The 115343-nt window shown below is 48.4% G+C and carries 95 protein-coding genes and 1 pseudogene (1 of these 96 only partly in view); 53 read left to right on the top strand and 43 right to left on the bottom strand.

Annotated elements, in window-relative coordinates:
• On the bottom strand, window positions 1-153 hold the 5' end (the start) of the coding sequence (metG, locus tag N5910_RS04875) for a methionine--tRNA ligase (RefSeq protein WP_074358975.1). It extends 1806 nt beyond the left edge of the window; 153 of the gene's 1959 nt are visible here — the first part of the coding sequence; its start codon is at window positions 151-153; its stop codon lies beyond the left edge, outside the window.
• Window positions 154-485: 332 nt separating this feature from the next.
• On the opposite strand from metG, the gene N5910_RS04870 reads away from it, so the two are divergent.
• Genes N5910_RS04870 through priS form a run of 3 tightly spaced genes read left to right on the top strand, consistent with a single transcriptional unit; the run spans window position 486 to window position 2893 of the window.
• Entirely contained in the window at window positions 486-1823 is a 1338-nt protein-coding gene (locus N5910_RS04870; RefSeq protein ID WP_261599353.1) for a DNA primase, read from the top strand.
• Window positions 1789-1926: a hypothetical protein gene (locus N5910_RS04865; protein WP_191215975.1), complete on the top strand. Its 138-nt coding sequence runs from the start codon at window positions 1789-1791 to the stop codon at window positions 1924-1926. Before N5910_RS04870 ends, N5910_RS04865 begins: the two co-directional genes overlap by 35 nt.
• Window positions 1927-1930: 4 nt before the next feature.
• Window positions 1931-2893 carry a DNA primase catalytic subunit PriS gene (gene priS / locus N5910_RS04860; protein ID WP_074358973.1) on the top strand — a complete coding sequence of 321 codons (963 nt, stop codon included), beginning with the start codon at window positions 1931-1933 and terminating at the stop codon, window positions 2891-2893.
• A gap of 77 nt (window positions 2894-2970) precedes the next feature.
• On the opposite strand, the gene N5910_RS04855 is transcribed toward priS, so the two are convergent.
• Both N5910_RS04855 and N5910_RS04850 read right to left on the bottom strand, forming a co-directional pair.
• On the bottom strand, window positions 2971-4836 hold the full coding sequence (locus N5910_RS04855; RefSeq protein ID WP_261599352.1) for a cobaltochelatase subunit CobN: 1866 nt from the start codon (window positions 4834-4836) through the stop codon (window positions 2971-2973).
• The gene (locus tag N5910_RS04850; RefSeq protein ID WP_261599351.1) at window positions 4818-7721 is read right to left on the bottom strand and encodes a cobaltochelatase subunit CobN; all 2904 of its coding nucleotides are present in this window, start codon (window positions 7719-7721) and stop codon (window positions 4818-4820) included. Before N5910_RS04850 ends, N5910_RS04855 begins: the two co-directional genes overlap by 19 nt.
• Window positions 7722-8274: 553 nt before the next feature.
• On the opposite strand from N5910_RS04850, the gene N5910_RS04845 reads away from it, so the two are divergent.
• Entirely contained in the window at window positions 8275-8565 is a 291-nt protein-coding gene (locus N5910_RS04845; RefSeq protein ID WP_074358969.1) for a HEPN domain-containing protein, read from the top strand.
• 304 nt (window positions 8566-8869) lie between these two features.
• On the opposite strand, the gene cca is transcribed toward N5910_RS04845, so the two are convergent.
• The 7 genes from cca to N5910_RS04810 form a co-directional block, all read right to left on the bottom strand.
• Window positions 8870-10231: a CCA tRNA nucleotidyltransferase gene (gene cca / locus N5910_RS04840; RefSeq protein WP_074358968.1), complete on the bottom strand. Its 1362-nt coding sequence runs from the start codon at window positions 10229-10231 to the stop codon at window positions 8870-8872.
• 49 nt (window positions 10232-10280) lie between these two features.
• On the bottom strand, window positions 10281-10835 hold the full coding sequence (gene thpR, locus N5910_RS04835) for an RNA 2',3'-cyclic phosphodiesterase (RefSeq protein ID WP_074358967.1): 555 nt from the start codon (window positions 10833-10835) through the stop codon (window positions 10281-10283).
• Window positions 10836-10838: 3 nt separating this feature from the next.
• Window positions 10839-11768 carry an HPr kinase/phosphorylase gene (locus tag N5910_RS04830; RefSeq protein WP_261599350.1) on the bottom strand — a complete coding sequence of 310 codons (930 nt, stop codon included), beginning with the start codon at window positions 11766-11768 and terminating at the stop codon, window positions 10839-10841.
• Window positions 11769-11829: 61 nt separating this feature from the next.
• Window positions 11830-12954, bottom strand: coding sequence for a 3-dehydroquinate synthase II (locus N5910_RS04825; protein ID WP_191216587.1), 1125 nt, complete (start codon window positions 12952-12954; stop codon window positions 11830-11832).
• 2 nt (window positions 12955-12956) lie between these two features.
• A complete protein-coding gene (locus N5910_RS04820) occupies window positions 12957-13757 on the bottom strand; it encodes a 2-amino-3,7-dideoxy-D-threo-hept-6-ulosonate synthase (protein WP_074358966.1) in 801 nt (266 codons plus the stop codon).
• On the bottom strand, window positions 13747-14298 hold the full coding sequence (locus tag N5910_RS04815; RefSeq protein ID WP_074358965.1) for a class I SAM-dependent methyltransferase: 552 nt from the start codon (window positions 14296-14298) through the stop codon (window positions 13747-13749). Before N5910_RS04815 ends, N5910_RS04820 begins: the two co-directional genes overlap by 11 nt.
• A gap of 226 nt (window positions 14299-14524) precedes the next feature.
• Complete coding sequence (locus N5910_RS04810) at window positions 14525-15388, bottom strand: pantoate kinase (protein ID WP_074358964.1); 864 nt, start codon at window positions 15386-15388, stop codon at window positions 14525-14527.
• A 79-nt stretch (window positions 15389-15467) separates the two neighbouring features.
• Between N5910_RS04810 and N5910_RS04805 the strand changes: the two genes are divergently transcribed.
• Entirely contained in the window at window positions 15468-16133 is a 666-nt protein-coding gene (locus tag N5910_RS04805) for a histidinol phosphate phosphatase domain-containing protein (protein WP_074358963.1), read from the top strand.
• A gap of 179 nt (window positions 16134-16312) precedes the next feature.
• Here N5910_RS04805 and N5910_RS04800 read toward each other — a convergent pair whose 3' ends face one another.
• Window positions 16313-16924, bottom strand: a complete 612-nt coding sequence (locus N5910_RS04800; protein WP_238337825.1) for an Ig-like domain-containing protein — start codon at window positions 16922-16924, stop codon at window positions 16313-16315.
• A gap of 51 nt (window positions 16925-16975) precedes the next feature.
• Window positions 16976-17155: a hypothetical protein gene (locus tag N5910_RS04795; RefSeq protein WP_238337824.1), complete on the bottom strand. Its 180-nt coding sequence runs from the start codon at window positions 17153-17155 to the stop codon at window positions 16976-16978.
• Window positions 17156-17486: 331 nt separating this feature from the next.
• Here N5910_RS04795 and N5910_RS04790 point away from each other — a divergent pair, with 331 nt between their 5' ends.
• Entirely contained in the window at window positions 17487-18440 is a 954-nt protein-coding gene (locus N5910_RS04790; RefSeq protein ID WP_074358962.1) for a zinc metalloprotease HtpX, read from the top strand.
• 187 nt (window positions 18441-18627) lie between these two features.
• On the opposite strand, the gene N5910_RS04785 is transcribed toward N5910_RS04790, so the two are convergent.
• Together N5910_RS04785 and aroD are read right to left on the bottom strand one after the other, a co-directional pair.
• On the bottom strand, window positions 18628-19242 hold the full coding sequence (locus tag N5910_RS04785) for a S24/S26 family peptidase (RefSeq protein ID WP_074358961.1): 615 nt from the start codon (window positions 19240-19242) through the stop codon (window positions 18628-18630).
• Window position 19243: 1 nt separating this feature from the next.
• On the bottom strand, window positions 19244-19912 hold the full coding sequence (aroD, locus tag N5910_RS04780; protein ID WP_261599349.1) for a type I 3-dehydroquinate dehydratase: 669 nt from the start codon (window positions 19910-19912) through the stop codon (window positions 19244-19246).
• 189 nt (window positions 19913-20101) lie between these two features.
• Between aroD and N5910_RS04775 the strand changes: the two genes are divergently transcribed.
• From N5910_RS04775 to N5910_RS04760, 4 genes are all read left to right on the top strand, one after another.
• Window positions 20102-20830 carry a hypothetical protein gene (locus tag N5910_RS04775; protein WP_074358959.1) on the top strand — a complete coding sequence of 243 codons (729 nt, stop codon included), beginning with the start codon at window positions 20102-20104 and terminating at the stop codon, window positions 20828-20830.
• Between the two features lie 113 nt (window positions 20831-20943).
• Window positions 20944-21804, top strand: a complete 861-nt coding sequence (gene sucD, locus N5910_RS04770; protein ID WP_074358958.1) for a succinate--CoA ligase subunit alpha — start codon at window positions 20944-20946, stop codon at window positions 21802-21804.
• 53 nt (window positions 21805-21857) lie between these two features.
• Complete coding sequence (hmgA, locus tag N5910_RS04765) at window positions 21858-23051, top strand: hydroxymethylglutaryl-CoA reductase (NADPH) (RefSeq protein ID WP_074358957.1); 1194 nt, start codon at window positions 21858-21860, stop codon at window positions 23049-23051.
• 109 nt (window positions 23052-23160) lie between these two features.
• Window positions 23161-23739: a TIGR00267 family protein gene (locus N5910_RS04760; protein WP_074359753.1), complete on the top strand. Its 579-nt coding sequence runs from the start codon at window positions 23161-23163 to the stop codon at window positions 23737-23739.
• 96 nt (window positions 23740-23835) lie between these two features.
• Here N5910_RS04760 and N5910_RS04755 read toward each other — a convergent pair whose 3' ends face one another.
• From N5910_RS04755 to N5910_RS04740, 4 genes are all read right to left on the bottom strand, one after another.
• A complete protein-coding gene (locus N5910_RS04755; protein WP_191215972.1) occupies window positions 23836-24669 on the bottom strand; it encodes a TatD family hydrolase in 834 nt (277 codons plus the stop codon).
• 19 nt (window positions 24670-24688) lie between these two features.
• Window positions 24689-25381: a DUF116 domain-containing protein gene (locus N5910_RS04750; RefSeq protein ID WP_261599348.1), complete on the bottom strand. Its 693-nt coding sequence runs from the start codon at window positions 25379-25381 to the stop codon at window positions 24689-24691.
• Window positions 25382-25459: 78 nt separating this feature from the next.
• Window positions 25460-25939 carry a hypothetical protein gene (locus N5910_RS04745; RefSeq protein ID WP_191215970.1) on the bottom strand — a complete coding sequence of 160 codons (480 nt, stop codon included), beginning with the start codon at window positions 25937-25939 and terminating at the stop codon, window positions 25460-25462.
• Window positions 25940-25941: 2 nt separating this feature from the next.
• The gene (locus N5910_RS04740) at window positions 25942-26097 is read right to left on the bottom strand and encodes a hydrogenase maturation nickel metallochaperone HypA (RefSeq protein WP_145924529.1); all 156 of its coding nucleotides are present in this window, start codon (window positions 26095-26097) and stop codon (window positions 25942-25944) included.
• A 204-nt stretch (window positions 26098-26301) separates the two neighbouring features.
• Here N5910_RS04740 and N5910_RS04735 point away from each other — a divergent pair, with 204 nt between their 5' ends.
• Genes N5910_RS04735 through N5910_RS04720 form a run of 4 tightly spaced genes read left to right on the top strand, consistent with a single transcriptional unit; the run spans window position 26302 to window position 29827 of the window.
• On the top strand, window positions 26302-28356 hold the full coding sequence (locus tag N5910_RS04735; protein ID WP_261599347.1) for a VWA domain-containing protein: 2055 nt from the start codon (window positions 26302-26304) through the stop codon (window positions 28354-28356).
• Window positions 28357-28395: 39 nt separating this feature from the next.
• Window positions 28396-28905 carry a DUF367 family protein gene (locus N5910_RS04730; protein ID WP_115892286.1) on the top strand — a complete coding sequence of 170 codons (510 nt, stop codon included), beginning with the start codon at window positions 28396-28398 and terminating at the stop codon, window positions 28903-28905.
• A gap of 2 nt (window positions 28906-28907) precedes the next feature.
• Window positions 28908-29054 carry a 50S ribosomal protein L40e gene (locus tag N5910_RS04725; RefSeq protein WP_115892287.1) on the top strand — a complete coding sequence of 49 codons (147 nt, stop codon included), beginning with the start codon at window positions 28908-28910 and terminating at the stop codon, window positions 29052-29054.
• Between the two features lie 32 nt (window positions 29055-29086).
• Window positions 29087-29827: a phosphoglycerol geranylgeranyltransferase gene (locus tag N5910_RS04720; protein ID WP_115892288.1), complete on the top strand. Its 741-nt coding sequence runs from the start codon at window positions 29087-29089 to the stop codon at window positions 29825-29827.
• Between the two features lie 383 nt (window positions 29828-30210).
• Here the strand turns inward: N5910_RS04720 and N5910_RS04715 are convergent, their stop codons facing one another.
• Window positions 30211-30357: a hypothetical protein gene (locus N5910_RS04715; RefSeq protein WP_170130282.1), complete on the bottom strand. Its 147-nt coding sequence runs from the start codon at window positions 30355-30357 to the stop codon at window positions 30211-30213.
• 260 nt (window positions 30358-30617) lie between these two features.
• On the opposite strand from N5910_RS04715, the gene N5910_RS04710 reads away from it, so the two are divergent.
• Complete coding sequence (locus N5910_RS04710; RefSeq protein ID WP_261599346.1) at window positions 30618-32270, top strand: helix-hairpin-helix domain-containing protein; 1653 nt, start codon at window positions 30618-30620, stop codon at window positions 32268-32270.
• Between the two features lie 168 nt (window positions 32271-32438).
• Here N5910_RS04710 and N5910_RS04705 read toward each other — a convergent pair whose 3' ends face one another.
• Window positions 32439-33719: an amino acid permease gene (locus N5910_RS04705; RefSeq protein ID WP_261599345.1), complete on the bottom strand. Its 1281-nt coding sequence runs from the start codon at window positions 33717-33719 to the stop codon at window positions 32439-32441.
• Between the two features lie 392 nt (window positions 33720-34111).
• On the opposite strand from N5910_RS04705, the gene N5910_RS04700 reads away from it, so the two are divergent.
• The 10 genes and pseudogenes from N5910_RS04700 (at window position 34112) to N5910_RS04655 (ending at window position 50821) form a co-directional block, all read left to right on the top strand.
• Window positions 34112-37324 (top strand): helicase-related protein, encoded by a 3213-nt coding sequence (locus N5910_RS04700; RefSeq protein ID WP_115892290.1) that lies wholly within the window; start codon window positions 34112-34114, stop codon window positions 37322-37324.
• Window positions 37321-39951, top strand: coding sequence for a DUF1156 domain-containing protein (locus N5910_RS04695; protein ID WP_261599344.1), 2631 nt, complete (start codon window positions 37321-37323; stop codon window positions 39949-39951). The genes N5910_RS04700 and N5910_RS04695 overlap by 4 nt, the downstream gene beginning before the upstream one ends.
• Window positions 39952-39982: 31 nt before the next feature.
• The gene (locus N5910_RS04690) at window positions 39983-42550 is read left to right on the top strand and encodes an ATP-binding protein (RefSeq protein WP_261599343.1); all 2568 of its coding nucleotides are present in this window, start codon (window positions 39983-39985) and stop codon (window positions 42548-42550) included.
• Window positions 42551-42586: 36 nt separating this feature from the next.
• Window positions 42587-42847, top strand: a pseudogene (locus N5910_RS09460) (hypothetical protein); the annotation flags it as partial.
• A 72-nt stretch (window positions 42848-42919) separates the two neighbouring features.
• Complete coding sequence (locus N5910_RS04680; RefSeq protein WP_238338015.1) at window positions 42920-43243, top strand: YbjQ family protein; 324 nt, start codon at window positions 42920-42922, stop codon at window positions 43241-43243.
• A gap of 68 nt (window positions 43244-43311) precedes the next feature.
• Complete coding sequence (locus N5910_RS04675; RefSeq protein ID WP_261599342.1) at window positions 43312-44370, top strand: DNA double-strand break repair nuclease NurA; 1059 nt, start codon at window positions 43312-43314, stop codon at window positions 44368-44370.
• Entirely contained in the window at window positions 44370-45890 is a 1521-nt protein-coding gene (locus tag N5910_RS04670) for an ATP-binding protein (protein ID WP_074358945.1), read from the top strand. The genes N5910_RS04675 and N5910_RS04670 overlap by 1 nt, the downstream gene beginning before the upstream one ends.
• A gap of 163 nt (window positions 45891-46053) precedes the next feature.
• Window positions 46054-47316: a DNA repair exonuclease gene (locus N5910_RS04665; RefSeq protein ID WP_074358944.1), complete on the top strand. Its 1263-nt coding sequence runs from the start codon at window positions 46054-46056 to the stop codon at window positions 47314-47316.
• A gap of 50 nt (window positions 47317-47366) precedes the next feature.
• Entirely contained in the window at window positions 47367-49832 is a 2466-nt protein-coding gene (locus N5910_RS04660; RefSeq protein ID WP_238338001.1) for an AAA family ATPase, read from the top strand.
• Window positions 49833-50302: 470 nt separating this feature from the next.
• Window positions 50303-50821 (top strand): hypothetical protein, encoded by a 519-nt coding sequence (locus N5910_RS04655; RefSeq protein WP_238338000.1) that lies wholly within the window; start codon window positions 50303-50305, stop codon window positions 50819-50821.
• A 136-nt stretch (window positions 50822-50957) separates the two neighbouring features.
• Here N5910_RS04655 and N5910_RS04650 read toward each other — a convergent pair whose 3' ends face one another.
• From N5910_RS04650 to N5910_RS09455, 6 genes are read right to left on the bottom strand one after another with little or no spacing between them, the layout of a single operon-like run.
• Window positions 50958-51299, bottom strand: a complete 342-nt coding sequence (locus N5910_RS04650) for a hypothetical protein (protein WP_238338014.1) — start codon at window positions 51297-51299, stop codon at window positions 50958-50960.
• A gap of 40 nt (window positions 51300-51339) precedes the next feature.
• Window positions 51340-51627, bottom strand: a complete 288-nt coding sequence (locus tag N5910_RS04645) for a hypothetical protein (RefSeq protein WP_238338013.1) — start codon at window positions 51625-51627, stop codon at window positions 51340-51342.
• Between the two features lie 26 nt (window positions 51628-51653).
• Window positions 51654-52205: a thiamine pyrophosphate-dependent enzyme gene (locus N5910_RS04640; protein WP_261599341.1), complete on the bottom strand. Its 552-nt coding sequence runs from the start codon at window positions 52203-52205 to the stop codon at window positions 51654-51656.
• The gene (locus N5910_RS04635; RefSeq protein ID WP_191216585.1) at window positions 52202-53872 is read right to left on the bottom strand and encodes a 2-oxoacid:acceptor oxidoreductase subunit alpha; all 1671 of its coding nucleotides are present in this window, start codon (window positions 53870-53872) and stop codon (window positions 52202-52204) included. The genes N5910_RS04640 and N5910_RS04635 overlap by 4 nt, the downstream gene beginning before the upstream one ends.
• Window positions 53873-53932: 60 nt before the next feature.
• Window positions 53933-54424 carry a peptide-methionine (S)-S-oxide reductase MsrA gene (gene msrA / locus N5910_RS04630; protein WP_074358941.1) on the bottom strand — a complete coding sequence of 164 codons (492 nt, stop codon included), beginning with the start codon at window positions 54422-54424 and terminating at the stop codon, window positions 53933-53935.
• A gap of 3 nt (window positions 54425-54427) precedes the next feature.
• Window positions 54428-54994, bottom strand: a complete 567-nt coding sequence (locus N5910_RS09455; protein ID WP_074358940.1) for a class III signal peptide-containing protein — start codon at window positions 54992-54994, stop codon at window positions 54428-54430.
• Between the two features lie 47 nt (window positions 54995-55041).
• Between N5910_RS09455 and N5910_RS04620 the strand changes: the two genes are divergently transcribed.
• From N5910_RS04620 to N5910_RS04600, 5 genes are read left to right on the top strand one after another with little or no spacing between them, the layout of a single operon-like run.
• Window positions 55042-55269 carry a hypothetical protein gene (locus N5910_RS04620; protein ID WP_074358939.1) on the top strand — a complete coding sequence of 76 codons (228 nt, stop codon included), beginning with the start codon at window positions 55042-55044 and terminating at the stop codon, window positions 55267-55269.
• Between the two features lie 14 nt (window positions 55270-55283).
• Complete coding sequence (locus tag N5910_RS04615; protein WP_074358938.1) at window positions 55284-56513, top strand: Mur ligase family protein; 1230 nt, start codon at window positions 55284-55286, stop codon at window positions 56511-56513.
• Between the two features lie 23 nt (window positions 56514-56536).
• Window positions 56537-59488, top strand: a complete 2952-nt coding sequence (locus N5910_RS04610; RefSeq protein ID WP_261599340.1) for a Mur ligase family protein — start codon at window positions 56537-56539, stop codon at window positions 59486-59488.
• Window positions 59466-60635 (top strand): hypothetical protein, encoded by a 1170-nt coding sequence (locus N5910_RS04605; RefSeq protein ID WP_191216551.1) that lies wholly within the window; start codon window positions 59466-59468, stop codon window positions 60633-60635. Before N5910_RS04610 ends, N5910_RS04605 begins: the two co-directional genes overlap by 23 nt.
• Window positions 60636-60644: 9 nt before the next feature.
• Window positions 60645-61292, top strand: coding sequence for a nucleotidyltransferase family protein (locus tag N5910_RS04600; protein ID WP_261599863.1), 648 nt, complete (start codon window positions 60645-60647; stop codon window positions 61290-61292).
• Window positions 61293-61634: 342 nt separating this feature from the next.
• On the opposite strand, the gene N5910_RS04595 is transcribed toward N5910_RS04600, so the two are convergent.
• The 6 genes from N5910_RS04595 to N5910_RS04570 all read right to left on the bottom strand — a co-directional run bounded on the left by N5910_RS04595 (window position 61635) and on the right by N5910_RS04570 (window position 64192).
• On the bottom strand, window positions 61635-62321 hold the full coding sequence (locus tag N5910_RS04595) for a DUF169 domain-containing protein (protein ID WP_074358935.1): 687 nt from the start codon (window positions 62319-62321) through the stop codon (window positions 61635-61637).
• Between the two features lie 9 nt (window positions 62322-62330).
• Window positions 62331-62513 (bottom strand): hypothetical protein, encoded by a 183-nt coding sequence (locus tag N5910_RS04590; protein WP_074358934.1) that lies wholly within the window; start codon window positions 62511-62513, stop codon window positions 62331-62333.
• A gap of 158 nt (window positions 62514-62671) precedes the next feature.
• Complete coding sequence (locus tag N5910_RS04585; protein ID WP_191216549.1) at window positions 62672-63130, bottom strand: hypothetical protein; 459 nt, start codon at window positions 63128-63130, stop codon at window positions 62672-62674.
• 68 nt (window positions 63131-63198) lie between these two features.
• On the bottom strand, window positions 63199-63513 hold the full coding sequence (locus tag N5910_RS04580; protein WP_074358932.1) for a DUF4064 domain-containing protein: 315 nt from the start codon (window positions 63511-63513) through the stop codon (window positions 63199-63201).
• A gap of 10 nt (window positions 63514-63523) precedes the next feature.
• The gene (locus N5910_RS04575; RefSeq protein ID WP_074358931.1) at window positions 63524-63934 is read right to left on the bottom strand and encodes a hypothetical protein; all 411 of its coding nucleotides are present in this window, start codon (window positions 63932-63934) and stop codon (window positions 63524-63526) included.
• A gap of 51 nt (window positions 63935-63985) precedes the next feature.
• The gene (locus N5910_RS04570; protein ID WP_074358930.1) at window positions 63986-64192 is read right to left on the bottom strand and encodes a hypothetical protein; all 207 of its coding nucleotides are present in this window, start codon (window positions 64190-64192) and stop codon (window positions 63986-63988) included.
• A gap of 497 nt (window positions 64193-64689) precedes the next feature.
• Here N5910_RS04570 and csa3 point away from each other — a divergent pair, with 497 nt between their 5' ends.
• Together csa3 and N5910_RS04560 are read left to right on the top strand one after the other, a co-directional pair.
• Entirely contained in the window at window positions 64690-65238 is a 549-nt protein-coding gene (gene csa3 / locus N5910_RS04565) for a CRISPR-associated CARF protein Csa3 (RefSeq protein ID WP_238337998.1), read from the top strand.
• 20 nt (window positions 65239-65258) lie between these two features.
• Entirely contained in the window at window positions 65259-66128 is an 870-nt protein-coding gene (locus N5910_RS04560; RefSeq protein WP_191216548.1) for an AAA family ATPase, read from the top strand.
• A gap of 38 nt (window positions 66129-66166) precedes the next feature.
• On the opposite strand, the gene N5910_RS04555 is transcribed toward N5910_RS04560, so the two are convergent.
• Window positions 66167-70624, bottom strand: coding sequence for a cobaltochelatase subunit CobN (locus N5910_RS04555; RefSeq protein ID WP_261599862.1), 4458 nt, complete (start codon window positions 70622-70624; stop codon window positions 66167-66169).
• A 204-nt stretch (window positions 70625-70828) separates the two neighbouring features.
• On the opposite strand from N5910_RS04555, the gene N5910_RS04550 reads away from it, so the two are divergent.
• Window positions 70829-73843, top strand: coding sequence for an ATP-dependent helicase (locus N5910_RS04550; protein ID WP_261599861.1), 3015 nt, complete (start codon window positions 70829-70831; stop codon window positions 73841-73843).
• A 52-nt stretch (window positions 73844-73895) separates the two neighbouring features.
• Here the strand turns inward: N5910_RS04550 and N5910_RS04545 are convergent, their stop codons facing one another.
• Window positions 73896-74678, bottom strand: a complete 783-nt coding sequence (locus N5910_RS04545; protein WP_261599860.1) for a potassium channel family protein — start codon at window positions 74676-74678, stop codon at window positions 73896-73898.
• A 213-nt stretch (window positions 74679-74891) separates the two neighbouring features.
• Between N5910_RS04545 and N5910_RS04540 the strand changes: the two genes are divergently transcribed.
• Window positions 74892-75917 carry a H(2)-dependent methylenetetrahydromethanopterin dehydrogenase-related protein gene (locus N5910_RS04540; protein ID WP_261599882.1) on the top strand — a complete coding sequence of 342 codons (1026 nt, stop codon included), beginning with the start codon at window positions 74892-74894 and terminating at the stop codon, window positions 75915-75917.
• Window positions 75918-75929: 12 nt separating this feature from the next.
• On the top strand, window positions 75930-76277 hold the full coding sequence (locus N5910_RS04535) for a roadblock/LC7 domain-containing protein (RefSeq protein ID WP_261599859.1): 348 nt from the start codon (window positions 75930-75932) through the stop codon (window positions 76275-76277).
• 419 nt (window positions 76278-76696) lie between these two features.
• On the opposite strand, the gene N5910_RS04530 is transcribed toward N5910_RS04535, so the two are convergent.
• Window positions 76697-78400 carry a DUF2357 domain-containing protein gene (locus N5910_RS04530; protein WP_261599858.1) on the bottom strand — a complete coding sequence of 568 codons (1704 nt, stop codon included), beginning with the start codon at window positions 78398-78400 and terminating at the stop codon, window positions 76697-76699.
• 8 nt (window positions 78401-78408) lie between these two features.
• Window positions 78409-80493, bottom strand: coding sequence for an MrcB family domain-containing protein (locus tag N5910_RS04525; protein WP_261599857.1), 2085 nt, complete (start codon window positions 80491-80493; stop codon window positions 78409-78411).
• A gap of 115 nt (window positions 80494-80608) precedes the next feature.
• Here N5910_RS04525 and N5910_RS04520 point away from each other — a divergent pair, with 115 nt between their 5' ends.
• The 5 genes from N5910_RS04520 (at window position 80609) to brxL (ending at window position 91874) form a co-directional block, all read left to right on the top strand.
• Entirely contained in the window at window positions 80609-81967 is a 1359-nt protein-coding gene (locus N5910_RS04520) for a hypothetical protein (RefSeq protein WP_261599856.1), read from the top strand.
• A 498-nt stretch (window positions 81968-82465) separates the two neighbouring features.
• Window positions 82466-84736 (top strand): DUF4007 family protein, encoded by a 2271-nt coding sequence (locus N5910_RS04515; protein WP_261599855.1) that lies wholly within the window; start codon window positions 82466-82468, stop codon window positions 84734-84736.
• Window positions 84736-88092, top strand: a complete 3357-nt coding sequence (locus N5910_RS04510; RefSeq protein WP_261599854.1) for a hypothetical protein — start codon at window positions 84736-84738, stop codon at window positions 88090-88092. Before N5910_RS04515 ends, N5910_RS04510 begins: the two co-directional genes overlap by 1 nt.
• A complete protein-coding gene (gene pglZ, locus N5910_RS04505; RefSeq protein ID WP_261599853.1) occupies window positions 88089-90437 on the top strand; it encodes a BREX-4 system phosphatase PglZ in 2349 nt (782 codons plus the stop codon). The genes N5910_RS04510 and pglZ overlap by 4 nt, the downstream gene beginning before the upstream one ends.
• Before the next feature lie 12 nt (window positions 90438-90449).
• Window positions 90450-91874, top strand: coding sequence for a BREX system Lon protease-like protein BrxL (gene brxL, locus N5910_RS04500; protein WP_191216536.1), 1425 nt, complete (start codon window positions 90450-90452; stop codon window positions 91872-91874).
• A 491-nt stretch (window positions 91875-92365) separates the two neighbouring features.
• On the opposite strand, the gene N5910_RS04495 is transcribed toward brxL, so the two are convergent.
• Entirely contained in the window at window positions 92366-92872 is a 507-nt protein-coding gene (locus N5910_RS04495; protein ID WP_238337996.1) for a thermonuclease family protein, read from the bottom strand.
• Between the two features lie 225 nt (window positions 92873-93097).
• Here N5910_RS04495 and N5910_RS04490 point away from each other — a divergent pair, with 225 nt between their 5' ends.
• The 9 genes from N5910_RS04490 to N5910_RS04450 all read left to right on the top strand — a co-directional run bounded on the left by N5910_RS04490 (window position 93098) and on the right by N5910_RS04450 (window position 104766).
• Window positions 93098-95572 (top strand): DEAD/DEAH box helicase, encoded by a 2475-nt coding sequence (locus N5910_RS04490; protein ID WP_261599852.1) that lies wholly within the window; start codon window positions 93098-93100, stop codon window positions 95570-95572.
• 120 nt (window positions 95573-95692) lie between these two features.
• The gene (locus N5910_RS04485) at window positions 95693-96493 is read left to right on the top strand and encodes a ribonuclease H-like domain-containing protein (RefSeq protein WP_261599851.1); all 801 of its coding nucleotides are present in this window, start codon (window positions 95693-95695) and stop codon (window positions 96491-96493) included.
• A gap of 25 nt (window positions 96494-96518) precedes the next feature.
• Window positions 96519-96668, top strand: a complete 150-nt coding sequence (locus tag N5910_RS04480) for a ribonuclease H-like domain-containing protein (RefSeq protein WP_261599850.1) — start codon at window positions 96519-96521, stop codon at window positions 96666-96668.
• Window positions 96669-96698: 30 nt separating this feature from the next.
• A complete protein-coding gene (locus N5910_RS04475; protein ID WP_261599849.1) occupies window positions 96699-97013 on the top strand; it encodes a hypothetical protein in 315 nt (104 codons plus the stop codon).
• Entirely contained in the window at window positions 97010-97327 is a 318-nt protein-coding gene (locus N5910_RS04470) for a hypothetical protein (protein ID WP_261599848.1), read from the top strand. Before N5910_RS04475 ends, N5910_RS04470 begins: the two co-directional genes overlap by 4 nt.
• A 108-nt stretch (window positions 97328-97435) precedes the next feature.
• Window positions 97436-102226 (top strand): DUF3320 domain-containing protein, encoded by a 4791-nt coding sequence (locus N5910_RS04465; RefSeq protein ID WP_261599881.1) that lies wholly within the window; start codon window positions 97436-97438, stop codon window positions 102224-102226.
• Between the two features lie 4 nt (window positions 102227-102230).
• A complete protein-coding gene (locus tag N5910_RS04460; protein ID WP_261599847.1) occupies window positions 102231-104189 on the top strand; it encodes a histidine kinase dimerization/phosphoacceptor domain -containing protein in 1959 nt (652 codons plus the stop codon).
• Between the two features lie 20 nt (window positions 104190-104209).
• Window positions 104210-104494 carry a hypothetical protein gene (locus N5910_RS04455; RefSeq protein ID WP_074358914.1) on the top strand — a complete coding sequence of 95 codons (285 nt, stop codon included), beginning with the start codon at window positions 104210-104212 and terminating at the stop codon, window positions 104492-104494.
• Window positions 104491-104766: a hypothetical protein gene (locus N5910_RS04450; RefSeq protein ID WP_074358913.1), complete on the top strand. Its 276-nt coding sequence runs from the start codon at window positions 104491-104493 to the stop codon at window positions 104764-104766. Before N5910_RS04455 ends, N5910_RS04450 begins: the two co-directional genes overlap by 4 nt.
• Before the next feature lie 38 nt (window positions 104767-104804).
• Here the strand turns inward: N5910_RS04450 and N5910_RS04445 are convergent, their stop codons facing one another.
• Entirely contained in the window at window positions 104805-105503 is a 699-nt protein-coding gene (locus N5910_RS04445) for a hypothetical protein (protein ID WP_074358912.1), read from the bottom strand.
• Window positions 105504-105645: 142 nt separating this feature from the next.
• Between N5910_RS04445 and N5910_RS04440 the strand changes: the two genes are divergently transcribed.
• Window positions 105646-105915: an ATP cone domain-containing protein gene (locus N5910_RS04440; RefSeq protein WP_074358911.1), complete on the top strand. Its 270-nt coding sequence runs from the start codon at window positions 105646-105648 to the stop codon at window positions 105913-105915.
• 20 nt (window positions 105916-105935) lie between these two features.
• Here the strand turns inward: N5910_RS04440 and N5910_RS04435 are convergent, their stop codons facing one another.
• Window positions 105936-108575 carry a cation-translocating P-type ATPase gene (locus tag N5910_RS04435; protein ID WP_261599846.1) on the bottom strand — a complete coding sequence of 880 codons (2640 nt, stop codon included), beginning with the start codon at window positions 108573-108575 and terminating at the stop codon, window positions 105936-105938.
• Between the two features lie 233 nt (window positions 108576-108808).
• Between N5910_RS04435 and N5910_RS04430 the strand changes: the two genes are divergently transcribed.
• The 3 genes from N5910_RS04430 (at window position 108809) to N5910_RS04420 (ending at window position 111642) form a co-directional block, all read left to right on the top strand.
• Window positions 108809-109684: a substrate-binding domain-containing protein gene (locus N5910_RS04430; RefSeq protein WP_074358910.1), complete on the top strand. Its 876-nt coding sequence runs from the start codon at window positions 108809-108811 to the stop codon at window positions 109682-109684.
• 145 nt (window positions 109685-109829) lie between these two features.
• Window positions 109830-110516: an ABC transporter permease gene (locus tag N5910_RS04425; protein WP_191216530.1), complete on the top strand. Its 687-nt coding sequence runs from the start codon at window positions 109830-109832 to the stop codon at window positions 110514-110516.
• A gap of 73 nt (window positions 110517-110589) precedes the next feature.
• The gene (locus tag N5910_RS04420; protein WP_074358908.1) at window positions 110590-111642 is read left to right on the top strand and encodes an ABC transporter ATP-binding protein; all 1053 of its coding nucleotides are present in this window, start codon (window positions 110590-110592) and stop codon (window positions 111640-111642) included.
• A gap of 132 nt (window positions 111643-111774) precedes the next feature.
• Here the strand turns inward: N5910_RS04420 and N5910_RS04415 are convergent, their stop codons facing one another.
• From N5910_RS04415 to N5910_RS04400, 4 genes are all read right to left on the bottom strand, one after another.
• Window positions 111775-113523: a thiamine pyrophosphate-dependent enzyme gene (locus N5910_RS04415; RefSeq protein WP_074358907.1), complete on the bottom strand. Its 1749-nt coding sequence runs from the start codon at window positions 113521-113523 to the stop codon at window positions 111775-111777.
• An 18-nt stretch (window positions 113524-113541) separates the two neighbouring features.
• Window positions 113542-113760 carry a cytochrome b5 domain-containing protein gene (locus tag N5910_RS04410; protein WP_074358906.1) on the bottom strand — a complete coding sequence of 73 codons (219 nt, stop codon included), beginning with the start codon at window positions 113758-113760 and terminating at the stop codon, window positions 113542-113544.
• A gap of 48 nt (window positions 113761-113808) precedes the next feature.
• Window positions 113809-114360: a DNA protection during starvation protein gene (gene dps / locus N5910_RS04405; RefSeq protein ID WP_074358905.1), complete on the bottom strand. Its 552-nt coding sequence runs from the start codon at window positions 114358-114360 to the stop codon at window positions 113809-113811.
• 158 nt (window positions 114361-114518) lie between these two features.
• On the bottom strand, window positions 114519-115310 hold the full coding sequence (locus N5910_RS04400; protein ID WP_261599845.1) for a ZIP family metal transporter: 792 nt from the start codon (window positions 115308-115310) through the stop codon (window positions 114519-114521).
• Between the last annotated feature and the right edge of the window lie 33 nt (window positions 115311-115343).

Genomic DNA, 115343 nt, shown 5'->3' with positions numbered 1-115343 from the left:
CTCATCTGTTGCACATACAAAGAGAACATCATCCCCCCTGAGCCTGCGGTACCTTGCATATATATCCGCGGGTATGTAGGTTGACCTCAGATGACCGAGATGTGTTGGACCGTTGGCATATGGAAGTGCGCAGGTGATGAATACTTTGCTCAACTTAAACTCCTCCTTGAATCCTGAACCGGATTAGAATAAGGCTTTAATGCTCAGAGTAATATAAAATGATTTAATCCAGTCTAATTTTACTGTTTACTTCTATATAAATTTATCATGGGTCCTTCATCAGATCAGTCAGGGTGGTTCCCGGCACTTGTTCCCTTTATTCATCGTACCGTAGGATTTCCACTAGGCACGGTATTCTGGACTCATCAACCAGTATCCTTTCTTCATCAGGGTATGGGGGCTCCCCTCTTACAATCATCTCATCACCCTGTTAACATGATCTGTACCCATCATTTTTTATAACCATTCACCACAGATCAGTATATATGGTATCTTCACTCTTCATAAACCCCTTCTCGGAGGATGCAAGGGAGCTTGTAAGGAACTACGGGGCCCTTGATGGGATAGCCGACACCAGCGAGGAACTCCAGGAGATCGTGAAACACACCGACGGCCAGAACATTGATGACAACTCCCTCATACCAGGGAGTATAATGGAACTTGCAGTTAAACGTCTTGAATGGTACCTTAAAAGAGAAAAACGGGAATTCAACCATGGAGACTACGCATACCTCCTGAACCCTGAGATCCAGGAGTACGATGTCCTCGCCTTCTATGTACTGGCCCAGGCAACAGGTGCAAAGTTCAGACCAGTCTCCAGGGAGGCCAGGCTGGTGGTTGAATCCACAGGCGCCCTTATCGAGGAGAGGTTCAGGGTCCTCAGGGAGGGTGAGCGTGATGAGATAACAGGCCAGGTCCTCCATGAGCTTGGATCCGGGGACCTGCGCTGGATTGAACTTGAAGAGCTCCTGAGGACCAGGAAACTGAAACTCACAGACATCATACTGGACAGGGGGAGGGTTATAATTGAGGGTGATGACTTCATGGAAACCTTCCAGGATCGGATAAGGGACAGGAGGCCTGAGAGACTCTACCAGCTCCTTGTAGGTTCAGGACTCAAGGAGACAATGATATCGAGGATGATAATGCAGAGGACCGAGGACTACATTGCAAGGGTGCACGAGATGAGGTCACGGGTCCAGCCACACCCCCTCATCCTTGAGGCTGCAGAGCTCATCGCATCCAGGGTATCGGAGGAGATGTTCGCATTCACAGGGACAAGTGTTAAATCCGCAGGCCCGGGTAAACTGGTCCCTGAGGCATTCCCACCATGCATAAAGGGCACCATGGAAGGTGTGAAGTCAGGGAGCAGGAACGATGCCATAGTTCTGCTACTCACATCCTTCATATCCTATGCAAGGCTGTACCCATCGATATTCAGGGACCGCACCCCAATGAAGGTATCCGACCTTGACCCTGACCTGAGGATAACAAGGGAGGAGATACTCCCCCTCATATATGATGCTGCAGAGAAGTGCGAGCCGCCACTCTTTGAGGACGACCCCCAGGAGAAGCTCAACATAACAGCGAAGCTGGGATTCGGGGTTCATGAGGAACCGGAACCTGAAAATGAAGGCGAGAGCCGATGGTACACCCCCATGAGCTGTGAAAAGATCAAGATACACCTCCCTGACCTCTGCCACCCTGACAGGATATGCGCCAGAATCACAAATCCACTATCATACTATAACAGGATGAAGTGGATCATGAAATCAGAGGGGAAGGGAGATGAAGGTGGAGATGAGGAGAAGGATTCAGAATAGGAATCTGATGGAGTTTCCTGTTGAAAGGACGGACCTGAAGGAGATAACGCTGACAATGGATTCAGGTAACCGTTACGGAGGCTCCATGGTCCTGGAGGCATGATAGGATATTTGAACCCGCAACACCCCAGGAGAGAAGGAGATACTACCGTGAGGAGTGGAATGTAAGGGACCTCCCTGACTTTATAAGGGAGGACATCCATATGAGGGAGTTCGGATTTGACCACCACGGCAGGGGCCCCAATGACAGGTACAGGGTTTTCAGTGATGAGAGGAGGCTTTCTGTCTTCATGAAGGCAAGGTTCCCCTTCGCAGCCTACTCCTCAGTGGCATTCTACAGGGACCCTGGCAGGAGGAAGGGGTGGCAGAGGTCGGAACTCATATTCGATGTTGATGCAAAGGACCTCCCTGTAAGGTCATGTAACTGTGGGGGTGTCTGTGAGGAGTGCCTCAGCCAGGCACTTGAACTCGTCCTCATGATGGTTGACACCCTGAGGGGTGACCTTGGACTTGATGACATCCATGTGATCTACTCGGGAAGGGGGTATCATATAAGGGTGCTTGACCCTGAGGTCATGGAGATGGAGTCCGAGGTGAGGGCAGAGATACTCAGGTACACTGCAGGTGCAAGGGAACCCAGGAGGGAATTCAGCGACAGCACAGGAACCTATGAACTGGAACACTTCACCATACCCGTCGGATATCACAGGGTTTTCACGGAGAGGGCCAGGCATCTCTTCCTCCATATGGGGGGTGATGAGGAGATTGAGGGTGTCACGAAAAGGACAGTGAAGGAGATAGTGAAGAACAGGAACCTTATCAGGGATGGGGAGTGGGGTGTATTTAAACGAAGGATAGGGCCAAGGGTCTATCCCAGGCTCGTTAAGGGTGTTTCAAAGATCAATATGCGGATGGTTGATGCGAAGGTCACAATCGACCTCAAGAGGATCCTCAGACTCCCAACATCCCTCCACTCAAAGGTCAGCATGATATGCATGGAGGTTAAAAACCCTGAAACCTTTGATCCCCTGGATAGCGCTGTTCCAGGGTTCGTGTATGAGAGGAAATAGGAGCCGGTGATGCTTTTTGAGGAGAAACTAGAGGACATGATGTGTTTAAATACAAAAAAGGAAAGAGAAAAAAATTTTCATGGTTTTTTGAGGAAGTAACCTGCACCTAAAAGGGCTACTAGAGCTATGACTCCAAACACAGCATATAGCGGTAGTCCTGTAGCTGATGCTGATGATCTTCCCATTTCACTGACCTCGTATGCCCTTCCCTGACCAGAAGGTGCTGTTTCACCTGTTTCTCCGGGCGTGGCTGACTGGCTGGCTGCTCCAGGGGTGGCTGGACTGCCACCTGTCTGTGAGGATCCTGATGGATGGGTATTCCATGTTTCACCGGGTGAAACACCACCATGCTGACCTCCAGGATTTGAGGATGTGTCCGGATTCCATGTATCAGGAGTTTCCTGTGATGCAAAGGCAGCGCTTCTTGTGGCGGCATATATCTGAGCTTTGACCCTTGCAAGGAGGTCAGGGTTCACATACTGCATGGCCCACTGCATCATGGCAATGTTACCGCAACTGCAATCACAGCAAGAAACACCATGCTCAGCTATCAGTTTAGCCCATGTGTTAGCCACCAACCTGAGAGTTCCATCATCCGTATGCCAGAAACCTTTGTGCGCCATTGTTAAGAGTTTACCTGTGATGCCAATCATTGCATAGGCATTGTTACCTATGGACAGCCATTCTGTGACTCCAAGATTGTATTTATCTTTTAAATAGATGTCTACGACGTTGTTCCACATTTCATCGGTGATTGAATCTGGTCTTAGCACCTCCCAGCCCACCATGTTGTCAATGAATTGACCTGAGAGGTATGATGCCCCTGCATAGCCTTCCTTCATCATTTCAATGATCCACTGGGGATTGTAAAGCTTTGTCTGCAGGTCCCTGTTGATGAATTTACTTAGTGTCTCCACGTGTGGTTCAGCGCCTATCTGGTTAAGTATGAATAGTTGCGGTGCTTTACCACTCATCTTTTCCACTGCGATACCGAATCCCCCAAGGAATTCATAATTGTGGTCCAGGTCGAGTATGCCCCTAACATTGGTGGATCTTGAGTGATATACTCCTTCCACGTCTGACAGTCTCATTGTGAATACTTCTCCAAGGGGTGTTGCTTGTTCGTCTTCTCTGTAAGCGTATTGCATATCGTGGATGTAGGTGTCTGCAAGTTCGAGGCGGTCGTTCCACGTCCATGCTAGCTGTGGTCCTTCACGCACGCCCTTAGCTCCCCATTCTCCAATCGCAGGTCCGAATATCCGGGATATAGCCATCTTACCCGCATCTTCTGCTGGTACGCCTGCCTGTAATAATTTTTTCGTATCTTCCAGCCAATGCTTTGCAATGTAGTTCATCTCAAGGGGGTCACTTCCAGGCACGAATAAACCAGCCTTCTGGATCGTCATCATGGTTGCATTTAATGCTGCTTTGAGTTGCTCGGCTATTGTTTCCTTGTTTATTTCAGCGAGGAGGGTATTATATGATGCTGCGACTGCAATTCTGAAGGCCCTGTCAAGCAGAACAGTGCACTGTGGGAATGTCTCCCTGAATATACCTGAGATGGTTACGAGGACATCTACTCTTGGTCTTCCAAGCTCACTGAGTGGTATGGCCTTTACACCAAGGACATTGCCACTCTGGTACCCTTGCTGATAGATTGGTTCAAGTCCCATTAGGTACAGTATGAAGCCTATGGTTGCGCCGCTGTCCCTCTGGGTTTCAGTGGCCCATAGTACGACGCCAAGCTGTGATGGTGTTGTATTGTAACTTTTCAGGGCTTCTTCTGCCATTTTCTTGCCATTGAGGTAGGCATCCCAGTAGGGGATTTTCTGCGGGTCAAGACCATAGAGGTTACCGCCTGTTGGAAGTGCATCCGGTGTCCTTGCTGGATCGTTACCACGGACCGGGGGGATGTATCCACCACTTAGGGCTCTAAGTAGCATTTCACGTTCTCTGGCCGGACTTGTTTTAACATCATTGACGTATCTGTAGATGTTCTGGAGGCTTTGAATTTCTGTTTCGGTAAGGTTCCTCCGGTACTGTTTTGGAGATAATTTATTATCTCATTGAGTCCCATATTATCATAGAATTTTCCTATGATATCTGTGAGATTCGCTGGCATGCCTTCAATCACCATCGCCGGGGTAGTGAAGTTATTGGAGCCCAGTGCTATGGAACTTATCTTTTTTGCCATGGTCGTGACGAGGGAGGTAACCTGTTCTCGGGTCCAGTCCTTACCGAATACATGTAAACCGAGGGGCGTGGCAGTACTCTCTAGTTCTATAATGTAATCATGGATTTTATCGGCGATTTCAGCTCCTGAGGCATTTAAATCTATAAAGGTATCTAGGTTGAGCTTTCTTGCAGACTCTTTTATCATTTCAAGCAGTTGTATTTTCTGAGAATCATCCGTACTTGTCATGTACCTCTCTGTGAGTGTTTTAAGGGCTAGAAGATCGTCATTTAATGCTGTCAGTGCAAATGGCTGTGTTAAATGGCTGATGCTAACTGCCAGACCTCTTCTTTTGGCGTGTAATACTTCTCCTACACCGTCCATTGTGTAGATGTAGATTGATGGCATGGTCCATATGCAGATGTCAGGGTAATCTGCCCCGGAGAGGGCCACATCCTTGCCAGGTAACCATTCATAGGTCCCGTGCCTCCCAAGGTGTATAACAGCATCGGCGCTGAATTCTGTCTGTAGATACGCGTAGAATGCAAGGTACTGATAATTTGGAGGGACTATAGTGCTGTGGTATAACATGCCTGGATCTGTGTATCCTCTTTGTGGTTGAGGTCCCAGGAAGATGTTTCCAAGCCGTATGCCGGGTATTACAAAATATTTTGTACCGTTCTTTTCAACAACCATCATATTTCCTGGTGGGGCGCCCCATCCACAGAGCCCTGGTATCTGCAGTGCAATGAACTGGTTTTTAATAATTTGTAGTTCTGTTAAGCTGCCGGAATTGACCAGGAGACCTTGTAATATCTCATGCGTCCTTTCAACGAGGTTTTTTGCATCTGATATCTTTTCACTGGTTAGCATTGATCCCATTTCATCGATGGTCGAGAGCATTGCCTTATACCAGTGGTCAATGAGGGTATTTGCAGTGTCGATGAATGAGGATGTTCTATTTTCTGTTGCGATTATCTTTTTTGCTATGCACTCTATATAACCAAAGGGACCTTCTTCCATTTGTTTTCTTGTTATCTCCGGGAGTTTACTGTACCATTCCATGAAACGTTCCACAGGGTAAAGTGTTGCGTCTTCTGCTAATTTTCCGAGTTCTCCTGGAGCCCATGTTGCAATGGTTCTCCCCTTTGTCATGAGGAGGTTGATGAGTTCATCAACATTCTCCGGGATCCCTGTTACGTTGTATCCGTTCTCTTTTAATAGGTTAATTATTGTAAGTATTGATTCTAGGCCGTTGAGTGAATCGGCACCGGCAATGTTCTGTTTACCTGGCGGATAATTATAGTAGATCAGTGCCGCCTTCTTTTCTGTATTTGGCAGATATCGTAAATTTATCCAGTTTTTCACAGTCTCTATGAATTTGGCTATTCTCTCATCTACTGGTTTGGTCAAGCTCATGAGGAGGCCTGTGTTTGGGCAGATTATATTTTGCTGTGTAGCTATGATAATAGGTACTATTTGTCCCTGGGTTTCTTTAAGTGCCATGGTGGTTGCTGTTGACCAGTCACCGCCCTCTGAAATTTCCCATGTGTCAATATCCATGTATGATGTTATAGGCTCAAATACCAAGATACCGTATCTGTTTAGTAGTTCATCAATAGCTGCTCGTGAAGTTTCACCGCCAAGGAGCCATGTGAAATGTATTATCCCATCGACACGGCTTTTATTTGTTTCATTGTCGATGAAATATTCTTTAATCCCATTTAAAATATGATTACCCTGTGTGGGGTTTCCCTGGCCAAATAGGACCATTACGCTGGCTCCTTGTTTTTCAAATTCCCTGATGAGGGAATCATACAACTCAAGATCTCCCTTTTCCCATGTGGTGGACATCCATGCCACTATACCAACGGTTGGTCTCCCTGGTTTGAGGTGGAGCTGTGTGTATTCAGTGAGGTTGGTGTAAAGTTTACGATCCCTGTAAATTCCGTATAATGTTCCGGGTACTGGTTCTTTGTACTGGAATCCAAGTCCTGGAAATGCGGTTGCTAACATGTAGAGTAACTGTTGCATCCTGTTTTCTGTACATGCCATTTCAGCAGTCCAATATTTTCTGATCTGGAGTAGTGAATAGAGTCTTGGGTATCTTTGCTGGAAACCCGCCAGTACCTGTAGGCTATTGGGGGAATATGATATTGCTGTATATATCTGCTGTATCTGCTGATCTGTGAGGGGGGTTCCGTTTATATCCACGAATTCTGTGTTGTTGATGTTTGTAAGGCGGATGATAGGGTAACAGAAATAGGGGAGGGGCTCTGCCACGATTGTTTTTCCATGAAGCCTGCCACCTGAATTTAAGTTTAAGATCGTGTTAGCCAGTGCACCTGATTGGATATTGTTAAGGTAGATGAGATGCGCCCAATCAATGAGTTCTGGGATTTCACTTAGATTTTGATTGGCCTGTGAAACACTTCTAATCTGGATCTTTACATTAGGATATTCTTTCATCACGTTTTCTGCAGGGATCTGGTACTGTCCAGCGCTTGTGTCCCATGATAATATTAGGCAATGTATCTCAGAAGAGTTCAGCCCTGAACTGTTGTTCGTACTTCCCTGTGAATCTTCTGCTGCCACGGTTCCTGTGAATGCCAGTATGAAGAATGCCGTTAATAGTAAAATCACATGTCTTCCCATACATTTTCACCTCCTTTAAATTTGTTTTCTATTATTTTCCCCTCTGGAGAGGGGTTTCCTGCTTAGACGACACTAAGTCTCAGCAGGGGTAATTTTTCGGTGTTTTCAATGCAGGTCTGCCAGCACTCAGGGCATGGCAGACATGAAGGGTTTTATTACTTAAAATCCTTCCTTTATTCAGTAAAATCTTCAAAGAATAAATATTTTACTATATAAAAATAAAAAAGTAATACTAATTTACAGTGGAATAAAAATAAAGTATGATCATGGGTATCAGGAGGATGATTCTCTCACTGACATATGGAGAATACAGCTTATGGCTCACTGAAGATTACTTATGAATCATGAACCTGTGGTGAAATCCTCAAGACATGGACACCAAAAGCCATCTATATCTGCACCTATGTTTAACCATCCGGCCTCAGCTCAAAGGAGTCCTCAAGGAAATCAACCACATCATGGAACACTAAATTAAGGTTCCTCCAGTATCAGGACACTGGAATTAAAAGAGTGAGCACTCATTTCACCTTATTTTTTGAGACAGGGTGTTACAATGAAAAGGATTAATATTGTGTTTTTTCGGGGTATCTGTTTCAGTTTCTGCTCCTCAAGTGTTACTATTAAAAGGATTAATATTGTGCGGTCAAAGATTTTAGTTATAGGGAGAGGAATTTATAACTGTTGGGAACAGGCAGAAAAGGACTTTGAGGGCGCTGCTAAAAACCTTAAAATCAATGAATATTATATAACAGCATTTTTATCACAGCAGGCCGCTGAAAAAAGGGCATTGAAGGCACTGTATATCCACAAAAAAGAGCATCCCCTGGTTCCACAAATTATCTGATTTTCCTGGAAAATGAACTTAACATGCCAGAGGAATTTATGAGGGGTCTCAGAAGCTGAATCTGATATCATTATCCCGCGCCATCCAGACGCTGCCCAGGGACTCCCCTATAAACTCTATGACAGGGAAAGAGTAGAGGAGAGACTTGAAATCGCGGGTTAAGGTGATGGAATGGGTCAGGAAGGAGCTGGAGAAAAGGATTGTTTTTTTGTTTCATGGATCGTCGGGGAAAAGTCAATTTATCCTTAAAAAACTCTGACCTTAATCTCATGAAAAAAATTAGAGATGACTTTTTATCCAGCAGTTACTGCCTTATCAGTCTCTTCCATGGGTTCAGGAAGGAGTCAAGGAACATTATGAAGCCGGGCCCCGCTGATTCAATGAAATCCTCAAGGACATGGACACCGAAACCCCTCCTTATCTCTGCACCTATGTGTTTACCCATCCTGAGCCTCTCCGGACTTGAAAGGAGGTCCTCAAGGAAATCCACCGCGAAACTGTGTCTCCTTGGTGAATCAACAGCAAGCCTTGAACCCTCAACCCAGACCATTTCATTCCTTTCAAGGAACCTCTCTGAATGTTTGCGGGCCCATACAGGGGGTCCGTATCTCTTCCTGTATGATGGAAGCATCCAGACCTCCATTTCAAGGATTATAACAGCAACCTTTTCCTCATCACTCCAGTAATCAGCGTTCAGAACCCTGAAGCCCTCCTCCTCCAGTCTCCTGAGCAGGGAGTCCATGGTCTTCCTGAGCTGGGGGTACAGGGCATCTGCAGGTATATCAGGCACCCCCATGGACACCAGGATTACCTTTGAGCCCCTCATCCTGCAGGTCTCCATGATGGCTTCAGGATCCGATGCGTACTCCGGTCCGGTGAAGTATTCCTTCTTCCCTGACCTGAGGAAGTTCCTAGCAGCGGTTATAAATTCAGACATCCTCTGGAGTGTCAGGGCCGCTGCCACGTTCCTGTTCCTGTCCACGGGGTCAACCACAACCAGGGGCTCCGTGAACCTTTCACCGGTCCCGTGACCCTCAATATCAATCACATGGCCGGGCCTCCATTCAAGGGCCCCCTCCAGGACCCCCTCAAAGTCATGGTAGTGTATTATGAGGAGCTCTGCAAGGTAACCTGCAAAGCCACCGACGCGGAACTCTGAACCATAGGTACCTGTTGACTTCATGAACTGCTTGAGGAGGAGCACCTCATCCCTCTGCTCTTCCCTGAGCCTTGTCTGGATGTACCTGGTGTGGAGGATTGTCCGGTCAACAGCTGATCTGAGCTCTGAAGCATCCTCTATACGGTAGCAGGGGACGAAGTCAACCTCGTATCCATCTATGTGCCCTGTAACGTAGGGGTGTGATGCGTAGCGCTCCTCAGGGGTCCCATGGAACCTCCTTATACATTCATGTCCCAGGTGGAGGCCGGTGGTTTTGAGTTCCTCCTCAGGGGTATCCAGGGGGAAGTGGATGAATATGTCTATATCGGCGCCGCCAGAGAGCCATGTACCCTTGGCAACCGAGCCCACAAGGACGGCCTCTGCATCCAGGCCCTCCCCTGATGCCAGTCTGTTTATGCATCCGGTTAGTTTCCCTGACAGGTTCATAACACGCTGATATTCCTCTTCATCCGGTTTTATGTCATCGAGTATATCCCTGTAGTCCATGGTAAACACGCTCCAAAGGTGTACTGGACACCTTTAACTTAGAAGAAGTTTAAAGCCTGAAGACCCGGATATCCGAGTAGAGGGGTCCTGCAGGTGTGAGTTCACTCTTCTTGAGTGCTATCTCCCTGACCTCCATGGACCCGATATCCACTTCCTCAAGGTCTGAGATTATATCCGCAAGCTTTTCCCTGTTCCTGGGACCCTTAACCCTTCCAATGGTGAGGTGGGGTACGTAGTCCCTTTCGGGTCTGAAGCCAATCCCCCTGAAACCAGTGTCAAGGTGTTCCTGAAGTTTGGAGAATGTTTCAGGGTCTTCAACACCGAGCCAGACCACACGTATGTACCTGGGGTTCGGGAAAACCCCGGCACCCTTTATATGGATTCTGAATGGCTCATATTCACTTATGGTTTCATCCACGATTCTCCCTATCCTTTTAAGTCTGTTCTCACCGGTGTCCCCGAAGAATTTCAGGGTGAAGTGGAGGTTTTCGGGTTCAACGAATTTGATCTGGGCATCGGCACCCTTCAGTTTCTCCTGGACCTCAATTATCCTGTCCTTCAGTTTCTCATCAACATCGACTGCAAGGAAAGCCCTTACCTTCACTGCTCACTCCTCCAGGTTTTTAAGTCTTTCAAGGCTCTTGTGGGGTGTTTCAATGGTGTTCAGCATGTAAAGTTCCACCCTGCCGAAGAGCTCCCTGAAGAACATCTTCCTCAGTTCCATCTTCCTAGGGTCCCTTACAAGCTGGTGTGGGTTGCAGAAGTCCTTCTCAAGCATGTACCTCAGCCCGGCCTCAGGGTTCAGCCTCCTGAAGGGCGGCTCTCCAGGGGTCCTGTCAAGGAGTACAACCCTTCTGAGGGTGGTTGATTCCCTTATACTGTCACCGAAGAGTCTGCTGATATCCACGATTCCCCGGCCCTTCCTGTCAAGACTCACATCCTCTATGATCTCAGAGTACTCCTCCCAGACACTGCCTATATCATCACGTATGTAGGAGTTCTTCTCTGAGGCATAGGCAAGGGCGCCGTTCTCAAAGAGTCTTGTGAAGAACCAGTCATCTGATATGTAACTGCAGGCATCATCAAGGAGCATCCCGTAGGTAAGGGTTGTCTTTCCGGTACCGGGAGGTCCTATGATGGCGAGACCATGACCCTCTACATCGATGACTGAGCCATGGACAGAGTAGCGGAGGTGCTCTGAATGGTACTCCTCGAAGAAGTCAGCAACGGCTGCAAGGGCTATGCTCTTAACCCATCCATAGTAGTCCATGTTCTTGATTATAACCGTCTTTGAGACCGGTTCATAGGACACGGATAGTTCCCCACCATCCGAGACAGCGAATACCTTTGCATGGGGCCTGATATCATCGCTCATGAACCTGAAGTTATCCTCCCATTCCTCCTTGAAGGATGGGTCATCTGTAAGGAGCTTGACACAGGCACCATGCAGGTTTGCCTTCCTCTCAATGAGCCGTGTGTCTATTTCAGCAAGTAGCCTGTCCTTCTCCACGGGTGTGATGATCCTTACGCTGTACATGTTAGGCACCATCACCTCAAGCCATTATTCATGTTTGATGGTCCTTACGCTGCAAGGTGGTTCACTTCTCAATTATGGTCTCGGTGATGGCCATGCCGAAGTGCCTTGCTGAGTCCTCAAAGTAAACAAGGACCCTGTCTCCCTCAGATATTTCGCTGACAGAGACAGCTTCCCCCTTGTCATTCACGAGTCTTATGGTTTCAGCGTTCTGGAGGAGCGTCCTCACACGTCTATCCTCGTACTCTGCTTCAACGAGTATCAGGGGCCTCTTCTCTATTTTAACCCTTCCAACCACAGCGACCCGTGACCTGCCCTTGGAGTCAACCACCAGGACCTCATCGCCGGTTTCAAGCTCTGAAAGGTACTTTGTCTTCCCTCCGGGGGTCATGACGTAGGCCTGGACCGGTCCTGCGTTGACACGGAAGGGCCTTGATGCCACGTATTCGCTTTCAAGGGACTCGCTGTGGACAAGGAAGAGTCCACCGGAGTAGCTTCCAACCAGCATGCCCTCGCCGGGGACCATCATTGAACATGTGTCCACACAGACCCTGTCACCTGAACCAACAGGCTCCACACGGGTAACTGTCGCCGGTTTGAGGCTGTACTTTTCGCTTTCAATCTCCTCAAGGAGTTCTGCTATGGCCTTTATCTGTGATATTTCTGCAGGTTCTATAAGGACACCGTCTGTGCCGTGTTCAAGGGTTTCAAGGGCCACCCTGGCCTCCTCTTCATCAGCCACGGCCGCCACGAGTTTAACATCCTCGCCCTGAAGGTCCGCGATTATGTTCTCAAGGGGGATGATCTTCCAGTCCTCACCCACCAGTATCAGGTAGTCCACCGTGCGCCCAAGTCGCCTTGCAAGTTCCTCATGGGCCTTGCTCCTTATCTCAACATAGGCGGCAACCCTCTTACCCTCACCCTTGAGTTCGAATGCTATTTCAGCGTCCCTTGAGTATTCAAGGGATTCCGGGAGTTCAAGGGTCCCGTCACCCTCACCGTTAATCCCTACAAGGACTATGTCGGCATCCTCATCGGGTGATATGATGGTGAGGTTTCCAAGTTTCCTTATCTTCTCTGCATCTGAAACATCAACGATGTGGTCTATCCCTGATTCAAGGGCGGCTGTTATGAAGGTCTTCTTCTCATCCCAGTAGGTGTCGGGTGCCATTAACCAGGCGAATTTCATCCTCAATCGCCACCCCTGAGTATCTTAACGGCCTCTTCAACCTCAATCCCCTCATGGACTATCCCTGCAATGGCCCTTGTCATTTTTTCAGGCGAATCTGCCTGGAAGATGTTCCTTCCTATTGCTACACCGGCTCCTCCAGCGTCAACGGAGTTTTTAACCATCTGGAGGAGTTCCTCCTCGGTTTCAATCTTAGGGCCCCCTGCAATGACCACCGGGACGGGGCATCCCTTCACAACCTCCCTGAAGGTTTCAGGGTCACCTGTGTAGTTTGTCTTTATTATGTCTGCTCCGAGCTCAGCGCCTGCACGCGCTGCCAGTTTAACAACTTCAGGGTCGTGTTCATCCTTTATCTTCTCACCCCTGGGGTACATCATGGCTATGAGGGGCATTCCCCAGTCGTCACAGATCTCGGCAACGGTACCCAGCTTTATGAGCATCTCAGGCTCCCTCTCAGAGCCAACATTCACATGGACAGAGACGGCGTCAGCACCGAGTTTAAGGGCCTTCTCCACCGAGGTGACGAGCACCTTATGGTTCGGGTCAGGGCCAAGGCCCGTGCTTGCAGAGAGATGTATTATAAGTCCAATATCCCTCCCGTATCCCCTGTGGCCGCTTTTAACCATCCCCTTGTGCATGAGGACGGCGTTGGCACCGCCACTTGCCACGTCATCTATGGTGCCTGCCATGTCTATTATTCCACGGACGGGTCCGATGGATACACCGTGGTCAAGGGGCACTATAACGGTCCTGCCGGTTTTCCGGTTTATTATCCTCTCAATTCTAATCCTTTTACCTATCATCAGCACCCTCCTTGTAGATCCTGCTGGACCAGAGTTTGAATTCCCTGAGCCGAGGGGGGATGCCGGCATCCCCGCTTGACTCAAGCCATCCATACCTTGAGGTGATTGACTCTTCAGTCATGGATGAGCATACAAAGTCCAGGAGTCCCCGGTTCCTTATTATCGAGGTCCCTGGTTTAAGTGTGGATGACCATATGAAGTAGACCTTGAAGGTTGTATCAGGGTGATAACCACCGCCAAGGTCCACGCTGAGGACATCACAGGATTCAATCATTTCACAGACCCTTTCAAGGGTTTCATGAAGTCTAACATCCCCTGATATGAATTCAACGTTCCCTGTCTTCCTGCTGAGGTCCTCCATTATGCTGATGGCTTCGGGACTGTTATCTATGGCTATGACCCTTCCCTCGGGTACAAGGTCTGAGATGATGCGGGTGGAGTTCCCCACATGGCATCCCAGTTCCACCACTGTGTGGTGGGGTTCAAGGATCTCCCTGAGGACCTTCCTGTAAACATTGATGTCATAGGTTATCCTGATCATCGGATCACTTCTTTCCTTCTGTGATAGGGTCCGGTCACTGGACTGGTTCCTTTTTCCTTGCCACTACTTTCATGGTCCTTCCTACCGATACTATGGCGCTGACCACCCATATAGTTTCCCTTTCATGGGTGATCACACCCCATAACTTTTTATAACCTTCTAATTTAAAGTGGTTTCCCCTTAAATCCACATATATGTTCATTATAATCAGTAATGGCCTCCAGATTCAGTCTATGAACCTTGCACCTGAAAAGTCGATCCCTGATACCGTCGCACCTTCAATTTCAGTGTCAGGGTTCTCTGAGAGTGCGAACACCGTGTTGCCGAGCATGGCCATTGAGGCCCCGACTGTATCCTCAGCCATTGAATCAGCCATCTCCCTGAGTTCAGGGTTTATAAGTCCTGTTCTCTCTGCGAATTCACGTGAGAGCCTCATGAAAAGTTCAGGGGAGGGTTCCTTCAGGAGTTTCTTCATCATCCCCGAGGCCGTCCTGTTTATGCGCTCCACGTGGCCGGCATCGGTGATTATGGATGATGTGTCAAGCTCGCCAAGGGTCAGGGATATGACATGGAGGCCCTGGTCAACTATACGGTCCGTCACACCATAGCCTGGGGGTCCCTCCCTTGTCCTTATAACGATGCCCCCTGTGAGTTCAGCTATAAGGTCTCCGAGGCCTGTTCCAAGCTCCACCTCCACCCTGTGGGCGATTGCACCTGCAGTGTTCACGGTTACCGGCAGTTCAAGTTCCCTTACAGCTGCAAGGATGGTTCCAAGTGCACAGGCAGCCGATGTCCCGAAACCGCACCCCACAGGGACCTGGATTTTATGGCAGACCTTGATACCGCCCCTGAAACCGGTATGCTCCCTTAGCAGTTCAACCGCCCTGCGGGTGACGGGGTCATCCTTAACGGTTCTTCCGTTTATCACGACCCTGGTTTTATCCTCAGACCTTAACGCCCTGACCCGGGTCATGACACCCCTGTCAAGGACAACGCCGGCCCCCCGGGACCCTGTCCTGAGGGGGTCATCCTTCCTTATGATTTCAAAGAAGCCTGTTATGTGTGATGGTACAAAGACAGCCGCCTTCATTTAAATACTTCCATGAACAGAATCTAACTGTTAGGTGATATATTCATAAGGTAATATAATTGTTAGGAGGGGCATTAAAATTAGGAAGAGGATAGATCTCCACACCCACAGCCTTCTGAGTGATGGCGAGCTCCTGCCATCTGAACTGGCAAGGAGGGCGTGTGTACTTGGACATGAGGCAATCGCGGTAACGGACCATGTGGATGCATCAAACATAGGCACCATCGAGGGGCTTATAGATGCCGTGTCCGATATAAGTGATAACTGGGACATCAATGTGGTCCCTGGGGCTGAGATAACCCATGCCCCTGTTGAGATAATTGATAAACTTGCTGTGAGGGCAAGGAGGCTGGGGGCTGAGGTTATAGTTGTCCACGGGGAGACCCTCGTGGAGCCGGTGATACCCGGGACCAACCATGCAGCCGTTAACTGTCCAGAGGTTGATATACTGGCCCACCCAGGGCTTATAAGTGTGGAGGATGCTGAAGCTGCACTTGAGAATGATGTCACCCTTGAGATAAGCGCAAGGAAGGGGCACTGCCTTGGTAACGGTCATGTGGCGGTCACAGCAAGGGAGGTTGGTGTGCCTGTTGTCATTGACACGGACACCCATGCACCCGGGGACCTGCTTGATTATGACATGGCAGAGAAGGTGGGCCTCGGGGCCGGGTTAACAGAATCTGAGGTTGAGGATGCCCTGGTAAGGAACCCCCGGAGGATACTTAAAAGGAATGGTATTCTGTAGGGGATTGGGTTTTTTTAGTTATAAGAAAGGTTTTTATTTTTTCTGTTTCTTTTCTGAGGAATGGTGTTCTGTAGGGGTGTGGAATCTGTTTTATTTGGAAGAAGGTGTTTTTTCTGTTTCTTTTCTGAGGAATAGGATTCTGCATGTGAACAGAATCCCTTTACTGATAAAAAAAGTTTTTATTTTCTCCCTGTCCTGAAACTGACGCTCCAGGTTTTTATCGGGGAGCTGCCTTTCACGGCCTCGAAAGGAACTGTGAGGGTGTAAGATGTGTTTTTACTGAGCATGGATGGTTTTATATAGAGCGTGTTACCCTTCACCCATTTTTTAATGTAGACCCTTCGACCGCGCTGGTTTTTAAGTACGATCCGGTTCCAGTTTTTGCCACTGCTGATCCTCTCTGAGAATCTCACCTTTATCATGGTTCTTCGTGGAGTGATTGCACCAGTGGTGGGGTAACTTGATATGACCTTTGTTTCACTGACACTCACCCTTTTAAGGCTGTCAAGGGATTCTATTAACATTGCAGCTTCGCAGAGCTTCCTTTCAGAGGTGTCGTAGGCGTAGGCCTCATATATGATGGTACTGTATCCCATGGATGCGATGGGTATGGTGACGTAGGCCGGACTTGTGGATTGTGGAGGTGTGTAAATCCTGAGGAATGGCATCCTTGATACAATCTGGTTTCCATAGTTCATGGTGGCGGTACCCTTTGATATGGGGTATATGAACCTTGGATACGCGTATCCACTTTCCATGTAACGGTTTTCATGACAGTCAACAACAAGCATGGGTTTTTCATTCCCATAGTATGAGACAAAGTCTCCAGCCTCCCTTGAGTGTCAACAACAAGCATGGGTTTTTTCATTCCTGACATCAGGTACCACGAAGTCCCTTGCAGGGAGCTGACCCCTCATAGGCCCTCCTGAGAAGCTCAGGGGGTTTCGTGTAACATGTACATGATACACGTATCTCTTCTTCAGTTTGCTCTTCCTTAACTGGTATTTTAGGGCGTTATGCACACAGTATTCCCCGGGTGGACGTCTATTATGATTGCTATGGTTTCATTGGAGCTCTTGTTTCAAGAGTGCTCCTTTTCCATGCAGCCATAGTTTCCCTCACCAATCTTAACTGCATGTGAGCAGCCAGCAAGTGCAAATACAATCAGGATTATACCCAGTCTCAGGTTATTCACCACATCACCCCCAAACATTTATATGGTGTTTCTCGTTAAACATTTATATGGTGTTTCTCGTTGATAAACCAGGTTAATAAAACACGAAAAATTTATATTAGCCTTGAATAAAATAACAGTTTGTAACTAATATTTGCTGAACGGAGGAAAACCCCAAAATGAGAAAACTCAGCACATGGAAACTTAAACTCAGAATGTTCCTTGCCACAGCACTCCTATTTGGAATAATCTACGCCATACTGATTGCCATAGGAGCCTTCATGGGCTTTGGAGGCCCCCTCTTCTACGCCCTCCTGGGCCTTGGAATAGTATTCATCCAGTACCTCATATCCCCCAAGATAGTGGAACTCACCATGAACGTACACTACGTTACAGAGGCGGAGGCCCCGAGGCTCCATGCCATGGTGTCGGAACTTGCAATGAACGCAGGGATACCAAAACCAAGGGTTGGTATAGCTGAGATAGACGTGCCGAATGCCTTCGCCTTCGGAAGAAGCAAATCAGATGGAAGGGTGTGTGTAACAAGGGGTATACTCAACCTCCTTGATGAGGAGGAACTCAGGGCAGTCCTCGGACATGAAATATCCCACATAAAGCACAGTGACATGATAGTAATGACCCTTGTGAGTGCGGTTCCACTCATATGCTACTACATCTTCTGGAGCACACTCTACAGCAGGGACGATGATGCAAGCCTGATTGGCCTTGCAGCGCTACTGGCATACTTCCTTGGCCAGCTCATAGTCCTCTTCATCTCAAGGACCAGGGAGTACTATGCGGACCAGGGGAGCATTGAAATTGGGGGTCAGCCCCACAAACTTGCAAGTGCACTCTACAAGCTGGTCTATGGATCTGCAAGGTTTGACAGGGACGACCTCAAGCAGATTGAAGGCGTGAAGGCCTTCTTCCTCAACGACGTCACGGATGCCAGGAACGAGATCAACGACCTCAGACAGCTTGACATGGACATGGATGGGACCATAAGTCCAGGGGAACTCCAGAGACTGAAGTACACAGGCGTCAGGGTCGGTGCAGGTGCAAGGATACTTGAACTCATATCAACACACCCGAACATGCTTAAAAGGATACAGAGGCTCTCTGAGTTTACTTAGGGAACCTTAATCTGTTAAGAAGATACGGAGGCTCTCTGAGTTTACTTAGGGAACATTTCAATCCTTGGACATGCTTCTGGAGTTCACCAGGGGAACATTTTAATTTTTAAGCAGATTCAGAAGGAGATTCCATCCACATACACTTATATTTAAAAAAATGAAATCAGAAAAATAGGTAAGGAGCTTCTCAGTACTTCTTCACAACACCAACAATGGCTGAGCGTGGCACCCATGTATTCAGGGGTGTCCTCACAATCACTGAGGTTGGAGTGTAGATTCGCTCCACCTTCTTGTTATCACTCATGAGGTAGACCCTTGATCCTTCAATCTTACCCACCCTCTTTACTATGAGGCCATATTCGGGGTGCTTTGCGATTACAATGTCACCGACCCTGTAATCATCGGTTTTAAGCACTATGAGTTCCTGTCCATCCCTGAGTGTCGGGTACATTGAGTCACCGCTCACAACCGCGGGCATCGGCAGCTGGTCGACACCGAACTGGGATTCTATCCTCACATCAATCTTCCTGTAACCGTACTCTTTAGCTATTTCCTTCACATCAGCCTTTATCGAATCAACGGTACTGTCAGGGTCGTTGATCACATCCGCCATGTAATTACCGATCTCCTGCTCCATTGCAGTAGGGGCACTTGTGAACATCATTGTCCTGGCCTCAACTGTAATGTTAACCCCATCCGTCTTTATGGTGATATCGACCGCATCGGCGTTCTCAGCATAATAAAATATACCTGCAGCTGCAATCAGGATAACCGCGATAAGAGCAACAGCCAGCTTCTTCATTCTAATCATCCTCCAGTATCAGGTTCTCGATAAGGGTCCGTGTCCTTTCAAGGTCCATCTGCCCGGGGGCTGTTGAGGCATCAAGGGATGCGAAGGTTATGGGTGAGCCGAAGAGGGCGCAGACGGCCCTGGTGTAGCTGCCCATCTCCCCCATGGATATGGCGATGGTTTCATCCTCAACTGCAAGTAACTGGAGAACCACCAGGGTATCTGCCCTGTTTTCTGGCATCACAGCCACCTTTGCCATGTTCCCCAGTTCCTTTTCCATTTTGACAATCCTCAGCAGGGCATCAAGGGATGGTGTTTCATTGAAGTTGTGGTAGGAAATTATACTCCTCTCGGCCTTCCCTGTAACCCTCATGATGTGCTCCTGGTCCGTTCTCAGTTCGACATCAACATAATCAGCAGCCTCTGCAGCGGCCTCAAGGAGGACTATCCTTTCATCCTCACCACCCCTGTACTGGCCGCCCTCTGATGGCGGCCTGCAGGTTGCTATCACCGGAAACCCTATATCATCTATCAGTTCCTTCACAGAGTCAGGGTCAGGTTCTCTGAGGGTGTCAATTCTTATTTCAAGGAGATCAGCCCCCTTATCAATGGCTCTGCCTGCTGATTCAAGTGCAAGTTCAGGTGTTCTTTCGGATACTGGGACGCAGATCCTGGTTTTCATTTTAAATGGTTCTCCTTCCTTATGGTTATCTGAGAAATAAAGATTTTCTGCAAATCTATATATGTCCTTTGCGGTAATAAAATTTTACATATCCCTCATGGGCCATCACATTCTCACTGAAGAAGGGTGATTTCTTTGAATGTGAAACCTATTTATCTCTTCACTCTAAATTAGGTTAAGGTGATTTCTTTGAAGATAACTTCAATAGGCGCAGACATATCTGACAATGATACGAGCTGCAGCATGGAACTTATAAGGTCACTGGAGGCCTCCATACCAGGTCTCCTTGATGCAGGTGCAGAGGGCGCAGCACTGACAAACATAACAGGGGATGATGTGGTAATAAGCGCCTTCGTACCCGATGATAAACTTGAAACCGTCAACAGGGCAATAGTTGAGATACTGAGGGATTCATCAGAGAGTCTTGGGGACCTTGAAGGCATATCAGATGAACCCGATGGTGCAGGGGAGGGCATATCATATGCCGAGGCGGTGATAAGGCAGGACCGCTACCCCGATGCAGTTATACTCGCCTTCGATACCTATGGTGGTGAGGACTTTGTTGCTGACGTTGCAAATTCAGCAATAGAAGCCGCGAGGGGTATGGGGGGTGTTACCGATGTCAGTGATGAGATAGCTCCAGGGGTCAGGGAAATCCCCGGTGTGGGCTATGTTTCAGATAAGACAGATGACCCTGTGGTTGTTGCGACCATAGAGGACATTGAGAGCGTTGGTGTCGCAGCAGGGGCAATGATCGGGGCAGCCCTTGGACACAAGAACGTCTACCTGGTGAAGAGGGGGTCGCCCTCCTATGTTATACCCGGAAGCGTGATAGTATCTGCAACAGCATTCCTTAACGGTAATCTCATAGACCTTGCAGTGCCCTTTGAGGAGAGGACGAGGATACTCAGGGTATGAAAGAACAGGAATCAATCCGCAGCGCGCCCCGGTTTTAGGGTCTCACAGGACCTGTGTATATAGAGAAATAATTATTATTATGTCCATCCAATATACTCTGGAGGGGATCTATCATGATACTGCTTGATGAAGATACCAGATGCCTGGTTCAGGGCATAACAGGTAAACAGGGATCATTTCACACTGAACAGATGCTTGAATACGGTACAAGAATCGTTGCAGGCGTAACACCCGGGAAGGGTGGTCAAGAATTCCTGGGCCTCAACGTCTACAACTCGGTCGAGGAGGTCACCGAGGAGATGGATGTCAACGCGTCCATAATATTCGTACCGGCACCCTTTGCAAAGGACGCGGCCTTTGAGTCAATAAGGCACCTTGACCTTGTTGTTATCATCACAGAGCACATACCGGTCCACGACTCGATGCAGATAATGGAGTACGCAAGGAGGATGGGTAAGACTGTTATAGGTCCCAACACTCCGGGCATAATAACACCAGGTGTGGGTAAGCTTGGCATCATGCCAACCCACATATTTGATGAGGGCAGGATAGGGATAGTCTCAAGGAGCGGCACCCTCACCTATGAATTCGCCGCCCAGCTCACCGAGGCGGGCTTCGGCCAGAGCACATGTGTGGGTATAGGCGGAGACCCTGTAACCGGGCTTGGATTCATTGACGTCCTTGAAAAATTCGAGGAGGACCCTGATACAGACGCAGTGGTCCTCATAGGCGAGATAGGTGGTGATGCAGAGGAAAGGGCCGCCGATTACATAAGGGAGCACATGTCAAAACCGGTCCTTGCCTTCATCTCAGGCGCAACAGCCCCGCCGGGTAAACGGATGGGCCATGCTGGTGCAATAATCGAGGGTGGAAAGGGAACCGCCAGAAGCAAGAGGGAGGCCCTTGAGGCTGCAGGGGCTGTGGTGGTTGACCAGCCCTCAGCAGTGGTGGAACATATCAGGGAGATCCTTTAGGGCTCTCATGTTACTTGATGAAAAACTTTAGCTGATTGGAGGGTTGGTTTATCATGTCACTTATTGATGATCTTCTAAATGGAAGGATGAAACTCCATGAACTTGAGAGGCACCTCCCGGCTGATGAGGCCGTCAGGGTAAGGAGGGAGTTCATAGAAAGGGTCTCGGGGGCCAGCTTAAGGCACATAGCAAATTACAGTATAGACATGGAGAGGGCCTCCGCAAGGAACATAGAGAACCCTGTGGGCGTAATCCAGATACCCCTCGGGGTTGCAGGGCCCCTTAAGATAAATGGTGAGCACGCTGATGGAAGCTACTACGTACCCCTGGCAACATCTGAGGGCGCCCTGGTTGCATCGGTAAACAGGGGCTGCTCCGTCATCACGGCTTCAGGCGGGGCCACCGTGAGGGTAACAGGGGACTGCATGACCCGGGCCCCGGTTATAAAGACTGGTTCTGTTGCAGAGGCCCTTGAACTGAGGAAATGGATGCAGGATAACATTGAAGCCCTCAGGGAGGAGGCGGAGTCAACTACACGACACGGTAAACTCCTCAAGATAGACCCCATCATCGTGGTGGGATCCTACGTCTACCCCCGTTTTGTATACAGTACAGGTGACAGTATGGGGATGAACATGGTCACCATAGCCACAGAGAAGGCCCTTGAACTCCTCACAGAGAAGACCGGAGCCCATGTCATAGCCCTCAGCGGAAACGCCTGTGTTGATAAGAAACCATCAGCCCTTAACCTTGTTGAGGGTAGGGGTAAGAGCCTTGTTGCCGAGGTCACGGTACCCGGGGAAACTGTTGAGAGGGTGCTGAAGGCAACACCGGAGTCGATAGCTGAGGTTAACACAGCAAAGAACCTTGTTGGGTCTGCAGCTGCAGGGAACATGGGGTTCAACGCCCACTACGCCAATATCATAGGTGCAGTATTCCTTGCCACGGGGCAGGACGAGGCCCATATAGTTGAGGGTAGCCTTGGCGTTACCCTTGCAGAGGAACGTGATGGGGACCTCTACTTTTCGGTGTCCCTCCCCGATGTCCCCCTGGCAACCGTCGGGGGCGGTACCGGACTTGAAACAGCCTCCGAGTGCCTTGACATAATGGGTGTGAGGGGTTCGGGTAAGGTCCATGAGTTTGCAGAGATCGTTGGCGGCGCCGTGCTTGCAGGGGAGCTTTCACTTATGGGCGCCCTTGCAGCGGGACACCTTGCACGTGCCCACAGGGACCTTGGAAGGGGATAGGATCTGCTGATGGATTTATGGTGTCTGAGGATGGAGCCGGGAAGGTCATGACGGGTCCCCTGTGAATTGAAGGAAATATGCTCTTAAGTCATGCGTGGTGAAGGTTATGATGGATCTGCGTGAATTTATAAGGGAATACATCAATATGAGCCGCTATGTGGCGCTTGGAACCCTTGATGGTGTCCTTGCAGTTATGGGGGTCACCCTCACAGCCAGTGGAGTTGCCGGTGCAGGGGGATTTGCGGTTGACAACTACCTGATAGGCCTGACGGGTCTAAGCGGAGGCATAGCCCTGGCGCTCTCCAACGCCTTCGGTTCATTTATCGGGGAAAGGGCGGAGGAGACAAGGACCATGAGGGAACTTGAAAGGAAGATGATGATGGCTGAGGGTAAACTGGACGATACCATAATCCACCAGCAGGCAAGGAGGAGGGTCTACATGAGCATGTTCACCCATGGGTTCTCAAGCTTCATGGGGGCCTTTGTACCCGTACTCCCCTTCCTTCTGATACCTGACCGGGTCACGGCAACCATGGTCACGGTCATACTATGCCTGATAGCCCTGGTGGGCCTTGGCCTATACCTTGGACGTGTTTCAAGGGAGAACATCTACAAAACAAGCCTTGAGATCGTTATTATAGGCATACTGATAGGCATTGTAAGCTTCATACTGGGAGGATCCCATTAAAAAAAGGGTATTCTTTTATTTGGGGTGGAGTTAAGCTTGTTTTATCAGATCAAGAAAGGGTATTCTTTTATTTGGGGTGGAGTTAAGCTTGTTTTATCAGATCCCGTAGAGACCCTCAACGGTGTCCTGGTGTATCCTGTATGCATCCTCCTCACTGAATATCCCCTTATCCAGGAACTCAAGGGTCCTCCTTGGCACGGTCTTTGGTCCCAGGACGGCTCCAGGTCTTCCCCTGTCATCCAGGTAGTCTGTCTCCATGAGGAAGCAGCCACCCTTCTCTATACCCTTTTTCACCACATCCCTTGATGCTATCAGGGATGGGGTTAGTCCATGGTTCTCCTCCCTCCTGGTGCAGGGCCCTGAGAAGTGCTTTATCACCATGGACCTCCTGATCCCTGCCCTGTCAGCCATCTCTGCAAACTCCCTGAACTCCTCCGGCCCGGAGCTCTCGGTGTGGAGCTGTACCGGACAGGAGGCTTCGGCTGCGAATTCCATGGCAAGGAGCATGAGCCTGTTGTGGGCCTCCAGTTCCTCCTCACCCACAGGGTAGTGGGGCCTTCCAACCTCACCTATGGCAACGGCCCTCCCCTCGAGTACAAGGGACCTTGCATACTCAAGGCCCTCCATTATCATCTCCTCAGCCTCCCTGAGTTCCTTACCGGCCTCAAGGAGCCTTGATAGCTCTGCAGGGTGGAGGCCGACGACCGCGTATGCATCAACCTCAGTCTCCCTGTTTATGATGTCAACGTACTTCAGTACGGTGTCCATGGTCTTCCTGTAGTCTGTCCCGGCATTCACGGTCCATGACGGCTTGTTGGGTATTATCATCCTCCTGCCGCCGGCCCTCTGGAACTTCCTGGCCACCTCCAGGGGGCCCTCACCATTAATTGCATCAACATGTATATGGTTGTCTGTGATTGGTATGTCCATGGTTTCACCGTGCTGAAATTTATTCAGTGGGGGTTTCCCTGGATGGATTGCTCATGCAGGATCTTGGTCTTTTGACTTTGGCCTCAACCCCCATCTTCTCGAGGACGGTCCTGAAGTCAACCTTTGTTTTGAAGCATCCGTCCCTCAGCAGGGGGACCCCCTGGGGCGAGAACTTTGACAGCTTCATCATTGCAAGGTTCAGGTCCTGGTAGCAGGCAACACCCAGGACGGCCCTGAAGCGGTGCTCCTCAAGGATATTCTTTATGAAGGTGGAGCCGGGGATGATGAATACCCTGTAACCTATCCCCTCAGCCCTCTCCTTGAGCTTCCCTATGATGCAGCGGTTGCAGCCGGTGCAGACAAGCCCCACCCTCTCAAGGCGGGCCTCACAGTGGGGGTTTCTGAGGCAGTGGGGTAATATAAGGGCCTTGTCCTCGGGTGGTATTGATTTGAACCTCTTCTCGTTTATCTTGTTCCTCACCTCAACGCCTATCTGGTCAACGATTCTGCTGTTAAGCCCCAGCGATTCTGAGAACTTCTTGAAGGGTCCGTAGAACATGTCAACTGTGATAAGAAGGAGTTTAGGGAATATGAGCCTGTCCTCCTTCAAAAGCAGCCTTCCAAGGAAGAGGCTTGCTGCCAGCATCAGGAGTAGGCAGACTCCTGCAAGGAATACGAGCTGTCCGAAGATCTGATAGAATTCAGTTATCATAATGTTTCACATTTATAGGTTCTGTAACTTGAACTTAAATATTTTCATCTGTGAAGACAGAGTCCCATGTCATGCTCTTCATGGCCACCGGAGCCTCATGGAATGAACCCTAACGGTTTCCGGGAGGTTCTTCAGGTGTATGTTGCCATCGCTCCCGGTTATCTCCACCCCTGTAAGTTCAGGGCAGGAGCAGAGGAGGTGATGGTCCGGGTGGGTCCCTGGTGTTATGCTGCAGTCCAGGTTTATGGTGTCGGCTGCGGATACAACCATCCTGAGTCTCCCTGAACCTGGATGGTTCTCGGGGAGCACCACCAGGGGGTTCTCCATTTCAAGGAGGAGGTATGCAAGGGCCATGATACCCCTCCTTGCCCCTTCACCAGACATGAAGGCGGATATAACTATAAGGTCATTGGGTTCAAGGAAGAGGGCTATCTCATCTTCAGGGGTGTTCATAAACAGTGTTCTCTGCCTTCCAGACTGTATAACACCCACTGTACCGTTCTCGGCCTCGATGAATAGGATTTCGTCCTCCTTTATCCTGAAATCCAGTGCCCTCACCCTTATCCTTCACATTCCACGTTGTCTGACTGGCAGGACGGGCATATCACCCGCCTTCCAACACCCTTAAACTCGTTTCCACAGTCAAGGCATTTACACTTCCTTGTCTTCATCTTCTTGATGTCTATATCGGCCATTGGACCTCCAACGGTACACATATCTACCACCTTTGAATTCTATATCTTGCATCATTTATCTACTTTACCCGGATGTACTCCTGGCTGAGGGATATTTACTGGTCTTCAGTGTTGAGTTCGTGCTCATGGATTACCCGTGGAGAATACTGTAATACAGGGGACCGTAAAAACTTATTATTCAGAACCGGTATAGAATATTACAGGTCCATATGACCGGGTGAGTTAATGAAGAACCTTGTTTTTCCATTCACAGCAATAGTAGGACAGGAAAAGGTGAAAAAGGCCCTTGTACTTAACGCTATAAACCCTGCCATCGGCGGGGTTCTTATAAAGGGGGATAAGGGTACCGGTAAGACGACGGCTGTAAGGGCACTTGCGGATCTCCTGCCATCCATCCGGACGGTGAAGGGCTGTCCCTTCAACTGCGACCCGGATGAACCTGAATCAGCATGTGATCTGTGCCGTGAAGGCGACTTTGAGGTTGAATACCGGAAGATGAGGGTGGTTGAACTCCCCCTCGGCTCAACCGAGGACAGGGTTGTCGGATCCCTTGACATCAGGAAGGCCATAAGGGAGGGTATAAAGGCCCTTGAGCCGGGGATACTTGCTGAGGCGAACAGGAACATACTCTACGTGGATGAGATAAACCTCCTTGACGACCACCTCGTCGACGTCCTCCTTGACGCAGCAGCCTACGGTGTGAACACGGTTGAAAGGGAGGGCATATCACTCCAGCACCCCTCCAGGTTCATACTGGTGGGGACCATGAACCCGGCTGAGGGTGAACTCAGGCCCCAGCTCTCGGACAGGATAGGTATACATATAAATGTTGGCACAATCAGCGACATAAAAAAACGCGTCCTTATCATGAAGAGGCGTGATGAATTCGAGCAGGACCCTGAGGGCTTCATTGAGAGGTTCAGGGACAGCCAGAGGGAACTCCTTGAGAGGATAATGGGTGCAAGAAAACTCCTTCCTGCAGTCACCATAGATGATTACCTCCTTGAGCTCATAGCAAGGGTCTGTGTGGATGCCGGTGTTGACGGCCACAGGTCGGACATTGCAATCGTACGCACCGCCAGGGCCCTTGCAGCCTTCAGTGGAAGAAGGAGGGTGCATGAGGAGGATGTTGAGGAGGCAATAATCCTTGTCCTGGGGGAGAGGATCCCGGGTAAGACATACAACCGTGAGAACACACGAAGAGAAATGCAGAGGGCCAGGGAGGAGATGGAGAAGGAGTCAGAGGATGATGGGGGTTCTGATGATGATTCCAGAGGGGATGAATCAGATTCCTCCCCTGAAGGTGATGAATCAGGGTCACCCCCGGAGGCTGAGGATCAGGGCCCGGGTGAACCGGAGACACCTCCGGATGATACCCCTGAAGAAGGGGACACAGGGAGTACCGGAACCGGAGGTATGGGGATGGCTGTCACCACGGAGTCAGGGAGAACCCCTGAAACGGAAGATGTGGATGTTGACATAAAGAAACTCCTTAAACTGAAGGGTAAGAAGAAGGAGAGGCTGTACGGTAGCAGGGTTGAATCGAAGACCCGCAGGGGAAAATACGTCAGGAGCAGGTTCCCCAGGGGAGACCATACTGATGTGGCCATCGATGCAACCATAAGGGCTGCGGCCGCCCACTCCAGGGGTGACATAAGGGTCAGGGATGAGGACATCCGCCAGAAGATAAGGAAGCACGGTGCAAGGGCATCCATAGTCCTGGTGGTGGATATAAGCGGTTCAATGTTCTCAGAGAGGAAGGCCTCCATGGTCAAGGGCCTTATAGAGAGGTTCATAGAGGACGCCCAGCGGCACCATGATAGGATAAGCGTTGTTGGATTCAGGGGGAGGGACGCCGAGGTTATAATACCCTCAACCTCCCACGGCGCATCCTTCAGGGAGGTGGTTGACGGTATAAGGGTGGGGGGCACAACCCCCATGGCCCAGGGGATAGAGAGGGGCCTTGAGATACTCAGGGCCGAGAAGAGAAGGAAGGAATACGTCCCCCTCATGGTCATACTCAGTGATGGAATGCCCAACGTCGGCCTTAACAGGAACCCCAGGAGGGAGGCCCTGGAGGCCGCATCCAGACTCAGGGATGAGGATATACCATCAATCGTGATAAACTTTGAGAGGGGTGTCCGGGGCGGAAGGGACTTCAACATGGAGGTGGCCCTTGCATCCGGTGGGAGCTACTATGACCTTGAAAACCTTAAAGACCCATCAACCGCCATTGAGAGTATAATGGAACATGAGAGGGCTGTCTTCCAGGCCCGCTGAATCCAAATTATTTATAGCTGGACAGACAATATCAGCCTGATGAAGATTGTGGTCTACCATGCAGAGGAATGCGACAGGAAGAAATGCACAAGCCTCAAGCTTGGCAGGAAGGGAAAATTTAAAATAGTGAACAGTTTAAACCAGATACCGAGGGGTGCCCTTGTACTCAACCCCTTCGCAGAGAAGGCTGTCTCACCAGAGGACAGGGACATGGTACTCAGGAGGGGTATCGCAGCACTTGACTGTTCATGGAAGAGGGTCAGGAAGTCTTCTGTCATATTCCAGACAGCACGTAACCACAGGGCCCTCCCCTTCCTTGTGGCTGCAAACCCCACGAACTATGGAAGGCCATGCATACTTTCAACTGCAGAGGCTGTGGCAGCAACCCTTTATATAGTTGGACTGAAAGATATAGCCTCTGACATAATGTCATACTTCAAGTGGGGTCCTCATTTTATAGACCTCAATCGTGAACTGCTTGAAGCTTACTCCAGGGCATCTGACAGCTCTGAGGTTGTAGAGATTCAGAAAAAATTCATAGGAGGCTAATTATGGCAAGGTTTGAAGAAGCAGAGAACAGACTGTTCAATATCAAGATCTGCCTTAAATGTAACGCAAGAAACCCACCAACTGCAAGGACATGCAGGAAGTGCGGTTACAAGGGATTAAGATACAAGGCGAAGGAACCGAGGGGTTAAGCCACTATCCACTATTTTTTTGAGTGTTCAGAATGAAGGTTGAAGAATACTTCCACGACGTCCTCAGGGAGAGGAAGATGCACCTGACACTCATCGACCCCCAGGAGCAGAGCCCTGAGGAGGCTGTCAGGATTGCGGAGGCAGCCATAAGGGGAGGTACCGATGGCATAATGCTTGGAGGGTCAACCACAGATTCCCATGAACTTGATGAAACAGCCAGGGCACTCAGTGAGAGGATAGATGTACCAATAATACTCTTCCCGGGCAACACCACGGGTGTCAGCCGTTACGCCGATGCTATCTTCTTCATGAGTCTTCTTAACTCCACCAACCCCTACTGGATAATAGGTGCCCAGGCCCTTGGAGCTGGGGCGGTCAGGAAGATGGGTATCGAGGCCCTTCCAATGGGCTACCTTGTTGTTGAACCTGGCGGAACCGTTGGATGGGTGGGTGATGTTAAGGCTGTTCCACGCGGGAAACCCGATATTGCAGCGGCCTATGCTATGGCAGCGGAGTTCCTGGGTATGAGGCTCTTCTACCTTGAGGCGGGTTCAGGGGCACCTGAACACGTGCCAGAGGAGATGATATCCCTTGTTAAGAGCTGCACGGACCATATACTCATCGTTGGTGGGGGTATAAGGACAGGTGAGGATGCTGCAAGGGTTGCAGGGGCCGGTGCTGATGTAATAGTCACCGGTACCGTGGTTGAGAACAGTGACAACGTGGAGGACAAGATCAGGGAGATCGTTGAGGGTATCAACGGGTCCCTATGACTTCACTTTTCTTATTTTAACCGGTTTTATGTCTTAATCTGTCTCATCCTGTTACTATTCTTTTTTAATCGTTCTTTATTTATTAATCCTCTTAATTCACTTATTTCAATTGGATCTTTTACTTAGTTCAGGATTTTCTTCTTTTTTCTGATGATATTTTAAAAAAATATATAGTGATCACTTGCAGAGATAATCGTGCTCCTGGTGCTTTTACTTGCCATCTACATCCTCAGGGGAAGGTATGGGAGACTAATGAGGATAAGCCTGAAGATAGAACGGTATCTGATCATTTATCCTTTTTTATAAACATTTAATGGCTGATTGATTTCTGGGCGGGGCCGGGACTACTCAAATTAAAATTTTTATTCTTCCAGGAGTGGACTTTATCCTTTGAAGGGGTCAGTCGCTGAATTCACATCCGGCCAGCCCTCCTCCACGAGTTTCAGGCCAGATTCAGAGTATCTTTCACCTGTGTTAAGGAATACCAGATCCCAGAATGTCCTGAGCCCATAAAATGTATCTTTATCCATCTGAAGCAGATAATAATCTTTCAGGCTACTGTGCACCGAAAAGAGGTTATTCGAAACGAATAGCTTCCTTCGGGTTTTATCTTAAAGATTCAGGTAACTTCCTGAAGAAGAGGAAGACATGATCACAGGTTTTTTACTCATTAACTGAAAATCCAGTTCTCAGTATGCTCTCTGCCCCCGAAGTTAGGGGGCGTGTTAACCGTAAAATAAACGGTGCCTGGATGAACAAGTGATATATGCATGGGGACATAATTAATAATATGAAAAACAGGCTTGTGGCCCAGATACTTAACAGGGTCGCCGACTTCATGGACCTCAAGGGGGATGAGTTCCGCTCAAAGGCCTACAGGCGAGCTGCAAGGACCATAGAATTCCTTGGGGAGGACATAGAGGAAGTCGCAGCCCAGGACAGACTCCAGGAACTCCCAGGGGTGGGCAGGAACATCGCATCCAAGATCAGGGAGATACTTGGCACTGGCTCCCTCCACCTTCTGCATGAGCTCATGGAGGAGTACCCTGTTGACTTCGACGCCCTGCTCTCGGTTGAGGGTGTGGGTCCGAGGACCGTGAAGCTCCTCTATGAGGAACTCGGGATAAAGACCCTTGACGACCTTGAATACCAGGCAAAGAGGCACAGGATAAGACGCCTCAGGGGTATGGGTGAGAAGAAGGAAAAGGCCATACTCAGGAACATAGAACTTGCAAGAAGCAGGATAACAAGGAAGCCCCTGGCCTACATAGTGCCCCTGGCCCAGAGGATAAAGTCAGAGGTAATGGATCTTGAGGGTGTCCAGAGGGTTGAGGTTGCAGGTTCCATAAGGCGCGGAAGGGAAACCGTGGGGGACATTGACATCCTTGTAACCGCCAGGGACCCCGAGGTGGTCATGGATTACTTCACATCCATGGAGACCGTCAGGGAGGTTGTTGTCAGGGGGCCGAGGAAGTCCACCGTCCGCCTTGTGGAGGACCTGGACTGTGACCTCCGCGTATTTGATGATGGGGTCTTCGGTTCGGCCCTCCTGTACTTCACGGGTTCATGGGAGTTCAATGTTGAACTGCGCAGGATAGCCCAGTCCATGGGGATGAAGCTCAGTGAATACGGCCTCTTCAGGGGTGATGAGAGGGTGGCCGGGAGGACCGAGGATGAGGTCCTGGAGGCCCTGGGACTCACCTACATTGAACCGGAGCTCAGGGAGAACCGTGGAGAGATAGAGGCCGCCAGGGAGGGAAGGCTCCCTGAACTGATATCCTCCGAGGATGTCAGGGGAGATCTCCATATGCACAGCCTCCACAGCGACGGCATCGACTCCATAGCTGACCTGGCATCCTATGCAGAAACCCTTGGAAGGGAATACATAGCGGTAACGGACCATGCAAACTACATATCTGACCCTGAATCCTACTTCAGGTCCGTTGAGGGGGTGGATGAGATCCCTGTCCTGGCGGGTGTTGAGGTCAGCATACTTGCCGATGGCAGCCTTGAAGTCCCTGGGGACGTCCTTGAGGACTTTGACCTTGTGGTTGCAAGTGTGCATGACGGCTTCAATGTTACCGAGAGGCTCCTGGGGGCCATGGACCATGAGGTGGTTGATATAATAGGACACCCCACGGGACGTGTGCTGGGGAGCAGGGAGCCGGTGGTTGACATTGAAAGGGTTACCGAAAGGGCGGCCGAGGCAGGGGTGGCCCTTGAGGTGAACTCAAACCCCCTCAGACTGGACCTAAGGGACACCCACATCAGGATGGCCATAGAGGCTGGCTGTAAACTCGCAATAAACAGTGACGCACACTCAAGGGGAGGCCTTGAAAACATCCGCTGGGGGGTGCTGACTGCAAGGCGCGGATGGGCCACCTGTGATGATGTGATAAACACCCTTAGCTTCAGGGGACTTAAGAGGTGGCTTGAAATCTAGCTGATGGTTATCCATGGGGATTCAGGGTAGCTTCTGACTTCGAGGGGGTCATGGGGTGATCGTTGATTCACGTTAAATGGTATCCAACTAACAACCAATAGTAAAACGTCATGGGGTGATCATTGATTCATGTTAGGGTAATTTACCCATGAGCATGACCTTTAGGGTCTATAGGTTCTGATTCCTTCTCCTGTACCTGAGGTAGATCGGCACCCCTGCGACTATAAGGAGGGAGCCTGCAAGTATGGTGCCTGTACCTGTATTTGCAAGTAGATACAGGCATATCAGGACACCGAGGATGCTCTTCAGGGGTACCCCGGCATCCCGGTAGCGCCTCCTCCTGAGCACAGGAAGTGAAACACAGGTTGACATGTAGGCAAGGAGCAGTGTAAGGACAGAGAGTTCAATAAGACCCGCCGCGGTTCCTGTTAGGGCTGCCACGAGCGCCGTCAGGTTCTGGACCAGTATGCTCAGGTGAGGAGTTCTGAACCTTGGATGGATCCGTGACAGCCACCCCGGGAGGAACCCGTCAAGGGACATGACATGCAGAAGTCTGGCGGTTGTGAGCATACCGGCCTCCTCAGAGCCCGCGATGGATATGAGGGCCCCGAGGGTCAGTATAAGAGCACCCGCACCCCCCAGGGCACTGTAACCTGCAAGTGTGAGTGGTGCAGGGGAGGATGTGAGGACCCCCCATGGGACAAGTCCAAGTATCACGAAATTTGTCAGGAGATAGAAGACCATGACGAAGACCATCCCAATGATTATTGCAAGGGGTATGATCCTCCCGGGATTCTTAACCTCACCGGCAGGGACCGTTACAAGTTCAAAGCCCACATAGGCCCAGAAGACCAGGACCGTCACGCTGCCCAGGGCACCGAGGCCCATGGGTGCGAAGGGAGTGTAACCGGATAGAAGGCCGGAGGGGTCCCATATGAATCTCAGGATGCCAGTGACAACCAGCAGGATCAGGGGGGCTACCTTGAGGACTGTGAGGACGTCATTAACCTTACCGGCCCTCCCCACACCTGAAATGTTTATGGCTGTCAGTGAAAGGATGAAGATGACCTTGATGAGGGCCTCTGCAGTGGGGCTGAGGCCGATGAACTGGGAGAGGTAGTAGACGAAGGCCACCGGGAAGACGGCTATGGCTATCCAGGATGATACCCAGAGGGACCAGCCGGTTATAAAACCCGCGAATTCTCCAAGGGCTTCCCTTGCATAGGAGTAGGGGCCCCCTGTCCTTGGCATTATGGCCGATGCCTCTGAGAATACAAGGGCGAGGACCATTGCCATTAGACCCCCAATTATCCATGAGAGTATGGATGCGGGTCCAAGGCTCCCTGCACCGTAGGCTGCAACTATGTAGATATCCGCGCCCACAATGGTTCCGATGACGAGGCTCACGGCATCAAAGAATGTGAGCTCCCTTCTAAGACCTTCACTCATCATATAACCATCCATCATTCCACGGGTCGGGTTGTTTTTATATAATTATGTCTCAGTTATTATTTCAGAAACCTATAACATTCACGGTCTGTTTTCACATTTCTTTTAAATGAAGATTCCACAGGGTATGTTAATTATTGTGAGTAAGGCAGTTCATCACTAACATAAGGACGTGGCGCCCCAGTGATAGCATTCATACAGTGCCCTGTAATAGGTTGCATCACCTGACTGAGGATATGCAGCTTAACACAATCCCTGAAGTGAATGGAGGGGCTTGGATCCATCAGATTATCCATGAATGTGAAGATAAAAGTCAACCTTTAAATAGTGCCCCTATCAATCTATGAAATGGGGATATATTCACATGGAAACTCTGGACAGTGGTGAGTTCTTTGATAAGGAATGGAACAGTGATTGAGGGTCCTTTATGGCCAGAACCGGTGGAGATAAAGAGTGTTTCAAGGATAGGTGAAAACTTACGTATCATAGGCGCCCTTATAAACTCAAACGAGCACATAGACCAGATACTCACCCCTGATGAATGCAGGAGGATCAGGGGCGGTGAGGTGAAACTTGATTTTTCAGCCTCCGGGGAGGAGTTCTTCCTTGCCCTTGAATCATACCGTTACAGGAACGCGTCGATCTTCGATCCATTCCTTGCAATGAACAGTTCCAGAATAGACCCCCTACCCTTTCAGCTTGACGCTGTTTATCTTCACGCCCTCAAAATGCCAAGGCTCCGCTACATGATTGCAGACGACCCGGGGGCCGGTAAAACCATAATGGCAGGCATCATAATAAGGGAACTTAAACTCAGGGGCGTTGCGACAAGGATCCTGATAGTCTCACCGGGCCATCTGAGGGAACAGTGGAGGAGGGAGATGGCTGAAAAGTTTGATGAGAGATTCATCATGGCTGACAGGGGATTCTTCAATTCCCGGCGTGGGGAAAACCCATGGCTCACCGGCAACCAGTTCATAACATCAATGGACTTCGCAAAGCAGGACGACATCCTCAGGTCACTGGGAGCCGTGCGATGGGATCTCGTGATAGTAGACGAGGCCCACAAACTATCAGCCACATTCTCTGGGAAGATTAAGAAGAGGACAGAGAGGTACAGGCTGGGTGAGGTCCTATCAGGGACATCGGATAATATGCTCTTCCTCACAGCAACACCCCACAGCGGGAACCCTGAAAGCTTCAGACTCCTCCTGGATCTACTTGAACCTGGCTTCTTTGCAAACAAGGGACTCATAGAGGAGGCCAGGAGAAAGGATGAAAATCCCCTCTTCATAAGGAGGACCAAGGAGGAGCTCAGGGACTTCCAGGGCAACCCCATCTTCAGGAAGAGGTTCACCTACACCCACAGCTTCAGACTCTCTGAAAAGGAGATTGAACTCTACAATCGACTATCAGAGTACATAAGAAAGGAGTACAGAAGGGCGGAAGGTAGTGATGGCAGGATATACATATTCGCACTCATGCTCCTCCAGAGGAGGATGGCATCAAGCATCTACGCCCTCAGGGAGAGTCTGATAAGGAGGAGGATTCGGTGCCAGGAGATGATCAGGTCCCATGACCTGGAAGAACCAGGGATAAACATCAGTGGAATCGAGGATGAGGATGAGGCGACACGGTGGAGGGAGGAGGAGAAACTTGAAGGGACTATAATTGTAAAGAGCAGGTATCAGCTTGACGAGGAGGTTCAGACACTCACAGAACTCATCAAAATGGCAGATGACATCTTGGCGGCATCCGAGGACACAAAGCTGGGTGAACTAAGAAAGATACTTGATGAGGTGGGTGATGAGAAGCTCCTCATATTCACAGAATTCAAGGACACCCTCGACTACCTTGTGGATAAACTTGAGGAATGGGGCTACACCGTGAGCACCATACACGGCCAGATGAACATGGAGGAACGTATAGCAGCCGAAAAGGAGTTCAGGGAGAGCACCCAGATCATGGTTGCAACCGAGGCAGCCGGTGAGGGTATAAACCTCCAGTTCTGCCACCTCATGGTGAACTATGACATACCATGGAACCCAAACCGCCTCGAGCAGCGGATGGGACGTATACACAGGTACAAGCAGAGTAAGGACGTCTACGTCTATAACCTTGCAGCTGAAAACACGAGGGAGGGTCTGGTGGTCACAAGGCTCCTTGAAAAACTTGAAAGGATAAGGAAGGACCTCGGCTCAGACAGGGTATACGACGTTGTGGGTGAAATATACCATGAAAAGGACATCCAGGAAATAATAAGGGAAGCCATCTCAGCAGGTATAAGCCCTGATGAAATCGACAGGAGACTGGAGCCACCATGGGATATACTGGATGATGTTCTAAAGGAACAGCTCGCAACACCCGTTAATTATGCAGAGATAGACAGGATAAGTCAGAGGATCAGGGAACGCAAACTTGCACCAGAGTACATAGAGGAGTTCTTCAGGAAGGCAGCCCAGCACTACCGCTGGGAACTTAGGGAGAGGTCCACCGGAACCTATGGTATGAGAACGCCACCGGAACTTCTAAGGGTATGGACAGACAAATACAAAAACAGGTACGGTGACCTGCAGAGGAACTACCCTGTCTTCAGCTTTGAGAAGACAGAGGATGATGATGTAGACTTCGTATCCTTCGGCCACCCACTCTTCGAGGCAACCCTCCTCTACATAGGCCAGGAACTTGCATCGGACATATACCGTGGCGCCGTCTTCAGGGACCCCACAGGCAGATATGATGGTGTGATATGGTTCTTTGAGGGTGCCGTCAGGGATGGTTCCGGTAAGATAGCGGGCAGGAAGATATTCGGCGTCCTCAACAACGGCCGGGAGATGAGTATAGTTGACCCATCAGTCCTCTGGAACCTCATACCAGATTCAGGACCATCTGAAGCTGAATATGACAGTGAAGGGGTCATGGAATTCGCAATAGAGGAGATGAAGAGATTCAGACATGAACTCCTCAGGGAAGCAGAAAAGAGGGCGGAGATAAAGAGAAACTATGGTGTAAGGTCACTTGACTATAGTATAAATGAATCAAACAGCAAGCTAATTGATTATGAGAGGCGTCTTGGACTCGGAGAGGACCTTAAACTAGCAATCAGAAATGAGAAGGAAAGACTCAGCGAGTACAAGGAACGCCGGGATAGTCTCATTGATGAGATAGAGAGGGAGAAGACCCTCAGCATAAACATGCCCAAACAGATAGGAGCAATCATTGTCAGGGGGGAGATGGCAGAGGACCCTGCCATTGAGAGGATAGGGATGGATATGGCCATGAAGTATGAGCTTGAACATGGAAGAATCCCTGAGGATGTCTCAGGGGAAAACCTGGGTTTTGATGTCCGCTCATCAGGTCCCGATGGGACAAGGTACATTGAGGTCAAGGCAAGGAGTGGTGAGGGTAACGTTGAACTCACACAGAATGAATGGCTGAAGGCCAGACGATTCAGGGAGTCCTACTGGCTCTATATCGTGAGCAGCGCAGCTACAAGCCCCAGACTGCACATCATAAGGGACCCCCACAGTAAACTTAAACCCATAATAAGGGAAGAGGTAAGGTATGTGATACCGGCCAGTCAATGGAAGGAGGCAAGTCAATGAAAAAAGCGCTAATAGAGAAGACATTCCCCCTGAGGGATGTGAGTGAAGAATCAGCTAGGGAGAAGAATATAAAAAGCGGTCACATCTCAACACTCCACATCTGGTGGGCAAGAAAGCCCCTTGCAAGCAGCAGGGCCACAATATACGCGAGCCTCGTGGGGGCTGGAGATGAACTGGAGGAGATCAAGAGGCGGGAATTTATAAAGAAGCTCTGTAAATGGGAGAACACCAATGACCTGAACACCATAAGCCGCGCCCGGAAGGACATACTCCATGAGCACGGCCACCCCCCCAGGGTCCTTGACCCATTTGGTGGAGGCGGCAGCATACCCCTTGAGGCCCTCCGCCTTGGATGCGAGACACACAGCATGGACTACAACCCAGTGGCTGTCCTGATACAGAAGTGCACACTTGAGTATCCCCAGAAGTATGCTGGATCAGGCACCGGCTGGTCTGAGGGTGAGAACAGACTCGTAAGGGATGTGAAGAGGTGGGGTGAATGGGTCTTCAGGGAGGCTGCCGGGGAACTCAGAAGGTTCTATCCAGCTGATGATGATGGGTCGGTTCCTGTCGCCTACATATGGGCAAGGACACTACCCTGCCAGAACCCATCATGTGCTGCTGAAATACCATTAATGGGACGTTTCTGGCTTTCAAGGACGAATAAAAATAAAATAGCCCTGAAAACAGTGATTGAAGGAGATAGGATTGACTTTGAGATGGTGGAGGACCCTGATTTCGACCCTGGAAAGGGGACCATATCCAGGGCCATCGTAACCTGCCCAGTATGTGGTTCAACAATAAAGGCAGATGACACCAGGAGACTCTTCCAGGAGGGTAAATCCGGTGAGAGGCTCATAGCAGTGGTAACAAGCCACCCGGATAGGAGGGGTAAGGAGTACAGACTCCCCACAGAGGATGACATGAAGATATTCCTGGAAGCAGAAAAACACCTTGAGAAGAAAAGGGAGAAACTGATGGATGAGTGGCTAATAGACCCCATACCAGATGAACCCATACCTCCTGAGAATAGAAGAAGTGTCAACGTTCCGGGGTATGGCATGTTAAAATGGGGCGATCTTTTCAACCCACGACAGAAACTCAGCCTCATCACATTTATAGAAATGATACGAAACGCATATGAAGAGATGATCAGGGAAGGATACGATGAAGAATATGCAAAGATCATCACAACATATCTTGCAATGATACTTGGCAAATTAGCGGACTGGAACTCTGCTTTGTGTTATTGGAGACCTGATCAAGAAGGGAATGCGCATGTATTTGGGAGACCCGCTGTACTAATGGTATTTGATTATGGTGAAAGGAACCCCTTAATGGGGAAGTTGATGAGGCCAGAGACGATCAGTAAAGTTCTTGATAATCTCTCTATGATCCCTGAAGTTAAAGGCCACACCCCTAATGTAGTTAAGGCCTCCGCCACTTCAATCCCATATCCAGATAATTATTTTGATGGTATTTTCACGGATCCACCATACTATGATAATGTACCCTATTCATACCTCTCAGATTACTTTTACGTATGGCTCAAAAGGGCCCTGGGTGACCTTTACCCTGAACTCTTCCTCACATCCCTCACCCCCAAGGCTGATGAAATGGTTGCCTACACCCATGAAAAGTCCAAGGCAGAGGCCAACCAGCAATTTGAGGACATGATCCGGAAGTCCTTCCAGGAGATACACAGGGTCCTCAAACCAGGAGGCATAGCCAACATCGTCTATGCCCATAAGACCGCCGCCGGCTGGGAGACAGTAATAAACGCCCTCCTTGAATCAGGCCTCACAGTAACAGCCTCATGGCCCATAAACACAGAAATGAGGGCACGTTTGAGGGCCCAGAAGTCAGCCGCCCTCAGATCATCAATCTACATAGTGGCCCGTAAACCCGATGAGGAGAAGGGGACCGGCTTCTATGAGGAGGTGAAGGCTGAACTCAAGGAAAAACTCCATGAAAAACTTGAATCCCTCTGGATGGAGGGGGTTTCAGGCCCTGACTTCTTCATATCAGCTATAGGAGGGGGTCTTGAGGTTATAGGCGGCTATGACAGTATATTAACCTACAGTGGTGAGAAGGTCACGGCCTCCCGTTTACTTGAGGACATAAGGAGTCTTGCAGCAGATTTCGCCATAAAGCAGATCCTTGAGAATGGATTCGCCGATGAACTTTCACCCTTAACCAGATTCTACCTCTTCTATAGGTGGAACTTCGGGAACAACAAGGCGGACTTCGATGATGCAAGACTACTTGCAAGCAGCCTTGGAATAGACCTCCAGAATGAGAAGGATGGGTTCATAAGGATAAGCGGTAGCAAGGTCACAGTCCTTGGACCTGATGAAAGAAAACCTGATAAGATAAAACCCAAGGACCTTATAGACGTACTGCACCTTGCCTGTATCCACTGGAGCAGGGGTGAAACCGGGAGGATGGAATCAGTACTCACAGAATCAGGTTACGGGTCCATGGACAGCTTCTACAGGGTCGCCCAGGCCCTTATAGAATCACTGCCCGACTGCAGTGAAAAGAAATGGCTTGAAGGACTCACATTAAATCGTGAGGAACTCATGAGAAAAACAGCAGAGACAGAGAGGCAGCAGAAACTCCCATAAAAGATTCTTAAAATCTAAAGGAGATGATAAGATGAAGCCCTTTGTTAGTGTGGCTGAACCGCATGATGATGTACTTGGAAAGGAACTAACCCTGGATACCTTCGCAGCAAACCTCTGGAGCGTCCACAGGGGAGAGGCACCCGAGGAGTACCAGAACCCCGATGTCTTCTGGGAGAAGACCTACACTACCAGGGGCCTCAAGAACATAATGGAAACCGTGAAAAGGAGGCTTGAAGGAGGGCCCGGGGACCCTGTAATACAGTTACAGACACCCTTCGGTGGGGGTAAGACCCACACCCTCATATCCCTCTACCACATGGCATCAGAGATGGATGCCAGGGTTGTTGTTATAGCTGGCGACGCCCTTGACGCCGCCGAGACAACACTGTGGGCAGAACTCGAGAGGCAGCTGAGGGGGGAGAACAGGGAATTCACAAACGAGACGTCCCCAGGCACAGAAAAGCTTAAGAGACTCCTCCAGGAGACGAGTCCCGTCCTGATACTCATGGATGAGGTCCTTGTTTATGGACAGAAGGCTGCAGGTGTCATTGTTGGTGACTCCACCCTTTCAGAGCAGATAGGACCCTTCATTCAGGAGCTCACAGAGGTGGTTTCATCCCTCAGGGAGGTTTCACTGGTTGTAACCCTCCCATCAAGCCACCTTGAACACTATGGTGAGGCCGCAGAGAGGCTCTACCAGCAGATCGCAAAGGTCCTGGGCAGGACCCATAAGATAATCGCGCCGGTTGAGAACGATGAGATCTATGACGTCATAAACAGGAGACTCTTCAAGAGGATACATGAGGATGAGAAGAAGTCTATAGTCCATGAAATAGTTGACATTGCCTATGATAACGGGTTGCTCCCGGAGTCCATGGAGAAGTCAGAGTACAGGGAGTTATTCCTCAAGAGCTACCCCTTCCAGCCTGAGGTCATAGACGTCCTCTATGAGAGGTGGGGGTCCTTCCCAAAGTTCCAGAGGACCAGGGGTGTTCTCAGGTTACTGGCACTTGTTGTAAGGTCACTCTGCGACTCAACGAGGCCCTTCATAAGACTTGCAGACTTCGACCTCTCACTGGGGGATATAAAGAGGGAGTTCATAGAATTCACAGGCAACGAGTTTGACAGTATAATAGCATCTGACATCACATCACCCGATTCAGGTGCAGTCGCGACGGATGATAAACTGCAGAGCTACAGGCCCTACAGGCTCGGCACATCGATAGCCACAACGATATTCCTCTACTCCTTCGCCGGTGGAAGTGAAAGGGTTGGTGCGGGTATCAGGGAGATTAAACTCTCATGCATAGACCCGAATCTTCCGGTGAGCATAGTAACCGAGGCGCTGGAGATGATGAGGAAGAGGCTCTTCTACCTCCATGAGAGGGACGGCCTCTACTACTTCAGCAGCAAACCCAACCTTGAAAGACTCATAGTGACACGGAAGGAGAACGTATCAGAGGATGATATCAGGGAAATGGAGGAGGACTTCATCAAGAAGATAGTGGGTAAGAAGAAGTTAGAGGTGCACATCTGGCCAGGGAAATCATCGGACATCCCTGACACCATGAAACTCAAACTGGTGGTCCTCAGGGATGACTCAGAGGTTGATGAATTCATAAGCAATAAGGGTAAACATCCAAGGGTCTACAGGAACTCCCTGATCTTCCTCCTACCAGCCCCCGACGAAAGACCCGCATTCAATGAATTTGTAAGGACACAGGCAGCACTCAAAAGCATATACAATGACAGGACCCTCCAGATGGATGAGAATGAAAGGAAAGGAATAAAACACAGGATCCGTGAAAATGAGAAGGATTCAAATACGCGTACAAGGAACCTCTACCGTCATGTTATCATACCTGCAAAGGAGGGAACAGAGAGGTTAGACCTTGGAAGGCCAGCCTATGGTGTGGACACACCTGTGGAGTACGAGATAGAATCCCTCCTGAAACAGGAGGATAAACTTGTAGATAAGCTCAACCATGACGTGCTGGCAGCAAGATACCTTAAGGGTGATTACGCTGAGACAGCAAGGATACTGGAATCATTCTACAGCGTACCTGGGGAGATAAGGATAACCGGCGAGGATGTCCTCAAGAAGGCCATAAAGCTTGGTGTTAAGAGAGGATCCTTTGGTCTGGGGGTTCTGGTTGATGATAAACCAGAATGCACCTTTATTGAGGAGGACTGCAGCCCATCGCTTTCAGATGGAGAAATAATAATAAAGCCCCACCTCTGCGTGAAGGAACCCATGGAAGAAGAGAAACCAGCAGGGGAAGAGGCACCCCCCGCACCCATGAAGAGTGCCGAAATCGTCGAGAAACCTGAGGAACCAGAGAAGATGGAGTTTAAACAGGAACCCGACAAAACAAAAGCTATAAGATCCATCAGCCTGGAATTCAGAATCCCCGACCAGGAAATGATACAGATAACGAAGATCAAGAAAGTACTCATGAAGTACTTCAATGATGTTCAAGTGGAACTCGATGTCACCATACGCTCAGCTGATGGTGAGATGCCTGAATCAGAATACAGAAACATCAAGGACTTCTTCAATGAACAGGGTATAAGGGTGCGAGAGGATAGGAGGGCATGATGAACATTCCCTTATTCTGAATTTTCAGCTGAATAGATGGTGCTGCTGAATCAGGAATACCCCCACATTAATTCAGATTTATTGATGTGGGGTGAGGAGAAAAAAAGCCGAGACCAGGAAGTCATTCAAACTATTTATTGGTTAATGTATAAAGATAGAACCGGTGTTTATATGGTTACAAGTGAAGAGATGAAGAGGAGACTCGCCGAGAAGAAGGGCGGGACTGTTAGGAGAGAGACCGCGCCTGCATCAGAGAAGTTCTGCCCAAACTGTGGCAGGGAGTATGATTCAAGGTCAAACTTCTGTGATGAGTGCGGTACAAGGCTTGAGGAGAGGACCGCAACCCCTGCGGTCCATGAACACGGGGACATAATATATGTAACAAGCAACTACGTCCCGGGCTACAGGGCTGTTGAGGTCCTTGGATTCGTCTATGGCCTTACAGTGAGGAGCAGGGGTCTTGGAGGTCAGATAGGGGCCGGTTTAAGGTCAATTGTGGGTGGTGAGATCAAGGAGTACGTTCAGATGATGGAACACTCCCGTCAGGAGGCCCTTGACCGTATGATGGACCATGCAAGGGAACTGGGCGCCAATGCAGTTATAAGCGTGCGCTTTGACTCTGACTCAATCTCCGATATCATGCAGGAGATCCTTGCATACGGCACCGCGGTTATCATCGAACCCGAAGAATAAAATCACAAATTATTTATACTACATCTTTTTTTATTCTACTTTAAAGGTTTACAGTGGAGGATTTTTCATTGAATGTCCTGGAAGAAATTGCAGATTCCCTGAAGGGCACCGTCAGATGTGAAATCGGAAGGCCGGTATTCAGGTCCAGCAGATACGAGGTCCATGAGTTCAGAAGGGAAAACTTCAGACCCCTCAGGGTGCCGGATGACACTCCACTCCTTGCATTCATTGATGGTGGAAACAGCCCGGTAATCACCGGACCATCATTCTCGGTGCAGCTTAACAGGGTCGCCGCGGGCATCTTCAGGGGAGAAAGGCGTGAGAACATGGAAATCCCATCAAGGCTCGAGTTCCTCTCACTCATGAGGCTTGATGCAGAGAACTCCAGGTACACCTTCAATTTACACCCCCTCGACCCATCATACAGGGAAATTCTCCCTGACGAGGACCGGTTACAGATAGAGATCCCCATGGTGGAGGGGATGGACCCCTCAAACATCCAGGGACTCCCAAGGCGTTTCGCTGAATGGACCATGGCCCTGGAACTCATGGGGGAACTCGGTGAGGGGGACATACTCGTAACCGATGGTTCGCTCCAGGCATCCTTTGAGAATGAGAACCCCTACATACATGAGCTCATGGAGGAGGGTAAGAGGAGGGGTGTATACGTTGCAGGCTTCTCAAAGACATGCAGCCTCTACACCACCACCTCAGCATCACTCCTCGGAACAGTGAGGAAACTTGCAGAGAGATACGGTGCCGGTGAAAGATGGTGCTACAGTCCGGTTGCCGTGAGGATGGACCGCCCAACAGTCATAACAGTGGTGAAACTCAACCCGGCCGGCAGGATATTCCGCCTCGACATACTTGGAGAGGACACGGATGAATCACCCATCAGGGTGGCATCAGGACTCCTCAGGAACTCTGCAGACGCATGCTTCCCGGGCTACCCCTACGGCCTGGTGGACGTGGATATGAGGGCGCGCGTCTCCCGTGATGAGATAGAGATCTACAGGAGAAGGATCCTGGCTGAGATTCCAGAAAGAGAAATCCTTAAAGACGTAGTGTATGAGGCCAAGAGCCTTGATTTCCATGATGAACTCAACAGGTATGCAGGTGAATACTGATGGAAGCTGCAGGGCAGATAATCGGTGGTGAAACAGCCACAATACTGATAAGGGAGAAGACAGGCTCCCGGATTGAGATCGGCGACCTCCTTGTTGCGGAGGATGATGGCAGGATAATACTCCAGGTTAAGGAGCTCAAGTACAGGTCACAGATACCCATGGGGATGCATGAACTGGCATCGGGCCTTGAACTTGAAGGACAGGGGGGTGAGGTGGAGTTCCTTGAACCTGAACTCAGAAACTACATCATCGCCGAGGCCCGCCCCATACTCCATGTAAAGGATGAGGGGCCAGTACTCCCCAAGCTACTACCCGGCTTCTTCAGGTCGGTCCGCAGGATACATGAGGGGGACCTTGAATTCCTTGAAAGACCTCAAAGGCCCATCTACCTCGGTAACGTGAGGAGCGGGTCCAAGGTCCTTGAAACACCAGTACACCTTGATGCGGAGAGCGCAATAACCCACCACATCCTCATCCCAGCAACAACAGGGAGGGGTAAGAGTAACCTTGTGAAGGTCATGCTCTGGAGCCTCGTGGAGATGGACAGTGTGGGCATGCTCGTCTTGGACCCCCACGACGAGTACTACGGGAGGAACGATGAGGGACTCGGCAGCCACCCGGCAGCCGGTGAAAGGATAGAGTACTACTCCCCTGACGCCCCGGTGGGCGGCAACACCCTCATAATAAACCTGAAATCCCTGAGGCCGGAACACTTCGACGGGATCATAGATTTCTCAGGCCCCCAGGAAGAGGCCATAAGGGCGGCACGTAACAGATTCGGTGATGAATGGATAGCGGGAATCGTCAAGTCAGATGAGATAATGAACGTCCACCATTCAACCCTCCGTGTTCTCAAGAGGAAGTTCGATAACATACTGGGTGTCTACATGGAGGACGGCGAACTCAAATCCCGGGGAGGTGTCTTCAGGGAATCAGGGGGTGAATCCACAATAAGGGATATCATAGGCCACCTTGAGGATGGTAAAACGGTCATCATTGACACATCCCGACTCATGGGTGAAGCAGAGATCCTCGTTGGAAGTATCATAGCAGGGGCCATCTTCAGGAGGTACCAGAGATACAAGGCCGAGAACAGGCTCAGACGCAAACCGGTCATAGGGATAATTATAGAGGAGGCTCCCCGCGTCCTTGGAAAGGAGGTCATCGAGAACCAGGGACACAACATCTACAGCACCATAGCCAGGGAGGGCCGTAAATTCAACATCGGACTTGTGGCCATCACACAGCTCGTGAGCCTCATCCCCAGGACCATACTGGCTAACATGAACACCAAGATAATCCTGGGGAATGAGATGGCCCAGGAGAGGGCTGAGATAATTGCAAGCGCCTCCCAGGACCTCTCAGATGATAACAGGACCATAGCAAGCCTTGATAAGGGTGAAGCCATAGTGAGCAGCATATTCACAAAGTTCGCTGTTCCGGTCAAGATCCCCCTCTTTGAGGAGTTCATAGAATCAGAGAAGAAGGATGATGATGCACCACCACTTGAATTTGTATAGGTGCAGCAGGGGATAGGAGTTCAATGATGTTCCTTTTTTGATCTTAAAATGGGTGTGGGATTTGAACTGGGAATTTGATGATTCCCTCCCTGAATACTGGAGGACCATTAATGGATTTTAATAGAAATCATGTTTCAACCGAACCTGTAAAGGAGGCTGACTGATGTACAGATTCGCCCATCTCTCTGACTGCCACCTTGGAGCACAGAAACAGGCGATGCTCCAGGAACTGGAAGGCAAGGCCTTCAGGATGGCAATAGATGATGCGCTAGACAATGATATTGACTTCATGATAATAGCAGGCGACCTCTTCCACTCAAACCTGCCCAACATGAAGACGGTGAAGATGGCCACCAGGGAGCTCAGGAGGGTCAGGGATGAGGGCATCCCGGTATACGTCAACTATGGGAGCCACGACTACAGCCCATCCCACACATCAATGATAGACATCCTTGAAAGTGCAGGTTTAATAGAGAATGTTGTCAGGCCGGTCCCGGGAAGGAAACTTGGACTTGAATTCACCGAGGATGAGGCCACGGGTGCAAGGATCACAGGACTCTCAGGGAGGTCGAGGAACCTTGAGAAGGACTACTACATGATGCTTGACCGTGAAGCACTTGAGGTAGAGGAGGGCTTCAAGATATTCGTCTTCCACAGCGCCATAACCCAGTTCAAAACCGAGGAAATTGCGGATGCGGAGTCCATAGACCTCAACCTCTTCCCCAGGGGCTTCGACTACTATGCCGGTGGACACGTGCACAAAAGAAGCACCCACAATGAGGACGGCTACGGGTGCATGGTATTCCCTGGGGCCCTCTTCGGATCCTATGCAAGGGACCTTGAAGACACTGCCCGGGGTGAGATGAGAGGATACTACCTTGTTGATTTCAATGAAACCCTAAGGGGCCTTGAATTCAGGGAGATAATGCCTGCAGGATTCGAGTACATCGAGGTTGATGTTGATGGAATAACAGCCCGTGAGGCCATGAGGAAGATAGAGTCATGTATAGCCGAACATGACGTGAGGGGAAGGGTGGTCATGCTCAGGATCCGGGGAGGTCTCAGCTCAGGGAAGACATCAGAGATAGACTCGGGGGTTATAAGGAGGATCCTCAGGGATAGGGGAGCCCTCACGGTTAACATAAACAGACACGGGATAAGACCCCCTGAGATAGAGAAGGTAAGGGTCTCTGAGACTGAAATACCAAGGATAGAGGAGAAGATACTCAGGGAAAAACTTGCAGGCCTCGGGGTGAAGAACATGAAACTTAAATCAGCATCAGGCCTTAAAATGGCATCAGAGGTCCTTAAAAGGATCCGGAATGAGAAGAGGGAGGGTGAAACCAGGGAGGACTATGAGCAGAGGATAATTGAAGATGCCCTTGAGGTCCTTGGACTGGAGATCGAAGGGGGTGACGGGGCCTGATAATCGAGTCACTTGAACTCCGCAACATAAGGAGTTACACATCAGAGTCAGTGGACTTCAGGGAGGGTGTGACGCTCTTTGAGGGGGACATAGGATCAGGGAAATCCACCATACTCCTTGCAATAGAATTCGCATTATTCGGCCTCGGGGACCAGAAGGGCGCAAGCCTACTGAGGACTGATGCAAATTCAGGGTCGGTCAAACTCAGATTCAGGGTGGATGATAAGGTCTACACAGCCTACAGGGAACTTAAAAGGACCTCAAACACCATACAGCAGCAGAACATCTACCTTGAGACCTCCAGAGGGAGGAGGAAATTATCTGCGAATGAGATGAAGGAGGCCGTTCTTGAGATCCTGAGGTATAATGAACCATCAAACCCCCGTGCAAAGAGCCACATCTACCGCTACGCGGTCTTCACACCCCAGGAGGAAATGAAGACCATAATAGAGATGAACCCCAAACACCGGCTTGAAAGGCTCCGGAAGGCCTTCGGTATTGAAGAGTACAGTGTGGCAGTGGAAAACGCCAGGTTAATCCAAAGGAGGATAGAAAGACTCTCTGAGAGACTCAGGGACAGGTCGTCAGGCCTTGAAGATGACAGGGAAAAACTGAAGAGGCTCAGGGAAGAAAAGGACAGCCTCCTTAAGGAGAAGGCGGGAATTGAATCCAGAAGAGAGGCCCTTGAATCTGAACTTGAGGGTCTTGAAGGGGAATTTGAAGCTCTTAACGATAAGAAAAAGCGGATTGAGGATGCAATGGCCAGACTGGCTTTCCTTGAAACGGAGATAAAGGCTATAAACAGGACAGTGGACTCCCTGAGGAAAAGGAATAAAAACCTGGAGAAGGAGTACAACAGGACCCTCGAGGAGATTGAGAACTGCGGAAAGAAAAGGGATAAGCTATCAGAGGAACTTAAAAGGTTCAAAGATGAGATAGATGCCCTCCAGAATGATATGGAGACTCTCACTGATGATTATGAAAGGTTTAAGAGGGCGGGCCTTGAACTCAGGCACCTTGAGGCCACGCTGAATGAGAAGACAGGGGACTGCAGGAGGCTTAATTCTGAGATCAGGGAACTTGAACTAAAAATAGGAGAACTTAATTCTGAGATCAGGGAACTTGAATCATTAATGGAGAGGCCATCAGTCACAGAGGAAGAGGTCAATGAGAAAATCAGGGAACTCAACGCTGAACTGCGTGAAAGGGAGAATGAAAGGGCAAGACTTGAGGGAAAACTTGAGGACTACGCTAACATAAGGAGCAGCAGCATATGCCCCACCTGTGACAGGAAGGTTGACCCGGCGGAAGTGGAAGAGAAGATAGCCTCAGCAGGTGAGAGGATCAAAGAAATTAATGGGGAGATTGAGGAACTTGAGGCTGAAAAAGGGGATCAGGAAGAACTACTCGATGATATAAGAAGGTTCAGGGTTATTGAGGACCGACTCAGGGACCGGATGAGAACTCTGAAGGAAGAAGAGGAGAAACTCAGAAAAAAGAAGGACGATCTTAAGGAACTCAAAGTCAGAATAAAGGATATAGAAAATCAGATAAATGAGAACAGGAAAACTGTGGAGGAACTCGGGGATACAGCATCCAGGATGAATGAACTTAAAGAGAAACTTGATGCTGCACGGGAAAGGGAGAAGGAGATTTCAGGCAGGATCTCAGGTATTGATGGGAAGATCTCAGAGATGCAGGGGAGGATCAGGGAACTGAACCCTGAAACCAGCAGGGAGTACAGGAAAAACCTTGAAGAGATTGAACTGAAGAAAAGGGAGATTGAAGAGAAGAAACGTGAAATCAAAGGGCTTCAGGAGATCATATCATCCCATGATGAAGTTGAATCCGCCATAGAGCGGCTTGAATCTGAGATAAAGGAAAAAAAGAAGTCACATAATAGTGTAATTTCCCGCCTCGGGGAGATCAAAGGTTCAATCAGGGAAAAGGAAAACCGTATAGATGACCTCAGATCGGTGGTGGAGACCAAGGGGGGCTACCTGAAGAGGGCTGATGAACTGGATGATTACGTGAAGTGGCTTGCCGAGTACTTCATACCAGCCCTTGATGATATTGAAAGGCATGTCCTTGCATGGATCAACCAGGAATTTGACAGCCACTTCAGGAAGTGGTTCGGGATGCTGGTTGATGACCCTGACAAGTCGGTGAGGATCGATGAGGACTTCACCCCGATGGTTGAACAGGACGGCTATGAACAGGACCTCAGGTACCTCAGTGGTGGTGAGAGGACAAGCGTCGCCCTCGCCTACCGCCTTGCACTGAACAAGGTCGTTCAGGGCCTTTCAACAACACTGAAGTCCGATATACTGATACTTGACGAGCCAACAGATGGATTCAGCAAGGAACAGCTCTACAAGCTCAAGGACATCTTTGATGAGCTTGATTCACCCCAGATAATCATAGTATCCCATGAGGAGGAGCTTGAAAACCTTGCTGACCATATATACCTGGTGAACAAGGAATCAGGTGTTTCAAGGATAGAGGAGGTCCTCTAGGATTTTCCACCCATCCCGGGGTTTCCCCACTACCCTTTAAGGTCTTAACATCATTTCAATGCGGATTCACACTCCATTATCCTTTTAAAAATCTTTAAGCAATTAGCATGTCCCCTTATAGCTTTTAATTCCTTTAATTTCTTTTCGGGTCCAGATAAGGCACGTGGTCACCGTTCTATATACTGTTTCACATTCTGGCTGCTTCTGCATCTTCTTTATATAATGCCTCTGCAGATAAAAAGGGATTCGGATGACGGTCCTTTATTCAAACAGAGCCATGGAGATCCTCAATCACTGCATGAATGTTAAATGAGCATTCTGAGGGATTTTTTCGATTAAAGGAGCTCTCAGAGCTTTTATTTTATAGAAATATTTATATACTATGATGATGTAACAGTTGACTCAGTGTCCTTAGCGACCTTAGGGTTAATATTGGACATGGAGGCGATAGAATTACGCGATTCAAGACAGTGTCAGTGCTCTTTGCACTGATGTTTGCAGTGGGTTCAGTGCCCATTGCCGATGCAACAAATATCGAAACCGAAAACGCAAAAATTGTTAATGAAAAAGGAAACTTGAAGGTCGAACCTGTTAAGGTTGAGGCCGCCTACAAGAAAACGAAGTACAAGAAGTACAAGAAGACCTACCGGAAAAAGGTCAGGGCAAGCTACCGTACCAGTGTAAGGAAAAGGTACTCAAGTAAGTACTATAAGAAGAAGAGGGTGCGGGCTGCCTACAGCACCAGCACATACCACTATTCCAGTATAGGAGATTGCTGGGCTATGAGCGAATATCTGTATAAGAAACTCACAGCATCCGGTGAGAAGGTCCGTATAATACAGTACGCCACGAGCATGTCACCAAGGCACCGTACTGTACAGGTGTACAGGAACGGTGGATGGGTGGACTACAGCTACAGTGGCTACAACAAGATATACTGGCCGACAAGGAGCAAACCCGGCATGTTTGTGGTTAAATCATCGGCTTAATTATAAGCCACCCCCCTTCTATTTTTTTAAATTCTTATGTCCAGCAAGCACTTCTGACGTATTCTGCTGCATCTGTAACCGAAACTTCTCTTCTGATTGTATTGAGTCTTCTACCGCCTCTGCAGTACGGTGGGGATTAGGAAGTTCTTTTCTGATCTATTGAATCCTCTATTGCATCTGCAATACAGTAGGGGTTCCAGCCAACGATCTCGTCACTCCTATCCTCAAGTTCAGGGGGGACGTTTTCAAGGCCATAGGGCCTTACGGTTATCACGGGCCTTGAGGACCTCACCGCATCATCAAGGACGGCCCTGATTTCATCCGGGCGGTCCCTCCAGAGGCCGGCAAGTATGATGACCACGTCTGCATCCCCTGGCCCTGTCTTCTCCCATTCAATTCCTGACCGGTTAAGCTTCTCAAGGAAGACTTCATAGTCCTCTATCTCACCCTCGGTTATGTAGATCCTGATCTTCTCCATCACATCTTCTCCTCAAAGACACCATCAATTAAATTACAGGTTAAAGCTTTCTCTTTGATTCTACAAGGGCCTTCAGTTTATCTGGGTCATGGCGCCTCTTCCAGAGGGGTTCAGAATCATCCCGATATACACTCAGGTTCTCCTCAAAGCTTTGACCACCCTCAGAATGGTATATGATCCCCAGGGGGAACTTCCCTGAATCATAACCCTCAAGGGACTTCTCAAGGGCGAGCATCCGGTCCGAAGCATCATGGTCAGTGTAGTAGGTGTGCTCACGGAACCACTGGAAGGTGTTGACCTTGTTGAAGGTTACGCATGGCTGGAAGATGTCAACCAGTGAATAGCCATGATGCCCTATGGCCTCAACAAGGATGTCCCTGGTCTTCTCAACATCACCGGCAAAGGCCCTGGCAACAAAGGTGGCCCCCAGGGAAATGGCAACTGCCAGGGGATTGAATGGTTTCTCAAAAACCCCATGGACCTGTACAGGAGTTTTAAGGCCCGCTGACTTGTTGGCGATGCCTGGCCCTTCGTGAGGCCGTAGACCATGTTATCATGGACTATGTTGGTGATGTCAGGGTTTCTCCGGATGTTGTGTATGAAGTGGTTACCGCCCTCACCGTACATGCACCCATCCCCGCTGACATCGATGACCGTGAGTTCAGGGTTAACGGCCTTTATGGCCACCGCTGCAGGGAGGGAACAGCCATGGAGACCGTTGAAGTAGTTGCACCTTAAATACTGGGGCAGCTTCCCTGCCTGACCTATACCTGAGACAAGGACCAGCCCCTCGGGTGGAATATCAAGCTCTGCAAGGGCCATCTTCAGGATCCTCAGGATCGGGAAGTTACCGCATCCAGGGCACCATGCCACGTCGGCTTCAACATCATAGTCCTCGGGTTTCATTCTCCCACCTCATCCAGGAGGCCCTTTATCTCTTCGACACTGAAGGGCATCCCGTTATACTTGTTGAATCTTTCATGGACCTCAAATCCGAGTTCAAGTTTAAGGAGGTCAGCGAACTGTCCTCTGTAGTTGTTCTCAACCACAACGGTCCTGTCAAAGGACTCAAGGAGTTCAAGGACGTCACCGGGGATGGGATAGACCTGGCTGAAGTGCACCATGCTGACCTCTGCATCCGATTCCTCAATGGCCTCCCGCACCGGCCAGTAATTTGAACCCCAGCATATCACTGCAGAGGAGTCGTCACCGTAGACCTCCGGCGGCAGCGCCTCCTCCCTGAGCATGTCAAGGCGCATGTTCCTCTTCTCAACCATCCTCCTCCTCACATCAAGGTCCTCTGTTATGAAGCCATCCTCATCATGTTCATCAGAGTCCACACGGACAAGACCTTCACCATAACCCGGCACACCCCTCGGGGAGATTCCGCTATCTGTGAATTCAAACCTTCTGTAGTCAGGCCCTGTTTCGGTGATATGCTCCTCTATTTCAGCATCAACATCAATTTCAGGGATGTTGTAGTAGAGGTCTGCAAAGTACTGATCAGAAAGGATGAAGACAGGGATCTGGTACCTGTCTGCAAGGTTAAAGGCATGAGCAGCTATCCCTGGCGCGTCTTCAAGTCTTCCAGGTGCGAATATTGCCCTTGGAAATTCCCCCGGCCCGGAATAGAGTGCAAGGTTAAGATCCTCCTGGGCTGTCCTTGTAGGTAGCCCCACGGCGGGTCCCGGGCGCTGACCGATATAGATAACAAGGGGTGTCTCCATCATCCCTGCCAGTCCAACAGCCTCCTCCATGAGGGCGAATCCACTGCCTGACGTTGCAACAAGGGACCTTGCACCGGCATAGGATGCGCCGAGGCACATGTTTATGGCTGCAATCTCATCCTCCGCCTGCTCAAAGACCATGTTGAATTCATCAGCATTCTCTGATATGAAGACCTGGAGGGGTGTTGAGGGTGTCATGGGATAGGATGACATGAACCGGCATCCCCCTGCAATGCACCCCATACCCGTAGCCTCGGTGCCGTTAAGGAGCAGGTGGTCCCTGACAGCAGGGTCGGGTTCAACCATGACATGGAGGTGGTTCCTGAGTTTCTCTCCAATTTCATAGCCGATTCTACCCGCCTCAAGGTCTTTCCTGAGGATTTCAGGACCCTTACGTTCAAAGAGTGACCTCACAGCATCATCAAAGACCTCCTGCTTCACCTGGAATAGGCTTGCAGCGGCTCCTGCAGCTATCACGTTGGCAAATATGGGTCCGCCGAGTTCCTCCGCCCTTGAGATTATGGGGAGGGCCACTGCCCCTTCAATCCCGTACCCATCATCTGTAACTATCAGGGTGTCCCCTATACGGTCCCCGAGGTGCTCCACAGCACCCCTGCTCAGTGCAAAAAGCACATCGATCCTTTCTGTGTAGGCCCTCACGGGCCTGGATGAGACCCTTATGAGGGTTGAGTTCTCACCTCCCCTGACACGTGACATGTACTCCTTTGAGGAGAATATATGGTAACCCGTGGCCTTGAAGGCCCTTATCAGGAGAGCCTCGACCGTCTGGATGCCCTGCCCTGCCTCACCACCAAGGACAAGGGCAGCATCACCTTCTATCTTCATCATAAACACCCCTTTGCATTTCAGATGGAGTTTTTCCCGCATCCCCACAGAACATCCTACCTAGAACATTCTTCTTATGTAGCATCTTCTCTGGGGGTTCTTCTCAAGGTACTGCTGATGGTACTCCTCTGCCTCATAGAAGGTCCCTGCAGGTTCAATGGCCGTGACTATCTCCCTGCTGAACCTCCCTGCCCTTCCAACTTCATCCCTTGACCTCAGGGCCAGCCTCCTCTGCTCCTCATCATGGTAGAATATCACGGAACGGTACTGCTCACCAACATCAGGGCCCTGCCTGTTAAGGCTCGTGGGGTCATGGATGCTCCAGAAAACATCAAGGAGGTCGCTGTAGCTTACAATATCCGGGTCGAAGGTCACCTCAACAACCTCTGCATGACCGGTGAGGCCGGTGCAGACATCCTCATAGGTCGGATCTTCCATGTGACCCCCCATGTAACCAACCCTTGTGGATACAACTCCATCTATCCTTCTGAAGGCATCCTCAACACCCCAGAAGCACCCGGCTCCAAAGGTTGCCTTCCTGAGTTTTCCCATGATTCATCCTCCTGAGACGTTACCCCTGACCCTGAGCTGGTCGGCGCTGAACCTGAATGGAGAACCTTTACCACCGCTTATCGAGAACGACATGATCACACTGCCCGTTGGGTTCTTCCTGTAGTCGTAGGGACCGTTTATTGTCCATGAATATGTCTGGTTGCCTATCCTGAGGGTCCAGAGGCCCCTCTGGCCTATACCCCTGAGGTCATCCGCACCCCGCCTGGGGTCACCCACACCCCCCTCAATGGTGAACGATGTCCCCGCCGTCATCCGGCCAAGGCTGAAGGTGCTGCTGGCACCTGGCTGGAGCAGGAAGAACCTGTTACCAGGGTTGCCTGATGATATATGTCTGCTCCCGCCGCCCGTGGTATTGTTGGCCTCATATATGAATAAGCTCTTCGAGGGACCGGTATTCGTGATGGTGAGGGTAACATCCACCGCTTCATCACCGGAGATCCTGAAGTAGGATACGTATATGTAGAGGGCTGCTATGGCTATTACTATGATGGCTCCAAAAAGAAGTATGTACTCAGCACCTCCCTGACCCCTAAGATCCTTTATTATCATGTAATGTATATATTGTGTTATTATTCATATAAAATTGAGGTGTCAAGATGGGACCCGGTTCAGGTACAGAGGCTCCAGTGGTAAGTATGGAGGTTATCATAACGGTCATCATCCTCACAGCAGCGGCAGCGGCCGCCATATTCATCATCATATCCCTGGGGAAACGTAAAAGGAAGAAGGAAGAGGAGAAAAAACCAGTTAAACCCCAGGTTTCAAGGGATGCTGTGGAGCAGCTCAGGGAGGAGTACGGGGTCAGGGAAGACGAAGAGGACTAGCTGACGGTGAAGCAATGAAGGTTGCGGTTCTGGGACTTGGTGTTGAGGGCTTAAGGGCAGCTGAATCCCTTAAAAGGAGGGGTCACAGTGTATATGCCAGTGACATAAGGGAGGATGTCAATGCTGACCTTGAGGGAGTGGATGTTGACCTTGGATTCCATGACATGGAAAGGATAGAATCCGCGGATGCCGTTGCCCTCAGCCCCTCAATGATGGGGACAGAGATCGCCGAGAGATTCAATAAAAAACTCCTATGCAAGGTACTTGATGACCACAGGAGGATCCCCACGGTACTGGTGACCGGGACCAACGGTAAGACAACAACGGCATCCATGATAGCCCATGTGCTGAGGGAGTCCGGTAGAAGGGTTCTTCTCGGAGGAAACGCAGGCGGAGGTTTCCAGGGCTACACAGAGATATTCCTCAGGGCCTCGGAGGAGAAATTCGACTACATTGTGGTGGAGGTCTGTGACATGACCCTTGAATTCGCATCAAGGTGCTTCAACCCATCCCTGGTTGTCCTTACGAACATCGGCCAGGACCACATGGACTTCCATGACTCCCTTGAGAATTACCGGAGGTCGGTTCAGAAATTTTTAAGTGGTATGAATGTTATAATCAGTGCAGATGAACCCCACCTTGAAGAACTCACGGCGGATGCGTCATGGGTCAGAGAGTACCGTGATTACACCGGCGAACTCCTGCTTGAGGGAAGATTCAACAGAAAGAACGCGGGGGCCGCTCTGGAGGCTCTGAGATTCCTGGGAGTCCCTGAAGATGCCCTGAGGAAGTACCTTGCTAATTTTAAGCCTGTGAAGGGTCGGGTGAGGTCATTCACCATCAACGGTTCAAAGGTCACCATCGGGAAAACAGACAACCCCCACGCCCTGAGGGCCGTCCTCTCAGAGGGACCCTTCGATGTGATGTTCATAGGAACCCCCAGGAGGTCAGAGACATGGAGGTTCAGGATACTGGATGAGGTTCTTTCATCACCACCGGAGGTCCTGGTACTCTTCCCAGGCCTTGAGGACACGGTTGACGAGGCCATGGAGTACCTGGGGGACCCTGGCAGCATGCGGGTCCTGAGGGTGGATGATGCAGGAAGGATCCCTGAAATGATCCTTGAATTCTCAGGAAAGTACAGGAGGATACTTGTGGGTGGGAACGGCCAGGAAAGGATAACGGCCATCCAGGAGGAACTTGAAGGATTAATGGATCATGATCTCCCTTCCAGTGATTGTTAAATAAAGGATGATGGGTGCATAACTTGATCAGGAACATGAACGTGCTTGTACTCGGAGCAGGAAACGCAGGAAGACCAGCAGCAAGATTACTCAGACACCTTGGCAATGAAGTGCTTGTCAATGACATCAGAAGATTCGAGGAGCTACCCCCCAAGGCAAGGAAGAGGATACCTGAAATGGAGGCCGAGGGGATAAGGTTCAGGCTTGGAGGCCACAGCATCCAGGACATACTGGAGGCAGACGCAGTATTCATCTCACCGAACATACCCCGGGATGCCCATGTACATGGACTCATCAGGGAGGCCGAGAAGGAGAAGGACATAATCAGGATCACAACATCGGATATAGGCAGGATCCTCAATGAACTCATAGTCATACCCATGGTTGGAATCGCAGGTACCGACGGGAAGACCACCACCACCAACATGATAGACTTCATACTCTCATCAGAGTACAGGACGGTTTCATTTTCATCCCTCCAGGACTCCCTGGTGATAGAGGGCCTGGTGGACCTTGTTGTGAAGGGTGAAATCACAAGGAGGGACATGGCGGTCTTCGAGTTACCGCACGGGACCATAAGGATGGCTGACGGCCTTGAGCTCTGCTCGGGTGTCGTGACAAACCTGACCCCTGATCATATGGATGAATTCAGGGACCACAACGAGTACATTGAGAGGAACTTCTCAATAAAGGACCTTATAGCCCCTGGCGGGGTCCTGGTGCTCTGCGGCAACGACCCGGTGGTCAGGGAACTCAGCCGCGGCCTTGAAGTGGAACATGTTATCTATGGAATCAGGGGTGATGATGGAGGGGAATTCCAGGTGGAGGCTTCGGACATAGAACTCATGGGCCTGGATGGCTCAAGGTTCACCCTCAAAATCTCAGGGGTCCCTGCAGCCTCCTGCAGTAAGGGAGGGGACCTTGAGGGACATGTCTCAACAGAGATAAGGCTCAGGGTCCCGGGAATATTCAACATAGAGAATGCCCTTGCAGCCATAACGGTGGCCCTGGCCCTTGGCATGGACCTTGAAGATGTTAAGAAACGTATAGAGAACTTCAGGGGGATAAGGGGCAGATTCGAATTCATAGACGAGGTTGATGGCGTCAGGGTCTACATGGACGCAGCCCACAACCCTGAGAGCATGGAGAAACTCCTCGAGGGCGTTGAAACAGGGGGGAGGCTTATAATAAGCCTTGACAACCCCGACACCCTCACCGTGAGGGACAAGTACAGGATAGGGAAGATACTGGGTGAAGGCGCGGATACTGTCATTGTAAGTGGAATGAACGAGACAACCGAGGAACTGGACATGTCAGCCGCCGATGAGGTGGCCCGGGGTGCCGGTGAGGATAAAACCATAAAGACCCGGAGCGTCCATGAGAGCATCCTCAGGGCACTGCAGATGGCAGATGAGGGTGACATAATACTCCACATAGGCCCCGGGGTTGTGAATGCCTACGGTAAGGTCAGGGAAGACGTTGAGAGGGCCATTGACTCCTTCAGGAACTACACGGTTGTCCTCGGCGGATGCGGAAACGTGGGGAGCCTCATGGCAAGGAATCTCAGGGCCAGGGGGAACCGGGTCATCGTGTCAGATATCAGCGACGAAACACCCCTTGAGGGCGTCTTCAGGGCTGAGGGGATTGAACTGGACCTGGGCGGCCATGACCCTGAGGTTCTGAGGAGGGCGGGGACCATCGCAGTGACCCCATCCCTTGAGAATAACAGAAAAATCCAGGGACTCCTTGAGGGATTTGAAGGGGAGGTTATCGGTGTGGAGGACGTCCTCAACCTCTACCCCCCAGAAAAACCCGTTATAGGGATTACAGGGACCAACGGGAAGACAACCACCACAGGGATGCTGAAGTCCATCCTCAGGACAGCCGGCATGGATGTCCCCGAGCACCACCTCAGAATACAGGGTAACACGGAACTCGTCCCCGCACTCCAGGCAAGGCTGCCAGGGGATGTTGCTGTTGTTGAGATAGGCACCTTCGGGAGGAGGGGTGAGATCAGGAATTCAGCCCTCCTATCGGAGGTCTCCACAGGGGTTATAACAAACATTTCACGGGACCACCTCTCCGGCGGCAGGAGCTTTCAGGACTATGTTGAATGTAAGAGGGAGATCCTTGAAGTTGCAGACACATTAATACTTAATGCGGATGACCCTGTGGTGGCATCATTTGCGGATGAACTCCCGGAGGACAGAACGATTCTCTATGGCATCCAGAGCATGGAATCCGACAACGTCATCCCTGAGGGAAGAGAATGCCCCCACTGCGGTAACAAATTAAGGTACATGAAACGATACATGGGCCACCTGGGCGACTACAGGTGCTTATGTGGATACAGGAGGCCCCAGCCCCAGGTCATGGCCGTGGAGGCGTCCCCTGAAGGATTCAAACTGGTTATAGGGTCCAGGATGAGGGAGGTTAAACTGCCAATTCCTGGCATCTTCAATGTCTACAATGCCCTTGCAGCAGCGGCAGCGGCATGTAGGATGGGCTTGGGGATTGATGAGATCGTTAAGGGCATAGAGTCCTTCAGCGGTGTCAGGGGAAGGTTCCAGGAGATTTCAAAGACTCCAAGGGTCATCCTTGACTATGCACATAACCCTGCCGGTGTGAGGGCGGTCATGCAGACACTTGGTGGAATGGATGGAAGGCTGATCGTTGTTAACACGGTCGCCTCAGAGAGCGGGATTGATGGTGACAGGGAGATAGCATCAATCCTCTCAGATGCAGATATCGTTATCCCGGCCTCATACGCTGCAAGAAGAGCATCAGACATGATTAAAACAGAAACCGTTAACATTGAATCGAGCAGGAGAAGGGCAGGGGCCGGTACACTTGGAGCCAGCAGGGAACAGGTAATTGAGGCTGTGAAGAAAGCCCTTGAAATCGCGGGTCCTGATGATACCGTGCTCATAATCGGTGAAGGAGGATTCAGGTATGCTGAGGAAGCGTTCAGTTAGGTGCCTTTCAATCATAATCCTCATTACTGTACTGGCAGCCGCAGCAGGCCTCTACCTTGAGGATAGTATGGAGCCCCAGAACCCGGAGGAGATAGCGGCCTTCCCTCCTGGCAGCACCGTCCTTGAGGGTGATGATGTCATCGACGAGTCAGGGGTGAGGAGCGTTCCCCTCCTCCTGCACCCCGATTACCTCCTTGACAGCTTCAACTACATGGACCCCGGCAACCTCCTCATGGCGCTCCTCACAGGCGCTGTCCGCACACCGGTCTCTGAGATGACCGGTGGAATAGACCATGAGGGCAGATCAACCGTTAATGGCCCCGGGGTAATCAGGGTCTCGGGGGATAAACTTGTTGTCCAGGAACCCCCCGCATTCCTCTGGGCCTACAAGACGCCCTACACCTATGGTGTCAGGAGAGGGGATGTTCTTGAGATCATTGAAAATGGCAGGAAGATTAAAGAGGTCCCGGCTGACAGTATAAGTAACAGCACCGTCCCCCACAGGTATAAATCGGCTGAAAGGATAAAGAGGTGGTTTAAAAGGGCTGATGATGGGGACAGGATAGTCCTGGACTATCAGCTCTCAGGTTTCACTGATGGGAGGCTTCCAGTACCCCCTGAACGGATAGAGGAGCTCTTCGGTGAGGAGGTAATCACCTACATGGAGAACTATCCATCTGGCTCCCCGGTGATGGTCTACATGAAGGATTACCGTAAGGTGCAGATTTCGAGTGCGGTAAGCTACCTTGGATCCTATCCTGAATACGATGACAACAAGAGGGCATTCAATGCAAGGGCCTTTGCAGCTGCATGGAATGGGACCATAATCCCTCCTGGTACTGAGGGATCCGGGAAGGAGACCGTGAGGTTCACAGCGTCCAGGGACCCTGAGGCCCCCGGTGGCTATGCCTCCCACGGGTCCTGTCCACCCGCAAGGGCCCTCAGGGCCGTTGTTACAGGTGCAGGGATGCCCCTCCCCAGGGGGATGACCTGGGAGTTCCATGCCGTGCTCTTTGGATTCAACCCTGCAACAGGAATAAAGGTGAAGAATACGGGTAAGTACCCTGTCCTCATCGAGATGTGGACCACCGGTTCAGGTGCGGGTACAAAGATATATGCAAGGCTCTATCGCCTTGAACCTGTATGAGGTAACCCCATGATATCGGCGGTTGTAACGGCTGCAGGCCGCGGGAGCCGGATGAAGAGGGATCTGGCTGAACTTGGACTTGAGAGGGTCCACAAGCTCCTCCTGCCCCTCAAAGGGGGGACGGTGATTGAGCATACGTTAGCCGGGGTGCTTGATGCAGGAGTTGATGAGTGCATCGTGGTAACCGGCCACCACTTCATGGAGGTGGAGGAGCGCATCAGGGGCTTTAACGTTAAAACCGTGAGGAACAGCCCCCCGGACGTGCCCCTCTCCGAGTCCCTCCTCAACGGTGTCAGGGCCTCAGGGGGTGACATGGTGCTCTGCGCAGCAGGAGACCAGCCAGCGGTTTCCAGCAGAACCTACAGACGCTTGATTGAATATTCAGGCGATGACAGAATATCCATACTCGCCAGGAGGGATACAGGGTGGCTTCAAGGTGCAGAGGGCCTTGGAATGCCATTTGCGGCTCCAAGGAGGATCCTTCTTGATTACCTCCCCCATGGTAGCGGTAACATCAACCCCATCCTCTGGAGGATGGTGGAGGATGGGGTGAGGCTCTACGGTGTTGGGGCTGAAGATCCGGTTGAACTCATAAACATAAACCACTACAACGATTACCTTGAGATAAGGAGATACTTCAGTTCTAATGGGGACTGATTCATCACGTGACTGTGGGACTGCAGTTTGGTTTAGAAGGTAGATTTTAACTGGGATCTGAACTTCAATAAAAAAAACAAATCCTGTGGCTGAATAAAGATCAGCCACGGTATCAGAATTTCTTCTTCTCGATCTCCTCTTCAAGGAGGTCAAGCCTCTCTTCAATTTCCTCGAGGAGCCTGCCAGCACCCTTAAGTATTTCAAGGGTGTCGTAGATCCAGTTTATAATGAGTTCCTGGTCTGCTCGTCCTCGTACTTCTTTATCTTCTCTTCAAGGTCGGCCACGTCCTCAAGGATCCTGAAGGTCTTTGTCTCAACCATTCTATCACCCCCCTCATGTTATCAGCTTATTGCCTCAAGGGCATTCACAACACAGCCTATGTTCTCACCATTAAGGCCAACGATGAGTTCATCATCACGCACACCGGCGTACTGCCTTGAGCCACTGCACCCCATGGTTATGTTCGGCCTCTTGCGGAGGTAGGGCCCGGCGACGGCGTCTGCGCAGATTGACTGTATACCCGAGAAGTCGGCCTCCACACGTCCGCCCAGGGTGTAGAGGAGGGCCTGGGATATCTTCATGGCCTGTGCAGGGTTGCAGATGATCACTATGACGTCCGGATCAAAGGTTGCCTTCTCCAGGGGTGCGTAGACTGCAGCGTAGAATTTAAGGTCTATTGATGGTATCTCATCGAAGGTCCTCTTTGCTGATGCGAAGCTTGCAAATCGTCCCAGCTGGTAGTAGAATTCACCTGTCTTCACCTTGGCAGGGGCCTCATCGATTCCAAGGGCATCCGCACCACCTTTACATGCCTGCGAATCTGCCGGCGCATAGAATGATTCGCCTGCAGCGGCCATCTGAACCATTTCACAGTGTCTTGCAGGTTTATCAATCTTCTCAATACCCTCAGGGAGGTCCTCCTCCCTCAGGACGAGTTTAACTGCAACAGGGGACTTTTCAAGGCCCAGAAGGGTCCTGAATTTTTCTGATATCACATCGTATCCATTCACCTGGCATTCATCAGCCATCCAATCACCTCAGTCAATAATCTTAACGGGTCTTCCGTACTGTCTCTTCTCGATATGACCGCAACTGGTGCATCTGTAGAGGACCATGATGAAGTTTCCTGATTCCGGGTAGGTCTCCTCTACCTCCTCGGCCGTACCACCGCATACACTGCACTTAACCCTTTCCGGCTGGTCCATTCTGTAGTGTATCATTGTAATCCAGTAATAATATCTGTGGAAGGGAGTATAAATAACTTTTCAGTTATGAAGGGAGCATTTTTAGCTGCAGGTGGATGCTCTCTACAGGTAATAATCGACACAATAAAAAGAAGAAATGTATTAATGAAATATCAGCTCTCAAGGATTGGTATTTAGTTGTAGTAGTCGTAGAACATCATGTCCAGTTCGTACCTGTCAAGGTACCAGTCACCATCTTCATCATAGTTCATGAAGAAATCTGTTATTTCCGCTGCGTCTGAGCTATCCAGGCCTGCTGTAACAGCCCAGGCTATAAATTCTTCCTCTCCATCGGGGTAGTCACTGTCCTCGTCCAGGAATTCTATTTTCCCATCGTAGTTATAGTCATACAGGCTTAGAACTTCCTTTACATCCTCGGGGTACATGAGATCTGAGTAATCATCCGATTCTGAGTATGATGCGGTTTCTGTTTCTTCTGTTGAGTTTTCTGTTTCTTCTGGCACCGTATCTTCAACAGTATTTTCATTATATTCAACGTATTCTGTTTCTGATCCGCCGGTAATTGCACCTGACATGAATAAGATCAATATGAATCCTATCCCAAGGACTGCTATCAGTGTAGATGTATCCATTTATTCACCTCTTTTAATGATTGACATGTTATGCAAGGGTTTTCTTCCAAAAAAAATAAAAGGATGAATTATCTTAAGAGGGCCAGGACTCCTGCAAGACCCAGAAATACTGTGCCTGGAATTGCAAAGGCAGATATGCTTATCAGTAGCCAGACTGCACTTACAATGAGCAGTACTCCTCCATTCCGGGGGTTGTTTCTGACATATACTGATCCAACGATTCCCAGAATGGATGCAAGGATGGCGCTGATACCTAACCATAGAATATCCGTGGCGAACACTGAAAACACTAGTGCGGCTAAGCCTCCGAGCAGCCCGAAGACCCCTCCAATTATTCCAAGGACAAGTTCAAGTGTCCTTGATTTCTCTACAGTTTCGCTCATTCTTAATCACCTAGACCTTTATGGTGTTGTTGTAGATCAGGTCGCTTTCACTTCCCCCGAATGGTGTTCCGTATATCAGTATTTCAACCCTTGCGGGTTTCCCTGTGTCAATGTAATCTTCGGCTTTGAATTTAATTGTCTGTCCTGTTTTTGCATTGTTGGTGTTCCATGCAAGTGGGTTTTCATATAGGAGATTCCCCTCTGAGTCGTACCAGTTAAGGTGCATCTCAAGGTAGCCATAGTCCTTTAGCGCTGTTATCTTCCCACTCACGGAGTAGAGGCCATAACCCTCTGAAACGACCTTGAGGTCTGTTACGTTCACCGTCTTCTCTTCCTGTGGGGCTGTGTCTGAGACACAACCTGAAGCGAATACAACTCCTACAAGGAGGAGAAGTATTCCGGCCATGTAGGTCTTTTTCATGTTCTTTCACCTCCTTTTTATTGAAGCGTGATTTCAGATGAGTATCATCGCTCAGTAACCTGTGACTTCAGCCATCTCAATATTATTGCTGTACTCCATGGATGTGTGGGAATCTGGATGATTGCCGCGTTTCTTCAGAGAATATTTTATAATTTCTATGAATACATAACTCCAGATCGTTATTAATACATTTTTAATGTATTCATATACGTTAATTGACATGTATGACCCATATTTTAATGGACCTTTAATTTTCATTCTGAAATCACCATATCCAAACGTAATGTTGGTTATGTATACTATAAATTATCTTCTAATATATAAATGTATATGTTTTTCATTTACAAAAATGGTCTGGTCCGGGATATGCTGGAGGCCAGCCCCAGTAAAATAAATATTTAACCATTTAAGACTTTACCCTGAAATTCATCCAAAATTCCCTGAATCCTTTAAATGATTATCTGAAGATGGACAGGATTCTGTGATCGAACTTTTCTATTTCATATAGAAAACCATGAACCATTGTAATGTAAAGGAGATACTTCAATGAACCGGAACTCCTCCATGAAATAGACACTTAACTCTGGAAAAAGGAGTTTTGAATGGCACAAAATATATATAGAATGGTCAGTAGAGAATACTATTATATTATATGGATTGTTCATCCTGAACAAGTTTTCAGGATGTGAAAATGGGATGGGAGTGATAATATAGATACCACTTTGATATCCACCATATACTCACTTGAACCGGTGATGATCTGCATAACACAGTTCTCACCGAAGAAGGTGGTCTTACTCAAGGAGGACAAGGCTCCGAAGGAAAAGGATCAGGTTGAACAGGTCCTCAGGGACACCCTCGGCAACTTCATGGAGATCACAACATGTGAAACAAGCCTCTATGACGTTGTGACCATTGCAAGGGACATGGTTGAAATCATCGATGAGGAAAGGGCCAAGGGTAGACGTGTGGTTGTAAACATAAGCGGGGGCAGGAAGACCCAGGCCTTGGGGGCCCTCTTCGGGTGCTATGCAAGGAACCATGACGTCCAGCGCATAGTCTACGTTACAGAGGAGGACAGTGAACTCATAGACCTACCCATACTCAGCTTCGGGATCTCCAAGACAAAGAAACAGGTCCTTGAGGAACTCAAGGCAGGTGAGAAGTCAGTCAAGAACCTTGCAGTTAAGATAGGAATAAGCCGGGGAATGACCTACAACCACATAAGGGAACTCCGTGACATGGGATTCATCGACAGGGAGAAACTCGAGATAACCTCTGCCGGCGAACTGGCAGTACTATAATTTCTTATTAAGTGCCTTAAATGCCCATAATCCCCCTGAATAAAATTGAAGTGTTTTATGGAAGGGAAAGGGAACTGAAGAGACTGAAGGAAGCCCTTGAAGCCGGCGGTCCTGCCGTGGTTACAGGACCCATGGGCTCAGGAAAAACAACTCTTTTTAAAAGATTTCATGCCGAAAACCCTGGAAACACGAGCCTCATGGATACGAGGTGCGGCAGCTGGAATCATCAGGAATCCGGGCTCCCGGGTAAGATTGTGATGACAAGGACCATGAACTGGTACCTCCTGATTGATCATGTATCCCCTGATGGATCAGTCCTTGAAGGGATAAGGCGTATGGTCTCCGCCGACTTAAAAGTGGCCCTTGCAGTGACTTACAGTCAGAAGGTTATCGGTGAGATCCATGATAACTTTCCTGAGGCAGAAATAATCGAATTAAAACCCTTCATCCTCAGGAATTTTGAGGAATACCTGAAGATTAAGGCACCGGAAATCAGGTTCACCAGGGATGGTATCGAATACCTCCACAGACTCACAGGGGGCAACCCCCTCTTCACAGACTGTTTCCTGAACGTGCTCTCAGACGGACCCATATACGGTCCATCACTCCTTGAGGCACACTTTGAGGCTAAGTTTCAGCAGATAGGTTTCAGGTGGCTGGCTGAGATTCAGTGTTTAAACGGTGTCAAGCGAGGGATAATCTCCCTTCTATACAGGAAATCAATGGATGAAGATGAAATAGAAGAGGAAACAGGGAGAGATGTCCGTAGGGAACTTGAGGAACTTGAACTTGCCGGGTTCCTGGTTCATGATAATGGTAAATGGAGTGTGAGTGGAGAATTCCTTAAACGTATCCTTGAGTTACTGGAAAAACAGACAGGGTGTATATAGAATCCTTAGGGATCAGGAAAAATAAAAAATAAGAGGGGTTATCTGGCCCTGAAGTATCCGATTCCAACAAGCGCAACGAGGCATATTACCCCGAGGATGGCGTACACCGGGACCTGGCTTTCTGATGATCCGCTTTCAGTGGCTGCTGAAACCTCATAGGCCTTTCCTTCTTCTCCAGAAGTTCCCTCCTGAGGTTCAGCCCCGGGACCGGAATTCCCTGAAGCACTGGAAGCAGTGACCTGACTTCTTCCTTCACCTGATGATCCACGGGATGGTCTTCCTGCTGTACCCGTACTCTGACCCTCACCGTAATTCCCTGGCTGGTTTGACCCGCCGGAACCTGGAACATCGATGCTCATGCCGGTTGCAGCCGCCATGGCTGCTGCGAACTTCTGGAGTGATGCCCTGTCAAGTGAGGATAATTTCACAAGCCACTGGTTGAAGACCATGTTTGCGCAGGTGTGGTGGCAGCAGACAACACCGTACTGGTTTGCGAGCTGGATGTAGCGATCCGCAAGCCCTGAAAGTATCCTTTCATCGGCGTTCCAGAAGTTCCTCCTTGAGGCCTCAAGGAGCCATGCTATCATTGACTGTGTTGCAACACCCTCATAGTCCTTTGTAGCCCTGAACCTGTCTGATAGGAGGTTCTCTGCCATGAGGTTCCAGAGTTCATCACTGACGGCGCCGGTTGTCACGGCAACACCGAAGACGTTCCTGTACCTCTGGGCGTATTCAAGCCATCCGCTGGGTGAGTTCAGGAGTGAGTCCATGTACCTGGGGTTCAGGAGCTGTGACCTTATCTCCAGTTCAATCTCCTCTGCAACGGTGCGTATGCTGATGCTGTTTTTGTTCCTCATATCAACCAGGGCCGTGTCAGGGTTTCCTCCAAGGTGTCGTGATGCAAGGACCATTCCACCGAACCAGTCATAGTAGTCATCTGTGTCCATCAGCCTCCATGTACTGTCAAGGTTCTGTGTCACCAGGTTAACGTTCTTGAGGAGGTACTGGAATACTCCACGGTTCTGCTGGATATCAACGCCGCCCGGCCCGGACCTCCATGCATAGGATACCCTTGAGAGGTAGACGTCTGCAAGTTCACCGGTGGCATTCCACCTTGATGTTGCTGGTGTAAGGTCAGAGACACCCGTACCCTCAAGTACAAGGCCCATCAGTCCAAAGACCCTGTCAAGGGATCCGCACTCATCGTAGTGTTTCCTGATGTAATTCATGGTGTCATTGGCCTCTGCAACCATTTTAACCGCCTTATTCATGAGGTCTATCCATAACTGGTTCCCTGTAACGGCAGTTACAAGGACGTCTATGCGTGGCCTTGGAATTTCAACGCCATTGATGTTTATCTTAAGTTGGGATGCGTCCATAAGGACCGGTTCTGGTTTAACATCACCGTTGGGGTTCCATTCAGGTTTAACTCCAAGGAGGTAGAGGAACTCTGCTATGGCTATTCCATCGGTCCTCAGGAGCTCGGTACCCCACATCACCATACCCACGAGTTCAGGGAAGCTGCCGTGTTTGAGGTAGTAGTCTGCGAGCATACTGTCCACCACCTTCACGGCGGTCTCCCAGGCGGCCCTTGTCGGCATCTTCTTAGGGTTTGCAGCGTAGAAGTTCACTCCCGTTGGCAGTACGTCGTTCCATGAGGGGTCCCCTGCAAGGCCCGGCTTTATGAAGCCGCCTGAAAGTGCCTTCAGGATGTTCTCCCACTCCATGTTTGCCCTTATCTTCTGTACAGTGTCGTTGATGAATTCAAGGTCTGTCAAGTTTATGCCTGCAGGGACTGTCCCGTTTATGATTGAAACGATCCAGTTACGTGCAGTGGACTTTATACTGTCAATTTCGGTCTCATAGATGTATGTTTTTCTGATCATCTCACTGTATGCTGGAAGGTCAGGGTAGAGGGTCCTTCTGATGTTTTCAAGTAGCTCTGTCCTTGATGATGCGATGGTCAGGACCTCCTCAACCAGTTCCTCCCCTGTGAGCACCCTGCCAAGGCTGTGGAGTCCCAGGGGTATGATGTCGTGTTCGATTTCATGGAGCTTGAGGTGGAGCCTTTCAAGGGCCTCGGTGAAGTTCCCTGACATGTTCATGCCCATGGAGGCTGCCCTGGCCCTTATCCGGGACTCGAGGCTCGGGAGTATCTGGTAGTTCCCCACCTTTATGGCGTTTTCATACTGGTGTATGAGGTCGTGGATCTCGATGAGTTCACCGTAGAGTCCGCTCTGGACCATGGCAGGTGTCATATGGTCTATGATGAGGGCCCAGCTGCGGTCCTTTGCAACCATACCTTCACCAGGGTTTGATACGATGTAGGGGTAGATGTTTGGTAGGTCTGTTAGCTGGAAGGACCAGTCATCCTCCATGAGTCCTATCATGCGACCGGGAAGCCATTCAAGGGTTCCATGTGTTCCAAGGTGGATCATTGCATCTGCCCCGAAGACGTCCTGGATCCAGCGGTAGAATGCTATGTACTGGTGGTGGGGCGGCAGGTAGGGGTCATGGTAGTCGGTGACCTCATCCCAGCCACGTGCCGGCTGCACCGTCAGGAGGATGTTTCCGAGGACCATGCCGGGTATGACCAGTGAACCGTTCACCGTCATTATACTCCCTGGAGGGGAACCCCACCTGGATATAACCTCTGATCTGAGGTTCTCTGGGAGCCCGTTGAACCATTCAAGGTACTTTTCAGGGTCTATTAGCTGTCGGTTTGATTCAAGGGCGGCCCTGTTCTCTGAGACGTATTTCTCAAGGAGAGGCTGGGCCCATGTGCCCTTATTCCCGAACTCCGATACCAGGGTGTAGAGTTCCTCAGCATCGGGGATCCTGTCTCCAACACTGTAACCTGTCTCGTTGAGCTTCACCAGCAGGTCGTGGAGGCTCCTGAAGACATCGAGGTAGGATGCTGTGAAACCATCCTTACCTGGCGGGTAACTGTAGAGTATGAGGGCTATCTTCTTCTCTGTGTTGCTGAGTTCCGAGAGCTTCGCCCAGCCATCTGCCAGTTTCACTATCTTCCTGACCCCTGAAACCAGGGGCACCTCGCTTCCTGAGTCGTCTGTGCAGGATACAACCACGGGTGCGAAGACACCCTCAAATCCTGGAATCGTAACCTGCCAGGTCCACTCGTACTGTGCACCCAGGGGGTTTGTCAGGCTTGAGCTGCTGTCGAGCTGGACTCCCTTGATGACCGGCACGTTTATCCGTTCAAATTCCTCAAGGGCACCGCCACTGGGGAGGTTGGGATAGTTAAGGGACCATGAGTATAGGGATATCACGGCGCTGATCTTCCTCTCCATCGGGCCCTTACCTTCAACTCCGAGTACAAGTTCCTCAAGGAGTCTGCTTACTGGTGGATTTGTGGCTCCCTGGTAGAGGTTGAAGGCTGCCCTGCCCTGAGACTCGGCCTCCCTTATTATGGCGTCAACCGTGGCTGATGGTCCGTAGCTTACGACCACAATGAAGGGGCCTGTCAGGTTCTTGGCTGCACCGTACCATTCCTCGAACTGCCTGTAGATGTCTGCCCTCATGTTCTCTGCCCATGCGCTGAAGTTCTGGTCTATCCACCGTAGACTGTCGTAGGGTGGTATCAGGCCGGGATTGGTCTCTATCCACTCCTTTATCCTGGCCCTTGAAGCCGAGACGCTCATAATACCGGCGTCGGGGTGGTAGAGGCCCCAGTCAGGTGCTGCCATCACGGGTCCCTCGTCGTTCTCCACTGGGTTGTATGTGGTCTCACCCAGGAGGTAGTATATGTACCTGATCATGTTTTCAAGGTTCTCCCTGGCTGCTGGGCCAGAGGCGAGGGCGTAGTAGCTTGCGATGTATGTGTTCTCTATGGTGTTGGGGGTGTCATTGTCGGGTGTTCCGCCGAGGAGGTGGAGTCCGGTTCCACCCCAGGGGTCGCTGTCGGTGTCGGTGGGATACCCGAAGGCGGCTGCTATCATGTTCCTCTGGTTTGCGGGGCTTCTGAGGAGGTAGGGGTACCATGAGTCTCCCCATCCGGTCCCTGGCATTGCCATGTCAAGGTATGCGAAGTTCACGTGCTCCATTATCCAGTCATCTGCTGCAGATGCAGGGTTCCACATGTCATGGTAGATTATACGCCTGTTACCCATTGATCTCAGTACCTGTCCCTTCTCGGGGACCGAGCTTATGATGGCTATATCAGGCATGAAGGTGTGGTTGATGATGCATGATCCGTTCAGGGTGTAGGTGGCTGTCCTGTAGGTGTGGTAGCTTATCCTGAGCTCAACAGGGGACTCTGAAGTGAATGTGAGGTGGTATGAACCGTCATCCAGTGTCAGTGTCTGGTTCAGCAATGTCCCGTTTCCGAGTACCTGTACCGTGGCGTTCTTCACGGGTATGGCGTTCTCCAGTGTCGTGTAGGTTCCTGATGATTCGTTGTATATCTCCTTAACGTGACCTGAGACTTCTGCTGCGCTTGCTGTTGCTGTCAGTGAAGCCAGAAGTATCACTGTCACGAGAGGTAAAAGTCTCCTAATAATTTCACCTCCTTTTAATTTAATTCAGGTTTATTTTAACAAGAAGTAATATTTAAGTTTTTCTTTAATTATATTAAAATTAATTTTAATTATTAGGTGGTTGCACCCAAAAGACCTCGTTATCAATCAAAAAACTATAAAAGTAAACAGTAAACATAGATTCAGAACATTGAGGTGTACTCCATGCAGGCCGGCAGGATTGAACTGACAGATGAACAGAAAAAGGCTGTTGAACACTTCAAGGGGCCGATGCTTGTTGTGGCGGGACCCGGAGCCGGGAAGACGAGGGTTATAGTTGAAAGGGTTGTTAAACTGATTGATGAGAGGGGTGTTCCATCAGATTCAATCGTTGTTATAACCTTCAGCAATAAAGCTGCAGATGAACTCAAGGAAAGGATAATAAAACGGATAGGACCCCGCGGCGAAACAATGCAGATATCAACCATACACTCCTTCTGTAACCGCATCCTCAGAAACCATGCGGATAGACATTCTCTGGGTTCGCGTTTTGACATTCTTGAGGAAGAGGCACAGCTAATGTTCATATTTGAAAAACGTGAAGAGCTGGGACTTGGAATCGTGAACGAGCTTGCATTCAAAGATATACAGAAATTCTTCAATGAATCTCAGGAAAACATGGTGTGCCCTGATGAACTCATGGATTACTATAAAAAATTTGGTGGCTCAAAGAAAGAGAAAAGAGCTGCCATGGCCTACAAGAAATACCTTGAACTTACAGAGGAAATGAGACTCCTTGACTTCTCAGGCCTGCAGTGGAGAGTTATAAAGCTTCTAAGGGACAACCCTGACGTTCTTGAGGATCTGAGGTCCCATTACAGATTCATCATGGTTGATGAGTACCAGGACACCAGTCCTGTGCAGGAGAAGTTCATAGAACTTCTTGCAGGTAAAGAAAAAAACATCTTTGCAGTGGGTGATGAGGATCAGAGCATATATGGATTCAGGGGGTCAACACCCCAAAACTTCCTTAACTTTCAGAAGAAGTACAGTGCAGAAACTGTTATCCTCAATAAGAACTTCAGATCTGTTCCAGGTATAGTCCGGGTGACTCAGAAATTTATTGATGAACACAGGATGTACCCTAAAAAGATAGAGCCCGTAAGGGACTCAGGTAACAGGGTATTCATCCTCGATAACCACACCCATGCTGATGAACCCTCCAATGTCGTTGGAATAATAAAGGACCTTGAAAGATACGGTATAATTCCACATTACGGATACGTCACACTGCTCTTTAGAAGCGTCAAAAAGGATGCGACTGAAATAATCAATGAACTCAAAAAAGAGGGAATCCCCTTTAATCTATGGGGCGATTCAGGATTCTTTGATAGGGAAGAAATAATCTACATCCTTTATATTTTCCATTACCTGAGGGATGAAGATAAAAGAATACTCACAAAGACCCGTGGAACGGGACTTGAATATCTTGAAGGAGAGGTGCTTGAAATCAGTGAGGAAACAATAAAAAGAATTATGGAGATAGGCGAAAATGAGGTCAGGAAGTACAGGCACCATAATGAGTTCCTTAAGGCTGGCTTTAGTAACAGAGAAGATATCAAGAAACTGGTATCTCTTAACAGGCTCATGGACACTGAGATGAGTCTCCTTGAGAAGTATTATGAAATCCTTGAAATATCAGGATATCCTGAAAAGCTGATTTCCAGGTATGACGACTTCTCAAAGGAGAAACTCTACAACATAGCAAGATTCACTTCAATCATCAGGGATTACACCACAGTATCAAACGATGCAGACATAGATGGCTTCCTTAAATTCTTGAGGATGGCCAAACTGAAAAAGACCTATGATCAGATAATTCTTGAAAACCCATACTCAGTCAACATAATGACCATGCACAGATCAAAGGGACTTGAATTTCCTGTGGTCATAGTCTGCTCCGTTTTCAACGGCAAAGTACCATTAAATTTCAAGTCATATAAAGATGTAGAGCTCCCCGACTCCTTGAAGAAATATAAAGTTGATTCCAATCTTCTGGAGGAGAGAAGGCTGTTTTATGTTTCAATGACGAGAGCACAGGATCTCCTTATAATATCCGCCACAGAGAACCACAGGCAGAGGATCGGCTACTCCCCATTTATAGAGGAGTTAAAGGGAAAATCTGGACTCATGCCAGTGGATGCTAATGAGGCCCCTCTTATAATAAAAAACCGATGCGAAGTCAGGGACACGGAGATTCCAGACACGATAAAGATAAGCTTCTCTGAGGTCAAAAAATACCTCAAATGCCCCTTCCTTTACATGATGGAATATGAGTTTGGTTTTGAAGTGCCCCCAACACTGAATCAGCTCTTTGGTCTGGCAGTCCATGATTGCCTTAGAAGAATAAATATCCGCATGATGAAGAACATGGAGATAACCGATGACTACATTAAAAGGTTAACATCCGAGTGTTTCAGGAGGGTTGAAATAAGTCAGGAAAGTCTAAAGACTATTGGTAAACTCCTCAGGAGATACGCTGAAAATATAAGGTCCAGGGCCGGGAGGATTGTGTCCGCTGAGAAACCATTCAGCATACTTAAGGATGGAGTTCTCATAAGGGGAAGGACAGATCTTATAATTGAAAATGATAGAGGGGAAATGGAAATAGTGGACTTCAAGGTCACGACCGTTGATTCACTGGATATTGAGGAACTTAAACTCCAGCTAGGAATTTACAGGCATTCACTTGGATATAAATTTGCCGCACACTGGATTTACACGTTTCTGGATTCCTCATGGGTACTGGTTGATCCTGCAGAAAATATTGATGATATTCTTTTAAAGGTTACATCTGGTATAAGAATGGAGGATTTTGCACCGAAAGAAAGTGATCTATGTAGATGGTGCATATTCTCAAGTTTATGCGGTATCTGGAAGGCGGAACATGGTTCTCCAGTTGCTGATGTCTCTTCTGCTGGTGATAATAATGAGCATGTATCTGAAGATCTTCATGGATCTGGAGATAATATCAAGAGGATCTACGGTGATTACAGTACCTTGAATAAACAGTTGAAGCATTACATTGAGCAAGACCTTCAAAAGATCGAGGAAACTGAAACACCGATCTCCGGAAAAAGATACATTTATCCAGATAAAAATACTCCAATATATTCAGATAAGAATTCTCCAAAAACAGAACGAAGACATGGGAAGATAGAATTAGTAAATGGCTCATGAATAACTTACCACAGGACAAATATGAATAGGTGAATCCAACTTTTAAAGTTTTTCAATCCTTTTTCATGATGTCAACAAGGTCCCTGGTTAATTTTTCAATCCTTTCAAGACGACCCTCAAGTTCATCAATCCTCTTCTCAAGTAAACGGAAGGCCTCCCTTCTCTCGGACACCATCCGCTCCTGCTCCTCACCTATCCTCTCCAGGAGGGTTGAGGTTGCAGAGGCAGTGACGAGACTTGTGGTTGCAATGGCACTCAACATTAGAAGGATGCCCGCAAGCCTCCCAGGGAAGGTTACAGGAATTATATCACCATAACCCACGGTTGTGAGGGTCTGGAGGACGTACCATAGGGAATCCTCATAGGTTGACACCGAAGGATTAACAGGGCTCTCCGCAAGGTAAAATATAACCGTGAAGACAAAGAGGGATGTCACAAAGAACCCCAGCCCATAACTGAGACGACTCCTCCTCAGAAATTCACCAAGGGACCCTGCAAGCTGCACCAGGGCAATTGAAAGACCCATAACCTTGATGAAGTTCAGTAAACGAAGTAAAGGCGAATACTGAGCCATGCCAAGGATTGAAAACCCTATAAAGTAGAATGGAACAGCCACAACCAGAATATTCAGTGAACGACTGGTGAAATCCCGCCTCAGAAGATAGGCGGCTGCAAGGATCAGGGAGGTTAAAAGATCAAGGACGATGATATTGCTGAATGTACCCGGCTTCACAGGAAGGAATACGGTTACTGTGAGAGCGAATGCATCGACACCAATCAGTATAAGGAGGAGGGCCTCTGATAACAGTCTGATTTTTTCTCGAAGGTCATCCATAAACCGAGCCACCGTGTCATTTTAATGATATTTTTCTGTTCATAGGATTATTTATAACTTTCATGACACATACCCTTAAAATTTTCAGCATATCCCTTAGAACGGTTCAATGATCTATAAAACCATTCCCAGGGCTCCTTTGAAGATAAAACTTTAATAGGATGAGTTACAATAATGAAATTTTCCAGTTATAAACCCATTTGAGTGATAACAATGAAGGTAACGGTTTATGGAGCAGGTAATCAGAAACTATACATTGAAAACCTGAACCTCCCTGAAAAATACGGTGGGGAGGCACCATACGGTGGAAGCCGGATGGCAATTGAATTTGCAGAGGCAGGACATGAAGTCACACTTGCAGAGCCAGCTAGGGGAATCCTTGATGATGACCACTGGAACCTGGTTGAGGAGGCAGGTGTAACCGTAACTGATGATGATGCAGAGGCCGCCAGGGAGGCCGAGGTGGCAGTTCTATTCACACCCTTCGGTAAGAAGACATTTGAGATTGCAAAGAACATACTCCCGGAGCTCCCTGAAAACGCGGTGATAGCAAACACCTGCACCGTATCACCCGTGGTACTCTACTACGTCCTTGAGAAGGAGCTCAGGATGGAGCGAAGGGACATCGGCATAGCATCCATGCACCCTGCAGCCGTACCAGGCACACCACAGCACGAACACTACGTCATAGGCGGACACGCAACAAGCGACCTTGACATGGCAACGGATGAACAGATAGCAAGATGCGTTGAACTTGCAGAAAGCTCAGGTAAGAAGGCATACGTGGTCCCTGCAGACGTATCAAGTGCGGTTGCAGACATGGGGTCCCTGGTGACCGCAGTAGCCCTCTCAGGAGTCCTGGACTACTACTACGTCGGTACAAAGATCATAGGGGCGCCTGAGGAGATGGTTGAGAAGCAGATACTCATGACACTCCAGACAATGGCATCCCTGGTTGAAACCTCAGGCGTCAGGGGCATGGCACGGGCAATGAACCCAGAACTCCTTGTAAAGAGCGCAAAATCAATGCACCTCCTTGATGAGCAGGAGGAACTCGACGCAGCCCTCAGGAAACTATCAGACCTCAATGAGGATGTTATGAAGTGGATAGATGGTGCTGATGTTAATCACACAGACCTGGTGGCTGCCCAGGCACTCACAGCTGAACTTAAAACCGTTATGGGTGAAAGGGCGGCTGAGGGAACAATAAGAAGATGCATGAGGAAGATGTTTGAATAGGTGGTGTTAGGGTTGATAGAGAGGATACTCAAGGACCTTGGAAGAATAAACGGTGTTAACGGATCCCTGGTCGTTGGTAAGGACGGTCTCATAATCGAGAGCCAGGTGCCCGGTGACATCGACGCGGAACTCGTGGCTGCAATGGCATCAGCGGTCTTCGGTACAGCCGAAAGGTCCGCAGAGGAGATCAGACACGACCCCCTGGAGCAGGTCATGATAGAGGGTAAAAGGGGTAAGACCCTCATGATAGACGCCGGTGAGGGGATCCTTGTTGTTATAACAGAGGTCGATGTGAACCTCGGTATGATAAGGATAGAGATGAAAAGAAGTGCCGAGAGGGTTGGTGACCTTTTAGCCTGACTATCTTAAAATAAGATTTAAATTAATTCTAAACTTTAAATATTTTCATTTTTTTTCAATTTTTTTGTTATGGTTTTATTTCTTAGCTAGATTTTTGAGTTAGATAGCTGTCTATGGGGAACCATAAAATCTCAAAGTAGGGCGTGGACAGTAGTGGACTTGAATGATAAAAGAACAGCTCACTGAATCCATATTCTTTAAACTTTTCTCTTATGAGTCTTCAAGGTGTTTCTTGTCTTCTATTGTTAATTCTCCATGGTGCACATCATAGTACTCTAGTTCTTCATCAAACCATAGTTATCTGATATAAGGTTACTTGTCTTTGAAAATAATTCTGGTGAATTAAATTCATCTGATATAGTTATTAACGTCATTCGTCTCCACCATGATACTGATAATCAGAGATTTGATGTGACGGGTTAATTCTTATATTTCATAAGCTCTAAAATAACCGCTTCAAGGAAGTCCCTGAGCTTCCCCTCATCATCCTCACTTCCACCAGGATTCAGGGGGAACGCACCCACGGATGGAACCTCATGCCCGTCATCCTCCTGGAACACCACCTCCTCCGAGCCAGGGTAGAGTATATAGGCGCCCCTGCTGTGGAGTATGGCGTCCTTATAGGTGTGCATCTTGTAGACATCACCATCCCGGTAGTCCCTTTCAAGCTCCTCCCTCCTGTCCCTGAGGTCAACATCCTCATAGAAGTCCTCCAACTTCACGGTGGAGCGGTACTTGGCATCAAGGTGTATGAAGTAGGTGCACTCACCCACATCCACGAGTATCGAGTAGTCCGGTCTGAAGGGAAGGGAATAGGACCTGCAGCCGGTATCCCTGGTGAACCTCCCGTTGTATGATAGCAGAATCCTCACATCATCCATCCTGAAACTTAATATTGAGTTACCCCTCCTTATGCTGACCTTCCAGTCCCTCAGATAGAATATTTCAGAGGGATCCGCCCTGTCCCCTGTTATATCCTCCAGGATCCTGATTATCTTGAAGTAGCACCAGTACTCGTAGAGTTCACTGAGCCTCCTCTCAAAGCCCTCTAGGGCATCCTCGAGTTCATCCCAGGTGAATCTCAGTGAAAGGTCAAGCATGAAGAAGTATCTGAGGATGTCCCTGTATCCCTCCCTCTTCTGGAGTACCTGGGAGTTCAGGGGGAGGCTCCTCAGGGTCCCCACTTCCCTGAGCCAGCCAGCGGAGAGGAGGATGTTCACTTCATCCCTGAAGCCCATGAGTGAATCCTTTAGGTAACCCTCAGGGGCGGTTTCAAGGAGTTCAAGGATGAGATCCTCAAGGTTCTCGAGGAAGTACCTGTAGAAGCGGTTCTCGGGGGTGTCAGGGGTCTCCCTGAGGTTTACGTGGGGGAGGTTAAGGGGTGTTCCACTGGCATCAATGCTGGTCGGGTCCGAGATGACCATGGGAAGTTCATCGGCATCCACTGCGGATGCAAGGGCAGCGGGCACCACATCCACTTCACGTTCAAGGCCAGAGTAGAAGTTATGGTTGATGTATTCAGCCGCGGCAGGAAGGTTCCGGGGCCGGAAGATGTGTTCAAGGAGGAGGAAGTCCTCATAGAGGGTCTTTTTCTTCCTAGCCTCAGGGCTGAAGAACTGGAAGGTGGATGAATCACTCTCAAGGATTATGGATGTTATCTCCTCTGAGAGGTCAGCCAGCATGGCAGGGTACTGTTCATGGTAGTTTATCTTTTTTGACCTCACCTCAACGGGTATCTCCTCTGTGCCATGCCATGTTCTGATCCCAAGGAAGGACTTGCCGGCATAGCTTTTGAAGTTCAGTATCCCGGCTGTCTTACCCTCAAGGTCAAAGCGCATCTTCCTGAAAAGGTTTCCTGAAGAGGGGGCGAACTCTGCATCGGGGGCTCCCTCGATGAGTACCTGGTATTCTGTCTCCTCCAGGAGCATGATCTCACTCAGGTTATCATAGTAGGGGCAGTATTCAAGGCTTTCAATGCCCGGTCTATCCACCTCCGGTACGTTTATGAGTCTCACGGTGTAACCGTTCACTTCAACTTCCCTTTCAGGATGTTGGGTTGTTGCCGGGCCCCCGTTGATCCTCAGGGTTCCCTGTCTGAATTTGATGATGATCTCCCGGTCCATCATCCCATCTACCTTATGAATGAGACGTACCTCTGGATTTTGAGGGTTTCTATCATTTCATTGAGTTTTCTCTCCGAGGCGGGGTATTTTCCGCTGCAGTGGTCCCTGAGATCCTCCAGCGTCCCCTTAAGGAGTCTTTCTGGGCCGTGGATCTTGGGGAGGATCTTCTGTTTTATCTGGGCGTCCATGTACCGTTCCCAGCCCCTCCATGGCTTCGGGCGTCCCTTGTAGATCCAGGCTGCATGCATGAATCTGAGCACCTCCTCTGTGACCCTGAATCCGAATTCGAATCCTGGCTCCTGGAGTGCATTGTGGAAGAACTGGAGTTCAGAAACCAGGCTGTCCCATACACCTTCAAGGTCGGATCTTATCTTTTCGATTTGAGGTTCGTGGTGATTGAGGGGGTCTTCGAGGAATTTGAGGTCACCTTCCGGGTTTTCATGTTCCCATCCCCTCAGGTATTCCTCGGGTGCTGTGGTTTCGAATTCGATGGTGTTCGCCCGGTCCAGGACCTTGGGTGAGAACATGTAGGTTGTCTCATCCACGTTCACGGTGCCGACCACAAGGAGGTTTCTTGGAATCTCAACGCTCTCCGGGAAATCACATTCACTGTTATGAAGTGGTACTGGCTCGCCGCTTTCAATGGCTGAGAGGAAATCAGAGAAGTAGCGTTCAACGTGTGAGAGGTTCATCTCATCAAGTATGATGATGTAGGGGTTCTCCTGGTCCTCTGATGCATTCATGATGAAGTCCAGGGTCGGTGTGCTCTGATATTCGCCGGTCATGATGTTAAGGTATCCGAAGATATGCCTCTTCTCGGTCCAGTTAGCCCCAACAGGAACGACAAGGTACCTTTTCTCCCCTTCAGAGAGGTAACGGCCATAGAGCTGGGCAAGCCTGGTCTTACCGGTCCCTGAATTACCTGTCAGTATAACAAAGTTCTTAACCTTAAGGGCAAGGAGAAAGTTCTCAACAAGTTCGGGTTTAAAATAAAAACCATGAGAAGTTAAATAGTCGTAGAATGAAGCTTCTAATGATATTCCTTTCCCACGGGGAGGTTTTTCAATGTTTTTGAGAGAATCATAGAGTTTCAGGAATAGTTTCAGGTCTCCTTCAATTTCTTCCTCTGATGGAAGGGCTGATGCGGGATAGTACTTTGCGTATATATTTCCTGCCTCATAGAGGGGTGCAAGACCCCTTTTTCCGAGTGAAATTTCCTCAAGCAGACCTTCCTGATTTATCTGTCCCCTGAATTCCTCTGCCATGGCCCTTAGTGTTTTATTTGCCCTTTTTTCACCGTATTCCTTATTTATATCGCTGACGCCTTGGTGTAATGATAGGTATACTCCCTTCATATCCTCCCTGAAGAGGTAGACGATGCAGGGGCCATTCCTGGTTGTGTCTGTTATTTGGGGATCCATGACTGCGATCCATGGTATCGTGGCCCAGTTTCCCTGGCCTGCAGATCCCCTGACCAGGTATCTTTCATCTCCAGTAATCCTTTCAAGTTCCCTGGGGATTTTTCTGCGTATTAGCTTCGCCAGGGGGTGGCCTGTGAATGATTCATTCCTTGCATTGGAGTATTCCTGAAGGACCTTCAGTATCATGTCCCGTAGGTTTGAAGAATCTTCTTTCATTCTTTTAACTTCATATACAAAGTCCCTTATCTTTTCAGGGATGCTTTCATCTATTTTACCTATAACCACAACCTCTGATGTCTGATTACCATCGATGACCTCTGTCCACTCACCCCTGTATTTCTCAGTGAACAACTTTTTACTGTAGTTCCCGCCAAGTTTTCCTCGATGCACAAGGTAATAGTTCCCCAGGGGGTCACGTGCAAAGGCACCCCCTATCCTCCTGTTTATACCCTCAGGCGGGGAATTTATTTCACATATTATGGTCCTGTTTTCTCCCTCTTCAGGTTCATCGGTTCCAAAACCGTTCCAGTGGCGACTGCCCTCAATGAACCTGTACATGTACCATATTCTAAGATCGGAGATCCAGTAGACCTTTCCTCGTTCCTCACCTCCCTGAAAGCCGGCACCACCTTCAACTACCTTATCGGCCCTGCTTTTTAAAATACTGCTCATTTTATCCTGAGCCTTCTTTATCTCCTCCCTGCTAGATACTATTGAGAGATTAACATATTTTATAACCAGATTACCACCCCAAAATTTTATTATTAGCCTCATTCAATTATAGTTTATGATAATGCCTCGCGGCGGTATTGACAGATACTCAACCTTCGGTCTGCGGGATGAATGGCTTCCGGCAATATTCACCTATGAGGATGAATGGATTGAGAGGAACAGCTTTGGACCTGTCCAGGTTAAAGCCGTTAAGAACTGGCTCCTGGATGGAGGACTCATAGATAAAAATGGGATAACTCCTCTTTTCAGAAGTATACGTGAAATCTATTTCCATGATCCGGAATCTGCCTGGCAGATCATATGGACAGAATTCTATTACGGTTCACCTGCTGTTCGCTTATTCTGCGATGAAACCGATTTTGAAACCGAACTAAGCGGGGATGATCTTGTTGAAATATTCAGTAAAGCATTACCTGGTCTTAAAGGGACCACAATTAAAAACCCGGTCTCAGCAGTCCTGAACATGTTTAAACTTTCACGGCTCGGAGTGCTTGTTTCAGATGAGGGGAATGGTAGGGAAATCAGGAGGATCCACCTTAATTCCATTGAGCCCCATGTCGCTGCATACTCGGTAATCAGATTGATGGAGGAGGAGGGGCTCCGGGAGATAAGGATAGGGGACCTGTATCATAAAAACGCCGGTGGGGGTCCCTTCAAACTTTTTGGCACCGAAGAACCCCGCCTCAGGAACCTGCTCCATGATGCCGGTCTTCTCATCTCCCCTGAAGATGATGTTGTAAGGTCCTCGGATATCAGCTCAAAGAAAATCCTTGATGATTTCACAGATCATCTCTTAAATTATGCCCCTGAAAGGCCGGAGCTCGATGCTGAGGCCAGTGAAGTTAGGAGAAAATTGATTGAATCCATAAAGAATAAACCTGGTGAGCTTTTTGGCGATGAAATAGACACACTCAACGGGTTTCTGGCCGGCTCATCCCTCAGGGACCTAAGAATCCACCACATAACCAGGGAGGATATTTACAATTCAGAGCTTTTCAGACCAGGGGATAACTCCATAGACGTGGCCCTGGTCTATGGGAGAATTGAAGATAGCATCAGTGATGGTGTTCAGAATGTTCTTTACGTCTCCATGGAATGGCAACCTGACGTGGATGAGATGGAACTCCTTGCAGACTGCAGGGCGCAGGGTGAGGTATCCGGTGCCCCTGGGGCTGCCAGGCGCCTATCACTGAAACTTATAGGTGAAATGGTGGAATCCGGTTTCCACTGGTACGTTAACGGCGAATCAGGATACGGTGAGAAACTCTACCACCTCAGTGAAATCATAAATAACAGTCTTTCACTCAGGATCTTCACCAGCGGCCCTGAAACCCTTCCATTCCATATAGGATTTCTTTATGGTAATATTATCCCCGTAATCGAGCATGAGGGATATGAAGATGTTTCTGAATGATGTGTAGAACCCATGTTCATCAACGATCAGTTCCTTTCCCTTAAGATCCTCTTTTCCTGAGATATCTGCCTTCAAACGTCTGATGGACTTTTTCCCGGGTTCCTTGAAGAACAAGTACCTCCCAGGGGGAAGGAATATACCCCGACCTTCATCATCAGTTATAAGAACGGCCCTGCTTCAGTTTTTCAGTGTCACTTTTTATTTAATTAATCCACAGTTATTAGCTCATCATAACCCAATAAATAGTACTGTATTTGCTCTTTTATAGTAATAGAGGCTTTCTAATTTTTATTGTAAATATTTTTCTAAAATTTTATGATAGTAACTGTTATATTAAATTAATAGAATTAATTTAACAAAATGGTAAGAATTTTAAAGTGTGAATAATTTATCCGAACTTATAAGGGGTGCATTTAAATTTATAATTTAAAGTGGAATATTAATGGAAATTTTCCAGTATTAACTGAAGCTTATCATAGTGTTAATGCTCCAAGGCCGGTGTTTTTTGAAGAGATGGATCTCTTAAAATTGTATGAATATCTTGAATACCCTAAATGTGAAGAGCCTTTATTATGGGCTATCGGCCGTACCTATTACTATAATGGTGAGCCCATCTTAAAAGTAAAGGGTGGTGCCTTTTTCGAAACTCCTAAAATTGAGTTGATTAAAGACATTAAGGATGAAAAATTGGAAATAAAGCCTGTTAACATGAAAAACCTGATAAAGGTAAATGAAAAACAGTTATTCATCCTGGAAAATGAGGCGATGGATTTCATTCATGGCCTCTATGATAACTATGAGGATAAATCTGTTTTCACTGTGTCTTATAGTGGTGGTAAAGATTCTCAAGCAGTCTTAGATTTAGTAACACGAGTAATTCCACCTGATAAACTTATAGTTGTATTCTCAGACACCACACTTGAAAGCAAGTTTACATATGAGAATTTAAAGAAAACCAGGAGCCATTATTTAAGTAAATACCCTAACCTGGAATTTAGAACTGCTAGACCAGCTAAAACCGCTATAAAATTGATGGAATATGCTGGTTTACCCAGCAGGTTCAAAAGGTGGTGCACTGACGCTTTGAAAACAGCACCCTTTAATAATCTTCTTCGGAGCATTTCCCGTGAACATGCTAACGTCATCGTTTTTGAAGGGGTTAGGTCTGAGGAAAGCTCTAAGAGATTAAACTACTCTAGGATTGAACATGGAGTTAAACATTCAGCTAGTATTAATGCCAGGCCTATCCTTGAATGGAACATCACTGAAGTCTACCTCTATATATTTTATCGAAAACTGCACTTAAACAGGGCATATAGATGGGGTTTAAACAGGGTAGGGTGCATAATATGTCCCTACGCATCTTCCTGGACCGAATTTGTTAACTCCAAAATCGATAAAGAATCAATAACTCCTTACATTTCATTCATTGAAGACTATGCAAAAGCAAGAGGTGTCCCTCAGAAATCTATAAAAAAATTTATTAATAACGGGGAATGGAAAAAAAGAGCCGGCGGGATGGGATTAGACTTAAAATCAAACATAATATTCTCCGAAAAAGAAGACAAATTAAAAGGAATCCTTGAAAAACCAAGAGAAGATTTCATGGAATGGTCAAAAGTCCTTGGTGAAAGAATCTATAAGGAACACAACGGGGTTATTGAAGGAGAAATAAGAATAGATGAGCACAAGATAAACTTTAAATCCGAAAATTTCAATTCAGGGAAAAGAAAAGTAATCGAATTCTCGAATATAAAAAATTCATCCATTAAATCCAAGATTAGAAAAGTATTATATAAAACAACCTTTTGCGTGAATTGCGGGATCTGTGAATCTGAATGCCCTAATTTCGCACTGAAATCAATAGGCGGTGTCAAAATTAACCCTCATCTTTGTGAAAATTGCCATAAATGCTCATATTTTTCAAAGAATGGCTGTATTGTAGCAGCATCTGTCTATACTTCTGTTGGTGGGAAAATGAAAAAGAAAACTAGTGGGATCGATAAATATTCAACCTTTGGACTGCGTCAGGAATGGTTAAATGAATTTTTTGTTTCTGGTGAAGAATGGTTATCTAATAATACTCTTGGCCCAAAACAAGTCCCTGCAGTTTTAAGATGGCTTATCGACGCAGAAATCCTTGATGGGACTAAAAAAACAATCACAGAACTGGGCCATCAATTATTAAAGATTTATGAAAAGGACAGGTCTTTAGCCTGGCTTATCATCTGGAATAACATGTACTACAACTCAGCCGTGGTTGAATGGTATCTAGATAAAAACCCATGGAAAATTACAACTAATAAACAAGACCTCAAAGAAAGAATCACCCAGGATTACCCAGGATACAGTAAAGGCACACTAAGCAACCCAATAGATGCCATGATTAACATGTTTGACAATTCACCACTCGGCAGAGAACTTGGAATTGGAATTATAGAAAAAAAAGGAAGAGCAGTTAAATCCATCACCAAAGCCGGAGTAAGAAACATAGAACCATATGCAGTAGCCTACTCCCTATACAAACTAGCAGAAAACACCTCAAGAAGAAACTTCACCATCACAGAACTCTTTAACGAAGAAACCAGAGGAGGACCATACAAGATATTTGGATTACCACAAGAAGAACTTGAAAAAACACTAAGAGGATTACAAGAAAGAAAAGAAAGAACCTTAAACGTTGAACTAGCCGCCGACCTAGACAACATACACTTAAGAGACGATCTAACCCCAAAAGACATACTTAAAATATACTTAGGTGCCTTATAATGAAATACAAGGACATAATAACCCTAAACGAAAGATTCCAACCAGCCTACGACCTCGAAAACGAAATAGAAGACCACTGGAAAACATTCATCCCAACAGATAAATTTCGAGAAGTTTTATCCAAAACCCTAGATTCACTCACCACTAACCGAATCGAAGACAAACAATCCATATGGATCCAGGGCACATACGGAACCGGAAAAAGCCACGCAGCCGCAGTCATTAAACACCTCCTCACAGACGAAACCAACATACTTAACGACTTTGACATTAAAAACCCACAACTTGAAGCCAAATTAAAATCTTTCAGAGAAAAAAAGAAAATCTTCCCAATCATAATCAAAGGAACATCAGGAATTAGCGACGCCGGAGAATTCCGACTACAAATACAAAGAGCCGTTAAAAAATCCCTACAAAAAGCAGGACTCGACTTCAGGACAAAAACAGACTTTCAAACCCTCATCGAAGTCCTAAACGAAGGACACCTAAACTTTGAAAGCCTCTTTAAAGGAACTGAAATAGAAAAATTATATGGAGACAAAGAAAAAATAATAAAATTACTTGAAAACGAAGACATAAACATCCAAAGAAAAATCGAAAAAATCCTCTTAAAAAACGCGATTAATATCAACTCAACATCAAGCATCCACGAATGGCTTAAAGAAATCAACAATGAACTCAAGGAAAGAGGCATTGCTGACAGTTTAATCATCTTCTGGGACGAATTCACCGGAATCATGGACTTAGAAAACATCAGTCCAATCATCACAGAAGTCCAAAATATAGCAGAACTATCCGCCAAACACGACATCTACCTCTTCATAATCTCACATAGAACACCATACCACTTAAAAAACAAAGGAAAAGACGAAGACCTTGAAAAAATACTCGGAAGATTCAAACTCATCGAATACTCCATGGAAACCATCACAACATACCACTTAATCGAAAACAGCATAAAAAAGAAAAACCCCCAAAAATGGGAATCCCTCAAAAACAATCACCTACCACAAATAAAAGACATCATAGAAAAAATCTCAGGACATGAAAACAACACCACACAATCACTCGAAAATATCTTCCCAATACACCCATACACAGCCTTCATAGCAACCATAATCGCACGCAACATCGGATCAACAGAAAGAAGCATATTCAAATTCTTATACGATGAAAAAAAAGGATTCAAAAAATTCCTAAACTCTAATATCAAAGAAAAACCATTCCTAACAACCGATTACCTATGGGACTTCTTCTTAACCGATTTTAACAGGATAGAAAACGAAAAAGTCTACTCTGTCATGGAACGCTACAAATTATATAACAACAAACTCAAAAAATCCGGAGAAAACTACACAACCGTCTTCAAAACCATCCTCCTCCTAAACCTAATATACCGTCTCGTTGAATTAAGCGAAACCAGCATCCTAAAACCAACCACCAAGAACATCTCCAACATTCTCAAAGGACACCTCAACGAAAAAAAAGTAGAAGACATCCTAAACCATATAGACAAAAACAAAATAATCAACAAAAACCCTGACGGACTATTCATCATCTCCAGTTCCTCACTACCCCCAGAAGAGATAGAAAAAGAAAAAGAAACCCTTAAAAAAATCTATAACAAAGTCACAAAAATACTAAACTCCGAACAGGAAAAAGAACTAAAAAACAACATAAATGCCCTGCGCGAAATAGAAATCAAAATATTAGATGCACCAAGAAACACATCAAACCTAAAATCAATCCTAGAAAAAAAATTCAAAAAAGACTACGCAGTCCCCATAGCCCTATTCTTAAGCATAAACAACTCCGAAAAAGAAAAAATCAGAAACCAACTATTAGAAACTTCAAAACACATTAAAAACAAACTACTCATCCTAAGCGACAAAGAACTAGGCGAAGACGGATTCAACAGATTCCTAGATTACAAATCAAGAAGCATCATAGCAGGCAACCACAACTACAATGACGAAAAAGAAGAAAACGAAGATCACGCCAAAAAAACAATAGACAAATGGATTAACGAAATACTAAACACTTCAGTCACCTGCTTCTTTAACGGAGAAGAAAAAAAACTCCTATTCCGAAAACTTGGAAAAGAAATAGAAGAATACTTCTCACCCAGAATATTTAACCAGGGACTTGAAAACATCAAAATCAACCAGAACAAAAACGTCTGGAAGCCAGAAAAATCAAAAAAAGCAGCCGAAATATTCCTATTCTCAGAAAACAGATCAGTAATAGAAGAAAAAGCCACAGGCATCGATAAATACCTCCTATCAATACTAAAAGACAACGACGGAAGCTACATTGTAGACACCAACCTCAACTTAAAAAAAGACATAATCAACCACCCACTAAAACAGATGCAAGAAGAAATAAAAAAAACCATCGAAACCCAAACCGACAACAACTTCAACCTAGGAGATGAACTAAAATTCTTATCAAAACCCCCATATGGACTATACAAATCCAAAATAAACATCGCAGCACTCTCCTTTTTAATGCGCCAATATATAGATAACTTCTTCGACTCAGGAACTGGAATCCAATGGACCAAAGAAAGAATGCGAGATAGAATCCTCGAAATATTCAATTACTGGGAAACCAACAAAAACCGCAACAAACTCCACATCAGGAAAGGCTCAGAAGAAGAAACAAGAATAATAGAATGCATCTCAAACATCTTTAACTTTAAAGGCTTAGAAAGCTTAAACGACACCAAATGGGAAATCAAAAAATGGGTTGACAAAGAAGAATTCCCCCTCTGGCTCTTCAAATATACAACCAGGGCCAATGAAAAAACAAGCCAAAAATTCAAAAAAATATTCGAATTCACAAAAATGAACGACAACGAAATAAACCCTGAAAAACTCAAAGAATTACTTAACGAAATAACAGACTACGAAATAGACCTCAAATCCATTATAATACAAGAAACTAAAAACAAACCAGAAACCTGGAAAAAAGCATTCTGCAATTGGGCCGCAACACTCAACATTGAAAAAGAAACCATTTCAGAGAAAAGCAACGAAATATTAACTTACCTTAAAAAGAACATGCAAGAATCTATCAGTCACTGGGATGAAAAAGAAACAGAATCCAAATTTAAAGATTGGATTATAAACCACACACCCAGCACCCCACATGAACCAGTACTAATAAAAAATCCTAAAGAAACCAGGAATCAAATTGATAAAGACATAGAAGGATCCGGTAATGAGGAAACAGAGAAACTGAAAAATAAAATAAAAAAATCAGATCGCGAAAAACTGGAAAAGATCCTGATAAAACTCATAGAAGACAACCCTTACATCACTGAAGAAATAAGAAGGTTGATGGGGAGATTATGATTTCTTCAAATATAAAGGAGTTCAACTCCTTTAATAAACTCTTTTTAGAGATGGAAAACGATCTACAGACTGACAATAGGTATCCTGTTAGATTTATTTTTCTAAACTCATTTGAAGAACTAAAAAAATTTATGGAATATATTGGGGAGATTTCTAAAACAGTTTCTTTAGATGGCATGCTAGATGGAAGTGAATGGCTGTCTTTTGATAACATACTGAAAAATATAAAAGAAGCCATTAAAAAGGATTCAAGGATATGTGTTGTCCCTCTTTCGGAGTTTCTAAGGTTTTCACCTAAAAAGGATTTTTATGCTCTATTAAAGGGCTTATCTGAAATAGAAACTAATGATAAGACCAAGATATATATTCCACTTGTGGGGCTATACAAGAGGTTTTCAAATGAATTCATGGAGGAATTTTATAGGAAAGATGAGTGGGCTCCCATATGGTGTTTAAATGGAACTAGTGATCAACTAACTATTTATCATGCAGATTTTGATTTCGAAGTAGAATTAGAATTAGAGGAATTTGAAATTATTAGAAATACACATGATTGGTTTAATTTATGGAAAAAAACTTATTATAATGATAGATTTTTATCATTTTCACCCGTAATTTCATTTTTTCACGAAGAATGGCTTCCTGATGAAATATTTAATTTGAGGATTATTAAGAATCAGAAGGAATTCCTCAATGATATAATGAATATAAATGTTGAGATACATTTTGATGAAAAAGAGTCTCTATATTGGAATAATCTAATTAAAGAGTTCAATAAAAAGAGTAGAACTGGAATAAAAAGTGTATCTTCCCTCATTAAAGATTACCTGAATGTACAGGATCTTAGAAAATTGAAAGGATCTCATTTTGTCAAATCATTTCTGAATGAAAAGAGCGATTTTTATAAGTGGCTAATTAAATCATATTTTGTGAATTTAAAGGACAAGTCTTATTTAACGCATTGTTTTAAATGTATGAAAACTCTTGAGAATAGTGAATTGATTGAAATCCTCTGGCTTGAAATATTTAACGCAGATAACATTGAAGAATTTTATGAGGAAAGAAAAGAAATATTGAAGGTTATACCGTTAATAGAAGATTTTAAAATCAAAAATCAGCTTGAAAAGCTTGAAGATTTGTCATGGGAAAAAATTGCAAGGTTTATCACGGGAATTCTCGATGTTGAGAAGTCATTTATAATTAAGAAAATAGAAAATCTTGAGGTAGATGATTTAGAAAACATCAGGCCTTACTTGAAAGATTGTTTCACTGACCTATATTACTATACTGACTGGGATAACATAAAATATAATTTAGAAACTGAAAGTTGGATATTAGACTATTTTAAGGAATATAATATCTCTAAAATCAGGTACCAGTTTTCAGAAAATTTGAAAGAAATAATTGAAGAGAAAAATAGGGATGAAGAATCATTTTCTAAATGGTTTTATAAAATTGAAGAGCCTGAGATTATTCCAGAAGAACTTGGGGTGTTTAATTGCTGGATTGATGGTCTGGGTGTTGAATGGCTTCCTTTAATATTTAATTTGATAGCGGAGCATTTTGATGATGAATATGAAATAAATGCATACATTCGGCGTGTTGACCTCCCGAGTACTACTGAGTGTAACAAGTACGAATTCCAAAAATTCAGGGAACTGGATGAATACATCCATAAAGAACATTACAAACACCCCGAGACCCTAATAAACGAACTCAAAATAATAAGAGATATCATAAAAGAAATTTCTAATAAATCCATTTCAGGTTATAATACAATAAACATCTACTCTGACCATGGTTTCAGCTTTTTAACATTGAGAAAATTTAATAATAAAGCCCTTGGTTTTGACGAAGCTAAGCATGATGGACGATATGCCTTTATTGAGGATAATAAAAATTTAAATGATGAATATTATATTACTGTCAGCTCTAAGTGTAAGGATAATTCTAATGTTTTGGTTGCTCTAAAACATGCTTCTCTATCCAAACGACCCTCAAAGGAAACTCATGGAGGAGCAACACCAGAAGAGGTTTTGGTACCCTATATCAGTCTATCAAAACGTGAAGAAAAAATCATATACCGTCTAAAAGAGTCTGAAATTGAAGTTGAAATAAGTGAACCAAAAGTACCATTTGAAATATACCCCACACCAACTGAGACTCCAAAGGTATTGCTGAATGAGAGGGAGTTAAATATTAAAACTATTGGTAAGGGATGCTATGAAATTGATGTGTCTGATTTAAAGGCTGGAGAATATAATGTCAAGATAAACCTTAAAAAACAGTTTTTAGACTTAAAAATTAATTTGAAGGCCGGGTTCAGGGAAACAGATCTCTTTTAAAGGGTGAAAAGTATGGAACTTTTAGACTACAAAATAAAGGAAGAATTTCCAGTGGAGTCCGTTCTAAAGAAACCAGAGATGTATGGTATATTTACAGGGTATAATTTACCCTCCTTTGTCAAGGACTGGTTGATCCAAATGAATACCACAACTGAAGGAAAACTTGATGAACACAGTTTAAAGTTCTTTTTGGATCAGCATATAGCTCAAAAAAATAAGAACATAAAGGGCACTTTAATTAATGATCTTAGATCCCTAAAACTGCTGGCCAGAATTATAATAGAACCAGATATAAAAAGCGGTATTTTAAAATTCGCAATCCCTGATCTTGGCATCGGTTCAAATGAAGGAGTGGTTCCCAACTATATCGCTGAAAAGTATCCTGAATTAAAGGGTGGTGAAATTTGGGGGGTAGTCAAACTTTCATATAATCCGCCCGATAATGGAAAAAATGGATTTATAGAAATTGCAGATTACAGATCATTTAAACCGTATTCTGTTGACTTGGATTACTTTAAAGAAAAAAGAGGAAAGTTTACCATTGAAGAATGGATCGATCTGTTAATTAGATCAATGGAGTATAATCCTAAAGGTTTTGAAAGTTTAACCCAAAAGATGCTGTTTATTGCAAGGCTATTGGTTTTTGTTGAGCCGAACCTTAATATGTTTGAATTGGCTCCAAAGGGGACTGGTAAATCATATGTTTTTAACAATCTAAGCAAGTATGGATGGGTTATAAGCGGAGGTATTGTAAGCCGGGCGAAACTTTTGTATGACATATCCCGGAAAACACCAGGTTTACTCACTCTTTATGATTTTGTTGCCATGGATGAAGTCGAGACAATTAAATTTACGGACGAAAGTGAACTACGAGGAGCTTTAAAAAATTATTTAGAATCAGGAACATTTTCAGTTGCTAATTACAAAGGTGAATCATCTTCTGGCCTAATAGTTCTTGGAAACATTCCACTAACAGAAGAAAAAACACCTATCTCTAAAAAGTATTTCACTAATTTACATAGGTTCTTCAATGATCCCGCCCTTTTAGATAGATTCCATGGGTTTATTGAAGGATGGAAGCTTCCAAGGATGAGGGAGGACCTTATTATAAAGGGTTACGCATTAAACGTTGAATATTTCTCTGAAATTTTACATGAACTAAGAATGGAGTCTCAATTTAGGAATGTCGTAGAAAAAATGTTATATATACCAAAGGATGCAGATACAAGAGATAAAAAGGCCATAATTAAACTAGCAACAGCCTACCTTAAACTCATTTTTCCGCATGTATCAGGCCCCGAAGATATCGAAAACCAAGAATTCAAAACTTTCTGCCTTGAACCAGCAATCAAGATGAGGAGCATCATAAAAAAACAAATATCATATATAGATCCAGAATTCTCCGAGGAGGTCCCTGATATCAGAGTAAAAGAATGATTAAAATCATCTTTGACTAATATAAGAGCTAATATATATGCAGAGTCAAATCAGAAAATTAGTTTGAGGATTGTCGGATGACCATTGGCACCCCTGTGTGAACCAATAAAGATCATGTTCTGCGCTGAAGATTCTTAAAAAGATGAGGATAGTATACTGTTGGTGTATATGCCGGTGCACCGTAGATAGAGAGGGAAATAGCACCCCACCCTGGAATGTCCTGTTGGGTCTTCTATGAGAGAGGCTGATCCTCATACATGAATACCTTCATTGATCTCTATAACTGGATAACAAGTCATGAACATTTAATCTGAGATTGCAATGTAAAACCAAACCTCGAGTCATAACTGGACGGAGCCTCCTGAATGGGGAGTCCCCCTCTGGACTGATTAAATTCTGGAAAAGGGTGCGGGTTCAGCAGTCAGCAGCCTTTAACTGATGGTTGACTGTGAAGCCCTTATTAAGCAGAGGGTCCTCTTTTAATTAACTCTTCATGTCCACTCATACGGGTTGAACTCTGATGGCGGTATGTACATGACCTCGGCGTATCCCCTTCTCAGGAGTTCCCTGTTGAGGTTCACTCCATCCACGTAGACCACCGCAAGGACCCTGCCATACTTATCATGTCTCCTGGCATCATCGATGTCCAGCTGGACGGTTCTGCCAAGGCAACTTGATTTTACAAAGTCCTTCGCTTCCCTGTATCCTGACTGCCCCCTCTCCGGAGTGTTAACACCCACGAATCGTATCCTGCCAACACCCTCAACATCGATGGTGTCACCGTCAACCACATGGTAGCAGTAACCTGATGCATCATACTTAACCCCTGATGTATCTGTTGAGTTGTCAGTGGAGTTGATGCTGGAGCTTTGGTTGTCAGGGACGTTCTCAATGGAGGGTGTGTCATTGCCGGTCCCCGTGTAATCGAATTCTGATTCATCAGAGACGCATCCGGCAACCATCACAGCAAGGAGGACCACTAGAATGTACCTTTTCAAATATACCACCCCTTAATTATGATTTCCAGGAGGGATTTATGATCCGCTCCTGAGACTTTAAAGTGTATCATCGGTGTCCATGGACTCCGCCGATGATTGAATCTGTTTTACGCGCCCCTCATGTACCATTAAACCCCCTAAGTATTATTCTGATAAAACTCACAGATAAACCATGCGGCCGGACACCTGAAAAGCATTATATAATACTAAAATCAGAGTTTACTCATGGTTAAAGAGGTCCTTGAGAGGTTCACAAAGTACTGGCGGTTCAGGGACGCCATAGAACATGTTGAGACAATCCCTGCGAGGGAGGCGGAATACTCTGACGTCGATGACCTCCCTGAGAACATCATGGAGTATCTTAAGGGGAATGGTATAAGGCTCTACAGGCACCAGAGGGAGACCCTTGAGGCTGCAAGGAGGGGTGAAAACGTCCTCATAACAACACCCACAGCCTCAGGAAAGACCCTTGCATTCAACCTCCCCATCCTCGAAGCCCTCAGCCAGGATCCTGGGGCAACAGCCCTCTACATTTACCCTGCGAAGGCCCTCTCAAGAGACCAGCTGAAGGTCCTTAAGGGACTTGAATCGGAACTTGGACTCACACTCAACCCTGCAGCCTATGATGGTGACACCCCGAGGGAGAGGAGGCCCTGGATAAGGAGCAACTCCAGGATGGTGATAACAAATCCCCACCAGCTCCACAGGATACTCCCATGGCACCACCAGTGGAGGGGATTCTACAGGAACCTCAGATATGTGGTGGTGGATGAGGCCCACCAGTACCGGGGGGTCTTCGGATCCAACGTGGCCTTCCTCATGAGGAGGCTCAGGAGGATCTGCAGATACTATGGCTCCAGTCCGGTGTTCATACTTGCAAGCGCAACCCTCGCAAACCCTGAGGAGTTCGCCCGTAAACTCACAGGACTGGACTTCCATGTGGTGTCAGGGGACAGTTCACCATCAGGTCCCAAGCACTTTGTATTCTACAACCCCTACCTTAAGAGGGGTGAACCATCAGCTCACCTTGAAACCAGCAACATACTCACCTTCCTCGTCCTGAGGAACATTCAGACCCTCTGCTTCACGGTCTCAAGGAAGATGGCGGAGCTTATAACACGCTGGACCCGCCAGCAGCTTGACAGTGAGAACCGTAAACTTGTGGAGAGGGTCACATCCTACAGGGCAGGTTACCGTCCGGAGGAGCGAAGAAAGATAGAAAGGGACTTCAAGAATGGCGACCTCCTTGGTGTTACAGCAACAAACGCCCTTGAGATGGGGATAGATATAGGATCCCTTGATGCCGTCATCATATCGGGTTTTCCAGGGACACTTATATCCACCTGGCAGCAGGCCGGTAGGGCTGGGAGGAACATGAATGACTCCATGGTTGTCCTGGTGGCCTTCGAGAACCCCCTTGACCAGTACCTTATGAAGAACCCCTCCTTCCTATTTGAGAGGCCCCATGAGAACGCCATAATAGACCTTGAGAACCGGTTCATACTGAGGAACCAGACCGCCTGCGCAGCCTCCGAGCTCCCCCTCACCCTCAGGGACTTCTCAGACTATGATTTCAGTGTCAGGGTCGCTGGGGACATGATGGAAGAGGGGGAACTTGAGGTATCCTATGATGGCCTCGGCTGCAGCGGTGACCCCCACTTCAGGCACGGCCTCAATGATGCCTCATCGGATACCTTCACGGTTATAGCGGATGGACGGGTGCTTGAGACCCTCAGCAGGTCCCAGGCCTACCGTGAGGCCCATGAGGGGGCTGTGCTCCTGAACCATGGTAACAGTTACATCGTTGAGGACTTTGACCTTGAGGGGCGGAGGATAACGGTGAGAAGGAAGGATGTTGATTACCATACGGCTGTGCTCAAGGAAACAGAGCTAAGGGTTATAGGGGTGCTGAGGAGGAGGATGCTGAATGATCTCCAGCTTAACTTCGGCGAGGTTGAGGTCACGGAGCACTACACAGGCTACCGTCTCATCAGCTACAGCAGGGTCATGGGGAGGAGGGAACTGGACCTTCCGCCCTTGAGGTTCAGGACCAGGGCCCTCTGGTTCACTGTACCATCCTCCCTCAGGAGTGAAGTTGAGGTCTTATTTAATGAGGATGACGCCTTTGAGGGGGGCCTTCATGGTGCGGAGCATGCTATCATAGCACTCTTCCCGCTCCATGTCCTCTGTGATCGGATGGATATAGGTGGGCTTTCGACCCCTGAGCACCCTGACACAGGAGCCCCCACCATATTCATATATGACGGGTTTGAGGGGGGTATTGGGCTCTCAGAGAAGGCCATGTCGGTCTTCGAGGACCTCCTTGCTTCAACCCTGGGGCATGTATCCGGGTGCGGGTGCCGTGACGGATGTCCCTCCTGCATCTATTCACCAAAGTGTGGTAATGATAATTCACCGCTCCATAAGGGGGCTACTGTCAGGATACTGGAGCACCTGAGGTCCCTTGCGGGGGGTCCCGTGGAGGATGCTGAAGCAGAGCATGGGGAGGACCCCTTCCAGGAGGTTGCAAGGCTGTACACTGAGGGAATGTTCTCTGATGCCAAACTGAGGCTCCATGAAATCCTTGAGGAGAAGCCCGGTGACCCGGGGGCCTGTTACCTGATGGGGGCCATCCTGAGGGAGCAGGGGGAGGCTGAGATGGCCGAATACTTCCATGAGAGGATAAGGAGGGCTACATGATACGGATACTCATGATGTGTTTATGGTCTTCAGGGGGTGCCGATGATCCGGTACTCTGCACAGGGTTTTTTGTGGGCGCTGGTATTATGTCAGGGGGTGCTGCTGATCTGGCACTGTCTAATGGATGAACTGATAATGGAGTACAGTGGCATAGCCCCTGAGGAGGCCCTTGCTGGCTCCCTGGTTGACTGCGGTGACTACACAGCACTGGAGATAACAGAGGAGGTGGAGATTGAGTTCAGGAGGGTCAGCCCCCCTGATGACCTCATGGGGGACCTTGAACTTGTAAGGGGGGTTGGAGGAAAGAGGGCATCTAAACTGAGAAGTGAAGGTTACCGGACCCTTGAGGACCTCCGCTCCCACCCGGTCTACGGCGTCGATGCTGTCAGGGTCCATGATCTCCTCCTTGAAGGTGATCTCCGGGGCCTCAGGGACCACCTTAATCTCCCATCATACCATCCCTACATTCTGAGGTGCCTGAACCTCATGGATGAGAGGAGGCTTGTGTTCCTTGACATTGAAACACTCGGCCTTTCAGATGAACCTGTTATACTCCTTGGGATGGGGTGGATTGATGGGGGGTCCATGGTGGTTAAGCAGAGGCTTGCTGTTTCCCCTGAGGATGAACCTGGAGTATTTGAACTCCTTGATTCGGTCAGGGATGATGATGTCCTTGTAACCTTCAATGGGGCGAGTTTTGACATTCCCTACATCCATAGAAGGCTGAGGATTCATGGACTTAACAGGAACCTTGACAATATTAACGTTGACCTTTACCATGTCTCCAGGCGCAGGTGGGGGGCTCTGCTGCCGGACTGCAGACTCTGCACGGTGGAAAAGCACGTCCTCGGGGTGGATCGGGACCTTGATGTTCCCGGAGCCATTGTCCCAGAGTACTATTCAGCCTACCTTTCAACCTGAATGGGTCGGTGAATGGGCTGAGACAATGGACATCCCAGAGTACTATTCAGCCTACCTTTCAACCGGGAATCCTGGTCCCCTGGTACCTGTTGTTGAGCATAATAGGGAGGATATAGTGAGCCTTGCAGGCATACTCTCAGCCCTTAACCTCCAGCTCACCTCAAAGGATAAATAAGGTCATGAACATAATAATCGTGGTGTTTTTATGGACATCCTCGTGGCTTTGAACAGGATAGCTGGACTCGTGATGGGGGTCCTACTAATCTATGCTTGCCTCCGTATACTGGATGAACTCAGGGAGGGGGAGATGGCAATGTCAATGATATTCCTCAGGAGCCGGTCATCGGTCCTCGTATTCGTCTTCTTCTTCATTGCATCCGTCTTCACAGTCCTTGTGGGTCTATCATTCATAACAGGGCAGAAGGAATCTGTTGTTGAATCATTCCTTAACCTGAACGCCTTCTTCCTTCTGGCAGGGCTTATGCTTCTCTCATCGGTTATGGGGGTGCCCGGGAGATGATGTGGCTGAAATGGCTGATACTTGTCCCCCCTTTAATGGTGTTCTACTTCTCACTGAGGACGCTCATGAACATCCTCAGGTTCCGTGAGGCTTCCCTTGGACTCTTTCTGTCTAAATTGAAGGATAGCACCAGTATGATAAGGCTCCTGGCATTTTCGATGCTCCTTTTCAGCATCACAAGGATCATGGATATCATTGACATGGTGATTGACCTTCCAATGAACGACACCATAATCGCAGCGGTTATATGGTCGGTGAGCATAATCCTTGCCATCATATTCCACAGGATGTCCAGGATAACCTCACCAGATTGAGGTGCAGGGTATGGTGAAAGGATATAAGTCTGGGGGTATAGATTAGAAGCACGTAAGTTTATTATAGTTAAAGGGTGGATCAAAGTTTTTTAAGAGGGAGAATTGAAGATGGAGTCCCCGGCAAAGGAGATAATTGAAAGAGAATTTGAGCGTTTAAGGGAGAAACTCCTTGACCTCACAATGAGGAATCAGCTCCTGAATTTCAGGCCAAGGTCAAGGACAATTGAGGTTGTAAACCACGACCCATCCCACATCTACGGTTACCTTGTCCTGAACGAGAGGAAGATGAAATTCGCTCCAAGGCCCGAGGCGCCTGAGGACTGTGGTGAGGAGGAACTCTGGGAGTACCCCTCCAGTGAGGAAGATGCAGATGGCATCCCCCAGGAGGAGGGGCACCAGGCACATCATCAACCCGATGATAACGTACTCCAGACGGACCTAACAGGCTCTGAACTCCAGAGGAGGCTCTTCTACATTAACCAGAGGGCCAGGACCATGATACAGGAGCAGGGCTACAACATCCTCTACCTTGCCCTGGGGTTCCTTGAGTGGAGGACCCCTGATGAACCAGACATCAGGAAGGCCCCCCTCATCCTCGTACCGGTGCTCCTTGAGAGGAGGAGGGCCGGTTCCACCTTCACCGTGAAATGGGATGGCAGTGAGATCATAACAAACATGTCTCTCCAGGCCAGGCTGAGGGAGGAGGGTGTGGAGCTACCTGAATTCCGAATGCCATCTGACATTGAGGGCGTTAAGGGGTACCTTGAGGATGTTGAGTCCTCGGTGGAATCCATGGAGGGCTGGTGTGTGACGGATGATGTCCAGCTTGGTTTCTTCTCCTTCACAAAGTTCCTCATGTACATGGACCTTGACCCTTCATCCTATTCCAACTGGGATGAGATCATAGAGAGGCCCCTCCTGAGGTCACTCTTCTCCCTTGAGATAGACCGTGACGAGAACGAGGTTAATATCGATGAGATACCCTACAGGGACCTCTACCATGTTGTTGATGCGGATTCATCCCAGATAGCGGTTATAGAGGATGTTAAGGCAGGTAAGAACCTTGTTGTTGAGGGACCCCCGGGGACCGGTAAGTCCCAGACCATTGTGAACCTGATAGCGGAGCTCATGGCAGCCGGTAAGACCGTCCTCTTTGTCAGTGAGAAGATGGCTGCCCTTGAGGTTGTGAAGAGCCGGCTTGACAGCATCGGCCTTGGGAGGTTCTGCCTTGAACTCCACTCCCATAAGGCCCGGAAGAAGGATGTTCTGAATGAACTTGAGAGCACCCTCATGGATGCCGAGGCAGAGAGGGTGGAGGCTGAGAGGGAGTTCAGGAGGATAGAGAAGCTGAGGGATGAGCTGAATGAGTACAGGAGGGCCCTGCATGAACCCCTCTACGGTATAGGCCTATCCCCCTTCCAGCTCTTCGGGATGAAGGAGAAGGCCGAGAGGCACTTTGATGAGCTCCCCTTCGTAAGGATACCCTCACCCGAGACCATAACCCCAGATGAATGGGATGAGGCACTCATAGAACTCCAGAACCTTGCAAAGCTTGCAGAACTCCTACCACCACTCCCCGAGAACCCCTGGTCCGGGACTGATCCCGGTATGATACTCCCCTCTGATGTGAGGGAACTTGAAATCCTCTTTGACTCGGTGGTGAGGACCGTTGATGAACTCCTGGGGGCCCTGGATGTCTTCCAGGAGAAGTATGGCTTTAAAAGGGTGAGGACTTCAGGGGAGCTCAGGATACTTGAGGAGATAGCATCCGTTGTCGCTGATTCAAGACCCTTTGATCTGGAGGTCCTCAGGACAGAGCTCTGGGACCGTTACAGGGCGGATGCCTTCACGCTCCTTGATAAGCTTGAGGACTACACCCGGAAGAGGGCTGTGCTTGATGGATTCCATGAATCGGTCCATGAGGCGGACATCGAATCCCTCCTCAGGGAGTACCTCAATGAGTCATCAAGCCGTATAAAATTCCTCAGCGGAAGGTACAGGAAGGTTAAGAATCAGATAGACGCCCTTTACATAGGGAAGGCCCCTGAAAATGATTATGAGATCATCGAGGACCTTGAAACCCTTATAGATGTCCTGAAGCTCAGGGAGGAACTTGAACGTTACGGTGAAGTTGCTGAGAAGTTCTTCGGGTCCATGTGGCAGCCAGAAAACCCCCGGATAGATGATTTAAGGGCCACCGCAGAATGGATCGTGAGGTTCAGGGACCTCCACTCAGAGGGCCTTATAACCGAAAGGACCCTTGAGGCCATATCAGAGGGCATAGAGCGGGATGAACTCCTGGGTGAGCTTGAGGAGATCAGGGGCATCCATGAAAGGCTCCAAGAGAAGCTTGAAAGACTCCAGTCAGCCATAAACACCCACGCCCATGTCATATTCAACATGGACCCTGATGATGTCCCCTTCACCCGCTGGAAGACCATAATAGGGGAGTGGGAGGATAAGATCAGCATACTCCCCCTCTGGTCCCAGTACCTTGAGAAGAAGAGGCTCTGCATGAAGACCAGGGGCGCTGCATTCATACCCCTCATTGAATCGGGTATAATAGGCCTTGAGGACATCAGGCCGGCAATGGAGGGCAACCTTGCAGACGCCCTCCTTGAGAAGGCCTTCAGGGAGATACCCGTCCTCTACACCTTCATCGGAGACCTCCATGAGGCCAGGATAAGGGAGTTCAGGGAGCTTGACTCCAGGATCATTGAACTGAACAGGAAGAGGCTCATTTATAAACTCACCAGGTCCATGCCAGGAGTCTTTGGGGGGGCCGCCCCTGATTCAGAGGAGAGCATCCTGAGCGGTGAATTCACACGTAAAAGGGGGCACATGCCCCTCAGGAAACTCCTTAAAAGGGCGGGGGGTGTTATAAAGAGGATAAAGCCGTGCTTCATGATGAGCCCCCTTTCCATTGCCCAGTACCTTGACCCCAGGAGCAGCGAACTCCAGTTTGACGTGGTCATATTCGATGAGGCCTCACAGGTCAAACCAGAGGACGCCCTCGGCGCATTTCTGAGGGCCAGGACGGCCGTTGTTATGGGTGATACGAATCAGCTCCCCCCAACAAGTTTTTTTGACCAGATGGTGTCCTCTGAGGAGGACTCTGAGGACGTGGCAAGCGCGGCTGATATTGAGAGCATACTGCACCTCTGCAAGAGGAGTTTCCCTGTGAGGATGCTCATGTGGCACTACAGGAGTCGCCACGAGTCCCTTATAGCGGTCTCGAACCAGGAGTTCTATGATAACAGGCTCCTGGCGTATCCATCACCTGCAAGGGATGATGAGGAACTGGGACTGCACCTCAGGTACCTCCCTGAAACGGTCTATGAGAGGGGCAGGACCTCATCCAATCCCATGGAGGCCAGTGCCGTTGTCGATGCCATAGAGGAGCATTTCATGAGGTACGGTAACACCAGGAGCCTTGGTGTGGGCACCTTCTCGGTTGCCCAGATGAACGCCATCCTCGAGGCCCTTGAGGCCCGCCTGAGGGAGAACCCTGAACTTGAAAGGATAATAAACGGGGAGATGGAGGAACCCTTCTTCATAAAGAACCTTGAGACGATACAGGGTGATGAGAGGGACGTTATATTCATAAGTATAGGTTACGGTTTCGATGAGAACGGACGCATATCCCTCAACTTCGGGCCACTGAACCAGGATGGTGGTGAGCGTAGGCTCAACGTCCTTATAACAAGGGCTCGTGAGAAGTGCGTTGTCTTCACCAACTTCCGTTCATCCGACCTTAAAACAGGCCCAGGAACACCCTTCGGTGTGAGGGCCCTTAAGAGGTTCCTGAGGTACGCCGAGACAAGGGTCCTTGAATCCGATGAATCATACGCTGATGCCCAGGGACTCTTCGAGGACTCAGTGTATGAATTCCTCACAGAGGAGGGCCTTGAGGTTGACAGGGGCGTTGGATGCGCAGGGTTCAGGGTTGACTTTGCCATCAGGGATCCTGATGATGATGGGAGATACATTGCAGGCATACTCACTGATGGTGAGATGTACAGCAGGTCCAGTGTTGCAAGGGACCGTGACAGGCTCAGGGAGGAGATACTCCGCAACCTTGGCTGGAACATAGTCCACCTCTGGTCATCGGACTGGTACCGGAACCCTGAGGAGACCCGTCGCAAACTCAGGGGGACCATTGAGGAGATCATCACCGTGGAGCGGAAGGCCAGGACCCCTGATGATCAGGATTTAATCCAGGAAGAGGCTCATGAAGATGAAGCACGGGAGGAAACCATGGACATGGAAGCCGAAGGTGGTGTGGTTCAGAATGATGAGTCTGATCATGAGGGCTCCGTGAGTCAGGACGACCCTGAGGCAGGTGCCGTGAGGCCCTCCATGGATGATGGTGTAACAGGCTACATGGAATACACTACAGATAAACTCAGGGAACCCGATGACCTCTACAGGAGCTCAACACCTGCCATCTCATCCATTGTGAGTGAGATAGTGGCCATGGAGGCCCCTGTACATGTTGAGGAGGTTATAAGGAGGATAAGGGAGTCATGCGGTCTCAGAAGGGCTGGAAGGAGGGTGAGGAGTATAATAGGATCCGCCATCGAGATGGCTGAGAACAACGGGAACATCAAGAGGGAGGGTGACTTCCTCTTCCTCAGGGAGTCAACCCCCATCACCGTGAGGAAGAGGACCGGGAGGATTGATATTAACCTCATATCCCCTGCTGAGATCGAGGAAGCTGTTAAAATGGCCCTTAAATCACCATTAACGGTGGATGAGCTGACCGTCAGGGTTGCGAGGATGTTCGGGTTCAGGAACACCAGCAGGAAGACCTCTGCAGGTATAAGGAGGGTCATCGATGATATGCTCGCCCGCGGAGACCTTGTAATGGAGGGTGACACGGTGAGGAAGGGGGGATGAACAGATGAACCCCTACGCCATACTCTCACTGGTTGCATCCGTCCTCGCATTCTACACCGCAACCTTCATCTACTACCGCAACCCAAAAAGCAGGCTCAACCTCCTTGTATCGGGCCTCGGCGTTGCGGTCTCCCTCATGGCCTTCACCGAGTTCATGTACCGCATAGTGGAGACCGCTTCAGGTGCCTATCCATGGCTTAAACTGAGCCTCCTCTGGCCGGTTATACCTGCTCTGCTACTGCACATTTCACTGTTCTACTCCGGGAGGCTGAGGCGCTGGATGACCCCGCTGATATACTTACCGGCAGTCATCCTCATACTCATCGGCCTGGGGACCGATCTTCTAATAGCCGGAGCCGTCCACACCTACTATGGGTGGACCTATTCCCTCCCTGAGAACCCCACAGTCTTCCTTGTATTCTCCATCTGGACGGTGATGGTCACCCTGATAGCTGCCGGCAACGCCCTCAGGGAATATGTAAGAACGGAGGGTCCTGAGAGGAGGGAGGCCCTCTACCTCTTCTGCGGTCTTTTCATACCCCTAATAATAAGTTTCTCAACGGATTTCATTGTAAGGGAACTCATGGCCATACCCTTCCCTGAGCTCACACAGACCATGCTCACCGTGGGGCTAATCTTCATTTCATACGGCATCTGGAAGTACGACTTCCCCCTCCTCACACCGGCACTTGCAGCCGACAGGATAATGGCCACGGTCCCATCATTCCTGATGATAACAGACCTTCAGGGGAGGATAACCGCTGCAAGCAGGAGCGTCCAGGATAAGCTCCGCTACGGTGAAGATGAACTGATGGGAAGACCCGCCCAGGAGCTCTTCAGCCCCTCTGACAGGGAAATGATGACTGAGGTTATGGAGGCTGTTGACTCTGCAGAGTTTGAATCAACCGTAAAATCTGCAGATGGCCGGGAACTTGAGGTTATAGTGACCATTTCACCCATAATGGGGCGTATGGGTGAGGCCATGGGCTTCGTGGTCAGCGCTGCAGATATAAGCCTCCAGAAGAAGGCGACTGCGAGGCTCATTGAAAGCGAACTCAGGTTCAGGGGGGTTGTTGACAGGATCTCCGATGGCATCGCACTCACAGATGAATCCGGCACTGTAATCTACTGGAACAGGGCCCTTGAGGGTATAACATCCATAAGGAGGGATGACTCCCTTGGAAGAAATATCCATGATCTGTGCAGGGGCCTGGTGGAGGAAACCGGTGATGGGGAGTTCCTTTTAGGTGATCGAGTTATCTCGGTTTCAGGTTTTGATGTCAGGGCATCTGAAATCCTCCGCTGCCTCCTTGTTAGGGATGTTACCGAGTCCCGGAGCTATGAGGAGTCCCTCAGGAGGTCACTGAGGGAGAAGGAGACGCTCTTAAGGGAGATCCATCACAGGGTTAAGAACAACCTCCAGATAATATCAAGCCTCCTGAACCTTCAGAAGGGGGCCCTGAGGGATGAGGAGGATGTCAGGTTATTTGAGGAGAGCCAGAACCGTATAAGGTCCATGGCAATGATACATGAGAGCCTCTACCAGTCAGAGACCCTCTCTGAGATAAACCTCCGGGAGTACCTCCCAAGGCTTGCAGTCTCCCTCATATCAAGTTACGGTGCCTCGGGTGTAAGATCAGAGGTTGAAACGGATGATCTGAGGCTTGATATTGAAAAGGCCCTTCCACTGGCCCTTATAATGAATGAACTTATAACGAATTCCCTTAAGTACGCCTTCCCTGATGGCAGAGGACTTATAAGGATCAGGATACATAGTGATAACGGGGAATGTGTCCTTGAGTACTCGGATGACGGGGTCGGGCTTCCTGAGGACTATGACCCTGAAACATCAGATTCCCTTGGCATGACCCTTGTAAGGAGCCTTGGAGGGCAGCTTGATGCTGAATTCGAGGTTGACGGGAAGGACGGCTTCCGCTTCAGGATGAGATTTCCCTGTACCTGAACGCATAGAGGTGTATTTTCATGGTGATGTATGGAGAGGAATTCCAGATTGCACAGGCAATATCAACCATAATAACAGGTATCAGCCTTATATACATGGTGACAGCTGTTCTGAAGGATGGAAGGTGGCTTAAGATAACCCTTGCGGTCGCGGCCCTCTTCATATCCAGTCTGGCAGGGGTTATGAGGGAATTCTTTTTATTTGATACATTCAGGACCGTAGAGTGGGTCTTCATAGTTATTTCGGGTTTCTTCTTCCTCTATGCAACCATATCATCAAACAGGAGACTGGAGGCAGAGTTATGATAATTCTTAAGGTGATTGCACTGGTATTTTTCACCCTGGCAGCGGTATTCTCCATTAAAAACTATCTGCTTACAAGGTACGCCTCAGGTGTCTGGGGACTTGTTTCAATGGCACTTGTAACTGGGGTTATACTGGTCTCTGTGAGGCTTGTGAATGAGTTTTTCCTGACAGACTCCCTTGAGGTTGTTAAGATCTGCCTTCTGCCGGTCATGATGGCCTTCATACTCGCGGCTTCCTTTGAGCTTAAGAGGGACATTCTAAGACCCCTCTGACTTTATTCTTGAGCCTTAGGTTATCTAAGTAATTGTCTTTATTCCTCTTTGTTAAGGCCCTCCAGTTCTGCTATTTCAGTTACAAGGTCCAGGCAGTAATTCTTCTTCTCGGCCCTTCTTATTATGAGCACCCCTGCAAGGGCGCCGAATACCCCCCCGGCGAGGTCCGTGATCAGATCGAATATTGTATCATCAAGGGGTGACATGGTGGGGGAGCCCTGGGTGGGGCCTGTTGGCATGAAGTGCTCTATGTACTGGTATAGGAGGTTGTCGTAGGTGTATTCGATGATCTCAAGGAGGGCCCCCAGTCCAAGGGTCACGAAGACTATGAGGAACACCATTATGGGGAGGCTTGTCTTGATCTTCCCGTAGACATACGCGGTGTACATGAACATCACCCCGATGAGTCCGAGTATGAAGGGGACCGTGAAGTGCATGAACTTGTCATAGTAGTGTATTCTCCCGTAGAACCCGAAGGTGTTCCCCAGTATGTACTCAAGGGTTACAACGGTGAGAAAGAGTATCTCAATCTCCACTGGGATTATGTTCATCCTCATGGGGTGCCTGAGGGCCGGGAGGTATATGATGGCAACTGCAATGAGTGTCATGATACCGAAGACCTTTATTCCCCTGACCCCGAATATGACTATTATTAAACCCATGATTACAAGGCTTATGCGCATGAGGGTGAGGAGTTTCTGCTTCCACCCGCTCTTCGTATCAGGACACGTTTTCATGACTCCAACCTCTCAGGAAGAGGATCATCTCATTATATCCTTTTATCAATGTAACCTTTCAATAAATCAGGTTTTAATGTTTTCATAGTATCAAAAAAGATTTATTCCCCCAAGGATATAACTTTAGTGGGAGGGTGAGAAAATGAAGGTTATAAAGCGCAGGGGTTTTACTGAGGCCTTCGACCCTTCAAAGATCAGGGCCTCACTTGAGCGGGCCACGGTGGATGCAGGTTACACCGTGGATGAGAAGAAGGAGATCATTGATAAGGTCTTAAGGACTGTTACAGAGAAGATTGACCGGGAAGAAGAAATAAGGACAGACACCATAAGGATGTGTCTCCTCACGGAACTTGATAAGTGTGAACCCTACATTGCAAAGTCCTGGAGGAGGTATGAGAAGAAGTATAAGTAGATGTAGGGGTATTTCCAGATTTAACCCTTCAATCTCCTCCTGATTAATTTTTCAATCTCTATCATGATTAATCCAGTTAATGAGAAGGGTATCACGACACCCCACCACTCAGGGGGGAAGGGTCGGGTCCTGAATATGAATTCAAGCTGCGGCACATAGATTATGAGCATCATCATGAGGAGTGTTGTGCCGATGCCATAGAGGATCCACTTATTTGAGAGGGGATTCATTTTAAGCACTGAGTTTTCAACTGACCTTGCTGTTAGAAGGTAGAATACATGGACCATTATAACGGTGGCGAAGGTTACTGTTCGTGCCTGGGTAACTGTGAGGCTCTGCTCTGCAATGTAGAACACTGAAAGACCTGAAAATGCCATGGCCATCGAGACGATACCAACCTTTCTTATGAAGGTGCTGTTAATTATTTTCTCATCAGGGTCTCTAGGGGGCCTTTCAAGGACATCAGCATCACCAGGTTCAGTTATAAGGGGCATGGCAAGAAATATACCATCAAAGAGGTTTATCCAGAGTATCTGGAGTGGGAGGAGTGGCAGGAACCTGAATACAGGGATTAAGGCTGCCATGAAGAATGATGAGAGTATTATGAGTCCCTGGCCTCCGCTTGTGGGGAGCACATAATATATTATCCTCTGTATCCTCTCATACACAGCCCTCCCCTCACTTACCGAGGCCACTATCGTTGCAAAGTTATCATCTGTCAGTATGATGTCTGATGCCTCCTTTGCAACGTCGGTTCCGCTGCCCATGGCAACCCCGACATCCGCCATCTTCAGGGCGGGGGCGTCATTCACACCGTCACCTGTCATTGCAACTATATTCCCGAGGCCCTGGAGTGCAGCTGTTATCCTGTACTTGTCCTCGGGTGAAACCCTGGCGTAGAGATTGTATTCCCTGACGGCCTCCATGAGCTCCTTATCATCCATGGATGAGATCTCACTCCCGGTAAGGGCTCCTTTGGCTGGGATGCCGAGCTTTTCTGCTATGGTCTCGGCGGTTCTTGCATGGTCCCCTGTGATCATTATGGTCCTTATACCGGCACTCTCACACTTTTTGATGGCCTCCATGGCTTCTGGCCTTGGGGGGTCCATCATACCCTGGAAGCCAAGGAAGATCAGGTCCCTGAGGTCACCGTCATCAACTGTCCCATCTGAGTGTTCCCTTGTTGCGAAGGCAAGGACGCGGAGGCCCCTGGAGGTGAGGATGTGAAGTTCTTTTCTGAGCCTCTCCCTGTCTATCTCCATGGGTTCGTCCCTGAGTTCATGGCTGCACATCTCAATTATCCTCTCAGGGGAGCCCTTAACGTAGATCATTCCATCGGCTGTGAGGATCGCCATGTACTTCTTCCTTGAGTCGAAGGGTATCTCATCCATCCTCTCAGCCCTCCTGACAATCCCTCCTTTATAGGCTGATATGATCAGCGCCTTCTCGGTGGGGTCTCCCTGGAGCCTGCCATCGGTCATTGAGGCGTTGTTGCAGTTTAATCCACATTCAAGGGTCATCCTGAGGGGTCCGGGCAGCCCTGAACCCGTGTTTTTTATTTCACCCTCTCTTTCATAACCGGTCCCTTCAACTTCATAGAATTCTCCGCCGGCATAGATGCACTTAACGGTCATCTCATTCTTTGTCAGGGTGCCTGTTTTATCCGAGCATATGACGGTGACGCTTCCAAGGGTCTCCACCGATGGAAGGTTCCTTACTATTGCATTCTTCCCCGCCATCTTTGCAACACCAAAGGCGAGGGTGATGGTTATTATCGCCGGCAGACCCTCGGGTATTGCCGCAACGGCCAGGGAGGTGGATGCCAGGAAGGAGAATATGATGTCATATCCGAATATCAGGGCACCGATAAAGTTAATGAGTGCAATGGATATTATAGCGAGGGCTATGGAGCGTGAAAATTCATCAATCTTCCTGATGAGGGGGGTCTTCACACCTTCACCCTTCACCGTCTTTGATATCTTACCTATCTCTGTCTCTGCCCCGGTTGAAACCACCACTCCTGTCCCGTTGCCCTCTGTTACGAGAGTGCCGCTGAAGAGGGTGTTCCTGAATTCACCCTTACTGATGGCTTCCTCTGAGAGTTTAATGGGAGTCTTCTCCACAGGTACCGATTCCCCTGTAAGCGTTGATTCATCCACGAAGATGTTCTTTGCTTGTATAACCCTTATGTCTGCGGGTACACGGTCACCCATTTCCATCTTAACCATATCCCCCGGGACCAGGAGCGAAGATGGTACCTGTAACTGTTTACCGTCCCTTATGACGGTTGTTTCTGTTTTAACGAGTTTCTGGAGTGCTTCCATGGCTTCATTGGCTTTCCCTTCCTGGATGAAACCTATGAGGGAGTTTATAATCACCACTCCCACTATAACAGCGGTGTCCACCCATTCACCGATGAGGAGGGTGAAGACCGAGATTACAAGCAGTATGTAGACAAGGAGGCTTCTGAACTGCTTCAGGAACCTCAGAATCGGGTTTTCCCTTTTAAGTTCCACTTCATTGTACCCGTACCTTTCAAGCCTTGCACGTGCTTCAGCTTCACTGAGCCCTCTTTTTGAGGTCTCAAGTGACTTCAGAACATCTTTAATTTCCATCTTTGAGAATTCGAACCATTCCGGCAATGTAACTCCCCTGCCCATTTTATGAGGATTTTTAATTTTTTTCAGTGGTTAATCTAGTTATTATTATTTGGAGGAGCTGATAATTATATTTTTTTTAATTGTTTAAGCGGTGTATGTAATTATTATTATCTGAGGGGGTCTATAATCCGATTTTTCAGGGCTCCTCAGACATCTATGATTATTAAGGCACCGATAGCCTTTTATAGGACAATCGAGTTATAGTATTTTACATATCGTTGAGGTGTTAAAGTATGGAAAGAAAATACATGGGGATAATAATACTGGCTGTAATCCTTGCAGCAGCCACATACTACTTACTCGGCACCGATGGAAAAGAAGTGCTGAGGATATCAACAACAACGAGCCTTGAAGACACAGGCCTCCTTGAGGAGGTTGAAGCAGCCTTTGAAGAGAAGTACCCCGACATCGATGTGCAGATAGTATCAGGTGGAACAGGGATAGCACTTGAAAGGGGTAAGAAGGGTGACGCAGACCTCCTCATAGTCCATGATAAAAAAAGAGAGGAGGAGTTCATAGCTGACGGCTACGGGATCAAAAGGTATCCATTCGCCTACAACTACTTCTACATCATCGGACCCCGCGATGACCCGGCAGGCGTAAATGGAAGCAGCAGCGCCACAGAAGCCTTCAGCAAGATACTTAAAGCAGCAGAAAAGGACCCCCAGCATGTTAAATTCGTATCAAGGGGTGATAATTCAGGGACCAACACGAGGGAGATAAAGATCTGGAAGAACATAACAGACTACAACTCAACGGTAAGGGGCTCAGACTGGTACATTGAAAGCGGAAGCGGCATGGGGGACACCCTCAGGCTTGCAGACCAGAAGGGAGCATACACAATCTCAGATTCAGGGACATACCTCGCTTACAGAAGCAACATAACACTGGTTCCCTACATCACCAGCGGCTCAGAACTCCTTAACGTCTACTCAGCAATAGCAGTAAACCCTGAGAAGGTCCGTGGAGTGAATAGAGACGCTGCAGAGAAATTCATAGAATTCCTGCTGAGTGACGAGTGCCAGAAGCTCATATCAGAGTACGGTAAGAAACAGTACGGGACCCCCCTATTCATGACCCTACCCGGAGGCAGGGACCCGGCAGAATAATCTGATTTTCTACTCCCAGAAAGAGGGTCCCTGAAAACCTTTCTTTCTGTAAGAATCACGCGACCCATCCCATCATTTCTTATACCCATTATTATAATATTAACCCTATACACTCAATGAAACCATCCAGTGGCGGCTGATGATCATGAACGAAATAATCCATGGAATAGGAGAGGCGGCTCGCCTTATAATCATCATGGACCCTGAACTCATGGATATAACGGTAAGGACCCTCATGATAGCGATCTCATCAACCATCCTCGCATCACTCATAGCCATCCCCCTCGCACTCCTCATTGACTTCAAGCCCTTCAGGGGTAGAGGCACACTGATAAATATCATACAGACCCTCTACAGCATGCCAACGGTACTTGTGGGACTACTGGTATTCATGCTCATATCAAGGTCCGGGCCCCTGGGATCCCTCAACCTCCTCTTCACACCCCAGGGGATGATACTGGGGCAGACGGTCCTTATACTCCCTATAGTCACGGGTTCCAGTATAACAGCCCTCAGGAGTGTTGGACCAAGGGTAAGGGACCTTGCAAGGGCGCTCGGCGCTACAGAGTACCAGACCATGCTTAAGGTCATGGAGGAGGCAAGGTACGCCATAATGGCGGCCATAATACTCGGATTTGGAAGGGCCATATCCGAGGTGGGTGTTGCCATAATGCTGGGTGGGAACATAAGGGGGTATACAAGGGTTATAACAACCGCAATGTCCCTTGAGACCTCCAAGGGGAACCTTGAACTCTCAATAGCCCTCGGCATAATACTCCTCATCATATCACTGGCAGTTAACACCATCCTCCACCACTTCCAGGAGAAATAAATCATACTTTGAGGGATTCATAAAGTGAAATGTATATCCAGATCCTGCAGAACGAGAACAAGAGGTTAAAGATGTGTATATAATCGAACTCCAGGGAATATCAAAGAGGTACGGTGAAAATGAGGTCCTCAGGGACGTTAACCTCACCGTGGAGGAGGGTGAGGTACTCGGGATCATAGGACCAACAGGTTCAGGTAAATCAACCCTCCTCAGGATAATCGACCTCCTTGAGAGACCCTCAGAGGGCATGATACTCTTCAGGGGGTCTCCTGTGACATCCACAGTGGATGCGAGGAGGATGATGGGAATGGTATTCCAGAACTCCCCGGTCTTCAGGGGCACGGTACTTGATAACGTGCTCTACGGTCCATCGGTACGTGGCCTCAAGCCTGCGGGGGGTGAGGCTGATGACATCCTTGAACTGGTGGGCCTCGGCGGATACCATGATCGGAATGCAGATGAACTTTCAGGCGGTGAGAGGCAGAGGCTCGCCCTTGCCCAGGCCCTCATAAATGAACCTGAAATCCTTCTCCTTGATGAGGCAACAGCGAACCTTGACCCCCTTTCAAGGAGGATGATTGAGGGTGTCATCGACGAACTGAGGGGGGATATCACCGTTATATTCACAACCCATAACCTCCTGCAGGGTCAGATGATGGCCGACAGGATAGCCATACTCAACAGGACGGTGATGCAGACAGGAAGGCCCGGTGAGGTCTTCAGGAAACCTGCAAACAGCTTCGTCGCTGAATTCGTGGGTGTTAGGAACATAATTGAGGGGTATTCAAGGGTCCGTGAGGATCTCTCCGTGATAGAGTGTGATGGTGTAACCCTCTACTCATCAGAGCCCCGGGAGGGACGGGTCTATGCAACCATAAGGCCCGAGGATATAACCGTGTCATTCCAAAGGGTTGAGTCTAGTGCACTCAACCGGTTAAGGGGGAGGGTCACCGGTATCCGTGAGGCAGGATCCCTCTACCACATCCAGGTCATGTGCGGCGGTGAGGTCTTCACGGTTTACATGACAAGGAAGTCCTTCCATGATATGGGACTTCATAGGGGTTCAGATGTATGGATCGAGTTCAAGGCATCCGCCGTACATCTTATAGATGAAAAAGAAAGATGAGTCCCTCTGCAAGAATAATCCATCAGGACCTTCAGTGGCCAGTACTGGATGAAAATAGCATCCATAATCCGCCAGATGAATCCCCTCTTCAGGGATAACCACATCAGCCACTCAACATGCATGGCCATACTGCTAGATGAATCTCCTCGGGTCTGTCTTAATGTCCACGATAACCGGTTCATCCGCTGACAGGGCATCTGAAGTGGCATCTTCAAGTTCTGATGGATCATCAACCCCTATGCCCCTTCCTCCGCAGTTTTCTGCAAACCCTGCGAAGTCACAGTCCTGGAGCTCTGTCTGCCAGACAGGGTAACCTTCAACCCTCTGCTCCTGCATTATCATTGCAAGGTTACTGTTGTTGAGTATAAAGACCTTAACAGGGAGCTTGTATTTAACTGCAGTCAGAAACTCTGCCATCACCATTGAGAAACCACCATCACCTGTTATGCATACAACCTGCCTGTCAGGGAATTCTAACCGGGCTGCAAGGGCTGCTGGCAGCCCATAACCCATTGAACCAAGATAACCTGATAGGAGGAGCTTCTGGGTGCTCTTCATGATGAAGTTACGCCCGAACCACCAGACGTTCTCACCCACATCAAGGGATATGATGGCATCATCATCCACGGCCCTGTTAAGGACCTTAATGATGTACTGAGGCCTTAAAGGCTTAATCTCAGGGTCTGCCTCTGATTCAAGGAGCCTGAACCACTCTTCCTTAAGTCTTCCAAGCTCATCAAGGTACTCATCCCTCCTCTTCTCATAGACCAGGGGTATGAGTGCCGGGATAACCATAGAGGAGTTGCCTGTAAGTCCCGCCTCGACGGGGTGTCTTCTTGCAATCATGAGGGGATCGAAGTCAACCTGAACAGTCCTCTTTCCAGGTATCTGTGTGAGGTCAGAGTAGGATGCTCCTACAACTATGAGCAGATCAGATCTTCTAACGGCCTCAGATGCTGCAGCTGTCCCTATGCTTCCATGACATCCCATGTAGAGGGGGTGGTCATTATCCACGATTCCCTTGCCCCTGAAGGTGGCAACGATGGGTGCATCGATCTTCTCTGCAAGTTCAAGTATGCTCTCTGATGCCCCAAGGGCACCGAATCCTGCAATTATAACAGGGCGCATGGAGCCGTTAATAAGGTCAGCAGCCCTCCTGAGGTGGTATTCAGGTGGCAGTGAGACCCCCGGAGCTATACTCCCCCTGAACGGCCTTACCTCCTCCTGACATTCAAGGCTCTGAACATCCCGGGGGATATCGATATGTGACACCCCCCGCCTGATGATGGCGTGCCTTACCGCCTGCCTCACCACCTCAGGGGTGCCCTTGGGGCCTGTGAGTGTCATGTTGTAGACCGAAACTGATTCAAAGAGGGAGTGCTGGTCTATCTCCTGATTCGCCCCGGTACCTATCCTGTAAGTTTCAACCTGCCCTGTGACCGCAATAACGGGTGCCTTGTCAAGGGCCGCGTCCATGAGCCCTGTTGTAAGGTTTGATGCTCCTGGCCCTGCAACCGCCATGCAGACCGCAGGGTGGCCCGTGAGCTTCCCTATGGCTGATGCCATGAAGGCGGCTGAGGCTTCATGTCTCACCTGTATGTACCTGATGGACCTGTTCCTGCGGAGGGCGTCCACGAGGCCCAGGGTTGATGTTCCGGGTATCCCGAAGACGTATCTGACACCCCACTCAACCAGCTGGGCCACGAAGACGTCCGAAACTGTTTTATCAATCTTCTCATGGAACTCCGGATTCAGCCTCACGAAGGCCGACTTCAGGGCGTTGCATACCGGGCACCGCCAGTCCTCAGGAAGGGAGTCAAATTCACCCTCCCTTACCTCAGTGTATATATAGTTACAGACCGTGCACCTGAACTCCACCATCAAAGACACCTTCTATTCCTATCTGATTAAAGCCACAACAGGGAATCTTTCAAGGAGTTCGGGGCCGTGGGGCGCCATCTCAATGGCCTCTGTAAGGTCCTCACCTGCACGGTGGACCACCTGGTGCACCCCTCCCCTCCAGAGGAAACTCTCAGACACATCATGGACCCTTCCCCTGAAGGCGACGTAGGCGGGTCCTGATCTGCCGTTGAATCTCCGGAGCTCCCTGAGGATCATCCCAGGGAGTCTCTCCTCAATCTTTAAGTCTTCTTACCGGTCTCCTTTTTATTCAAGGAATTTCCTCACGAACGGTGATGTTTCTCCCTTTCTCATGAAGTGTCCTGATGGCCCTTCACCGAGGAACTCTGAGAACCATGATTCGTGCTGTATCTCCTCGTGGAGTATTGAGAGTGCAAGGTCATAGGTCCTGTGGTCCTTTCCTGCGGTGATGTTGCATATGTGGGTGTACTGGCGTACTGCGCACCTTTCTGCAGCCACAAGGACTTCAAGTATCTTCATTGTGTCGGTTGTCTTCTCAGGCAAGTATGCGGGGGGGCATCCTGATATGTCATGGAATTCCTTCATATCCTGTGGCAGCTCCCCTCCAAGTTCATATATCCTGGGCACAAGGGCCTCAAAGTGGTTCCTGTCCTCTATCCTGGCGGCCTCTGCTATTTCCTTTATACCTTCACCATCAAGGCCTATGAGGTTGGCCCTGAGTATTGTGTAGTAGTAGAAGGTTGTAAGCTCTGCAGCCGCATTCTTCACAAGGAGTTCGACAAGTTCATCCACATCTATCCCGGAGTTTTCAACCATTTCACGTGTAACCCTGGCCATACTAAACACCATGAAATATTCTGTATTTTATCCATTATAAACCATGTGCCATGTGCATATGTCGGATTAAAATTTTAAATATATGAAAATATTTCATTAAGGGGCTGGCAGAAGGCGAAAACCATTTCATGGTCACCTGAAACCGATGCCCGGGCCACCTAACCGAGGGCAACATCCAGCACCATCATAAGGGTGAATCCAAGGAGGGCGCTTACCGTGGCAAGGTCAGTGTTACCTCCCCTCTGGCACTCGGGAATGATATCCTCTATAACCACGAATACCATGGCTCCGGCTGCAAATCCAAGTGCAGCTGGCATGAAGAAGGATGAACCGGATAGGATGAGGGCTCCAAGTACCGCTGCAACTATCTCCACGGCACCCGAGAGCTGCCCGTAGAAGAAGCTCCTTTCCCTGCTCACACCCTCACCCCTCAGGGGGAGTGAGACAGCAGCCCCCTCAGGGAGGTTCTGGATGCCTATACCCAGTGCAAGGGCCAGTGGAGCTGCAATAACACCCTCAACTGATGCCGCTGCAAAGGCAACCCCAATGGCAAGACCCTCAGGTATGTTGTGGATCGTCACTGCAAGTAGCAGCAGCCTGTTACGGTGCCAGGTCGTCCTGAAACCCTCAGCATACTCGGGCGGACACCCTGGGTGGAGGTGGGGGATCAGCCTGTCAAGGAACGAGAGGAAGAGACCTCCTGTAAGGAAACCCGCAGCCGGGGGGAGCCACCCTGCAAAACCACCCGAGACCGAAAGCTCAATTGCTGGTGCAAGGAGGGACCAGAAACTCGCCGCCAGCATTATTCCAGCTGCAAATCCCAGAGAAGCGTCAAGGAGTTTTCTATCAGCCCTGAAGGGCAGGAAAACCATCCCTGCACCTGCAAGTGTCATGAGCCATGTGAAAATCGTTGCAAAAAATGCATTGAAAACAGGAGCTGATGGAACCATAACTAACTATATGCTGCAGCCAAGAGATAACCC

Source organism: Methanothermobacter wolfeii, assembly GCF_025397995.1.
Taxonomy (GTDB): domain Archaea; phylum Methanobacteriota; class Methanobacteria; order Methanobacteriales; family Methanothermobacteraceae; genus Methanothermobacter; species Methanothermobacter wolfei.
This window is presented reverse-complemented; position numbering and strand designations above follow the sequence as displayed.

Bases quoted from the DNA above. Each gene is read 5' to 3' on its own strand.
- N5910_RS04870 (WP_261599353.1), top strand. From the start codon at position 486: ATGGTATCTTCACTCTTCATAAACCCCTTCTCGGAGGATGCAAGGGAG.
- N5910_RS04865 (WP_191215975.1), top strand. From the start codon at position 1,789: ATGAAGGTGGAGATGAGGAGAAGGATTCAGAATAGGAATCTGATGGAG.
- N5910_RS04855 (WP_261599352.1), bottom strand. From the start codon at position 4,836: ATGCTACTTAGAGCCCTAAGTGGTGGATACATCCCCCCGGTCCGTGGT.
- N5910_RS04850 (WP_261599351.1), bottom strand. From the start codon at position 7,721: ATGGGAAGACATGTGATTTTACTATTAACGGCATTCTTCATACTGGCA.
- N5910_RS04845 (WP_074358969.1), top strand. From the start codon at position 8,275: ATGAAAAGGATTAATATTGTGTTTTTTCGGGGTATCTGTTTCAGTTTC.
- cca (WP_074358968.1), bottom strand. From the start codon at position 10,231: ATGGACTACAGGGATATACTCGATGACATAAAACCGGATGAAGAGGAA.
- N5910_RS04830 (WP_261599350.1), bottom strand. From the start codon at position 11,768: ATGTACAGCGTAAGGATCATCACACCCGTGGAGAAGGACAGGCTACTT.
- N5910_RS04825 (WP_191216587.1), bottom strand. From the start codon at position 12,954: ATGAAATTCGCCTGGTTAATGGCACCCGACACCTACTGGGATGAGAAG.
- N5910_RS04820 (WP_074358966.1), bottom strand. From the start codon at position 13,757: ATGATAGGTAAAAGGATTAGAATTGAGAGGATAATAAACCGGAAAACC.
- N5910_RS04815 (WP_074358965.1), bottom strand. From the start codon at position 14,298: ATGATCAGGATAACCTATGACATCAATGTTTACAGGAAGGTCCTCAGG.
- N5910_RS04810 (WP_074358964.1), bottom strand. From the start codon at position 15,388: ATGAAGGCGGCTGTCTTTGTACCATCACACATAACAGGCTTCTTTGAA.
- N5910_RS04800 (WP_238337825.1), bottom strand. From the start codon at position 16,924: ATGCTTGTTGTTGACTGTCATGAAAACCGTTACATGGAAAGTGGATAC.
- N5910_RS04790 (WP_074358962.1), top strand. From the start codon at position 17,487: ATGAGAAAACTCAGCACATGGAAACTTAAACTCAGAATGTTCCTTGCC.
- N5910_RS04785 (WP_074358961.1), bottom strand. From the start codon at position 19,242: ATGAAGAAGCTGGCTGTTGCTCTTATCGCGGTTATCCTGATTGCAGCT.
- aroD (WP_261599349.1), bottom strand. From the start codon at position 19,912: ATGAAAACCAGGATCTGCGTCCCAGTATCCGAAAGAACACCTGAACTT.
- sucD (WP_074358958.1), top strand. From the start codon at position 20,944: ATGATACTGCTTGATGAAGATACCAGATGCCTGGTTCAGGGCATAACA.
- hmgA (WP_074358957.1), top strand. From the start codon at position 21,858: ATGTCACTTATTGATGATCTTCTAAATGGAAGGATGAAACTCCATGAA.
- N5910_RS04760 (WP_074359753.1), top strand. From the start codon at position 23,161: ATGGATCTGCGTGAATTTATAAGGGAATACATCAATATGAGCCGCTAT.
- N5910_RS04755 (WP_191215972.1), bottom strand. From the start codon at position 24,669: ATGGACATACCAATCACAGACAACCATATACATGTTGATGCAATTAAT.
- N5910_RS04750 (WP_261599348.1), bottom strand. From the start codon at position 25,381: ATGATAACTGAATTCTATCAGATCTTCGGACAGCTCGTATTCCTTGCA.
- N5910_RS04740 (WP_145924529.1), bottom strand. From the start codon at position 26,097: ATGTGTACCGTTGGAGGTCCAATGGCCGATATAGACATCAAGAAGATG.
- N5910_RS04735 (WP_261599347.1), top strand. From the start codon at position 26,302: ATGAAGAACCTTGTTTTTCCATTCACAGCAATAGTAGGACAGGAAAAG.
- N5910_RS04730 (WP_115892286.1), top strand. From the start codon at position 28,396: ATGAAGATTGTGGTCTACCATGCAGAGGAATGCGACAGGAAGAAATGC.
- N5910_RS04725 (WP_115892287.1), top strand. From the start codon at position 28,908: ATGGCAAGGTTTGAAGAAGCAGAGAACAGACTGTTCAATATCAAGATC.
- N5910_RS04720 (WP_115892288.1), top strand. From the start codon at position 29,087: ATGAAGGTTGAAGAATACTTCCACGACGTCCTCAGGGAGAGGAAGATG.
- N5910_RS04715 (WP_170130282.1), bottom strand. From the start codon at position 30,357: ATGGATAAAGATACATTTTATGGGCTCAGGACATTCTGGGATCTGGTA.
- N5910_RS04710 (WP_261599346.1), top strand. From the start codon at position 30,618: ATGAAAAACAGGCTTGTGGCCCAGATACTTAACAGGGTCGCCGACTTC.
- N5910_RS04705 (WP_261599345.1), bottom strand. From the start codon at position 33,719: ATGAGTGAAGGTCTTAGAAGGGAGCTCACATTCTTTGATGCCGTGAGC.
- N5910_RS04695 (WP_261599344.1), top strand. From the start codon at position 37,321: ATGAAAAAAGCGCTAATAGAGAAGACATTCCCCCTGAGGGATGTGAGT.
- N5910_RS04690 (WP_261599343.1), top strand. From the start codon at position 39,983: ATGAAGCCCTTTGTTAGTGTGGCTGAACCGCATGATGATGTACTTGGA.
- N5910_RS04670 (WP_074358945.1), top strand. From the start codon at position 44,370: ATGGAAGCTGCAGGGCAGATAATCGGTGGTGAAACAGCCACAATACTG.
- N5910_RS04665 (WP_074358944.1), top strand. From the start codon at position 46,054: ATGTACAGATTCGCCCATCTCTCTGACTGCCACCTTGGAGCACAGAAA.
- N5910_RS04650 (WP_238338014.1), bottom strand. From the start codon at position 51,299: ATGGAGAAGATCAGGATCTACATAACCGAGGGTGAGATAGAGGACTAT.
- N5910_RS04640 (WP_261599341.1), bottom strand. From the start codon at position 52,205: ATGAAACCCGAGGACTATGATGTTGAAGCCGACGTGGCATGGTGCCCT.
- N5910_RS04635 (WP_191216585.1), bottom strand. From the start codon at position 53,872: ATGAAGATAGAAGGTGATGCTGCCCTTGTCCTTGGTGGTGAGGCAGGG.
- msrA (WP_074358941.1), bottom strand. From the start codon at position 54,424: ATGGGAAAACTCAGGAAGGCAACCTTTGGAGCCGGGTGCTTCTGGGGT.
- N5910_RS09455 (WP_074358940.1), bottom strand. From the start codon at position 54,994: ATGATAATAAAGGATCTTAGGGGTCAGGGAGGTGCTGAGTACATACTT.
- N5910_RS04620 (WP_074358939.1), top strand. From the start codon at position 55,042: ATGGGACCCGGTTCAGGTACAGAGGCTCCAGTGGTAAGTATGGAGGTT.
- N5910_RS04615 (WP_074358938.1), top strand. From the start codon at position 55,284: ATGAAGGTTGCGGTTCTGGGACTTGGTGTTGAGGGCTTAAGGGCAGCT.
- N5910_RS04605 (WP_191216551.1), top strand. From the start codon at position 59,466: ATGCTGAGGAAGCGTTCAGTTAGGTGCCTTTCAATCATAATCCTCATT.
- N5910_RS04600 (WP_261599863.1), top strand. From the start codon at position 60,645: ATGATATCGGCGGTTGTAACGGCTGCAGGCCGCGGGAGCCGGATGAAG.
- N5910_RS04595 (WP_074358935.1), bottom strand. From the start codon at position 62,321: ATGGCTGATGAATGCCAGGTGAATGGATACGATGTGATATCAGAAAAA.
- N5910_RS04590 (WP_074358934.1), bottom strand. From the start codon at position 62,513: ATGATACACTACAGAATGGACCAGCCGGAAAGGGTTAAGTGCAGTGTA.
- N5910_RS04585 (WP_191216549.1), bottom strand. From the start codon at position 63,130: ATGGATACATCTACACTGATAGCAGTCCTTGGGATAGGATTCATATTG.
- N5910_RS04580 (WP_074358932.1), bottom strand. From the start codon at position 63,513: ATGAGCGAAACTGTAGAGAAATCAAGGACACTTGAACTTGTCCTTGGA.
- N5910_RS04575 (WP_074358931.1), bottom strand. From the start codon at position 63,934: ATGAAAAAGACCTACATGGCCGGAATACTTCTCCTCCTTGTAGGAGTT.
- N5910_RS04570 (WP_074358930.1), bottom strand. From the start codon at position 64,192: ATGAAAATTAAAGGTCCATTAAAATATGGGTCATACATGTCAATTAAC.
- csa3 (WP_238337998.1), top strand. From the start codon at position 64,690: ATGATCTGCATAACACAGTTCTCACCGAAGAAGGTGGTCTTACTCAAG.
- N5910_RS04560 (WP_191216548.1), top strand. From the start codon at position 65,259: ATGCCCATAATCCCCCTGAATAAAATTGAAGTGTTTTATGGAAGGGAA.
- N5910_RS04550 (WP_261599861.1), top strand. From the start codon at position 70,829: ATGCAGGCCGGCAGGATTGAACTGACAGATGAACAGAAAAAGGCTGTT.
- N5910_RS04545 (WP_261599860.1), bottom strand. From the start codon at position 74,678: ATGGATGACCTTCGAGAAAAAATCAGACTGTTATCAGAGGCCCTCCTC.
- N5910_RS04540 (WP_261599882.1), top strand. From the start codon at position 74,892: ATGAAGGTAACGGTTTATGGAGCAGGTAATCAGAAACTATACATTGAA.
- N5910_RS04530 (WP_261599858.1), bottom strand. From the start codon at position 78,400: ATGGACCGGGAGATCATCATCAAATTCAGACAGGGAACCCTGAGGATC.
- N5910_RS04525 (WP_261599857.1), bottom strand. From the start codon at position 80,493: ATGAGCAGTATTTTAAAAAGCAGGGCCGATAAGGTAGTTGAAGGTGGT.
- N5910_RS04520 (WP_261599856.1), top strand. From the start codon at position 80,609: ATGATAATGCCTCGCGGCGGTATTGACAGATACTCAACCTTCGGTCTG.
- N5910_RS04510 (WP_261599854.1), top strand. From the start codon at position 84,736: ATGAAATACAAGGACATAATAACCCTAAACGAAAGATTCCAACCAGCC.
- pglZ (WP_261599853.1), top strand. From the start codon at position 88,089: ATGATTTCTTCAAATATAAAGGAGTTCAACTCCTTTAATAAACTCTTT.
- brxL (WP_191216536.1), top strand. From the start codon at position 90,450: ATGGAACTTTTAGACTACAAAATAAAGGAAGAATTTCCAGTGGAGTCC.
- N5910_RS04490 (WP_261599852.1), top strand. From the start codon at position 93,098: ATGGTTAAAGAGGTCCTTGAGAGGTTCACAAAGTACTGGCGGTTCAGG.
- N5910_RS04485 (WP_261599851.1), top strand. From the start codon at position 95,693: ATGGATGAACTGATAATGGAGTACAGTGGCATAGCCCCTGAGGAGGCC.
- N5910_RS04480 (WP_261599850.1), top strand. From the start codon at position 96,519: ATGGACATCCCAGAGTACTATTCAGCCTACCTTTCAACCGGGAATCCT.
- N5910_RS04475 (WP_261599849.1), top strand. From the start codon at position 96,699: ATGGACATCCTCGTGGCTTTGAACAGGATAGCTGGACTCGTGATGGGG.
- N5910_RS04470 (WP_261599848.1), top strand. From the start codon at position 97,010: ATGATGTGGCTGAAATGGCTGATACTTGTCCCCCCTTTAATGGTGTTC.
- N5910_RS04465 (WP_261599881.1), top strand. From the start codon at position 97,436: ATGGAGTCCCCGGCAAAGGAGATAATTGAAAGAGAATTTGAGCGTTTA.
- N5910_RS04460 (WP_261599847.1), top strand. From the start codon at position 102,231: ATGAACCCCTACGCCATACTCTCACTGGTTGCATCCGTCCTCGCATTC.
- N5910_RS04455 (WP_074358914.1), top strand. From the start codon at position 104,210: ATGGTGATGTATGGAGAGGAATTCCAGATTGCACAGGCAATATCAACC.
- N5910_RS04450 (WP_074358913.1), top strand. From the start codon at position 104,491: ATGATAATTCTTAAGGTGATTGCACTGGTATTTTTCACCCTGGCAGCG.
- N5910_RS04445 (WP_074358912.1), bottom strand. From the start codon at position 105,503: ATGAAAACGTGTCCTGATACGAAGAGCGGGTGGAAGCAGAAACTCCTC.
- N5910_RS04440 (WP_074358911.1), top strand. From the start codon at position 105,646: ATGAAGGTTATAAAGCGCAGGGGTTTTACTGAGGCCTTCGACCCTTCA.
- N5910_RS04435 (WP_261599846.1), bottom strand. From the start codon at position 108,575: ATGGGCAGGGGAGTTACATTGCCGGAATGGTTCGAATTCTCAAAGATG.
- N5910_RS04430 (WP_074358910.1), top strand. From the start codon at position 108,809: ATGGAAAGAAAATACATGGGGATAATAATACTGGCTGTAATCCTTGCA.
- N5910_RS04425 (WP_191216530.1), top strand. From the start codon at position 109,830: ATGAACGAAATAATCCATGGAATAGGAGAGGCGGCTCGCCTTATAATC.
- N5910_RS04415 (WP_074358907.1), bottom strand. From the start codon at position 113,523: ATGGTGGAGTTCAGGTGCACGGTCTGTAACTATATATACACTGAGGTA.
- N5910_RS04410 (WP_074358906.1), bottom strand. From the start codon at position 113,760: ATGATCCTCAGGGAGCTCCGGAGATTCAACGGCAGATCAGGACCCGCC.
- dps (WP_074358905.1), bottom strand. From the start codon at position 114,360: ATGGCCAGGGTTACACGTGAAATGGTTGAAAACTCCGGGATAGATGTG.
- N5910_RS04400 (WP_261599845.1), bottom strand. From the start codon at position 115,310: ATGGTTCCATCAGCTCCTGTTTTCAATGCATTTTTTGCAACGATTTTC.